Source organism: Caldimonas mangrovi, from assembly GCF_023721835.1.
GTDB classification, from domain to species: domain Bacteria; phylum Pseudomonadota; class Gammaproteobacteria; order Burkholderiales; family Burkholderiaceae_C; genus Caldimonas; species Caldimonas mangrovi.
The window spans coordinates 1-97,446 of the sequence record NZ_JAMKFE010000019.1 but is presented as its reverse complement, the minus strand read 5'-3'; the positions used below and the strand labels follow the sequence as shown (position 1 = coordinate 97,446).

The window sequence follows — 97,446 nt, the reverse complement described above, 5'->3', positions numbered from 1 at the left end:
GACGCCTAACGAATAGCGTTTATCCGCCGCTGAGACGAAGCAGAAGAAGCAGGCGAAGGCTGCATGGCGGGGGATAAACCTTGTTGAACTGAAGCGCCGCTACGGCGCGGGCATGGGCAGTGTAAGTTTCGGAGCCGGGTTTGCGCAACGCAGGCGGGCAGGCCGCCCAAGCGAGCGGGCAGGAGGCGAGGCGCCATTCGAGTGGCGGGCGATGTACCCAAGCGTGCAGAGCCGAGCCGGGCGGGTGCGTTGTTCATCGCCACACCCCAAGCACAAGGCAACCTCCGCTGCCAGGGACACACGGCAGCGTTTTTCAGACGCAATGGTTATGTATGAACTCACGGTGGCCCCCTGCCCAGGACCACCGGCCACGCAGGGAGAGCGCGAACCATGCAGGGCAAGGACTCGACCACACGCCAGCGCGTGCTGCGGCAGCGTGGGCAGCGCGCCAGGTCCAAGCGCGCCACACGCAGCATGAACTCGCGCACCTGCTCCTGGACGAGCGGGTGAGCCGGTGGCATCTGCAGCGCCGCGCGTGCCGACGCCAGTTGCCGTGTCTTGGCCGCCGGCGCCAGCAAGCCATAGTGGCGGATGCGCTTGAAGCCCAGGGGCAGCACGTGCTGCATCAGCCGGTGCACGAACTGCTCGCCCGGTACGGCAATGACGCGCTTGCCGCCTGCATTCCCGGTGGCTCGCACGCGCAGGCGAACCGCACCGCCCTCGATGCCCAGCAGCCGCTCATGGCCGATGGCCGTGCGGTGCGTGTAGCGGCTGAGGTAGTCCAGCACCGCCGCCGGCCCATCCAACGGTGCTTTTGCGTACACCACCCAGTCATGGCGGCGCAACGCCTGCAGGCGCTGCTGTTGCTGTTGCGGCGTGAGCGCATCACGCGGCAGCGCAGCCGCTTGTGTGGCAGCCTGCAGCGCCTGCACGAACTTGCCGCGGAACACGCGCGACAAGGCCTGCACCGGGAACAGGAAGCGCTCGCTACGGCGCGGCGAGACCCACTGCCCGTCATCGCCCAGCGCCCCACAGGCCATCACAGCGTGCGCGTGCAGGTGCCGGCGCAGGTCCTGCGTCCACGTGTGCAGCACCAGCGTGAAGGAGGGCACGCCGCCGAGCCAGCGCGGGTTGGCGGCGAACTCCCGCAGCGTGGCGGCAACGCTGTGCATCAGCGTCTCGTAGGCCCAGCGCGGATGCGCGGCGGCCAGGGTGTTCAGCTCGTGCGGCAAGGTGAACACCAGGTGGCAGTACGGCACATCCAGCAGTTCCTGCAACCGGGCGCGGCGCCAGGCGTCGCGCTCTCGGCTCTGGCACTGCGGGCAGTGCCGGTTGCGACACGAGTGCCAGCGCCATTGCTGGGCGCCACAGCCCTCGCAACCCCAGCGCTGCCCGCCCAGCGCCGGTGTGCGGCAGGCCAAGATCGCGCGCCATGCCTTGGCCTGCACGGTGCTCAAGGTGTGCGAGCGCAGGTACTCGGGGCCGAAGCGCCGCAGCACCTCGGCCAGCGTCACGGCCACGGCGGGCTTCAGTGCGTCACGGGGGCCGGCAACGAGCCCAGCAGCGACAGCGGATCGCGCCGCACGCCTTCGGGCTGGTCCGGTCGTGCCAGGTGCAGGTAGCGCATGGTGGTGCTGACGTGGCGGTGTCCCAGCCATTGCTGCAGCGTGTGCAGGTCGACGCCGGCTTCCAGCAGGTGCGTGGCGTAGCAGTGGCGCAGCGTGTGGATGCCGCCCCGCTTGGTGATGCCGGCGCCGTCGCGCGCCTGGTAGTACCAGCGCTGCGCCATGCGGCCGTCCAGCGGGCAGCGCTCATCGCGTGCCGTGGCGAACAGCCAGGCGCTGGAGCGGGTGCGTTGCCACCACGTGCGCAGCACTTGCAGCACGTCGTCGCTCAGCGGCACGTAGCGGTCGTGCGCCCCCTTGCCCTGTTCGACGCGGATGCAGCGGCGGTCGGCCGCGCTGTCGATGTGCTGCATGCGCAGCCGGCACAGCTCGCTCAGGCGCAAGCCCGTGCCGTAGCTCACCATCAGGAAGCTGCGCGCCTTGAGATGGCAGGCCGCGGCAAACAGCCGCGCCAGCTCCTCGCGTGACAGCAACTCGGGCAGGCGTTGTGTGGCCGGCGCCAACGGGATCTGGAACGCTCGCGCGTCCAGGCCCAGCACGGTACCGTAGAAAAACCGGCAGGCACAGGCGCATTGGTTGACGCTGGAGCGCGCCAGGTGCCGCTCGCGCACCAGGTGCAGCAGGTATTGCTGTACCTGCTCAGATGTGAGCCCGTCGGGCTTGCGGCCATAGTGCCGCGCCAGGCGCGCCACCGCATCGAGGTAGCTCTGCTGTGTGCGCACCGCCAGGCCGCGCAGCACCATCGCATCGAGCATGCGTTGACGAAGTGCAGTCATCGCCTTCTCCTTGATCCACGCTCGGGCACATGCCCGCACCGGTCAAGCTACGGCGATCACCATCCCTTCTCGCTCGAATACCTCCACCGCGTCAGCGGTTTAGTTCAACGTTTATTAGGTAACCCGCAGCGTATCCGAGCACGCGGCCCAAATCCATCCCCTCTTTCGAGGGCCCAACATATCCCGCCTGGGTTCGCACCCCCTTCTGCGGGGTGCCCCTTATGCGTTAGGCCGCCTAATATTTCACGGATGGAGCCGCTCACCGACACCGTAAGCGCGGTCGCCCGCGAAAGCCGGCCGCCGCGGTTGCTGGATCAGATCCGGCACCGGGCGCGGCTGCTTCACTACTCTCTGCGCACGGAAGACACCTATGTGGACTGGGTGCGCCGGTTCATCTTGTTCCATGGCAAGCGGCACCCGCGCGAAATGGGGGCGGCCGAGGTGGCGGCCTTTCTGACGCACCTCGCGGTCGACAGGCAAGTGGCGGCGTCCACGCAGAACCAGGCCAAGGCAGCCTTGCTGTTCTTGTATGGGCAAGTGCTCGGCCTCGATCTGCCGTGGCTGGCCGATGTCGTCGCGGCCAAGGTGCCGCGGCGCCTGCCGGTTGTGTTGACGCAGCGGGAAGCGCGTGACCTGCTGCTGCAGATGAACGGGACGATGTGGCTGGCAGCGGCCTTGCTGTACGGCACCGGCATGCGCTTGCTCGAATGCCTGCGCCTGCGCGTCAAAGACGTGGAGTTCGAGAGGCGCGAGTTGATCGTCCGGCAAGGCAAGGGCAACAAGGACCGGGTGACGGTGCTGCCGGAAAATCTTCTGCTGCCGCTGCAGCAGCAGGTCGACCAGGCCCAGGCCTGGCATCGCAAGGACCTCGACGCCGGCCTGGGCGAAGTGCACCTGCCCGACGCGCTGGCGGTCAAGTACCGCAGCGCGGGCAGATCGTGGGGGTGGCAGTACGTGTTTCCCAGCCCTGTGCGCTCGGTCGACCCGCGCACCGGCAAGGAACGTCGCCATCACCTGCACGAACATTCGGTGCAGCGGGCGGTGGCTGCGGCGGCCCGCCGCGCCGGCATCGTCAAGCCCTGCTCACCGCACGTGCTGCGCCACAGCTTCGCCACCCACCTGCTGCAGGCCGGCTACGACATCCGCACGGTGCAGGAACTGCTGGGCCACGCCGACGTCGCCACCACGATGATCTACACGCACGTGCTCAACAAAGGCGGCCGCGGGGTGCGCAGCCCGCTCGACGCGCTATGACGAGGGGCGGCCTCAGCGGCCGTCTTGCACGATCCACTCTGCCGCCCGCTCGGCGATCATCAGCGTCGGTGAGTTGGTGTTGCCGCTGGTGATCGTCGGCATCACGCTGGCGTCCACCACGCGCAGCCCGCGCACACCGCGCACGCGCAGTCGGGCGTCGACCACGGCGCTGTCGTCGTCGTCGCGGCCCATCTTGCACGTGCCCACCGGGTGAAAGATGGTGGTCGCGATGTCGCCGGCCAGCGTCGCCAGCTCTTCGTCGCTTTGGTACTGCACACCGGGCTTCACCTCCTGCGGGCGGTACTTCTGCAGTGCCGGCTGCTCGACGATGCGGCGCGTCACGCGCAGCGAGTCGGCGGCCACCTGGCGGTCTTCGGCGGTGGACAGGTAATTGGCCATGATGCGCGGCGCATCCTCCAGCCGCGGCGAGCGGATGCGCACGAAGCCGCGGCTGGTCGGGTTCAGGTTGCAAACGCTGGCCGTGAACGCGTTGAACGGGTGCAGCGGCTCACCGAAGGCTTCCAGCGACAACGGCTGCACGTGGTATTCGATGTTGGGCCACGCATGTTCGGGCGACGAGCGGGTGAAGGCCCCCAGTTGCGACGGCGCCATGCTCATCGGGCCGCTGCGGCGCCAGGCGTATTCCAGGCCAATCAGCGCCCTGCCCCACCAGCGGCCGGCCAGCGTGTTGAGCGTCTTCACGCCTTCGACCGAATACACCGCGCGGATCTGCAGGTGGTCCTGCAGGTTGCCGCCGACGCCCGGCAGTTCGTGCGCCACCGGCACACCATGCTCGTGCAGCCACGCGGCAGGGCCGATGCCCGACAGCTGCAGAATCTGCGGCGAACCGATGGCGCCGGCGGCCAGGATCACTTCGCCGGCCGCGTGCACCGTTTGCCGGCCGCTCGGCGTGACGACTTCGCAACCCGTCACGCGCAGCGCACCGGTGCCGTCGCGCTCGGTCAGCAGCTTCGCCACTTGCGAGCCGGTCCACATCGTGAAGTTGGGGCGCTGCATGCAGGCCGGGCGCAGGAAGGCCTTGGCGGTGTTCCAGCGCCAGCCGGCGCGCTGGTTCACCTCGAAGTAGCCCACGCCTTCGTTGGTGCCGCGGTTGAAGTCGTCGGTGGCCGGAACGCCGGCCTGCTGCGCGGCTTGCGCAAACGCGTCCAGCACCTCCCAGCGCAGGCGTTGCTTTTCCACGCGCCATTCGCCGCCGTGGCCGTGCAGCGCGGCGAACGCCTCGCCTGCCTGCGCCCGGTGTTCGGGGTCCAGGCGCCAGTGGTTCTCGTGCTGCTTGAAGTACGGCAGGCAGTGGTCCCAGCGCCAACGGTCGTCGCCGGCCAGCTCGGCCCAGCGGTCGTAGTCGCGCTGCTGGCCGCGCATGTAGATCATGCCGTTGATGCTGGAGCTGCCGCCCAGCACCTTGCCGCGGGGGTAGCGCAGCGTGCGGCCGTTGAGGCCCGGGTCGGCCTCGGTGCGGTAAAGCCAGTCGGTGCGCGGGTTGCCGATGCAGTACAGGTAGCCCACCGGGATGTGGATCCAGTGGTAGTCGTCCTTGCGGCCGGCTTCGAGCAGCAGCACGCGTTTGGCCGGGTCGCGGCTCAGGCGGTTGGCCAGCAGGCAGCCGGCGGTACCGGCGCCGACGATCACGTAGTCGAAGCGGGCCGGCTCGGGCTGGGGCGTCGGGGCCACGGTGGTCTCCTGGGGCCGCACGCCGGCTTCGCGCCCCAGGGGCGCTGGGCGTCTCGCCGGGCAGGCCTCGTTGTCGGGTTGCCTCCCGGCCGGGAGTCTCTCACATGTGCATCAGTCGGCGGTCGGTGCCGGGGGGGCCGGCGGCTGCGGCGCCACCACGGTGAGGCTGCGCACACGCACGGTGGGCGGCGCGTCGGCCGGGCCGTCCAGTTCGCCGACCACCTCGACCGGCGAGCGTCCGTCCACCTCGCGGTCCACCTTCAGCGCCGTATGGTTCAGGTCGACGGGGATGCTGCCCGAGTCGTCGGTGAACAGGCGCACGCCGTCGCCCATTTCGCGCACCAGCTGGCCGCGCAGCCGTATCTCCCGGCCCGGGGTGGGCTCGGAGCGGATCTCGGCGACGCTGGTCTGCGGCGGCGGGGGCGGTGTGTCTTCGAGTGCCGGGCCCTGCGCGAACGACAACGGCGCGGCGACCGTCAGCACCGCGACTGGGAATAGAAACGTTACCGTTTTCATGTCTGTTCCTTGCCCTCATAACCTTGGCACAACGCGCCGGCACGACCGATTCACTGAGTGATGCCGCGGATCCGGCTCCGCCGGTCCGCCAGCATCGCCCCTCGAGGGGCGGCCGCAGGCCGTAGGGGCGATCTAGACTAGCGTGTCCACGATACCCCCTTCGACACGCAGGGCAGCGCCGTTGGTCGCCGACGCCTGCGGCGAGCAGGCGTACACCACCATGTGGGCCACCTCTTCGGGCGCAGCGAGCCGCTGAATGATGGAGCTGGGCCGGTGCTCGCGCACGAAGCCGGCGGCGATCTCGTCGGGGCTGCGGTGCTGCTCGGCCGCCATCGCCGCGATCATGCGCTCGACGCCTTCGGTGCGGGTCGGCCCCGGCAGCACGGCGTTCACGGTCACGGCAGTGCCGCGCGTCAGCTTCGCCAGCCCGCGCGACACCGCCAGCTGCGCGGCCTTCGTGAAGCCGTAGTGCAGCATGTCGGCCGGAATGTTGATGCCCGACTCGGACGAGACGAACACCACCCGGCCCCAGTCGCGCTGCAACATGCCGCGCAGGTAGTGCCGCGCCAAGCGCACGCCCGACATCACGTTGACGTCGAACAGCCGCTGCCAGTCGTCGTCGCTGGTGTCGAAGAAATCGCGCTGCTCGTAGATGCCGACGTTGTTGACCAGGATGTCGGCGTCGGGAATGGCCTTGACGAGCGCCGCGCAGCCGTCCGGCGTGCCAAGGTCGGCGGCCACGCCGCGCACCTCGACGTTGAGCGCCGTGCGGCGCAGCGTGTCCACCGCAGCGTGCACGTCGTCGCGCGAGCGGGCGTTGATGGTCACCGACGCACCGGCTTCGAGCAAACCCGTGGCGATCGCGCGGCCGATGCCGTGGGTGGCACCCGTCACCACGGCGGCCTTGCCCTTGAGGTCGATCTTCATGCGGTATTCCCCTGTGTTCGCAACTGGAGGAGGTAGCGCATTCCATGCCCAGCAGGCCCGGGGCGGACGCCTGCAGCAGCGCGAAGGCTGCACGCAGGAGCCTGCAACTCTTGCGTAGCCGCAGCAAAAACTACGTGTCGTGCAGCCCGTGGCGCTCGTGCCACGCAGCCAAGGATTCGTCGGGGTATTCGTCGAAGCAGGCATCGCCCGCGCGCTTCTCGGCTTGGGCCCAGCCGACCTTGGAACCGAGCATCATGTGCGTGGTGTGCGGCGGCGCGGGCAGCGGCGTGTCGATCGCGCTGGCGTGCGGGTGCACCAGATCGGGCCAGGTGGGATCGAACAGCCACAGCGCGCTGCCGCAGCGTTTGCAGAAGTGGCGCTGGCCGGTGCTGGTCTCGGCGTCGTCCGCGTCACCCATGCGGGCGCGGTACACGCCCAGGGAGCGCCGCCCGGTGACCTTCAGCGTGTGGAAGTCGGCGCCGAGGTTGATCGCATAGCCGCCGCCGCCGGCGGTCTTGCGACAGATCGAGCAGTAGCAGCGCATGAAGGGGTAGGGCTCGTGCGATTCGACGCTGAATCGCACGGCGCGGCAGTGGCAGGAGCCTTCCAGCAGCATGGGTGTGGCCTTCACGAGTGATCGGGAAGGCCACATTGCACGCCGGCCAGGCGCGGCGCGCAAGCGGGCGCGGCGAAGTCAGCGCGGGCCGTAGGCCGGCAATGCGGCGCCGGCTTCGTAGGCGCCCAGGTCCGGCGCGCTGCCGCCATAGCCATCGCTGACGTTGGGCAGCGCGACGCCGGCGTCCACCGCGGCCGAGCCGGTCTCCAGGCGCAGGTCGGGGGGGCTGAAGGCGGTCATCGGCGACGCCGGGTAGGCGATGCTCGCGTTGAAGACGTCCAGCCCCAGCTGCACCGCGTTCTTCTCCGAGGTGTTGCTGCGCAGCTGCGCCAAGCTGCTGAAGTTGGTGCCGCCGATGCGGCCGCTGAAGATGCCGGTGGTGTAGCCGTAGCCGTCGTGGTCGAGCGACGACGTGGCGGTGTCCAGCGTGTCGAGCGACACCACCCGGCCGCTGCCGCTGCTGTAGCCGTTGTAGCTGCCGCCAGGCCCGCCGATGAACAGGTTGTTGCGGGCGTACAGGTGCCGCACCGGCACGCCGGCATAGACGCCGAAGCCGTCGCCGTTCTTGACCACCGTGTTGTGCAGCAGCACGTCGCCGATGCTGGTGTTGTTGAGCTTGAAGGCGCTCAGCACCGCGTTGTAGATCGCGTTGCGCACGTGGTAAGTGGGCCCGCCCAGGCTGGGCTGCGACGAGATGCCCTGGAACGCGTTGGTGATGCGGTTGCGCAGGATGCGGCAGTTGTGGAAGCAGTAGTCAGCCTCGATGGCGTCGTCGGCCGCGTTGCGGATGTCGTTGTTCAGCACGTCGATGCTGTACTGGTCGTCCGCCTCGCCTTGCTCCAGGAAGGACACGCCGTCACGGAACCCGCGGATGCGGTTGTTCATGATCACGTGGCCCGGGCCGGTGACGATGACCCCCTCGCCGACGTTGTTGCCGTCGACGCCGAGCGAGCTCTCGGCCCAGGTGGTCGCGCCGGTGATCACGTTGTCGGCGATGTAGGCGTTTTCCGAACGCAGGAAGGTCACGATGCCGTCGCCCGTCGTGTTGATGGTGCAGCGGGTGATCGCGATGTGGTTCGAGCGGTTGAAGCGGATGCGCCCATTGACCGTCAGGCCGTCGAGCTGCACGTGGGCGCGGTCCAGCAGCTCGATGTTGCCGTTGACCACCGCGCCGGCCGACGAGCGGATCACGAGGGGCTGCGACGCGGTGCCGCTGGCGGCGACGGTGAAGCCGCCGTAGCTGCCAGCGCCCAGTTCCAGGATGTCGCCCGGCTGCGCGGACGCCGCCACGCCCGAGAAAGTGGCCGGCGTCACGGCCTTCACGGTGCCGCCGGCGGCCGGTGCCGGCACGCGGCGCGTGGCAGCGGTGACGGTCCGTGTCGCCGAGCCGCCGTCCGGGTCGTCCAGGCTCAGCTCGATCTCGTAGGTGCTGCCGGGGTCCAGGTCGAAGACGCTGCCCGAATGCCGGTTGGCCCAGGAGAAGCCGGCATTGCTGCCCGCCGGCACGCGGCGCAGCGGCAAGCCCCGGCGCCACGTGCTGGCGCCCTGCTTGCGGTAGCGCACCGTGACGACCCCGTTGAGGTTGTCGTCGCCGGTGATCGCCCATTCCACGCTCAGGTTCTGCAGCGTCGGAAAGGGCGTGGTGACGACGCCGGCGGTGGTGGCGTCGGGCCCGCCGCTGCTCGACGCCGGTGTGATGGCGCTGGCGGCGGCCGACGCCGCACTGGCGTTGCCGGCGGTGTCGCGCGCGTACACCCGGTATGAATACGAGGTGCTGGCGGCCAGGCCGTTGTCGGTGTACGAGGTGCCGCTGGGGGTGGCCACCTGCGCATAGCTGCTGCAGCCGGCGCCCTGGCAGCGCTCGACCCGGTAGCCGGTGACGCCGACGTTGTCGGTGCTGGCGGTCCAGTTCAGGGTGATCCGGCTTGACGAGCCGGCGCTGGCGCCGAGGTTGGCAGGCGCAGAAGGCGCGGTCGTATCGGGCCCGGAAGCGGGGGGCTGGTCCGGGCCGGGTTCACCGCCACCGCCACCGCCACCGCCACCGCACGCGGCCAAGCTCAACACCAGGGCCGCGGCGGCCCCCTGCCATTCCCAACGCCACATGTTCGTGTTCCTGTTCCTGTCGGCGCGACCCCGTCGCCGCAACTCTGCCCGCCTGACGGCGCGTTCGATGTGTGCGCAGCATCGGGCAAGACCGTGGTTTGTAACGGTAACACGACGCAAGAAGAGCAAGTGAAGGCTGATGGCCCGCGGGCCTGGCGGCGCTCACTGCTGGCCTTCCGAGGCGGGAGGGGCCGCGCCGGGCCGGCCGTTCAAGGTGCCCGACAAGCCATACCAGTCGAGCCGGCGCGTCAGCACCATGATCAGCGCCAGCACCGCAAACAGCAGCAGCGAGCCGATCACCAGCGCGGTCTGCTCCATCTGCAGCAGCAGGTACAAGGCGCCATAGAGCGTGCCAACGGCCGCGCCGAAGCCCAGGCCCGCCCGCCAGCCGCCCAGCATGTGGCTGGCGTAATAGGCCAGCAGCGCGGCGCATGCGGTGCTCGCGCCGGCGTAGGCGAGGCCGAACGCGAAGTGCTCCGACAGGCTGAGCAGCAGCAGGAAGAACAGCACCAGCGCGCAGCCGACCAGCAAGTACTGCACCGGGTGCACACGCCGCTTCTTCAGCAGTTCGACCATCGCGACCGTCACGAAGGTGAGCGCGATGAACAGCACGCCGTACTTGGTGGCCCGGTCGCCCAGCACATAGGGATTCACCGGGTCGATGAAGGACACGCCGAAGGCCTCGATGCAGCCGCCTTCGGGTTCGTTGCCGCCGGTGGACGAAGGGCATAGCGGCGCGCCGCGCAGCACGTCGGCCGGGGCGGTGGTCGCAAGCGACGAGACCCGCCACTCGGCCCGGAAGCCGTCCTGATCCACTTCGCGCTGCGCCGGCAGAAAGCGGCCGCCGAACGAAGGGTGCGGCCAATCCGAACGCAGCTCGACCTGCGTGTGGTGCGCCACCGGTGCGAGCGAGAACTCCCCGGTGCCGACCAGTTCCAGCGTCACGTCGGCCTGTACCGCGCCGGATTCTGGTGCTGCCGGCAGCACGGCATGGAAGCCGCGTGGATAGGCGGGGTGGCCGGTGCCGGCCTTGACGTCCAGCCGCTGCCCGTCGGCTTGCACCTGCGCCACGCGGATGCCGCGCGCGTCGCTGAGCGCCACCATCAGCACCGGCGCCTGGCACTGCAGCCGCGAGCCGGCGTGTTCGGCCTTCGGCTGCAGCGTGGCCACGTCGGCCCAGCGCGCCTGCAGGCGCGTTTTTGCGGCATAGCTGTTGACCTTGAACAACCCGCGGTACCGCGCCTCCAGCGCCGCATCGGCGTGGAGCGTCAACTGGTCCGGCACGGCGGCCAGCAGCACCTCCCGCTTGCTCGTCACCAGCTTGCGGCCGGCGCCTTCGCCGACGGGCGTGTCCCATTCCTCGGTGCAACTGCGATGCAGCACCGGCCCGAGCAGCGTCTGGCGGCCGGCCTGGCCTTGTTCTACGCTCCATTGCGCTTCCTGCTGGCGCTGTCGGCGCTCGTCGACCAGGTCGGCGATGTGGCCCAGCCCCAGCAGCAGCAGCAGCGTGATGGCCGCGATGGCCATCGCTTTGCCCAGCAACACGTTCTTCATCTTCAATCCTCCATGGCGTTTGAAGCCGCGGAGTGTCGAAGCCGGCGGTGCGCGGCGCGTGAAGTGTGTGAAGAGCCGGTGAAGTGTCAGGCGGCCGGCAGGCGCGTCAGCACCGCCGGCACGATGCGCTTGTGCATCGGCCCGACGAAGAACATGTAGAAGCGCCCGAGCCCGTTGTGCACCTTGACCACGGTGGACACGACCACCCGTTGAGGGTGCTGCGGCGCGGGACGGCGCACTGAGATCCAGACGTCGAGATGCCGATCGGCGTCGGTCAGCACGACCTCGTCGTCGTGGGCCGATACCAGCGTGAAGATGCCGACCCGGTCGCCCGGGCGCGGTGTGCTCGACTGCCCGGGCTGCAACCCGAAGCCGCCCAGGTCCTTCAGCCCCACCAGGCGCACCAGCCGGTTGCGCAGGCGCATCAGCGCGCTCACCCAGCGCGGCGTGCGGGCCATGTGGTCGAGGTAGAGCTGCAAGGCCGTGCGACCGTCTTCGGGGCAGGGGGCCGAATAGGCGTCGGCGAAGTAGGCGCCGCGGGCGTAGCGCTCGATGTCGCTGCCGCTGGGTATGCAGGTTTCTTGGATCATCTCGGGCCCCTTCGCCGCGCGATTATCCGTGGGGCAGGGGTCAGGACGCGGTACGGAAATGGCCGCAGCCGGGCGGCTGCCGGCCGGCTGTGCTGCCGGACCGGGCCGCACCGGCTGCCGGCGCGACTCCCCGAGACAGGCGACCGCTGTCTTGGTGTCCCGCGGCGTGGCGGCGGCAGGTGCCCTGCAGCGCAGGGAGAGGAGCCTGCGCCGAAGAGCACTCGCCGCCGCCACGCCGGGTCACTCCTTGTGGCGGCCTCTTCCCTGATTTGTGCCTTCGAAGACGATTCTGTTCGGGCGCACCGGGTGCTGAAACTGTCTGTTCTGACAAGTTGCGGGAGTGCGATTTGCGTGCCTGCGGGTCCGAAACGTCAAGGCCAGCAGTTCACTCCGGGCCCATCCGGAAAGTCGCCGCGCTGCGGGTGCACGACGCAGAAGCGGTGGCCGGTTGGTGCCTCCATCACGGTCCAGCGCTCCTTGACCTCCACCACAGTCGCCCCCAGCCGCGACAGCCGTTGCACTTCGGCGGTGATGTCGTCGGTCTCGATGTCCAGGTGCACGCGGCTCGGGTGATCCACCTTCTGCAGCAGCACGCGCACCTCCTCGGGCGACGTTGCAAGATTGGCGTAGCGCTTCGCCCACTCCTCGCTCGTCGGCAAGCGCGGGCATCCAAGCGCCTGGCCCCAGAACTCGGCGTGTCGATCGAGGTTGCCGCCCTGGCAGTCGATCACCAGTGCGGCCAGTCGGCTTCGGTGCAAGAGGGGCCTCCGGCAAAAAGAGTGCGGCGGCCCGGAACAGCAAACCGCATGCCCGCCGGGGCGCGGGGACCGCGTTACATCTGGTGCAAAGCGCCGGCAACTCCACGGTTTGTCGGTGTTCGCGCTGGCCAGAATCGGCGCATCGACAGTTTCTTCAACGAGTCCCGCGTGCACTACCTCTACGGCTTTCCGCAAGTTCCCGCCCGCCTGACGGTCGTGTTCATGCTTGCCCGCCGCCTCGAAAGGCTGGAGCACGGCGTCGACGGGGCCGACGCCGAGCAGTTCAGCTTCGTCGTGCAGTGCCTGACCGAGGCGCTGGCCTCGGTGCGCTCCGATGCGGCGCTGCTGTCGCTGCTCGACGACTTCCCCGCCGCGCGCCAGCTCTACGAGAACCTGCACTACGCGCGTTCCGGGCTGTGCCGCTCGCCGCAGCCGCTGGCCCGGGAAGCCGCGCGCGTGGCCGCCGAGGCCATACGGCACGCCCGGCGCCGCGATGGCGCCAAGCCGCGCCGCGGCAAATCGATCGGGCCGCGCAAAGCCGCTTGAACCCGTGAAGACGGAGGATCAGCCGCCGCTGGTGAGCACCGGGAACAGCTTGCCCAGCCCGTCGGCCATGATCTCGACCGCCAATGCGGCCAGGATCAGGCCCATCAGCCGCGTCATGATGTTGATGCCGGTCTGCCCCAGCAGCTTCGCGATGCGCCCCGACGCCGACAACGCGAGGAAGGCCGCGGCGCCGATCACGACGCCGTAGCCCACCAGCACACCGAGTTCCCACCAGCTGCGCGTCTTCTGCGCGTAGATGACCATGGTCGAGATGGTGGCCGGGCCGGTCAGCAGCGGGATGGTCAGCGGCACGACCGCGATGCTGGCGCCTGCGTCGGCCTTGGACGCGCCTTCGTCGACGTCGTCCTTGCTGGTTTCGGCCGGGTGTGCCTGCAGCATCTGGATCGCGCTGATCAGCAGCAGCATGCCGCCGCCGACCTGGAACGACGCGATCGAGATGCCGAAGAACTCGATGATCCGCAAGCCGGCGACCGCACTGATGGCCACGACGAGAAACGCCGTGAACGACGCGACGCGTATCGTGCGGCGCCGCTGCTCGGACGTGAAGCCCTGCGTGAAGTGGATGAAGAACGGCACGACGCCGATCGGGTTGACAATCGCCAGCAGCGCGATCAGGGGCTTGAGCAGGTCCATGGGCGCCGATTCTGGCCTGCCCGCCGCCGCTTGGCTATGTCGCCGTGACGGCCGGACGCCATGCGTTGCGGCCCGATTGCTTGGCCCGGTACATCGCCGCATCGGCGGCAGCCAGCAGCGAGTCAAGGTCGGCGCCGTGCACCGACCACAGCGCGATGCCGATGCTCCCTGTGACCTGCAGGCGCTGCCTGCACGCCGCGACACCGCCGTCCAGGCGCGCCACGATCTTGTCGGCGACAGCCTCGGCCTCGTCCGCGGTGATGGGCCCGTGCAGCAGCACGACGAACTCGTCCCCGCCCAGGCGGGCGATGGTATCGATGGCGCGCACGCAGTCGCTCAAGGCGTGCGCCACGGCCTTGAGCACCTCGTCGCCGGTCGCATGCCCGAAGGTGTCGTTGACCTGCTTGAAACCGTCCAGGTCGAGCAACAGCAGTGCGAAGGGCTTGCCGGTGCGGCGCGCATGGCCGATGCATTGCACGGCACGGTCCGCCATCAGGCGGCGATTGGGCAGCCCGGTGAGCGCGTCGTGCGTCGCCATCGACTCGACGTGCTGGCGCACACGGGCGTGTTCCGTGATGTCGTGTGCGATGAAATGAAACCCGAACACAGCGCCCTGCGTGTCTTGCAGCGCGCCGGTGACGAGTTCTACCGGCACCCGGGCGCCGTCGCGCCGGATGTAGGTCCACTGGCGTTCCTCGGCACGGCCGCATCGCGCCAGCGCGACCAGTACGTCGAAGCCGGGCGCGACGGCGCTTGCCGACTCGGCGCTGAGCTGATCGGCCCGCGCCGTGATCTCCTCGGGGTCGTGGAACAGCAGCGGGGTGCGCAGGCCGACCAGCTCCTCGGCGCCGTAGCCGAGCAGGCGCACGCCGGCAGGGTTGATCGAGGTGATGACGCCGTTGGCGTCCACCGTGAATGTGCACAGCGGCGTGTGCTCGAGGATCGCCTGCCTCAGCTGGTGGGCCTCCTGGGCCACCCGCTCGGCCTGGCGTTGCTCGCTGATGTCGCTGACCAGCCAGATGAACTGGGTCCTGCCCTGGATCTCGGTCCGCTCCATCGACAGCCGCACAGTGATCTCTCGGCCGTCGCTGCGCAGGCCGGTCCATTCCACGCGCATCCGTCGAGGCGGGTCGGCCTGGGCGTACAGCGCATCGGACTGTGCGCGCAGCCGCTCAGGGACCAGCACCCTCGCAGACTGGCCGATCAGGCGGTCGCGAGGGTGGCCGAAGATGAGCTCGGCCGCGCGATTGACGTCGCAGATGCGACCCATGCGGTCCACCGTCACGATGGCATCGGCGGTGTTTTCGATCACTGCCCGGATGCGTGCTTCGTCGTCCCGGTGCGCCAGACCCATCTCCTCGGCCAGCTTCACGGCGTGTCTGCGCCTGTCGACCAGCGCGGCCATCAGTGCCGCGGCCAGCACGCTGGCCAGCGCGCCGGCGCCGACGACCAGCGCGGTACGGCTGGCGCCGGCGGCCACGAAGAAGGCGGGCTTGGCGGTGATGCGCAGGGTCCAGAAGCGCTGGCCCGAGACGATCTGCCGTGTCCGTGCGAACGGCGAGGCCCAGTGCTCCAGCAGCCCGTCGGCAAACAGCGGCGCATCGGATGTCCCGGCGTCGCCGTCGTACAGCTCAATCGCAAGGCCGCCGGCCGTGCCGCCGATGATCGCCCGCATTGTGTCGTCCATCCGGTAGGGGCTGTAGACAAAACCGACGATCTCGCGCCGGCGCTGCTCGACGGAGTGGACCGGCGCGTCCTTGCGGTAGACGGGCAGGTACAGCAGGGCACCGGGCTGAGGCGCCTGCTCGGTCTCCTGCACCAGGTGCACGCGACCCGACAGCGCAGGCAGGCCGGTATCGCGCGCCAGCTGCATCGCGGCACGCCGGACCGGCTCGGAGTACATGTCGTAGCCAAAGGCGCGCAGGTTCCGTCCATAGAACGGCTCGAGGTAGACGATGGGGTAGTACTCGTCGCGCTGCCCCGGCGGCAGCACGTCGTACTCCGGGAAGCCTTCGGCGCGTACCTGGAGCTTATGGCCGATCAACTCCGCTGCGGGCGTGCGCCGCGCGTAGCCGAGCCCCTGCACGCCGGGATAGCGCGCCTCGAGATTCAGGGCTTCCGCGAACTCGCGCCACTGCTTGCGCGTGACGTCGGGCTGCGCTGCAATCAGGCCGGCTGCTGCGAGCACCAGCTTCTCGTGATCGCGCATGCCCTCCTGCACCGCCTGGACCACGTCGTCGGCGCGACGCTCGAAGCGCGCCCGTTCGGACACCCGTTCGGCATCGGAGGTGACCCAACCGGCACCCGCGGTCAGCGCCAGGCCGCACAACAGGGCGAGCAGCGGGAGCAGTGCGAAGGTGCGGTCTGCGGTGGGCTGGAACATCGGGAACGACACATGGCCGCCCGCCACAGCGCGCGCCACTGCAACCCGAGGGCGCGCCCGGTCAAATCTGCACGGACGTCCCTGTCAATTTCGACAGGTGGCCGAAAGACTTGAGGCTCGGCGCGTGCATTTCGCACGGTTTTTCGTGCGGCCGCCGGATGGTCGCGTGCGTGCGTTCAACGCCCGCCGCCGACGTCGAGCAGTGCGCCGGTGGTGTAGCTCGCCGCACCGGACAGCAGCCACACGACGGCCTGCGCGATCTCGTCAGGGTGGCCGGGCCGCTGCATCGGGATCTGCGACGCCAGCGCCCAGGCGCGCTCGGGCTGCCCGCCGGAAGCATGGATCTCGGTGTCGGTGATGCCCGGGCGCACCGCGTTGACGCGGATGCCCTCGGCGGCGACTTCCTTCGACAGCCCGATCGTGAAGGTGTCGATCGCCCCCTTGCTCGCGGCGTAGTCGACGTACTGGTTCGAGCCGCCGGCGCGCGCTGCGACCGACGACACGTTGACGATGGCGCCGCCGACACCGCCATGCTGCGTGCTCATGCGTCGCACCGCCTCGCGTGCGCAGAGGAAGGAGCCGTGGACGTTGATCGCGAACATGCGCTGCAGCCGCTCGAACGACATCTCGTCGACACGCGCCTTCACGTCGACGATGCCGGCGTTGTTGACGAGGCCCGTGAGACGGCCCCAGCGGGCGTCGACGGCCTCGAACATGCGCAGCACGTCGGCTTCCTGCGAGACATCGGCCTGGATCGTCATCGCTTCAGCGCCGAGGGCCTGCACTTGTCGTGCAACTTCGTCGGCAGCGCCGGCGTCGCGGGTGTAGTTGATCGCAACGCGGTGGCCTTGGACGGCGCAGAGCCGGGCGGTGGCTGCGCCAATGCCGCGGCTGGCGCCGGTGATGAGGGTGATCGGGGTCATGGGGCCATTTTGAGCGGAATCCCGTTTCGCGGGGAAGGGGGCGTGCACCCGGTGGAGCCGGCGCGTCGCCGGCTCCAAGGGCAACCCCGCTACTGGATCAGCGGGCTTCTCGCCGGCCGCTTGAACTTGAACTCACACACCAGGGTGTCCGGCAGATTCCCGTCCTTCGTCGACCCCTCCTTGCACAGCCCCGAGTTGCCGAGATCGAAGCAGTCCTGGCGGCCTTCGCACTTGCAGGCCCCGGTTTTCGAGTTGCACGTGAAGTTGCTCACGTCCGATCCGCCGGAGACCGGCGTCAACGCCGAGCCTGACGTCTGTGCCGCCGCGAATTGCAGACCCGCAGCGGCAACGACGGCCACCACGAGGGAAGTCCACTTGATCATGACGTATCTCCTTGCTTGAAAAACATCGGTTGATGGCAGTGAGAGCCTCGACGTTGGCCACCGTGCTCGACCCTCGTGTTCCTGTACGCAGATCGCGCAGCATCGGAGGCGTCCGGATACACGTGGTTGCGATGAGTGCGACGGCTCCGAGCTGAAAACCAGCTTGCGCGCAGCGCTAGGGCAACCCCGCTACGCCGGGGCAGCACGGGCCGCTAGAGTGCGTCGGTCAGATCTTCCCGATCAGGAGCCTTCCCCATGCAACGTCGACACTTCCTCGTCTCTTCCGCGGCCGCCGCCAGCGTCGTCGCGGCCCCGTCCCTCGTGCGTGCGCAAGCCCTCGAGAAACCGAAGGTGTCGATCGCTGTCGGCGGCAAGAATCTGCTGTACTACCTGCCGCTCACCGTCGCAGAGACACTCGGCTACTTCAAGGCCGAGGGGCTGGACGCGCAGATCATCGATTTCGCCGGCGGCTCGCAGGCGCTGCGCGCGGTGGTCGGGGGCAGCGCGGACGTGGTCTCGGGGGCCTTCGAGCACACCGTCAACATGCAGAGCAAGGGCCAGCGCATGCGTGCCTTCGTGCTGCAGGGACGTGCGCCGCAGATCGTGCTGGCGGTCAACAGGAAGACCATGCCGGACTTCAAGTCGGTGGCCGACCTGAAAGGCAAGAAGATCGGTGTCACGGCGCCCGGCTCGTCGACCAACGTGATGGCGAACTTCGTGCTCGCGAAGGCGGGGCTGAAGCCGAGCGACGTGAGCTTCATCGGCGTCGGCGCCACCAGTGCGGCGATCGCGGCGATCCGGCAGGGGCAGATCGATGCGCTGTCCCACCTCGACCCGGTGATCACCATCCTCGAGCGGGCCGGCGACATCCGCGTCGTCACTGACACCCGCATCGTCGCCGAGGCCGACAAGGTGTTCGGCGGCCCGATGCCTGCGGCCTGTCTCTACGCACCGCAGGCCTTCGTCGACAAGCATCCGCAAACGGTGCAGGCCCTGACGAACGCCATCGTGCGTGCCGACAAGTGGATCCAGGCGGCCGGGCCGCGCGAGATCATCGAAGTCGTGCCGGAAGGCTTCTTGCTGGGAGACCGGGCGGTCTACATCGATGCCTTCCTGAAGAGCAAGGGCGCGCTGTCGCCGGACGGCATGGTGCCCGAGCAGGGACCGGCCACGGCGCTGCGCGCGCTGGCCAGCGTGGACGAGTCGTTGAAGACCGCGAAGCTGGACCTCAACGCCGTTTACACGAACGAGTTTGCAAAAAAGGCGAATGCCAAGTACCCGAAGGCCTGAATCCACCGATGACAGCCCCCGCCCTGTCCCTGCAAGACGTCACCTGCACCTTCATCAGCCGAGACGACAAGACCCAGCGCTACACCGCCGTGCGTGACGTGACGCTCGATGTCGCGCCGGGCGAGTTCGTCTCGGTGGTCGGCCCCACCGGCTGCGGCAAGAGCACGCTGCTCAACGTCGCCGCGGGGCTGCTGGCGCCGAGCAGCGGGCAGGTGCAGGTGTTCGGTGCGCCGCTGCAAGGGCTGAACGCCCGGGCCGGCTACATGTTCCAGGCCGAGTCGCTGATGCCGTGGCGCACGGCGCTGCAGAACGTGACGGCCGGGCTGGAATTCCGCGGCACGCCGCCGGCCGGCGCCCGGGCCCAGGCCGAGGAATGGTTGCGCCGCGTCGGCCTCGGCGGCTTCGGCGACCGCTATCCGCACCAGCTGTCGGGCGGCATGCGCAAGCGCACCAGCCTTGCGCAGACGCTGGTGCTCGACCCGGACGTCATCCTGATGGACGAGCCCTTCTCAGCACTCGACGTGCAGACCCGCCAGCTGATGGAAAACGAGGTGCTGGCGCTCTGGGCTGAAAAGAAAAAGGCGGTGCTGTTCATCACCCACGACCTCGACGAAGCCATCGCGATGAGCGACCGCGTCGTGGTGATGAGTGCGGGCCCGGGCTCGCACCCGATCGGCGAGTTCACGATCGACCTGCCGCGCCCGCGCGACGTGGCCGAGGTGCGTGTGACGCCGCGCTTCGTCGAGCTGCACCAGGCGATCTGGGACGTGCTGCGCGAAGAAGTGCTGAAGGGCTACCGGCAGCAGCTGGCCGCATAGGACAAGGCAACGACATGTGGCGCTACCTTCAACCCACCCCCCGCAACCTGCGGGTCTGGCAGGTCGGCCTGCTGGTCGCGGTGTTCGTGTTCTGGCACGTGATGACCGCGCCGGGACTGATCCCGCCGCTGGTGTTCGACAACGACCAGCAGGCGGCGTTCTTCTTCGGCGAGCCGTTGAAGATCTTCGGCCGCGTGTGGAACTGGTTCTTCGTTGCGGCCGACATCTACGGCCACTTGTGGATCACGTTGATCGAAACGTTGCTGGCCTTCGGCATTGGCACCGTGTTCGGCCTCGCCATGGGCCTGTGGCTTGCGCTCAGCCCGATGGCCGCGGCCATCCTCGACCCCTACATCAAGGCGGCCAACTCGATGCCGCGCGTGATCTTGGCACCGATCTTCGCGGTGTGGTTCGGGCTGGGTGTGGCGAGCAAGGTCGCGCTCGGCGTCACGCTGGTGTTTTTCATCGTTTTCTTCAACGTCTATCAGGGCGTCAAGGAAGTGAGCCCTATCGTGCTCGCCAATGCGCGCATGCTCGGCGCCAACCGCCAGCAACTGCTGCGGCACGTGTACCTGCCCAGCGCGACGAGCTGGGTCTTCAGCTCGCTGCACACCTCGGTGGGTCTGGCCTTCGTCGGCGCGGTGGTGGGCGAATACCTCGGCTCGTCCAGCGGCGTCGGCTACCTGATCCTGCAGGCCGAGGGCAGTTTCGACATCAATACCGTGATGGCGGGCATCCTGGTGTTGACCGCGTTCGCGCTGGTGCTCGACGAGGTGGTCGGCTGGGTCGAGCGGCGGCTGATGAAGTGGCAGCCGCGCGCGGGGGAAACGGAAAAGCTTTGAGCGCTGCCGCTGCCGCGATTCGCAAGGAGCAGCCGATCGATCGGCTGGCGCGCCGCCGCAAGATGCGGCTGCGCATGCTGAAGATGGTGGCGGGCAGCTATGCGGTCGACACGCTGCTGCTGGCCGCACTCGTATACGCCGGCACGGTCGGCTGGAATGTGCCGCTCGCTTACGCGCTGGCCACCGGCGGCGCCTTGGCCGGCTTCTACATGGCGTTCAGTTCGGGGTGGAGCGAGCGCTTCGCCGACCACTACCTGACGCTGATGCAGATGTTCGCGCACTCGGCCATCTGCGTCGGCTTCACGCTCGCGGTGCCGGAAGTGGGCGTGCTGGTGATGACGGTGGTGTTCTGCATCGGCGCCTTCTGTGCCTTGCGGCCGAGCACGCGCGAAGTGCTGCTCGGCGCGTTGGCGACCTCGGTCGCGCTGGGCATCGTCATCGTGACCGTGGGCCACCGGCTGAGCTTGCCGTCGACAACGCTCGCCGAGCGCATCGTCTCGGCGCTGTGGATCACGCTGATGTTCGGCCGCTGCACCATCGTCGGTCTGTACGGCGCGCGCATGCGCCTCGCGATGCTCGAAAGCCGGCGGGAGCTGACACGTGCCTATGAAGCGATGGAGCGGCTCGCGAGCCGGGACGAGCTCACCGGCGCGTTGAACCGGCGCGCTGTGATGGAGCTGATCGAGGCCGAGCAGCGGCGACTGGAGCGCCAGGGGCCACCGTATTGCGTTGCGCTGCTCGACCTCGACTACTTCAAGCGCGTCAACGACGTCTATGGCCACCTGGCCGGCGACGATGTGCTGCGCGCGTTCACCTTCAAGGTGGCTCACGACATGCGCGCGGTCGACCGGCTCGGCCGCTGGGGCGGGGAAGAGTTCCTGCTGTTCCTGCACGGCGTCGGCGAGGAACGCGAAGCGCACGCCGCGCTCGAGCGCATTCGCGTGGTGGTGGCGTCCCACCGCTGGGACTCGGTCGTGCCTGGGCTGACCGTGACGGTGTCGATCGGCGCAGCGCTCGCGCGGCCCGGCGAAACGGTGGAGCAACTGCTCGCGCGGGCCGACCGGGCGCTGTACCGGGCCAAGGGCGAGGGACGCAACCGCACCGTGATGGCGGTGAGCTGAGCCCGGCGACGACGGCCGGGCCAGCAGGAATATCGCTTGCTGCGGCTGGCGGGAGCAGAACCGCCCAGGAGACTTCATGAGCAGCAAGATCGCCCCCAGCGCAGACCGCGTCGCCCGGCATACCGGGGAAAGCGCCAATGAGCGCATCCGGCGCCGCACCGAAGCCCACATCGCCTATGCCGCACAGCAGGGGCCGCAGTACATCGAGCAGCGGCTGCAGGAACTCGACCGCGAATGGGACGTCGAGCGCTGTCTGGAGACCGGCGCGGCATCGCTGAGCCTGACCGGCATGGCACTGGGCGCGACCGTCAATCGCAAGTGGTTCCTGCTGCCTGCGGCCGTCGCGGGTTTCCTGATGCAGCACGCCCTGCAGGGATGGTGCCCGCCGCTGCCGATGCTGCGCCGCCTGGGGGTCAGGACGGCCGACGAGATCAACCGTGAGCGCTATGCATTGAAGGTGCTGCGCGGCGACTTTGCCGAGGTGGCATCCACGGACATGAACCGCAGCGTGACCGAGGTGATCAGCGCGACAAGACACTGACCCGCGACCGCCTTCGGCCGCCCCCCGACGGGCGCCGGCAGACCGGCAGAGCCGGATCCAAGGCGCCGCTCGAGAAAGGCGGTGTACGTCAGAGGCGCGAGAGACGCTGGCCGCGGCTTTCGCGGCCGTGCGCGGGGCGGCGTGTGCCGTCGGGGGCAAGGCCCCGCGGCATCGCGCTGGGCAGCGTGTAGAGCAGGTGGTCGAAGCGGTCGACGATGCAGGCGGTGCCGAGTTCGAGCGGCGGCCGCGCGGCCGACCAGTATTCGAGGCGGGTCGGCGCCCCGGCCTGTGCGGCCGCGCCGATGGTGTGCAGCCTCCCGGTCGACACCGACAGCAGCGTTGCACCATACAGACGCAGGCCGCGTGTACTGCGCACCATGCCGTGCTTCACGGTGTGCTCGAAATGGCGCATGAATGCCCCGGCCGCCGCCGGCCCCTGGGCGCAGGCCGCCTTGCCGAGTTGATGCAGGTATTCGGCGAAGACCGGCTGCGCCAGCATCGGCACATGACCGAACAGGTCGTGGAACAGGTCGGCATCGACCACACCGTTCAGTTCGCTGCGGTGACGCATCCAGTCGCTGACCGGGAAGGTGCGCTGCGCGAGATACTCGAAGAAGGCCATCGGTGGGCTCGGCGCCTCCACCGGCATCACCTGCCACGCGGTCGCGGCGCGCAGGCGCTGGTTCAGCAAACGCAGATCGGGGAAGGGGTCGCTGCGGATGTCGAGCACCCACAGGCCTTTCATGAAGTCGTTGCAGGCGATGTGCTCGAGCGCCTTGATCTGCCGCTCATAGAGGCCGGTCCACAGCGCGTAGTGCTCGATCGAGCGGGGCAGACGCTGCGTGTCCCGGGGCCCGGTGGCAGGGCGTTTCGGCGCGCGGGTCGTGACGGGTGCAAGGGCCATGGGGTCTCCGCTGACGGTACGAAGCGTAGGGCGGATGTCGCAGCCCGGTTTGCAAGAACCGGGCCCTCAGTGGTGGCGGGCACCGGCTTGCGCGGCATGGCGGTCGATGCATCTGGCGAGTTCGATGTCCAGCATCGACAGCCCGCCCGCGTCGTGTGTCGTCAACACGACCTCCACGCGGTTCCAGACATTGGCCCATTCGGGGTGGTGGTTCATCCGCTCGGCGGCCAGCGCGACGCGGCTCATGAAGCTCCACGCAGCGCCGAAGTCTTCGAACTCGAAAACCTTGCGGACCGCGTCGCGCGGCGGGCAGGGAGCCCAGCCGGCCAGCGTGGGCAGCAACTCGGCGCGCTGCGCGGCGGACAGTGGCAACACGGGGTGGGTCATGCCGCCCTCAGACGATGCGGCAGGCGCGTTCGAACGGCAGCCGCGGGTGCCGCGGGTGCAACCGGCCGCGGTCGCCATGGCCCAGATTGCACAGGAAGTTGCTGCGCACCGACGTGCCCTTGAAGTACAGCGCGTCGACGGCGGCCGCGTCGAAGCCCGACATCGGCCCGCAGTCCAGCCCCACGGCGCGCGCGGCCAGGATGAAGTAGCCCCCCTGCAGGCTGCCGTTGCGAAACGCCGTGGTGCGCGCGTGCTCGGCGTCGTCGAACCAGCCGGCCGCGCCCGGCTCGTGCGGGAACAGCGTCGGCAGCTCGCGTGCGAACTCGAGGTCGTAGCCGATCACGGCAGTCACCGGTGCGGCCAGCGTCTTGGCGCGGTTGCCTTCGTCGAGCGCCGGCAGCAGGCGGGTTTTCTCGGCGGCGGAGGCGATGAAGACGATGCGCGCCGGGCTGCTGTTGGCCGACGTCGGCCCCAGGCTCATCAAGCGGTACAGCCGCTGCAGCAGTTCGTCGGCCACCGGACGGTCCTGCCAGTGGCTGAACGTCCGCCCTTCGAGAAACAGGCGTGAAATCGGGTCGTCGTCGTGTGCGGGCGTCGGCATGAGAGTCCTTGACGTGGCGAGATGCCGCCGCGATGGCGGCCTCGCGATCGGTCAAGACTGTAGGCCCCGGGACGCGCAGTTTTCTTGTGAACTGGTGCGAGAAAGTGCCTGCGGGCGCATCACACGTGCGTTGCAGACCGTTGTGAAGCAAGGAAACGCATTGAATGCGGGTTGTCCCGCATCAAACCAGCGTGACCGGCGATCCCGATTGCAGCGACCGGGTCAGCGCCTGGGCGATGCGCGTCGCCTCGGTGGCGTCGTGCAACGTCAGGGGGGCCTGCCGCTCGCCGCGGCACGCGTCGACGAAGGCCTGCATCTCGCGCTCGAAGGCTTGCGAGAAGCGCTCGAAGAAGTCGCCCACCGACTGCTGCCGCACGCCGTGGGCGTCGCTGACCACCACGTGGTCGCGCGCTGCGCCGACGCCCACGGTCAGCTTGCCGGCGGTGCCGATCACTTCGGTGCTCGGCTCGTGGCCGTGGGCAAAGGTGCGCGAGGCGTAGAACACCGCCCGCGCGCCGCCCTCGAACTCGACGATGCCCAGACCGTTGTCGATGTCGCCGATGGGTGCCAGGTCTTCGTGCACCGCGATCGTGCCGCTCGCGAACGCCCGGGTCGCACGCGGGTTGCCGAGCATCCAGCGCGCGAGGTCGATGTCGTGCACGCTGCAGTCCATGAACAGGCCGCCCGAGGTCGGCGCGAAGCGCACGAAGAAGCCGCTCGGGTCGAGCTGGTCGCAGGTCTGCGACCGCACCAGAAACGGCCGGCCCAGTGCTCCCGAGGCGAGGTGGGCGTGTGCCTGCACGTAACTCGGGTCGAAGCGGCGCACGAAGCCCACCATCGCGACGAGTTGCGGGTGCCGCGCGGCGACCGCCTCGATCTGCTCGCAAGCGGCGGCGTCGAGCGCGAGTGGCTTCTCGACGAACACGTGCTTGCCGGCTTCGAGCGCCGTGATGGCCTGCGCGGCATGCAGCGAGGTCGGCGTGACCAGCACCACCGCATCGAGCTTGGCGTCGCGAACGAAGCGGTCGAGGTCTTCATGCAGTGCGGTGATGCCGAGCTTGTCACGGGCCCAGGCGAGTTCGCTGGCGACGGGGCTGCAGGCCGCCACCAGCCGGCAGTGCCGGGTGCGGAAGGCCAGGGTCTCGGCATGCCGGCGTCCGAGCCGGCCCAACCCCGCGATGCCGATACGCAGGGGCGCGGCCGCGCTCATTGCAACGTGACGGGCTGGCCGGTGCGCAAGGACTCGGCGGCAGCGTCGGCCAGCACTTGTGCGGCGACACCGTCCTGAACCGTGGTGCGGAAGGGCCTGCCGTTTTGCAACTGCTCGAAGAAGTGCACCACCTCCAGCCGATACGCCTCGCGGTAGCGCTGCAGGAAGAAGTGCTCCGGGTTGTCGACGCGGGTGCCGGCCGCCGTGGCCTGCGTCACCTCGCTCGGCCGGTGGTTGCCGCATGCCAGCAAGCCTTTGCTGCCCAGCACCTCGAAGCGCTGGTCATAGCCATAGGCGGCCCGGCGCGACGTGTTGATCTGGCACAGCCGGCCGCTGCGCGTGCGGATCGTCACCGCGGTGCTGTCGATGTCGCCGGCCTCGCCGATGGCCGGGTCGGTCAGGCACGATCCGGTGGCCGACAGCCACGCGGCTTCGTCATTCCCGTCGCCGGTGAGGATCCAGCGGAACACGTCGAAGTCGTGGATCAGCATGTCGCGGAAGATGCCGCCGGACTGCCGGATGTAGTCCACCGGCGGCGCGCCCGGGTCGCGGCTGGTGATCACGAGCATCTCGGGCTCGCCGATGTCGCCGCGGTCGAGCCGCTGCCGGGCTTCGTTGAAGGTGGGGTCGAAGCGGCGCTGGAAACCGATCATGCAGGCCACGCCGGCTCCGGCCACGGCGCGCGCGCAGGCCTGCGCGCGTTCGACCGACAGGTCGACCGGCTTCTCGCAAAAGATGGCCTTGCGTGCCGCGGCGGCACGGCCGATGAGGTCGCTGTGCGTGGTGGTGGGCGATGCGATGACGACGGCATCGATGCTCGCGTCGGCGAACACGGCGTCGAGGCTCGGCGCGACCTGCGCGCCCAGCGGGGCGGCAAGCTGGCGTGCGGCGTCGACCATCGGGTCGCTGATCAGCGCGAGCTGCACGCCCGGCAGGGCGGCCAGGTTGGTGGCATGGATGCGGCCGATGCGGCCGGCTCCGAACAGGGCGACACGTTTCATGCAAGCTCCGAAGAGGGGCGTGAAGAGGTGGGCTGGTAGTCCAGCTCCAGGTGATAGGCCAGCGCGATGAACAGGCTCTGCGCCAGGCACATGGTGTTGGTCAGCGAGCGGAAACCGAAGGTGCTGCTTTCGTGGACCAGCAGCGCGGCAGCGGCATCGCGCGCCAGCGGGCTCATGCGGCTGTCGGTGATGGCGATGAGCTTGCAGCCGCGCTGCACGGCCATCTGCGCGGTCAGCTGGGTTTCTTCGGCATAGGGCGCGAACGACACCGCGATCATCACGTCGCCGCGCTGCAGACCGCGCAACTGGCCCTCGTGCATGCTGCCCAGCCCGGCGAGGTGCTGGATCTGCTTGTCGGTGTGCTGCAAGGCATAGGCCAGGTAGGCCGCCACCGCGAACGAGCGGCGCGTGCCCAGGATCCACACGGTCTTGGCCCCGGCCAGCAGGTCGACCGCCTCGGCGAAGGTGCTGCCGTGCAGGTCGCGCTGCAGCTCCTGCATGCCGGCGATGCTGCCGCCGATGAACTCGTGGGCGATGTCGGCGCTCGACAGGCGGCCCTGCGCGCTTTCGATCACTTCGCGGATGCGCGCCTGGTAGTTGCGGCTCGGCGCGATCTGCTGGGTGATGCCCTCGCGGAAGATCCGCTGCATCTCGGAGTAGCCGGAAAAGCCGAAGTGCTTGCAAAAGCGGATCACCGCCGACGGCTGCACGCCGCAACGCTCGGCGACGTCCTGGATGCGGTCGAGCGCGACATGGTCGCGGTGCTGTTCGATGTAGCGGGCGATCAGCTTCAGTTGCCTGCTCAGCGAGTCGAACTCGCGCGTGATCTGCTTCAGCAGCCGGTCGACGCTCATGCGGGGTGCGGGGGAGGGGCTCACGTTCTTCGGTCTCGCGGGCAGTGTCGCCATGGCACGCACTATAGCGGGGCCGTGTGAAAAATAGAAAAAAAATTCACCGGGTAATCACCAAGCGAAAAACAATTCTGCGCTTCCTAGAATCGTTGCCTGGTACAGCGGCGCTCCGGTCCCTTGCGGCAATGAAAGCGAAAACACGCTTTCAGGCAAAGGATTTGAGGGGCGCTGTACGGGCGGCGCACCGGGCATCGACGCATCGCCATCCTTGGAGACAAACCGCACCAACAGGAGGTGTAGCGATGGACCTGAAGACTTCCGGCCGGCTGCTCAAGGCACTGGCGATGAGCGCGCTGCTGGCGGCCGGCGCCGCGCAGGCGCAGGGCAAGTACGTGCTGATCAGCCACGCGCCGGACTCGGACTCGTGGTGGAACACCATCAAGAACTCGATCAAGCAGGCCGGCGACGACTTCGGCGTGCAGGTCGACTACCGCAACCCGCCTTCGGGCGACCTGGCCGACATGGCGCGCCTGATCGAGCAGGCCGCGGCCGCGGGCTATGACGGCGTCATCACCACCATTGCCGACTACGACGTGCTGCAAGGCGCGATGGCCCGGGTGACGGCGAAGAAGATCCCGCTGATCACCATCAACTCCGGCACCACCGAGCAATCGGAAAAGCTGGGCGCGGTGATGCACGTCGGCCAGCCCGAATACGACGCCGGCAAGGGCGCCGGCGAGCGTGCCAGGGCGGCCGGTGTCAAGAGCTTCCTGTGCGTCAACCACTACGCGACCAACCCGGCCTCGTTCGAGCGCTGCCGGGGGTTTGCCGAAGCACTGGGTGTCGACTACAAGAAGGCGACGCTCGACACCGGAGACGACCCGACCACGGTCGAATCGAAGGTGGCGGCCTATCTGCGCCAGAACCCGGACACCGACGCCGTGCTGGCCCTCGGGCCCAACTCGGCCCACCCGACGCTGAAGGCGCTGGAGAAAGCCGGCAAGGCGGGCAAGATCTACATGGCCACCTTCGACCTGTCGGACGAGATCTCGCGCGGCATCAGGAACGGCAGCGTGAAGTTCGCGATCGACCAGCAGCCTTATCTGCAGGGCTACGTGCCGGTCGCGGTGCTGTCGCTGATGAAGAGCAAGGGCAGCACCGACATCGTCTCGGTATCGAGCGAACTGAAGGCCCACCCGAAGATGGCGGCGCGACTGCGCGAGTACGGACTGGAGCCGGTGTATGGCGCGCGGCACATCAGCTCGGGGCCGGGGTTCGTCACCAAGGACAACCTGGGCAAGGTCGAGAAGTATGCGGGGCAATTCAGGTGACCACCCCCTACCGGCTTCGCCGGCCCCCTCAAGGGGACGCCACCGGCGGACCGGCGGAGCCGGATCCGCGGTGGCCGCGCGCTCGGCCGGGGCGGGCGCCGGCCGCGGGGTGCGCAGATGGCCCTGCATGAGGAGACAACCATGAGCAGCGCCCCTGTGGGCACGGCGGGTGCATTGCCCGTGCAGGCCGCCGCTTCAGGCGACGAGCGCTTGCGTGAGATCGGCGCCGTGCGCCGCTTCCTGGCGCGGCCGGAGTTCGGGTCCATTTCCGGGGCCGTGCTGGTGTTCCTGCTGTTCGGCGCCGTGGCCGGCGACTCGGGCATGTTCAGCGCCGAAGGCATCGTCAACTGGGCCACGGTGGCGGCCTTTCTCGGCATCATCGCGGTGGGGGCGGCGCTGCTGATGATCGGCGGCGAGTTCGATCTGTCGATCGGCTCGATGATCGGCTTCGCCGGCATGATGGTGGCGATACCCGCGCTCTACTGGGGCTGGCCGCTGTGGCTGGCGGTGCCGTTCGCTTTCGTGCTGGCGGGGCTGCTCGGTGCGTTCAACGGCTACATCGTGGTGCGCACCGGGCTGCCGTCGTTCATCGTGACGCTGGCCTTCTATTTCATCCTGCGCGGCATGGCGCTCGCGTTGTCGACGCTGCTGACCGGCAAGACCATCATCAGTGCCAACGAAGGCGCGTCGCTGCGCGAGCTGGCCGCGGCCGACCCGGTGTTCAGCACCCTTTTCACCGGCCATGTGCTGACGGGCCTGTTCAACCAGTTGGCGCAGTGGGGGTGGATCCACGCCGGCAGCGACGGCGCCGCGCTGGCGGTCGGCGTGCCCAAGGTGGTCGCCTGGTGGCTGGGCCTCACGGCGGTGGGGGCCTTCCTGCTGGCACGCACACGCTTCGGCAACTGGATCATGGCGACCGGCGGTGACGCGAATGCGGCCAAGAACACCGGCATCCCGGTGGCGCGCGTGAAGATCGGGCTGTTCATGCTCTCGGCCCTGTGCGCCACGCTGTTCGCGGTGCTGCAGGTGGCCGATGCCGGCTCCGCTGCGGCCGATCGCGGGCTGCAGAAGGAGTTCGAAGCCATCATCGCCGCGGTGATCGGCGGCTGCCTGCTGACCGGGGGCTACGGCTCGGTGCTGGGGGCGGCGCTCGGCGCGCTGATCTTCGGCGTGGTGCAGATCGGCATCGGCTACACCAGCATCGACAACAACTGGTACCGCGTGTTCCTGGGCGGCATGCTGCTGGCGGCGGTGCTGTTCAACAACTACGTCCGCCGGCGCGTGGCGCTGGGCAGGCGATGAGGACAGGGACCACCCCCTGCGGCCTTGGGCACGGGCGAGCCTGAATCGACATGAGCGACTACATCCTGCAACTCGAGCACATCAGCAAGTTCTTCGGCTCGGTCATTGCGCTGAACGGCGTGACGCTGCGGCTGAAGCAGGGCGAGGTCCACTGCCTGCTCGGCGACAACGGCGCCGGCAAGTCCACGCTGATCAAGACGCTCGCCGGCGTGCACCGCCCGGACCAGGGCGAATACCGGGTCGATGGCCAGCCGGTGGTCTTCGCTTCGCCGCGCGACGCGCTGGACCGCGGCATCGCCACCGTCTACCAGGACCTGGCCTTGGTGCCGCTGATGAGCGTCGCGCGCAACTTCTACATGGGCCGCGAACCGCAGAAGAAGCTGTTCGGCGTCCTTCCCGTGATGGACCATGCACTGGCCGGCCGCACGGCGTGCGACAAGCTGGCCGAGATGGGCATCCGGGTGCGCGACCCGGAGCAGATGGTCGGCACGCTGTCGGGCGGCGAAAAGCAATGCCTGGCGATCGCGCGCGCGATCCACTTCGGCGCGCGCGTGCTGATCCTCGACGAGCCGACCGCGGCGCTCGGCGTCAAGCAGAGCTTCAACGTGCTCCGGTTGATCCACAAGGCACGCGAGCGCGGCATCTCGGTGATCTTCATCACCCACAACGTCAACCACGCCTACCCGGTCGGCGACCGTTTCACGCTGCTGAACCGCGGCAAGTCGATGGGCACCTACGCCAAGGCCGAGGTCTCGAAGGACGAGGTGCTCGACATGATGGCCGGCGGCGCCGAGATGCAGAAACTGATGGCTGAACTCGAAGGCGTGACGATCTGAGCATGAGCACACTCGACTTCCCCGCCGGCCGCCGCTACGACCTGGCCTGCCTGGGCCGCCTGGCGGTCGACCTCTACGCGCAACAGATCGGCTGCAGCCTGGAAGACGCCACCAGCTTCGCCAAGTACCTGGGCGGGTCGTCGGCCAACGTCGCCTTCGGCACGGCCCGGCTCGGCCTCAGGAGCGCGATGATCTCGCGTGTCGGCAACGAGCAGATGGGCCGCTTTCTGGTGGAGACGCTGCAGCGCGAAGGCTGCGACACCTCGCAGGTGCAGGTCGATGCCGAACGGCTCACCGCGCTGGTGCTGCTGGGCCTGAAGGACCGCGACACCTTTCCGCTGCTGTTCTACCGCGAGAACTGCGCCGACATGGCGATCGACGCGGCGCTGATCGACGAGAGCTTCATTGCGCAGTGCCGTGCGCTGGCCATGACCGGCACGCACCTGAGCACGCCCGGCACGCGGCGCGCCGCCACCACCGCCCTGCATCACGCGCGCCAGCACGGCGTGGTGCGCGTGCTCGACATCGACTACCGCCCGGTGCTGTGGGGGCTGACGCCGCGCGGCGAAGGCGAGAACCGCTACGTGCCCGATGCCGACGTGACGCTGCAGTTGCAGCGGGTGCTCGGGCAGTTCGACCTGGTGGTGGGCACCGAAGAGGAGTTCCTGATTGCCGGCGGGGTGCCCGGCGATCTCGTCGCTTCGTTGAAGTCGGTGCGCGACGTCAGCCCGGCGGTGCTGGTCGTCAAGCGCGGCGCGCTGGGCTGCTGCGTCATCGACGGCGAAATTCCGGCCCGCATCGACGACGCACCCCAGTATGCGGGCGAGCGTGTCGAGGTGCTCAATGTGCTCGGCGCGGGCGATGCGTTCCTGTCCGGCCTGCTGTGCGGGCTGCTGGAGGGTCGTGACTGGGAGGCGTCGGCCCGCATAGCCAATGCTTGCGGTGCGCTGGTCGTCTCGCGCCACGGCTGTGCGCCGGCCATGCCGACGCGTGCCGAACTGGCGCACTGGTTCTCGGGCCGCCACACGACGACCCGGGTGGCGGCCGACGCGCAGCTCGCGCATCTGCACCGCGTGACGGTACCGCGCAAGGCCTGGGCCGACTTGTGCGTGATGGCCTTCGACCACCGCATGCAGTTCTTCGACCTGGCGCGCGAGGCGGGTGCCGAGGAGTCGCGCATTCCCCCGCTCAAGCGCCTGCTGGTCCGCGCCGTCGAGACGGTGGCCGCCAGCCGCGACCTGCGCGGCCGTATCGGCCTGCTGGTCGACGCGCACTACGGCGAGGATGCGCTGCACGCTGCCACCGGCCGCGGCTGGTGGGTGGGCCGCCCGGTCGAGCTGCCGGGCTCGCGACCGCTGCGCTTCGACGGCACCGATTCCATTGCCAGCCAGTTGCTGCACTGGCCGCAAGAGCAGGTGGTGAAGTGCCTGGTGCATTACCACCCCGATGACCCGCCGCTGCTGCGGCTGGAGCAGGAGGCCCAGTTGCGCACGCTGTGGGAGGCCACGCGCGAGAGCGGCCACGAGTTGCTGGTCGAAGTGATTCCGCCGCGCGGCCTCGGCCTGGCGCCCGACGAAGCGGTGCTGCGGTCCATCACCCGCTTGTACAACCTGGGCTTCAAGCCGGAATGGTGGAAGCTGGCTCCGATGACGCGCGTTGGATGGGACGCACTGCATGCGCTGGTGCAGCAACGCGACCCGCACTGCCGCGGCGCCGTGATCCTGGGCCTCAACCAGCCGCTGAGCGACCTGGTGCAGGGCTTTGCGCAGGCGCACAGCCCGCTGGTGCGCGGGTTCATGGTCGGCCGCACGCTGTGGGCGGAACCCAGCCTGCGCTGGCTGCGCGGCGCCAGCAGCGACGACGAACTCGTCGCGGCGGTGGCCGGCAACTTCGGCCAGCTGGTGAGCGCCTGGAACGCCCGTCACGAGACCTCGCCCGAAGCCGCCCGAGGAGCATGCCGCGCATGAAGACCGTGAGACTCACCTTGGCCCAGGCGCTGGTGCGCCACCTCGCCGCGCTTCGCATCGAGGCGGCGGACGGGTCGCTCGTGCCGTACTTCGGCGGCGTGTTCGGCATCTTCGGCCACGGCAACGTGGCCGCCCTGGGCGAGGCGCTGTGGGCCGAGCGCGACCGGCTGCCGACCTACCGTGCGCACAACGAGCAAGGCATGGCCCATGCCGCCATCGCGTACGCCAAGGCCCACCTGCGGCAGCGTGCGATGGCCGTCACCTCGTCGATCGGGCCCGGCGCGACCAATCTCGTCACCGCCGCGGCGCTGGCGCACGTGAACCGCCTGCCGGTGCTGCTGCTGCCGGGCGACGTGTTCGCGTCGCGTGCGCCCGACCCGGTGCTGCAGCAGCTCGAAGACTTTCATCACGGCGACGTGTCGGTCAATGACTGCTTCCGCCCCGTGACGCGCTACTTCGACCGCCTGTTGCGTCCCGAGCAGCTGCTGACCGCACTGCCGCGCGCCGTGCAGATGATGACCGACCCCGCATGGTGCGGCCCGGTGTGCCTGGCGCTGCCGCAGGACGTGCAGGCGCAGGCTTTCGATTGCCCCGAGGACTTCCTGCAGCCCGAGCCGATCCGCCGGCGCCGCCCCGAACCGGACGCGCCGGAACTGAGGCGTGCTGCCGCGCTGCTGCAGTCGGCGCGCCGCCCGCTGCTGGTGGCCGGCGGCGGCGTGCTCTACAGCCAGGCCGGCGACGCGCTGCGCGTCTTCTGCGAACGCCACGGCGTGCCCGTCGGCGAGACACAGGCGGGCAAGAGCAGCCTGGCGTGGGACCACCCACTCAACCTCGGGGCCATCGGCGTCACTGGCTCGCCCGCCGCGAACACGATGGCGCGCGAGGCCGATCTCGTGGTCGCCGTCGGCTCGCGCCTGCAGGACTTCACCACCGGGTCGCACACGCTGTTCCCTCACGCGAAGCTGCTGAGCCTGAACGTGCAGGCCTTCGATGCGGCCAAGTGGCGCGGGCAGTCATTGGTGGCCGACGCCCGGGTGGGGCTGGAGCGTCTGTCGTCATCGTGCGCGGACTGGCGTGCCGACGCCGCCTGGACGAGCCAAGCCCAGGCGCTGGCGACGCGCTGGCGCGACCGCGTCACCGAGTTGACCACCGCCGTTCCGCGCGAGGCGCTGCCGTACGACGCCGAGGTGATCGGCGCGGTGCGCGACTCGAGCGCGGATTCGCCACGGCACGACGTCGTGGTCTGCGCCGCCGGTACGCTGCCGGCCGAATTGCACAAGCTGTGGCGGGCGGCGGCCCCGGGCAACTACCACGTGGAATACGGCTACTCGTGCATGGGCTACGAGATCGCCGGCGGCCTGGGCGTGAAGATGGCGCGGCCCGAGCAGGAGGTGATCGTGATGGTGGGCGACGGCTCTTACCTGATGATGAACTCCGAGATCGCCACGTCCGTCCTGCTGGGGCGCAAGCTCATCATCGTCGTGCTCGACAACCGCGGCTACGGCTGCATCCACCGGCTGCAGCGTGCCAGCGGCAGCCCGCGCTTCAACAACCTGCTGGCCGACTGTGCGCCTGAAGGCGGCATGGACATACCGGTGGATTTCGCGCTGCATGCGCGCAGCCTGGGCGCGCTGGCCGAGCACGTGGACGGCATCGAGGCGCTGAAGAGTGCGATGCGGCGCGCCCGCGCCGCCGCACGCACCACCGTGCTGGTCATCGACACCACGCCCGAGCGCACCACCGACGACGGCGGCTGCTGGTGGGAGGTCGGCATCCCGGAAGTGTCCGGGCGCGAAGAGGTGAACGCCGCACACGCGCAGTACATCGAGAACAAGCGATCGCAACGCCCCTGAGCCATGACGACACCCTGGAACGTCCGTATCGGCATCAACCCCATCTCGTGGAGCAACGACGACCTGCCTGCGCTCGGCGGCGACACGCCGCTGGACACCGCATTGAGCGAAGGTGCCGAGATCGGCTATGAAGGTTTCGAGCTCGGCAACAAGTTTCCGCAGGACCCGCAGGCGCTGAGGGCCAAGCTGGCGGAGTTCGGTGTCGCGTGCGTGTCGGGCTGGTATTCCGGTCGCCTGGCCGAAGGCGCGCTCGACGACGAGGTCGCCGCGTGTGTGAAGCACATGAGCAAGCTGCAGGCGCAAGGCTGCCGGGTGGTGGTGTACGGCGAGGTGGCCGGCTCGATCCAGGGCAGCGCAGTGCCGCTGTTCAAGCGGCCGCGCTTCATGGGCGATGCGCCATGGCAGGGCTATGCACAACGCCTCAATGCCTTCGGGGCGCACTTGCGGCAGACCTACGGCCTCACGCTCGCGTACCACCACCACATGGGCGCGTACGTCGAGTCGCCACAAGACGTCGACCGCCTGATGGCCGAGACAGACGACAACGTCGGCCTGCTGTTCGACACCGGCCACGCTTACTTCGGCGGCGCCGCCGACCCGGTGGCGCTGCTGCGCAAGCACGTGAAGCGTGTCGTGCACGTGCACTGCAAGGACGTGCGCGCCGATGTGGTCGCCATGGCGCGCAACCGGGGATGGAGTTTTCTCGACGCCGTGCTCAACGGCGCTTTCACCGTGCCCGGCGACGGTGCCATCGACTTCGCGGCGGTGCTCGATACGCTGCATGCCGCCGGCTATGAAGGCTGGCTGGTGGTCGAGGCCGAACAGGACCCGGCGGTCGCGCCGGCGAAGGTCTATGCCAGGAAGGGCCACGACACCTTGCGCGCCCTCGTGGCGGCCATGACTTCGTAAACCGGACTCGAGCCCGCCCTTCGTCCCTCCACCCAGGACCACCATGCCCCTCCTCGTCAAAGCCCAGGCCACCGGCCGCGACATCGTCGCAGTCACTCCCGAGTCCGCCGGCTGGCAGCATGTCGGCTTCCGCGCCGTGCGCCTGGGCGGTGGCGAAACCGAGACCCTGCACACCGGCGAGCGCGAACTGTGCGTGGTGGTGCTTCGCGGTACCGTCGACGTGGATACCGGCGCCCAGCGCTTCGAGGCGCTGGGCACGCGCAACAGTGTTTTCGAGCCGGTCGCGCCGGCTGCCGTCTACGTGCGCCCCGGCGAGCCCGTGCGCATCACGGCCACAGGCGATGCGGAAGTGGCGCTGTGCACGGCGCCCGCTTCCGGCCGGCATCCCACCCGCAAGCTCGACCCCGGCCGCATGAAGCGCAGCACGCGCGGTCAGGGCAGCAACACCCGCTACATCTGCGACATCCTTCCCGAGACCGACCCGGGTGCCGAACACCTGTTGGTGGTGGAGGTGGTCACCCCCGCCGGCCATTCGTCGAGCTACCCGCCGCACAAGCACGACACCGAGGCCGCTCCGGGCGAAACCCGGCTGGAGGAGACCTACTACCACCGGCTGAACCCGCCCCAGGGCTTTGCTTTCCAGCGCGTGTACACCGATGACCGCAGCCTCGATGAATCGATGGCGGTCGAGAACCACGACGTGGTGATGGTGCCGCGTGGCTACCACCCCTGCGTGGCACCGCATGGGTACGACCTGTACTACCTCAATGTGATGGCGGGGCCGGGGCGGCGGTGGTGCTTCCGGAACGACCCGGTGCATGAGTGGATGTTGAAGTGAGCAGGTGGGTTGACGCACACTCCTGACTGGCGCAAGCACGGCCGTGAATGGGCGACTGTCGGCGCTTCCCGTCATTCCGAGACAAAGCATTTTCCGTGCGGAGCGGGCGCTATGCTCTCCCTTCTTCTTGGCGACCCATCGACGCTCGCCGACTTCATGTGCCAGGCAGGCGGAGGACCCCATGCCAACCCCCGAAACACCGCGGCGCTTCATCGCGCGCGTGGAGCAGAACGCCCATGCGGAAGCGGTGGAAGAGTTCTACGCCGAGGACTCGACCCTGCGCGAGAACCAGTCCGAGCCGCGCGTCGGCCGGGAGCTGCACATCGCCAATGAGCGCAAGGCAACGACGCACGATGACGCCCACTGAAGTCGAGCACTATCTGCACGAGCACATCCCTCTGTCTGGGTCGATGCGGGTGTCGGTCCTTGCCGTCGCGCCCGAGCGAGTCGTGTTGAGCGCCCCGCTGGCCCCCAACATCAACCACCGCGAGACGGTCTTCGGCGGCAGCGCGTCGGCGCTGGCGATCCTTGCGGCCTGGTCGCTGCTGCATGCACGCCTGTCGGCCGAAGGCGTCAAGACCCGCCTGGTGATCCAGCGCAACAGCATGGAATACCTGGGCCCCATCCCGGGGGCCTTCACCGCGCGGGCGTCGCTCGAAGCGCCCACGCAATGGCCGTTGTTCAAGCGCATGCTGGACCGCAAGGGCAAGGCGCGAGTGGCCGTCACGGCGGTGCTGGAACATGAAGGCGATCTCGTCGGGCGGTTTGCGGGCGAGTTCGTCGCCCTCGGCACCTGAGCCGACCGCGGCGGCATCGAAGGCCGACGGCGAACATCTGATGGATCCGGCGCATGACGCGGATGCCGGATGGCGAGCGCGACGTGCCGGCGTGCTGGCGCTGTGGCTGGCCATGGCGCCCGTGGCCGGCTGGTGCGGCGAGAGGCAAGGAGAACAGGTGAACGCACAAGCAACGGCGGGGCTGACCCACGCCCGGCTCGACCGCGTCAAGCGGCTCATCCTGCAAGCGGGCGCTCGCTGCACCTACTCCAGCAAGTACAACCACAACCCCTGCCTGCAAATCGCCGGGTTCCATCTCTATCTCAACCCCGACCCGGGTCCGGACGGCCATCCCCAGTGGAACCTCGACAGCGACCCTGCCATCGGCGACTTCCACACGCTGGTGGTGCGTCGTCGATCGGGCGAGGACGGCTGGGGCAGCGTGCAGTTCATGCCCGGCCGGGACCTCGTCGTCTCGTCGTTCGGCGAGCCGTCCGCCGAGGCTGCGGCTCGGGCCCGCGGCCTGCTGGAAGCGGCGGTGGCGGCCGTGCTGAACGCGGCCACAGAGCCCGGCGAAGCGCCCGCGCCAAACGTCGAACCATGAACTGGTTCATGAAGCTGCCAAAGATGTAACTGAAGCGGCGCGACCGTGCAGTTGTGCCGTTGTCGCTGCGCACGCCGCTTCGTACCATGGCCGCTCATCTCAAGGAAGCCGGTCGATGGCGCGATCGGCTGCGTAGCGCACTCATGCCGAGAAGGAGCGATAGCACCATGGACCCTCTAGCCGCCACCCGGGTAGCCGACCTGGTTTCGGCCGTCGAACAAGGTGACGCGGAGTACATCGACAGGATGCTGGCGTTGCAGGTGCAGGTCGATGAGCCCGACGTGTTGACAGGCAACAGCGCGCTGCATGCCGCAGTGCTCTACCACCTTGAGCTGTTGCCGGCCTTGCTGAAGCACGCCGCGAACCCCGACGCGCTGGACGTGGGAGGCGCCACTCCGCTGTCCTGCGTTCTCCATGAACTGGGTGAAGGGCCGGTCGGCGCGCGCCGCCAACAACTGGTGGAGGCGGCCGCTCACTTGCTGCATGCCGGCGCCGACCCACGCGCCGGTGCGAGCGATCAGTCGGCGCTGGAGCTGGCCCGCCTCTACGAGCTGCCCGACGTCGAGGCGCTGCTGGTCAACGCGGGTGCGGCGGTGACGCAGTAGCCGGCCGGGGCGCGTGCCGGAGGCGCCCGTCGATAATGGCGGCCTGTTCAAAACAACGCCACGAGGGACACATGGCTTTGATCGTCAGGAAACTCTTGTCATGCGTGCTCCTGCTCGGCTGCACGCTCGCCATCGCCGCCAGCAATGAGCAGGACGTCGCGCGCTACATCGACATCTTCAAGGGCAACGATGCAGCGCGACACAACGACGCGGTGGAGTCGCTTGCCTGGATGGGATTGTCCGACGCCAGGTTGTTCGACGTGATCGAGCAGAGGCTGCTCGCGGAGCACGAGGCAGTCGTTCGGGATCGCGACGAGAAGAACCGTGTCGCCCGCTACATCCGGGCGCTGGGCTTTTCCGGCGACCCCAAATACCTGCCGACGATCAGTCGTTTTGTCGGTGACCGCACCTACGACCGCTATGCCCGCACGGCGTTGCAGGACCATCCCAACTACTCGCGCTGGAATTCGATCATTTCCAATCGCGGTACCTACGACCCCGCGCTGAGCGATGAAGCCAATCGCGTGATCAACATGCTGCGCGCCGATGATTTCCTGCTCAAGCGCATCGGCGCCAAGCGGGTCTACTTCAAGAACCGGGAGCCGCAGGTGCTTGCGGTGCTCGAGGCGCAGCTGCTTGCCAGCTACACGATCCAGGACAAGGACGCCAGCGATGCCATCGCCTGGATGGCGAAAGCGCTCGGAGAAACCGGAGACCAACGCTACATCCCGCTGCTGCAGCAGGCGAGCCATGCCCCGGATGGGCGCGTGGCCCGCTATGCCAACGAGGCGCTGCGCAAGCTCAAGCCATAGCCCTTCGGGGATCACCCGGCGGGTTGCGCCGCCTTCCCGGTGACGCCGAGCAGCTCGCTGATCTGCTCGTCCTTCTGGCGCCACATCTCGTTGACCCAGCGGCGGAAGGCGACGCGCTCGCGCGGGTCCGTCACGTAGTCGGTCTGCAGCAGCCGCTCCGGCACCGGCACGCTGCGCACGCGCACCACCACGCGCGGGACCCGGCCGCACAGGAACTGCCAGAACGTCGGGGCGCCCTCGGGGTAGACGATGGTCACGTCGAGGATGGCGGTGAAGCGTTCGCCCAGCGTGTTGAGCGCGAGCGCGATGCCGCCCACCTTGGGCTTGAGCAGATGTTTGTACGGCGAGTGCTGCTGGCGTTGCTTGGCCGGCGAAAAGCGCGTGCCTTCCAGGAAGTTCATCACGCTGGTCGGCTGGTTCGCGAACTTGCGGCAGGCCTTGCGCGCGGTCTCCAGGTCCTTGCCACGCATCTCGGGGTGCTTCTGCAGGTAATCCTCGCTGTGGCGGCGCATGAACGGGAAGTCGAGCGCCCACCATGCCAGCCCCATGAAGGGCACCCACATCAGCTCGCGCTTGAGGAAGAACTTCAGCAGCGGGATGCGGCGGTTGAACACGCGCTGCAGCACCAGCACGTCGACCCAGCTCTGGTGGTTGGCGTTGACGAGATACCAGTGCTTGCGCTCCAGCGCCTCCAGCCCCTGCACGTCCCAGCTCGTTCGCTGGGTCAGCGCCATCCAGGCATTGTTGCCCGCGATCCACGACTCGGCGATGGACAGCAGGGCGGACGTCAGGACGCGCCGGATGCCGGCAATGGGCAGCAGCAGCTTCAGCACGGCCAATACGAGCAGCGGGGGGACCCACAGCAGGGTGTTGAGCACCAGCAGCACGGAGGCGCAGGCGCCGACGATCGGGGCGAACAAGGATTTGAGCATGCTGCGATTGTCGCCGCCCGCGGCCGCAGCCTGGCGCGCCGACGTCGATGCGGCGCAAGCGCCCGCGGGTCAGGGCGCGCCGACAGCCGCCGGCTGCACCGCCTGCAGCAGTGCCGGCAGCACGAATCGGTTGCCGTATTCGCTCAGGTGGTCGTCGTCGAAGTAAAGCGGGCGCCCTTGCAGTTCCGCATGGCACAGCCCGTCCTCGCACAGGTAGCGGCTCGGATCCACGGTGCGGGCGCCGCAGCGCCGTCCGGCGTCTTGGAGCGCCTGCGCCACCACCCGGTTCTTGCGCTGGTGCTCGTCCAGCGCCACGCCGTAGTCGGTGCGCCGCACCTCGCGCAGCCGGTCGCGTGCCAGCGTGCGTGGCACGTTGAAGCCCATTTCGGGGATCGGGCCGACCAGATAGAGCGGTCCCTTCTTGGCGTACTCGCACACCGAAGCCACCAGCCGCTCGGCATACTGGCGTTCGCGCTGCTCGGGCGGCAGGGCGCCGAAGCCGTCGCGCCCGTCCAGCCGCACCTGGGCCGCACGGTCGTAGAGATAGTTGGACCAGCGGCCGACCAGTACCACGGTGACCGGCGTCTTGCGTTCGTCCAGCCACCGGTGCACGTTGCGGTAGAAGCCCGCACAGTCCGACTCGACGCCGTGGTCGAACTGCACGCCGCGGATCGGCGGGCACGACGTGGCGCCGAAGAAATGGCCGCTGCGCCCGGATTGTTGCAACGCCGCCTCCATCGCGCCGAACAGCGCGCCGGCATGGCTGTCGCCGATCAGCACGACCTCGGGTTCACCGGACGACGGCGCCTGGCCCATTGCGCAGCCGCGCACCTGTTCGAGTGGCCAGCCGGTGCGCAGGCATTCGCGCCAGCGCGGGTGCATGTTGCGGCTTTCGGCGGCGGCGGTGGTCACATCGGGCGGCACACGGCTCGGCACGCCGTCCTGCCACATCAGCAGCAGCGCCATGACCGCTACGGCACCGCCGCCGGCCGCATGCACACCCACGGCGCGCCACCGCGGCAGGCGCAACATGCCCTGGCGCACCGGCTGCTCGACCCAGCGGTACGAGGCCCAGCCGAGCAGCCAAGAGGCGAGCAGGCCGGCCGCCACCCAGGCGGGCTGGTGCTCCGCGTCCAGGTAGGCGAGCAGCACCACCACGGGCCAGTGCCACAGGTAGATGGAGTACGACGCATTGCCCAGGTGCTGGGCCACGCGCGTGCCGGTCAGCCACGAGCCCTGACGCTGCGCGAGCATGATCATCACGGCGCCGGCCACGGGCAGCACGGCGAGCGAGCCGGGCCAGGGCACGCCGGGGTCGAGTGCGAGCACGCTGCCGACGATCAGCACGGCGCCCAGCCCTTCGAGCAGGCGCGCCGGCAGCGGCGAACGCCATGGCAGGTGGGGCTGCAGCAGGTAGACGCAGCCGCCGGCCAGCATCTCCCAGGCGCGCGACGGCAGCCAGAAGAAGGCGCGGATCGGCTGCGACCCGACCCACGCCATCGACAGCGCGAGCGACAGCAGCAGCATGGCGACCAGGGCGACGGCTACCACGGCCGGCCGCAGCGACAAGCGTCGCAGCAGCATCAGGCCCACGGGATAGAGGCAGTAGAACTGCCATTCGACCGACAGCGACCAGGTGTGCAACAGCCACTTGTCATGCGCGCCGGCGTCAAAGTACCCCGACTCGCGCGCGTAGACCATGTTGGAGAAGAAACCCACCGACGAGCCGGCATGTCGCGCCAGCGCGGTGTAGTCGCCCGGCGTCAGCCAGAACCAGCCGAATGCGAGCAGTGCAATGCAGACGACGACCAGCGCCGGCACGATGCGACGGGCGCGCGCCAGGTAGAACGACAGCAGCGAGAAGCGGCCGGCGTGCATCTGGCCGAGGATCAGCGCCGTCATCAGGTAGCCGGAGATGACGAAAAACACGTCGACGCCGACGAAGCCACCCTGCGCGAACGGCAGGCCGAAGTGGTAGAGCACGACGGCCACGACGGCGTAGGCGCGCAGCCCGTTGAGGTCCTGGCGGAATTCCATACTGCTGATCCCTGGGCGTTGGCACCGCCTGATCGCCGGCGGCGGCCTTTGTTGTGTGCTGCGGCCCGGCCATCGGGCGTCGACAGAGGCCGGCGTGCAGCCTTCCGCGATTGTTCTCGACCCAGAGGACGGGACCGTGGTGTGCGGCTGCAACACATATCGCCAAAGGCAACGAGGCGCACCGTCGTGGCGCGCCTCGCACCGACCCGGTGGCCGGGGTCAGGCCGGCGCGCTGGCCGCGGCGACACCCGCCAGCGGCGGCGGGCCAGGCATCTGGACGCGTGCCTGCAAGCCGGCGGCGAAAGCGAGCGGCGTGCGGTCTTCGAGCCGCGGGCCGATCACCTGCAGGCCGATCGGCAGGCCGTCACGGTCGAGTCCGACCGGCACCGTGGTCACCGGCAGACCGGCCGGCTGCGAGATGCCCGCCCAGCACGACAGCGAGCCGTACGGCAGCGTCTGGCCATCCACGTCGATCGACCGCTGCTCCATCGGCCGGTCGTCGTGCACGAAGGCCGTCACCGGCGCCGCGGGGCACAGCACCACATCCCATTCGACGAAGGTGCGATGCCACGCGGCGGCCAGCTGCGCCCGGTGCCGGTCGAGCCAGACCCAGTCGCGGTGGCTCATCGCCAGCCCGCGCGTCGTCGCGTCGCCGCTGTCGGCGCGACGGACTGCCTCGCGGTATCGGTCCTCCGGCATGTCGGCGCCGATGAAGGACATCAGCAAGCCCTGGAAGGTGCGCGACAGGTCGGCCAGGTCCGGCACGGCCCGCAGATCGCGGCTCACACGGCAGCCCTCGGCCTGCAGGGCCTGGGCCACGCGGTCGACGGCCTGCGTGATGTCGCGCGCGGTGGGATACAGCGGGTGCGTGTCCAGCACCAGCACGCGGTGCTCGCGCCACACACGATGGCGCGGGGGCGGCAGGGCCAGCCGCCAGGCGACGGCATCGGCGGCGTCCGGGCCGGCGACCACGCCGAGGGCCAGCGACAGGTCTTCGGCACTGCGGGCGATCGGGCCGGCCGTCGCCAGATCGATCACGGGCACCAGCGGAGACCGGGGCGCCGTGGGCGGTGCGGAGCCTCGCAGGGGCACCAGCCCGTGGCTCGGGCGGTGCGAGCAGACGCCGCAGAAGGCGGCCGGCAGCCGCAGCGAGCCGGCGAGGTCGCTGCCGATATCGAGGGCGCTCAAGCGGGCTGCGATCGCGGCAGCGCCGCCGCCCGACGACCCGCCGGGCGTGCGCTGCGGGTTCCATGGGTTGCTCGTGGTGCCGTACACGGGGTTGCTGCTCTGCCAGTCGGCCAGCATCGTCGCGATGTTGGTCTTGCCGAGCAGCACGGCCCCGGCGGCCCGCAGCCGCTGCACCACCACCGCATCGGCAGCGGCCGCTGCATGCGCGCCGGGCAGACCCCAGGTGGTGGGCAGGCCGGCCACGTCGAAGCACTCCTTCACGGTGACCGGCAAACCCAGCAGCGGGGCGTCTTCGCCTGCCGCGCGCCGGGCATCGGCGGCGCGGGCATCGCGGCGCGCGCGCTCGAAGTCGCGCACGACCACCGCGTTCAGCGAGGCGCCGGCCTCGATGCGCGCGATCGCGTCGTCGACCAGTGCGGCCGAGGTGGTGCGGTGCTGCCGCAGCGCGGCGAGCTGTTGTCCGGCGGTGGGACCGTTGCTCATGGAGTTCGCTCCTTGTATCGTGTGGACGCCCGGACTCTAGAGAGGCGCCGACCGCCTCGCTTGATCGTATTTGCGGTCCACCGCTGCTGCACCGAACCGATGTCCCTGACCCGCCGCGCGATCTGGAAGATCGAGCGCCACCTCCATGGCGAACTGACGCTCGGCGGCCTGGCCGCCGAGTTCAACGTGTCGCCGTACCACCTGTCGCATGCCTTCGCCGAGACGGCCGGCCGGCCCCTGACCACGTATTTGCGGGCACGCCGGCTGACCCAGGCCGCCGAGGCGCTGGCCACAGGGGCCCCCGACATCCTGGCACTCGCGCTCGCCAGCGGCTACGGCTCGCACGAGGCGTTCACGCGTGCGTTCAAGGCGCGTTTCGGCCTGACGCCGGAGGCCTTGCGCAGGCGGGGCTCCATCGAGGGCCTTGCGATCGAGCCGCCGCTGGACCTGGGCCCGGTGCGGAGCGAATCGCTGGCGCCCCCGGGGCTGCACGAGGCACCGCCGCAATGGTTCGTCGGGATGGTGGGACGCTTTTCGCTCGGCGAGCTGCAGGCCATCCCGGCCCTGTGGCAACGGTTCTCGCAGCAGTGGCAGTGCATCGAGGGGGGTGTCGACCGGGTGCCGCTGGGCTACGGCGGGCCGATCGACGAGGAGGGCCGATTCGAATACGGCTGTGTCGTTCAGGTGCTGCCGCAGGCGACCACGCCGCGGGGCTTCGAGCGGCGCCGCCAGCCGGCTGCACGCTATGCGGTGTTCCACCACACCGGGCACGTGACCACGCTGCGCGGCAGCTACCGCGCGATACTCGACGAGGCGCTGCCGTCGCTGGGCCTCACGCGCGCGCCGCTGGCCTGCCTGGAGCGGCACCGGGCGAGCTTTGATCCGGCCACCGGCGAGGGCGGCGTCGACTTGTGGATACCCGTCGATGCCGAGCCGCGCGGCAGCGCTGCCGGCGGCGCGCCGCTTCAGCGTGGATCGGTGATGCGGTAGTGTCCGGTGATCCGGTAGGCGAACAGCCCGCCTTCCTCGCGGGTGCCGGCGCCGATGTTGTGGATGATCATCGGCTCGCCCTGTGCGGTCTTGCGATCGGACACGATGCCGATGTGCGGCGTGTTGCGCCCCAGGTCCCAGGTGACGATGTCGCCCGGACGGTAGGCGGCGGCGCTGCGCGAGACCGGCAGCGCCTGGCCGCGGCGCTTGAAGAAGGTCATCAGGTTGGGCACGCGGCGGTGGTCGATGTTGCGGTCCGGGCGGCTCAGGCCCCATTGTCTGGGGTAGGCGCCGAAGTGCGCGCGCATGTCTTCGTGCACTTCCTTTTGCAGGTCGATGCGCTGCGCGCGAAGTGCCCGGATCACGACGTCGGTGCAGACGCCGGTCTCGCGCGGGACATCGCCGCCGGGGTAGGCCAGGCGCTGGTAGCGCGGATCGTAGCCCAGCGTGACGCCGACCTGCTCGCGGGCCGAGCGCACCAGCTGGGTCGCGTCGACCGACCGCGGTGCGGCGCTGGCCGCGTCCGCGACGGACGCCAGCAGCAGGGCGGCCAGCAGCTGCCGGCGGGTGAGGGGGGTGTGCATGCGCGACCTCTCCTGGTGTGGGTGTGCGCGCAGCATACGGCCGCCGGCAGCCGCAGGGAACGGCGTGAATGGGCGTTCAGGGCCGCCAAGGACCCGGTTCAGGCCTTGGCCGTCGCCGGCGCCAGCCGGAACCGAGCCAGCATTTCGATCAGGCGTTGCGCCTGCTGGCGCGAGGATGCGGAGGCCGCGGCCGTCTGTTCAACCAGTGCCGCGTTGCGCTGGGTCATGTCGTCGAGCTGGCGCATTGCGGCTGCGGTTTCCGACAGCGCGGTAATCGTGTCGCCGGTCGTGCGCGCGATGGTGGCGACTTCCTGGGTCAGGTGGTCGATGCCATCGGCCAGCCCGCCGACACGTTGCGCCGCGGCGTCGGCGCGGCCCATCGCTTCGGCCAGCGAGCCTTCGGTGCGCAGCGCCAGCTCACGGATCGTGCCGGCCGCCTGGTTGGTGCCCTGGGACAGCTGCCGCACCTCCTGCGCGACGACAGCAAAACCGCGGCCCGCTTCGCCCGCCCGCGCGGCCTCGATCGCTGCATTGATCGCGAGCAGGTTGGTCTGCCACGCCAGCGCTTCGACGGTGTCGACCACCTTGCGGATGTCGCCGGCGCAACTGGCGGCCTGCGCCACCGACGCCACCGCGCCCTGCACGGTGGCGCGGGCCTGCTCGGCGTGCTGGCGCACCTGTTGTGCGTCGTCGGCGCACCGCCCGGCGCGCAGCGCCGAGTCCTGCGAGCCTTGCACCATCGCGTCGGTGGTGGCCTTGGTCTGCTCGACGGCGGCGGCCTGCTGCTCGGTGCGCGCAGACAGGTCGTGGGCGCCGGCGGCGATCTGCACCGACGCCTGCGTGACGTGTTCGCTGCTGCCGCGGATCTCGTCGACCATGGCGCCGAGCGAGCGGCGCATGGTCTCCAGCGAGACGACGACGCTGTGCCGATGCGCGCGCGCGGTGGGCACGCTGACGTCGAGCTGGCCGGACGCGATGGCGTCGGCCACCTGACGCACGACCGAGGGCTCGGCGCCGAGCTGCCGCCACATCGTGCGCGACGCAAGTGCGAACACTGCGGCCAGCGCGGCGGCACACACCAGCGCGACCAGCAGGCCCAGGCGCTGCGAGTGCTCGGCGGTCGAGCGCATGCCGGCCGCCGTCTGTGCCGCGAAGGCGTTGCCCAGCGCGACGGTCTGGTCGACCCCGGCACGGTGTGCCAGATACAGCGCATGCAGTTCGGGCAGGGCCGTCTTCACGCCTTCGGCCTGGCCGGCCTTCAGCTCGGTGAGGTGGCGGCTCTCGAGGCGTTGCCAGAACGCTTGGGCCGCCTGGTGCTGGGCACCGAGCAGCGACTTCTCGAGCCCGCGGGCGTCGGTCGCCTGCCAGTACGCGACCCGCGCGTCGTACTCGGTACGCAGGCGCGCCAGCTCGGCGGCGGCGCGCGCCGGCTCCATCGTGCCCTCGGCGGTCTGGCTCAGCACCAGGCGCGCCTCGATGATGTACATCGGCGGCGGCAAGATGTCGGCGATCAGGTCCTTCGCCATGCCCATGTCGTCGGCCGCCGAAACGATGTCCTGCTTGGACAACGCGGCCGAGACGCTGAGGTAGCTCACCGACAGCAGGGAACCTGCAAACAGGATCGCCAGCCAGATGCGAACCGAACGTGTCCAACGCATGCCATGCTCCTGAGCCCTGCAAAGGCAGCGCCCGCTACTCGGCTATCGGCAGCGCAGGCCGGCGCTGGATCACCCTGAAGAGGGGGGTGGGTCAATACGGAGGCGGAAGGATCAGCCGGCGTAACGGTGCGCCGGCAGCCCCCGCGCGTCGGTCTCGACCGAGAACAGCGCGCCCGCCAGCGGCTGCGCCTTCAACTGCGCCTCGCCCAGCTTGAAGCGTGCGCTGGTGATGAACAGCGTCGACAGCTCGGGGCCGCCGAAGGCGACGTTGGTGATGTGGTCGGTCGGCAGCGGCACGCGCAGCAGTTCTGCACCGTCGTGCGGGTCGTGGCAGGTGACGCAGGCGGCGCCCCAGTGGGCGATCCACAGCCGCCCGGCGGCATCGGTGGTCATGCCGTCGGGGTAGCCGTCGCCGGGCGCGAAGCGCAGCCACAGGCGCGCGTTCGACAGCTCGCCGCTGGCCGGATCGACGTCGAAGGCGTGGATGCGGTTGCGTGCGGTGTCGTTGACGAAGATCGTGCGGCCGTCCAACGACCACGTGGGGCCGTTGGTGACCGGGAAGCCGGCATCGAGCACGCGCGTGCAGCGACCATTGGGCTCGTAGCGATACAACGCGCCGGTCGGCGCCTCGCCGCCGTAGTCCATCGTGCCGCCCCAGAAGCGGCCTTGCGCGTCGCATTTGCCGTCGTTGAAGCGGTTGCCGGTGCGCTCGGGCTCGGGTTCGTGCAGCCGCTGCAGGCGGCCGTGGCCTTCGACCGCGTCCGGGTCGAAGAAGGCGAAGCCGCGCCGCAGCGTGACGATCAGCCCGGGCTCGTCGGCCCGCTCGGCGACCGCCGAGATCGTGTCGTCGAAGCGCCAGGTCTCGCGCTGCCCGGTGGCGGGGGTGTAGCGGTACAGCAGCTGCCCGAGGATGTCGACCCAGTACAGCGCCTGCTTGCGTTCGGACCAGCAGGTGCCTTCTCCGAGCACCGCGCCCGCGGGCCAGACGGCGAGGATGTCGCTGAGCAGTTCGGGGGCCGGTGTGTGCGCCATGAGGTTCCTCTGCGAAAGCAGGGTTCAGTATTTCACTTCCGGGCGGCTACGGCCGTGCAATGCCGGACGAAGGGCCGAACGGTCCCCGGTGCGGTGCGGCCTGCGAGACCGCCGAAGGTGCTTCGCGGGCGGGCCCTCAATGCGAATCACGGGGAATGCCGGCCCCACTGCCACCGACCAGGAAGTCCAGGTCCGCGCCCAGGTGGGCCTGCTGCACATGGTCGACATACAGTTTGTACCAGCCGCGCTTCGGCGGCTCGGGCGGCAGCCAGTCGACACGGCGACGTGCCAGCTCCTCGTCTGTCACGTCGAGATGCAGCCGGCGTGCCGCGACGTCCAGTTCGATCATGTCGCCATTGCGCACCAGCGCCAGCGGTCCGCCGGCGGCCGCTTCGGGCGAGGTGTGCAGCACCACGGTGCCGTAGGCCGTGCCGCTCATGCGCGCGTCCGAGATGCGCACCATGTCGGTGATGCCCTTGCGCAAGACCTTGGGCGGCAGCGGCATGTTGCCGACCTCGGCCATGCCCGGGTAGCCGCGCGGGCCGCAGTTCTTCAGCACCAGCATGCAGGTCTCGTCGACGTCGAGCGACTCGTCGTCGATGCGGGCGTGGAAGTCCTCGATGCTCTCGAACACCACGGCGCGGCCGCGGTGCTTCAGCAGATGCGCCGAAGCGGCCGACGGCTTGATGACGGCGCCGTCGGGCGCCAGGTTGCCGCGCAGCACCGCGATGCCGGCCGCCGGCTTGAACGGCTCGGCGTAGGGTCGGATCACCTCGCGGTTCCAGCATGGCGCCGCGGCGATGTTCTCGCCCTGCATCTTGCCGTTGACGGTGAGGGCGCCCGGGTGCAGCAGGTGCTGGATTTCGCGCATCACCGCGGGCAGCCCCCCGGCGTAGAAAAAGTCTTCCATCAGGAAGCGGCCCGAGGGTTGCAGGTCGACCAGGCAAGGCACTTCAGCGCCCAGGCGGTCCCAGTCGTCGAGCGACAGCGGCACGCCGATGCGCCCGGCCAGTGCGAGCAGGTGGATCACCGCGTTGGTCGAGCCGCCGATCGCGGCGTTGGTACGGATGGCATTCTCGAAGGCCTCGCGCGTGAGGATCTGCGACATGCGCAGGTCTTCCTTCACCATCTCGACGATGCGCCGGCCGGTCAACTGCGCCAGCCGGTTGCGACGCGTGTCGGCGGCAGGAATGGCGGCGTTCTCCGGCAGCGACATGCCCAGCGCCTCGACCATCGATGCCATCGTCGACGCGGTGCCCATGGTCATGCAGCTGCCCTTGGAGCGGTGCATGCAGCTCTCGGCCTGCGTGAACTCGTCCATCGTCATCTCGCCGGCACGTACCATCTCGCTCATCTGCCACACGCCGGTGCCCGAGCCGATGTCCTTGCCGCGGAACTTGCCGTTCAGCATCGGCCCGCCCGACAGGCCGATGGTCGGCAGGTCGCAGCTGGCCGCCCCCATCATCAGCGCCGGCGTGGTCTTGTCGCAGCCCATCAGCAGCACCACGCCGTCGATCGGGTTGCCGCGGATGGACTCTTCGACGTCCATGCTGGCGAGATTGCGAAACAGCATCGCGGTCGGCCGCAGCTGCGTTTCGCCGAGCGACATGACCGGGAACTCCAACGGAAAGCCGCCGGCCTCGTAGACGCCGCGCTTGACGAACTCGGCCAGCTCGCGGAAATGGCCGTTGCAAGGCGTCAGCTCGCTCCAGGTATTGCAGATGCCGATCACCGGCCGGCCGTCGAGCAGGTCGTGCGGGTAGCCCTGGTTCTTGATCCAGCTGCGGTGCACGAAGCCGTCGCGGTCCTGCCGCCCGAACCAGGCGTGGCTGCGGCGAAACGGCTTCTTCTTCGATTCGTTGCTGTTGTCGTCCATGCGGCGCGTCTTTCTTCATCGAGGCTCTTGACGCGAGGCATCGTATCGCTGCACATTGATATTGGAAAAATAAAAAGAACGCCTTCATTGATATCTAAATTCATATGTCACATGCCTTTCAGGAGACTTCCTTGGACAGCACTTCCCCCGAGGCCGTCGCGGCCCGCTACCCCAGCCTGAACGGCCGGCCGGTGTTCGTCACCGGCGGCGGCAGCGGTATCGGCGCCGCCATCGTGGCGGCCTTCGCACGCCAGGGCGCACCGGTGGCCTTCGTCGACGTGGCCGAGGCCGCCAGCGCCGCATTGGCGCGGCAGCTCGAAGGCGAGGGCCACCGCGTGTGGTGGCGCGTGTGCGACGTGCGCGACGTGGCCGCATTGCAGGCCGCGGTGCGTGATGCCGCCGCAGAGTTCGGCGACTTCCATGCGCTGGTCAACAACGTCGCCAGCGACGACCGGCACACGCTGGAGTCGGTGACGCCCGAGTACTGGGACGAGCGCATGGCGATCAACCAGCGCCCGGCGTTCTTCGCGATCCAGGCGGTGGTGCCCGGGATGCGGCGGCGCGGCGGCGGCGCCATCGTCAACCTCGGCTCCACCGGCTGGCAGACCAAGGCAGGGGCCTATCCCTGCTACGCCATCGCGAAGTCGTCGGTGGACGGGTTGACGCGCGGGCTGGCGGTGCCGTTGGGGCGCGATCGCATCCGCGTCAACACGGTATCGCCGGGGTGGGTGATGACCGAGCGGCAGGTGACGTTGTGGCTCACGCCCGAAGGCGAGCGGGAGCTGGAACGGAATCAGTGCCTGCCGGATCGCCTGGCGGGGGAGGACGTGGCGAACATGGTGTTGTTCCTCGCGGCGGACGAGGGAAGGATGTGTACGGCGCAGGAGTTCAAGGTGGATGCCGGCTGGAGTTGAGGGCCAGCCGCAAGGCGCGGCAGCGGGCGCCTAACCTTCCGCCAGCCGGACGCCGTAGACGGAAACCGCCGCATTGCGCACGGCCCGCAGCATCACTTTCGCCGCCGGTGACAACAACCGGTCCGTGCGGGTGATCAACCCGAACGCATCCATCTTGCACGGCAGCGCGATCGGCAGCACCGTCACCAGCCCGTGCTCGGCGTAATAGCGCCCGACATCGGCTGCCACGACCGCCACCATGTCGCTCTGCTGCAGCATCTTGGTCACGAACAGCAGTGCCTGGCTCTCGACCAGGTTGATCGGTGCCTCCAGCCCTTCCTCCTGGAACATCAGCTCGAAGCGATGCCGCAGCACGCTGCCGGTGGGCGGCACGATCCAGCCGGTGTGGACCAGGTCGCGCAGGCCCAGCCGGGCGACGCCGAGCAGCGGGTGACCGGGGCGCACCATCGCGCACACCGGCTCCTCGGCGAGCGCGTCGTAGCGCAGGCCGCTCTTGTCGTGACGCTCGAACAGGCGGCCCACCACCAGGTCGAGCTTGCCCTGGGCCAGCCGTTCCATCAGCACGTCGCTGCTCTCGATCGCCACCGACACGTTCAGGTTGGGATGCTCCTGCTTGACCTGCGCCACGGCGGCCGGCAGCAGCGCCATGCCGGGCGCGGTGATGGCGCCGACGCTGACCTGGCCGAAGCGGCCGGCCTTCAAGGCCTCGATCTCGTCGTGCGCCTGGGACAGGTTCGCCAGTGCCATGCGGGCGTGGCGGATCATCGTCTCGCCGTACCAGGTGGGCCGCATGCCGCGCGGCAGCCGCTGGAACAGCTCGACGCCCAGCATCTCCTCCAGGTCCTTCAGCAGCTTGGATGCGGCTGGCTGCGTCATGTTGAGCACCTGCGCGGCGCGATGGATGTTGCCCTCTTCCTCCAGCGCGATCAGCAGCAGCAGCTGCCGGGTCTTCAGGCGGGCGCGGATGAACCAGTGGGTGTAGTTGGTCATGAGGCAGGTGGTTCAGGAGATATCCAAAATCGTATATCGGTCCACGCTGAAAAACTATTAGAAAGTTATCGGTCCCCTCCTTACGATGCGTCAACCACAAAAGAGCGCGGCCTGCACGGCCGCGCCAAGACGGAGACGAGATGCGACTGATCCAGTACCGCGATGTCCAGGGCCGCCTGCAGGTCGGCGTGGTCAGCGCCGATGGCCAGCAGGTGCACCGGGTGGCGGGCGCCGAATCGACCTACGCGCTGGCGCGGGCCGCGATCGAAGCGCGCACCACGCTCGAAACGCTGGTCCTGCCGCGGCTGGAAGAGGCCTTGCCGTACCCGGTGCTGCTGGATGAGCAGCGCTTGCTGTCGCCGCTCACCCATCCCGACCCGGCCCACTGCCTGGTGACCGGCACCGGCCTGACCCACCTCGGCAGCGCGGCCACGCGCGACGCCATGCACCAGAAGGTGGCCGGCGACGAAGCCGCGCTGTCCGACTCGATGCGCATGTTCAAGTGGGGCCTCGAAGGCGGGCGTCCGGCCGCCGGCACACCGGGCGTGCAGCCGGAATGGTTCTACAAGGGCGATGGCAGCATCGTCACGCCGCCCGGCGCGCCGCTGGTGTCGCCCGCATTCGCGCTCGATGCCGGCGAAGAACCGGAGCTGGTGGGGCTGTACCTGATCGGCCCGGACGGCACGCCGCACCGCCTCGGCTTCGCGCTCGGCAACGAGTTCTCCGACCATGTGACCGAGCGGCAGAACTACCTCTATCTCGCGCATTCGAAGCTGCGCGCCTGCGCCGTGGGGCCCGAGCTGCGCACCGGCGCGCTGCCGGCCGACCTGCAGGGCGAAAGCCGCATCCGGCGCGGCGGCGAGATCGTCTGGCGCAAGCCTTTCGCCACCGGCGAGGCCAACATGTGCCACACGATCGAGAACCTGGAATACCACCACTTCAAGTACGCGCAGCACCGCCGCCCGGGCGACGTGCACCTGCACTTCTTCGGCACCGCCACGCTGAGCTTCGCCGACGGCGTGCGGCTGCAGCCGGGCGACCGGTTCGAGATCGAGCAGCCGGCGCTCGGCGCGCCGCTCGTGAACCCGCTGGTGGTCGACGAGCGCCGCTTCGCGGCGGGTGGCGTGCGCGCGCTGTAAGGACGGCAACGATGGCGCAGCTCTTCAAGCACTACATCAACGGCCGCTGGGAAACCGGCGTGACCATCGGCGTCAGCGAGAACCCGTCGGACCTGGCCGACGTGGTGGGCGAGTTCGCGCGGGCCGACGCCAACCAGACCGAGCAGGCCCTGCGCGCCGCCGCCGATGCCCGCGGCGCCTGGGCCGACAGCACGCCTCAGCGGCGCTTCGAGGTGCTGGATGCGATTGGCAGCGAGCTGATCGCGCGCAAGGAGGAACTCGGCAAGCTGCTGGCCCGCGAAGAGGGCAAGACGCTGCCTGAAGCGATCGCCGAGGCGACGCGTGCCGGCATGATCTTCAAGTTCTTCGCCGGTGAAGCCCTGCGGCTGCGCGGCGACCGGCTGCCTTCGGTACGGCCCGGCGTGGACGTCGAAGTCACGCGCGAGCCGGTCGGTGTCGTCGCGCTGATCGCGCCGTGGAACTTCCCGCTCGCAATTCCGGCGTGGAAGATCGCCCCCGCACTTGCCTGGGGCAACAGCGTCGTGTTCAAGCCGGCCGAGCTGGTGCCTGCCTGCGCCTTTGCGCTGGCCGAGATCATCGCCCGCTCGGGGCTGCCGGCCGGTGTGTTCAACCTCGTGATGGGCAGCGGCCGCATGGTGGGCCAGACGCTGGTCGACAGCCCGCTGGTGGACGCCATCAGCTTCACCGGCTCGGTGCCGGTGGGCGAGGGTATCCTGGCCGCGGCAAGCGCGCGCCGCGCCAAGGTGCAGCTCGAGATGGGCGGCAAGAACCCGCTGATCGTGCTGGCCGACGCGGACATGGACCAGGCCGTCGAGTGCGCGGTGCAAGGCGCGTACTTCTCCACCGGCCAGCGTTGCACCGCGTCCAGCCGCCTGATCGTCGAGGCGCCCGTGCACCAGGCCTTCGTCGACCGGCTGCGCGAGCGGGTGCGCAAGCTGAAGGTCGATCACGCACTGAAGCGCGGCACCGAGATCGGGCCGGTGGTCGATGCGCGCCAGCTCGAGACGGTGCGCGGTTATATCGACATCGGGCGCAGCGAAGGGGCCGAGTTGCTGTGCGGCGGCGAACTGATCGAGCGCGAGACACGCGGCCACTACCTGGCACCGGCGCTGTTCCTGGCCCAGCCTCAGCACCGCATCGCCCGCGAGGAGATCTTCGGCCCGGTGGCCTGCGTGCTGCGCGCCGACGACGCCGAGCATGCGCTGGCCCTGGCCAACGACACGCCGTTCGGCCTGTGCGCAGGCGTGTGCACGCGCTCGCTGAAGCAGGCCTCGCATTTCAAGCGGCAACTGCAGGCCGGCATGGTGATGGTGAACCTGCCCACCGCCGGCGTCGACCCGCATGTGCCGTTCGGCGGACGCAAGGGCTCGAGCTACGGCCCGCGCGAGCAGGGTGCCTACGCGGCGGAGTTCTACACCACCGTCAAGACCGCCTACACGCTGGCATGACCCACACCCTGCGCACTCCCCGCCCCCGCTTCAGGGGGCGCTTCCAGCGGGCCGGCGAAACCGGATCCGCGGTCGCCACTCGCCTCTGCCAGGTTCGTGCCAACGCAGGAGCGTCCGGCGTGCAGATCTGAATTTTCAACCCGGCCGAGCTGACCTGGGCAAGGCTGATCCATCAGAGCACAAGAGGAGACAGGCAATGAATGCACAAAGACGTCACGTGATCGCCGGGATGGCCGCGGCTGCAATGGCCGGGGGCTTGCCGCTGGGGGCCTTCGCACAGAAGAAGGTCGTGCTCGGCTTCAGCCAGATCGGCGCCGAGTCGGAATGGCGGACCGCCAATACCGAGTCGATCAAGTCGGCCGCCAAGGAGCACGGCATCGAGCTGAAGTTCTCCGACGCACAGCAGAAGCAGGAGAACCAGATCAAGGCGATCCGCTCCTTCATCGCACAGCGCGTCGACGTGATCGCGTTCTCGCCGGTGGTCGAGAGCGGCTGGGAGACCGTGCTGCGCGAGGCCAAGGCGGCGAAGATACCGGTGATCCTGACCGACCGTGCCGTCAACGTGAAGGACGACTCGCTCTGGGTCAGTTTCATGGGCTCCGACTTCCTCGAAGAAGGCCGCAAGGCCGGCCGCTGGCTGACCGAGAAAATGAAGGACGTGAAGGGCGAGGTCCACATCGTCGAGCTGCAGGGCACCGTAGGCTCGGCCCCGGCGATCGACCGCAAGCGCGGTTTCGAGGAGATCATCAAGGCCGACCCGAAGTTCAAGATCATCCGCTCGCAGACGGGCGACTTCACGCGTGCCAAAGGCAAGGAGGTGATGGAAGCCTTCTTGAAGGCTGAAGGCAAGAAAATCAACGTGCTCTATGCGCACAACGACGACATGGCGATCGGTGCCATCCAGGCCATCGAGGAGGCCGGGCTGAAGCCGGCGAAAGACATCGTCATCATCTCGATCGACGCGGTGAAGGGCGCATTCGAGGCCATGATGGCCGGCAAGCTGAACGTGACGGTCGAGTGCAGCCCGCTGCTCGGGCCGCAGCTGATGCAGGCGGTGAAAGACCTGAAGGCCGGCAAGACCCTGCCCAAGCGCATCGTGACCGAGGAAGGGATCTTCCCGATGGAGGTCGCGGCCAAGGAATTTCCCAAACGGAAGTACTAGACCCCCCTACGCGCTGCGCGCGCCCCCCGAGGGGGCGCCACCGGTGGACCGGCGGAGCCGGATCCACGGTGGCACTCGAGAAAGACGGGAGGCGCAGTGGTGCTGAAACGGGGACGGTGTGACGCAAGCTTTGCAGGCACTTTGGGGCCATTCAGAGGATCACGGAGACAAACGATGAAAACACTGTTCAAGACACTCGTCGCGGGGCTTGCGTTCGGTGTGGCGGCGCTGATGCAGCCGGCCGCGGCGCAGGGCAAGGGCACGGTCGGTATCGCGATGCCGACCAAGTCGTCGTCGCGCTGGATCGCCGATGGCGAATACATGGTGCGCTACTTCAAGGAACGGGGCTACGCCACCGACCTGCAGTACGCCGAAGACGACATCCCCAACCAGCTGGCGCAGATCGAGAACATGATCACCAAGGGCGTGAAGGTGCTGGTGATCGCGGCCATCGACGGCACCACGCTGTCGAACGCGCTGCAGAAGGCAGCCGACAAGGGTGTCAAGGTGGTGGCCTATGACCGGCTCATCCGCGGCTCGAAGCATGTCGACTACTACACCACCTTCGACAACTTCCAGGTCGGCGTGCTGCAGGCCGGCTCCATCGTCGACAAGCTGGGCCTCAAGCAGGGCAAGGGGCCGTTCAACATCGAGCTGTTCGGCGGCTCGCCGGACGACAACAACGCCTACTTCTTCTACGACGGTGCGATGTCGGTGCTCAAACCCTACATCGACAGCGGCAAGCTGGTGGTGCGCAGCAAGCAGATGGGCATGGACAAGGTCGGCACGCTGCGCTGGGACGGCTCGGTGGCGCAGGCGCGCATGGACAACCTGCTGTCGGCCTACTACGGCAAGGCCCGCGTCGACGCGGTGCTGTCGCCGTACGACGGCTTGTCGATCGGCATCCTGTCGTCGCTGCGCGGTGTGGGCTACGGCTCGCCCGAACAGCCGATGCCGGTGATCACCGGGCAGGACGCCGAGATCCCGTCGGTCAAGGCCATCGTGCGCGGCGACCAGACCTCCACGGTGTTCAAGGACACCCGCAACCTGGCCAAGGTGACGGTCGACCTTGTGGACGCCGTGCTGGCCGGCAAGCAGCCGACCATCAACGACACCAAGACCTACAACAACGGGATCAAGGTGGTGCCGTCCTTCCTGCTCAAGCCGGTCGCGGTCGATGCCTCCAACTGGAAGGAAGTGCTCGTCACCAGCGGCTACTACAAGGAAAACCAGATCAAATGAAAACGGCGGTTGCCCCCGACGCTTCGACAGCACCGGCACGCGACGCGCCGGTGCTGCTGGAGATGCGTGGCATCCGCAAGACCTTCCCCGGCGTGGTCGCGCTCGACCATGTCAACCTGAAGGTGCGCGCCGGCGAGATCCATGCGCTGGTCGGCGAGAACGGCGCCGGCAAGTCCACGCTGATGAAGGTGCTCAGCGGCGTGTACCCGCACGGCAGCTACGAGGGCAGCATCGTCTTCGACGGGCAGGAACGGCGTTTCGGCGGCATTGCCGACAGCGAGGCGGCGGGCGTCATCATCATCCACCAGGAACTCGCGCTGGTGCCACTGCTGTCGATCACCGAGAATGTGTTTCTCGGCAACGAGCAGGCGCGCCACGGTGTCATCGACGCGGTGACGGCATACCGCAAGACGCAGGACCTGCTCGCCAAGGTCGGCCTGAAGGAATCGCCGCGCACCCTGGTCACGCACCTGGGCGTGGGTCAGCAGCAACTGGTGGAGATCGCCAAGGCGCTGGCCAAGCGCGTCAAGCTGCTGATCCTCGACGAGCCGACCGCCAGTCTGAACGAAGGCGACAGCCACGCGCTGTTGTCGCTGCTGCTGGAATTCAAGCAACAAGGCATCACATCGATCCTGATCTCGCACAAGCTCAACGAGATCTCGCGTGTGGCCGACGCGATCACCGTGCTGCGCGACGGCAGCACCGTGCAGACGCTCGACTGCATGCACGGCGGCGAGCGGGTGCCGGTGAGTGAAGACGTGGTGATCCGCCACATGGTGGGCCGCGCGCTGACCGACCGCTACCCGCCGCGCACGCCGAGCATCGGCGAGACGGTGTTCGAGCTGCGCGACTGGCGCGTGCACCACCCGGTGCATGCCGGGCGCGAGGTGGTCAAGGGCGTGAACCTGCAGGTGCGGCGCGGCGAGATCCTCGGCATCGCGGGCCTGATGGGTGCCGGACGCACGGAGCTGGCGATGAGCGTGTTCGGCCGCTCGTGGGGCCGGCGCATCAGCGGGCAGGCGCTGATGCACGGCCGGCCGGTCGACCTGAGCAACGTGCAGCGGGCGATCGACGCCGGCATCGCCTACGTGACCGAGGACCGCAAGGGCCTCGGCCTGGTGCTGGAAGACGACATCCGCCACAACGTCAGCCTGGCGCACCTGCCCGGCGTGTCGCGCCGCGGCGTGATCGACCCGGCGCGCGAGCATGCGGTGGCGAGCGACTTCCGGCGCCAGCTGAACATCCGCTGCGCCGGCACCACGCAGAAGGTCGTCAACCTGTCGGGGGGCAACCAGCAGAAGGTGGTGCTGGCGAAATGGCTGTTCGGCCGGCCGGAAGTGCTGATCCTCGACGAGCCGACGCGCGGCATCGACGTCGGCGCCAAGTATGAGATCTACTCCATCATGGCGGCGTTGGCCGCCGAGGGCAAATGCATCGTGATGATCTCGTCCGAGATGCCTGAACTGCTGGGCATGTGCGACCGGCTCTACGTGATGAACGAGGGTCGCTTCGTCGCCGAGCTCGACCGCTCGGAAGCCTCGCAGGAGGCCATCATGCGCGCCATCATGAAAGCCGGTCATGAGTGAACAAGCGATCGCCGAAGCCACCTCCGGGCCACCGGCCAAGTCGTATGCCGGCTTCCTGAAGCACAACATGCGCGAGTACGGCATGCTGCTGTCGCTCGTCGTGATCATGATCTTCTTCCAGGTCATGACCGACGGCACGCTGATGCAGCCGCTCAACCTGACCAACCTGGTGCTGCAGAACAGCTACATCGTCATCATGGCGCTGGGCATGCTGCTGGTGATCGTCTCCGGGCACATCGACCTGTCGGTCGGCTCGGTGTGCGGCTTCGTCGGCGCGCTGGCTGCGGTGCTGATGGTGCGCTACGAGATGCATTTCGTGCCGGCCTCACTGCTGTGCCTGGCGGCCGGGGCCGTCATCGGTGGCATCCAGGGCAGCTTTGTCGCTTTCCTGAAGATCCCGTCCTTCATCGTCACGCTGGCCGGCATGCTGGTGTTCAAGGGGCTGGCGCTCGCCGTGCTGCAGGGCCAGTCGCTCGGGCCCTTCCCCGACACCTTCCAGCGCTTGAGCTCGGGCTTCGTTCCCGACCCGCTCGGCGGCGAAAGCCTGCGGCTCGGTTCGCTGCTGCTGGGTGTGGCGGTGGCGGCCGCGATGGTGTGGAGCCGCCTGCGCGAGCGGCGCGTGCACCTGCAACACGGCATGGAGGAGGAGCCGTCGGCCTTCTTCCTGCTGAAGACCGCGGTGTTCGCCGCGACCATCGTGTTCCTGTGCTACCTGCTGGCGTCGTACCGCGGTCTGCCCAATGTGCTGATCGTGATGTTCGCGCTGATGCTGGCCTATGACTTCGTCACGCAGCGCACCACGTTGGGCCGGCGGGTCTATGCGCTCGGCGGCAACGAAAAGGCGGCGCGGCTGTCGGGCATCAAGACCGAGCGGCTCACCTTTCTCGCCTTCGTCAACATGGGCGCACTCGCCGCGCTGGCCGGCCTGGTGTTCGCCGCGCGGCTGAACACCGCCACGCCCAAGGCCGGCCTGGGCTTCGAGCTCGACGTGATCGCGGCCTGCTTCATCGGCGGCGCGTCGGCCTCGGGCGGCGTCGGCAAGGTGATGGGAGCGGTGATCGGCGCCTTCGTGATGGGCGTGATGAACAACGGCATGTCCATCCTCGGCATCGGCATCGACTACCAGCAGGTCATCAAGGGCCTGGTGCTGCTGGCCGCCGTGTGCGTGGACGTCTACAACAAGAACAAGCAGTGAACACCGATTTCCCGATCGTGCTCGAACTCACCGGCATCTGCAAACGCTTCACCGGCGTGCAGGCGCTGCAGGACGTGAGCCTGCGCCTGCGTGCCGGCGAGGTGCATGCGCTGATGGGACAGAACGGCGCCGGCAAGTCGACCTTGATCAAGGTGCTCACGGGCGTGCATGCGCCCGATGCCGGCACGGTGACGCTGGCGGGCCGCGAGATCCGCGCGGCCTCGCCGCAGGACGCACAGCGCCTGGGCATCAGCACGGTCTACCAGGAGGTGAACCTGTGCCCCAATCTTTCGGTGGCGGAGAACATTTTCGCCGGCCGCTACCCACGTACAGGGTGGCAGGGCGGCTGGCGCATCGACTGGGCGCGCATGCAGCGCGAGGCCGCGGCGCTGCTGGCACGACTGGACCTGCACATCGACGTGACGCGGTTGCTGGCAGGCTACTCGGTGGCGGTGCAGCAGATGGTGGCGATCGCCCGCGCGCTGAGCATCCAGGCCCGGGTGCTGGTGCTCGACGAACCCACCTCCAGCCTGGACGAGAGCGAAGTGCAGCGCCTGTTTGCCGTGTTGCGGCGGCTGCGTGGCGAGGGCCTCGCCATCCTGTTCGTCACGCACTTCCTCGACGAGGTGTATGCCATCTCGGACCGCATCACCGTGCTGCGCAACGGCCGTTTCGTCGGCGAGTACCGCGCCGGCGAGCTGGACCGCGGCGCCCTGATCACCGCGATGGTGGGGCGCGAACTCGCGCCTGCCGCGCAGGCCGTGCGGCAGCCGCAGGCGGCCGTGTCGGACCGCACCGTGCTGCTCGAAGCGCGCGGGCTGGCGCGCAAGGGCCAGCTGCACCCGATCGACCTGCAGATCCGCTGCGGCGAGGTCGTCGGGCTGGCCGGGCTGCTCGGCTCGGGCCGCACCGAGCTGGCGCGCCTGCTGTTCGGGCTCGACGCGGCCGATGCCGGCGAGCTGCGCTTGAACGATCGCGTCGTCCACCTCGATCACCCGGCCCAGGCGATCCGGCATGGCATGGGCCTGTGCCCGGAAGACCGCAAGAGCGACGGCATCGTCGGCGAGCTGTCGGTGCGCGAGAACATCGCGCTGGCGCTGCAGGCGCGCCTGGGCGTGCGCCGCACCTTGAGCCGCCGGCGCCAGCAGGAACTGGCCGAGCGCTTCATCGGCGCGCTGGGCATCCGCACGGCCGACGCCGAGACGCCGATCGCGCAGCTGTCCGGCGGTAACCAGCAGAAGGCCTTGCTGGCGCGCTGGCTGGCGACGCAACCGGCGCTGCTGATCCTCGACGAACCCACCCGCGGCATCGACGTGGCCGCCAAGCAGGAAATCATGGACCAGATCCTGCGGCTTGCGCAGGACGGCATGGCGGTGTTGTTCATCTCGTCCGAGCTGGACGAAGTGGTGCGCGTGTCCGATCGCATCGTCGTGCTGCGCGACCGCCGCAAGGTCGGCGACCTGCCGGCCGGCACCAGCGAGGCGGCGATCTGCGACCTCATCGCAGCAGGGGCATGACGATGCATGACGTGCTGAAGCGGGCGATGACCCATCGACTGTTCTGGCCGCTGGTCACGCTGGCCCTGCTGCTGGCCGCCAACGCGGTGCTCAACCCTGGCTTCCTGAGGCTGCAGTGGCGCGACGGCCACCTCTACGGCAGCCTGATCGACATCCTCAACCGTGCGGCGCCGCTGATGCTGGTGGCTGTCGGCATGACCTTGGTGGTCGCGACGCGGGGCATCGACATCTCGGTGGGCGCCACCGTCGCGATCAGCGCCGCGGTGGCGGCCTTGATGATCGGCGGGCAGCTGGTCATCGTCGACGGCGTGCCCACCCACGTGAGCCGCTTCCCGATGTGGGCGGCGATCGGGGCGGCGCTGGCCGTGGGGGCCGCAGCCGGCCTGTGGAACGGCCTGCTCGTCGCCAAGGTGGGGATGCAGCCCATCATCGCGACGCTGATCCTGATGGTGGCCGGACGCGGTATTGCGCAGTTGCTGACCAACGGCCAGATCATCACGATCTACTACGCGCCGTATTTCTTCATCGGCAACGGCTACCTGCTCGGGCTGCCGTTTGCGCTGTTCATCGCCGCGGCGGTGTGGGCGGTGCTGCACGTCGCGCTGACACGCACGGCGCTCGGGCTCTTCATCCAGGCCATCGGCATCAACCCGCAGGCGGCGCGCGTGGCCGGAGTGCGATCGCGCCTGATCACCGTCGGGGCCTATGTGTTCTGCGGCGTGGCGGCGGCGATGGCGGGCCTGCTGATCAGCTCCAACGTCAAGAGCGCGGACGGCAACAACGCCGGGTTGTTGCTGGAGCTCGACGCGATCCTGGCGGTGACGCTCGGCGGGACCTTGCTGAACGGGGGACGTTTCAGCCTGGCGGGGAGCGTGATCGGCGCATTGATCATCCAGACGCTGACGTCGACGATCTACTCGATCGGCGTGCCGCCGGAGGTGAACCTCGTCGTGAAGGCCGCGGTGGTGTTCGTGGTGATGTTGTTGCAGTCGGCGGAGTTTCGGGCGGCCATCCGGCGCTGGGTGGTGCGGCCGGCGGCGGGTGCGGAACGGGGGTGGCCGTGTTGAATGACAGCGCTTTCGCCCGCCAGGGGCTACACGACACAGCGAGCAACCAGTGATGAGCGCACTCCCCGCACCAGCCGGCACCGAGGTGCAGATGCCCGCCACGGCGCGCCTGCGTCTGGCCCCCCAGCACGTCCCCGTGGCCGCGACGATCATGCTCTTCGTTGCGATGGCCACCTTCGGCTCCATCACCTACGACGGCTTCTTCTCGCCGCAGGTCTTCCTCAACCTGCTGATCGACAACGCCTTCCTGTGCATCGTCGCCGTCGGCATGACCTTCGTGATCCTCGCCGGCGGCATCGACCTCTCGGTCGGCTCGGTGATCGCGCTCACCACGATGATCTCGGCGTCGTTGGTCGAGCAGCACGGCTGGCCGCCCATCGTCGTGATCCCGCTGGTGCTCACGCTCGGTGCCGGCTTCGGCGCCACGATGGGCCTGCTGATCCAGCGTTTCCGGCTGCAGCCGTTCATCGTCACGCTGGCGGGCATGTTCCTGGCGCGTGGCCTGTGCTACCTGATCAGCATCGACTCGATCAGCATCACCCATGAGTTCTATGCGGCGGCCGGCCAGTGGCGCCTGCCGGTGTGGGGCGAGGAAGCCTCGCTGTCGCTCAGCGCACTGCTCGCATTGGCGGTCGTCGCCATCGCGGCCTTCGTTGCGCACGGCACGCAGTTCGGACGCACCGTCTATGCGATCGGCGGCAACGAACATTCGGCGATGCTGATGGGGCTGCCGGTCGCGCGCACCACCGTGCAGGTCTATCTGCTCAGCGGCTTGTGCTCGGCCCTCGCCGGCGTGGTGTTCACCTTCTACATGCAGTCCGGCTACGGCCTGCACGCGATGGGGCTGGAGCTGGATGCGATCGCAGCGGTCGTCATCGGCGGCACGCTGCTCAGCGGCGGTGTCGGCTATGTGCTGGGCACGCTGTTCGGCGTGCTGATCCTCGGCATGATCCAGACCCTCATCATGTTCGACGGCTCGTTGAGTTCGTGGTGGACGCGCATCGTCATCGGCGCCTTGCTGTTCGTCTTCTGCCTGCTGCAGCGCCTGTTCGAGACCGGCCGGAGGACCGCGGCATGAGCTCCCCTGCCTCGCACTGGGTCGGCATCGACTGGGGCACGACGCACCGGCGGGCCTGGTATTTCGGCGGCGACGAGCAGGTCGTGCGGCACGCGGACGACCAGGGCGTGCTGGCCTGCGCGACGCATTTCGCCGACTCGCTGTGCGGGCTGTTGCAGCGGCTTTCGGCACCGGCCGACAGCACCGTCGTGATGGCGGGCATGGTGGGCAGCGCCACCGGCTGGCAGGAGGTGCCCTACCTCGACGCGGCGAACCCGATCACGGCCTGGTCGCGCCAGCTCGTCGCCATCGACGGCGCCGAGCGGTGGTTCATCGTGCCGGGCTGCTGCTGGCAACGCGGCGACGAAGTCGACGTGATGCGAGGCGAGGAAACGCAGTTGCTCGGCGCCTGGATGCTGGCGCCGCACGATGGCTGGTACGTGCTGCCGGGCACGCACAGCAAATGGGTGGAGTTGCGCGGCGGACGGGTCGTGCAGTTGCGCACGTGCATGAGCGGCGAGCTGTTTGCCTTGCTGTCGAGCCATGGCACGCTGGCGCCGCTGATGCAGCCGACGACCGGCGGCGACCCGCTGTCGCATCCACGGGCCTTCGAGCAAGGCGTGCAGGCGGCGCAAAGGCGCGCGCTGAGCCGCGAGCTGTTCGGCTGCCGCGCTCGGGTGGTCACCGGCCGCCTGCCGCGCGACGAGGCCGGCGCCTATCTCAGCGGCCTGTTGCTGGGCGCCGAATGGCACGAAGCGCTCGCCAACGGGCTGCCGCGCGACGCCGTCGTGCGCTTGATCGGCAGCCCCGTGTTGGCTCGCCTGCATGCCCATTGCGCGCAGATGCTGGGGCCGACCACCGTCACGCTGGACATCGATGCCGTGCAGACGGCTGCCTGGCATGCCCTGGGTGCCTGTTCCACGGAGGCGCTCGCATGAACGACACCGCTGCACCGACCACGCCTTCGCCGCCGCTGGTGGCGATCCTGCGCGGGCTGGAACCTCGGCACGCCGCCGAGGCGGCCGGGGTGCTGCTCGACGCCGGCTTTCGCGCGCTGGAGGTGCCGCTGAACCGGCCGGGCGCGCTCGAATGCATCGAGGCCATCGTGCGGCACGTACCACCGCACACCCTGGTCGGTGCAGGCACCGTCATGGACGCCGCGCAGGTGGACGCCGTGCGCGCAGCCGGCGCTCGCTTGATCGTCATGCCGCACACCGACGTCGAGGTGATCCGGCACGCACGACAACAAGGCCTGTTCGTCGCGCCCGGCGTGTTCACTGCCAGCGAAGCCTTCGCGGCGCTGAAGGCAGGGGCTCATGCGCTCAAGCTGTTCCCGGCCGAGGTGCTGGGAACCGCCGGCCTGGCGGCCCTGCGCACGGTGCTGCCGGCCGGCACGGCGCTGTGGCCGGTGGGCGGCATCACGCCGCCGGCGATGGCCGCATGGCGGCGCGCCGGCGCCACCGGGTTCGGCCTCGGCGGCGCGCTGTTCCAGCCGGGCATGGACCTGCAGGCGCTGCGCTCGCACGCGCTGGCGTTCGTCGACGCGTGGCACGCGTCGTCGCCCTGAAAGACCGCGAGCCCTTCGAATTTCTACAAGACCGGCCCGGTCGCGCACGGTACGCTGACCGCGCGCCGTTACGGCGAAGGAGCACGGTCATGTCCACCATACGAGAAGTGTTTCCCTACCTGCGCGTGCGGGGCGCGGAGCAGGCCATTGCGTTCTATACGCAGGCCTTCGGCGCGCGAGAGCTGTTCCGGCTCACCGAACCCGGCGGGCGCATCGGTCACGCCGAGCTCGAGCTCGGCCCGATCACGCTGCTGCTGTGCGACGAGTACCCCGAATGCAATGCGGTGGGACCGCAGTCGCTCGGCGGCGTCGCCAGTTCGCTGCACCTGCACGTCGACGATGCGGACGCGTTCGCCGCCCACGCGGTCGGGGCGGGCGCGACGATGGTGCGCGAACCCAAGGACGAGTTCTACGGCGAGCGCTCCTGCCTGATCCGCGACCCGTTCGGCCACGAGTGGCTGATCGGCCACTCGATCGAGGACGTTACACCGCAGGAGATGCAGCGCCGCTATGACGCCTTGCTCGGATCGTGATGGGCGGTCGGTCAGGTGAGACGGTAGACGTCGAGCACCACGCGGCGGGCCTCGCGCGCGCCGCTGGCGATCGCGATGGTGCGGTTCAGGTGCGCCCACCGGGACGCCCCGGCCTGGAAGCGCATCACGGTGCGGAAGTAGTAGCGCTCGCGCGGGACCGCCTCGCCGCGCGCCAGCTGGTGCATCACGTCGGCCTCGGCGTGGCGCATGCCGGTGCTGGTCACTTCGACCAGTGCGCCGTCGTCGGTGCGAATCACATAGTGCGCCGCGATGTCCAGCACGCCGTCGGCGCGCTGCATCTGCCAGTCGACGCCACCGGTGACGATGTGCCCGTTCAGCTCCGGCCCCTCGACGATGCCGCCGCCCAGCGGCACGAAACGCCGCTCGCCATACGGCGCGGCGCCGAGCGAGACGACGTCTTCGACGTCGCAGCGGATGCGGGTCATCGGCAGCAGCAGGGGGGCGGGAGGCAGCGTGGGTGTCATGGCGTCGGTGCTGGTCTGCACGGATGGACAGCGAGGCGCGCGGCCGTAGCATGCGCGTTGGATGACGTGACCATAGAGGCGCCACGCGCCGCAGCGCGTCATCCGAGAAGATGACGGGCCGCCTGCACGACCCCACCACGATGAACCTCTGGCCGACGTCCCTGTCTACACCGCTGCGTGCCTCGCAGGCGGCGCTCGCCGCGCTGATCGAAGGCATCGGTGCGGACGGTTTCGCCGAGCGCGGGCTGTGCGGGCTCAACCAGGGGCTGCAGGCCGCGTCGTGGTCGGTGTACCAGGTGTGGCGCGACCGGCCCCCGGTGCTGCATCTGTCGTCCAGCTTGGGCGTGGCCGACACCACGCGCGACTGCTTCGGCGCCTATCGCGACGGCCTGTACCTGCGCGACTGCAGCTTCGACCCGTTGCAGCGGGTCGCCCCCGGCCATGCCGCTGTGCTGCACATGGATGCCGAAGACGCGCCGAACAGCGAGCACCGCGAACGCATCTACCGCCGCCATCAGGTCATCGAGCGCTTGTCGGTGGCACAGCGCGAGGCCGACGGTTCGCTGCTCGCGGTCAACCTGTACCGCCATGCGCACCAGCGCCGCTACTCGGGCGACGAGCTCGACACCTTCGGTGCGATGGCCGCCCCGCTGCTGGCGTCGGTGCGCCGCCACATCGCACTGCGGGGCGAGGCGGCGGCTCCTGCGTGCGATGCGCGCGAGGCGATGGCCCGCGCCTGCCCGGCACTGACGCCGCGCGAACTCGACGTCTGCCAGCGCCTGCTGAAAGGCTGGAGCTACGATGGCGTTGCCGCCGACATGGGCCTGAGCGTCGCGACGGTCAAGACCTACCGGGCACGCGCGTTCGAGCGGCTGGGCCTGCACTTCCGCAGCGAGCTGTTCGCTCGTTTCGGCGGCACGAGCCGGCCGTCCTGAGCCACCGCGGCTTCATCGGGGGCGGCTGTCAGCCTTTCGGTTGACACGTGCCGCGCCCGGCGCGCGCCACACTGCGCCGCATCGACCCCGGCCCACGGGGTGCTTCGAGGAGACCCGCCATGTTGGCTCATGTTCGCCGCGCATTGCTCGCAGCTGCCTGGCTGTCGGCGCTGCCCGCGCTGTTGCCGTCCGCCGTTCAGGCGCAGTCCTATCCGGAGCGTGCCATACGCCTGACGGTGGGCTTTCCCCCGGGCAGCGGTCCCGACGTGGTGGCGCGCCTGGTCGGGCAGCAGCTGGCCGAGAACCTGAAGCAGACCGTGGTGGTGGACAACCGGGCCGGTGCCGGCGGCCAGATCGCGGCGAACGCGGTGGCGAAAAGCCTGCCAGACGGCTACAGCCTGCTGCTGGCCGAAGTCGGCTCGATCAGCATCGCGCCGCCGGCCTTCAGCAAGCTGCCGTACGACCCGGCCAAGGAACTGCAGGTGCTGACCGAGGTCGTGCGTTCGGACTTCCTGCTGGTGGTGCCGGCCGCCTCGCCGCATCGCACCGTGGCCGACTTTCTGAACGCGCACCGTGGCAGCCGCGAACGCGTGAACTTCGCCACCTTCGGTGCCGGCACGCCGGGCCACTTCGGCGCGGAACTGCTGGGCACTGCGGGCGGCTTCCCGGTCGAGCCGATCCACTACCGCAGCACCGGAGACGCGGTCTCCGCCATCGCGAAGGGCGAGGTGGCGGGTGCCTTCGTGTCGACCGCACTCGGTGCGGCACAGGTCAAGGGCGGCACGATGCGCGCATTGGCCAGCACCGCCGCTGCCCGGGTGCCGCAACTGCCCGAAGTGCCGACCTTCATCGAGTCCCACGTGCGCGGCATCGACGTGTCGGCCTGGTTCGCGTTTTTCGTGCCGGCCGGCACACCGGCGTCGGTGGCCGAGCTGCTGGCTCGGCAGCTGGTGGCCGCCGTGCAGGCCGACGACGTCAAGCGCAAGCTCACGGAGGCCGGCTTCAGCGTCACCGGTACCTCGCCTGTGCAGGCGCAGCAGATGGTGCGGGCCGAGGCCGAGCGATGGGCCGGCATCGTGCGCAAGACAGGGTTCAAGGGCGACTGAACGTCGAGGGCCGGCTCAGCGGCCGGTCCACTTGCGGCGCGCGGCGGGCTGCAGCTGCTCGTGGTGCGCTTCGACCCAGCGGTCGACCGCCAGCAACGTCTCGCTCAGCGAGCGGCCCAGCACCGTGAGCTGGTATTCGACATGCGGCGCCGCGGTGCCGTGGTCGTGCCGCTGCACCAGGCGGTTGTCTTCCAGCTCGCGCAGCGTCTGCGTCAGCATCTTCTGCGACACCCCGCCGACGCGCCGCTTCAGTTCGTGGTTGCGCAGCGGGCCGTCGCGCAGCGCTGGCAGGATCAGCAGCGCCCATTTGTTGGCAATCAGTTCGAGCACGCGCCGCGACGGGCACGCCGCGTTGAACACATCGGCGGCGGCCGTGCTGGCGGGGGCGGGATTTTCCATGGTTACCGGCAGGTGCCTACTGTTCGCGCAGGGCGGCGCTTTCCATCATCGCGGTTCGTGCAACACGACGGAAGGGATGTCGATGTCGAGCTGGATGTGGTTGGGCGCCGCCGGAGCGGTGGAAGTGTTGATGGCCGTCGCGCTGAAGCGGTCGGAATCGTGGACGCGGCTGCTGCCGTCGGTGGTCGGGCTGGCCGCGGCGCTGCTCAGCATCTTCCTGCTGACGCTGGCCTTGAAGCGGCTGCCGCTCGGCACCGCGTATGCGGTGTGGACCGCCATCGGAGCGGTCGGCGTGGCGCTGGTGGGGGTGGCGGCCTTCGGCGAGAGCCTGTCGCCGTGGCGGCTGGCCTGCATCGGCCTGGTGGTGGCGGGCACCGTCGGGCTGCGCGTGCTGGAAGGCTGAGACGATCATGACGACGATTCTGCACATGGCCGCGTCGCCCGTGGCCGCGGCTTCGCGGACCCGCAGCGTGGCGCAGCATTTGATCGAGAGCTACCTGGCCCGCCACCCCGGTGCGCAGCTGGACACGGTGGACGTGTGGCAGCTGGAGCTGCCGCATTTCGACGCGCAGATGGTGGCGGCCAAGTTCGCGGTGCTGCGCAGCACCGAAGCCAGCGCGCAGCAGCGTGCCCTGTGGGTCCGCGCGGTGGCGCTGGCGCGGCGGTTCAATGCTGCAGACCGCTACGTGTTCAGCGTGCCGATGTGGAACTTCGGGCTGCCCTACCGGCTGAAGCATTTCATCGACATCGTCACGCTGCCGGGCGAGAACTGGCGCTGGTCGCGCGAGCGCGGGTACGAAGGTCTGCTGCAGGGCAAGCGGGCGGTGGTGGTGTATTCGAGTGCCGGGGCGCACCCGTTGCAGGTCGACCCGGCAGGGCCCGACCACCAGAAAGGGCAGATGCGGGCGTGGCTGGCGTTCCTGGGCATCACCGACGTGCACGAGGTCAACGTGGCGCCGACGTTGGCGGAGCCCGAGGCGGTGGAGCGCACGGTGGCGCAGGCACGCGCTGAGGCGCAGGTGCTGGCGGCTTCGCTGTAGTAGCGCGCTGGTCGAACCCGTGGCTCAACAGGAAGAGCGGGCCACGGAAGTCAAGCTTCCATGGCCCGCCCAGCCCCTCCAGGAGGAGAGGCGCATCGACGCAGATCCGGCTCAGCCCTCGGAACGCAGTACCGTCACTCGCCCTCGGGTCGATAACTCCTCCGTGATGACCCAACGGGTGTCACGGAAGTAGCGGGTTCCGAGCAGGGCCTCTGACAGGATCACCTCCAGCACGGATTCCGGAGTGATCAGGACCATCGCACGGACTCGCTTGTCCCGCGCGTTGGTCACCGTCTGGCACGCCAGGAAGGCCTCGGAGAGGCCTGCCATGATGCGCCTGACGAACCGCTGCTGCGTCTCGCCGCCTGCGGGCACCTGCTCGTCGGTGGACGAGCCGAAGCCCGGCCACCGAGCTTTGAAGGTGCGCAGGCTGACCGGCTTGATCCGGTCGATCGACTCCCGGGAGGCGAGCAGACCGAGCCCATGCATGGCCCAGCTGACAGCGGACTCTCCGTCCGGCCCGTAGGCCGTGACCCAGGGCACGCCCTCTTCATCGCCGAGCAGGCCCACACCGTTGAAGAACGGCTGCAGTGCCTGACCCAACGCGAAGGACTCAAAGAGCGCGGGTTGTGCCTCGGGGGGCGGAAGAAACACCGGCTGCCGAGCCAGCGCCAGATAGGTCGGACATGCTTCTTCGCCGGAATACCTTCCGACGAACGACTGCATTGACACGCTTGCTTGCTCCCTTCGAGCCGAGCACGAACTTTCATCGACTGCCGTTCGAGGCGAAGCACACCTCGGGCGACAGCACCGGGTATAGGGCGCCCACACCGGCTGGCAAGGCATCGCGGGCAGCGACGGCTGCGTTCGTGTGCGAAACGCGCCCACGCAGGAACTGCGGTGCCGAGATGATTGCAATGCCGTGACATGCTGCGCCGCACAGCAGTGCACGAGTGTTCGCGCCTCGCCAGACATACGAGATCTCGTCGTTGACGCCCCCTGGTGCGGCACCTAGGATGATTTGGGCGCCGGTGATTCGAAGGAGGCTGGCATTGCACCAGTGCCGGCGCCGCAGAACTACTGGAGGTCTCGCTTGACAGAGGTCGATGTCGAAATCGATGGCGACGAAGCCATCGACTCGGGTTTCGGAAAACTCAACGAACGCAATGCACCCGGTCGGCAGGCCGTGTTTCTCTACGAAGAGCAGGATCTCAGCATCTCGCCGATGCACGACGCGCCGTTCCGGCTGCCGAGCCTGCTGACGAAGCTGCAGGCGATGGCCCATGCCGACGACCGCGTGCGGGTTGTGCGGCACGTGCTGGGCGGCTTGGGGTTCGACTGGATGGTCTACGGCACCGTGGCGCGCGAGCGGCAGTCGCTGTACCCGCGCGCGTTCCTGGCCACCTATGCCAACCGCTCGCTGCTGCACCGCTATTTCAGCCGGCGCCATCACGACGTCGACCCGTTCTTCCAGGGCGATGCGTCGACCACGCTGCCCAATGCATGGACCGTCGATGAACTCGCCGAACACCGCTCGCTGCGCAATCGCCGCGGCATGGCCTACCTGTCCGACCTGGCCAAGAGCGGCATCGTCTCGGGCCTGTCATTCGACGTGCCGGGCTCGCACCAGCACAACGAGCGCGCCATCATCAGCCTGCTGTCGTGCCGGCGCGGCAACGACGTCATCGACGACAGCGTGATGCAGGGGGCGTTGAGCCTGGCCTGCTGCATGCACCACCTGCTGGCCTACCGCGCGCTGGTGCGCCGGCGCACCACACCGTCGTCGAGGCAGATCCTCTCGCCGCGCCAGCTCGAGATCCTCGACCTGCTCGCCCTGGGCAACAGCGACCGCCGCATCGCCGAGCAGCTGGGGCTGACCGGCTACGCGATCGACTACCACATGCGGCAGCTGCGGCGGCACTTCGGCGTGCAGAACCGGCTGCAATTGATCAACGCAGCCAGCGCAGCGTCGATCTGCCCGCCGCAGCGGTTCACCTGACCCTGCGCTCGCGACGAAAGGGCTTGCAGCGGCGGTTCGCCGGCCTATACCCCTTGTCCCATGCAACGGCGCGTTGCGCCCGCGTGTGGGTGTCAGTCAGTTCGACACGGAACAAGGAGGAGCCTTGTCAGAGGCGCAAGTCCAACGGCACGCGAAAGTGCTGCTGATCCCGGTGCCCGCATCGATCGAAGATCGGGGCGGCGTACCGGGCCTGCTGCAGGTCCACATGCCGGCCGAGGCACGGCACGAATTCACCCGGGGCATCGCCCCCGGTGTGGTCGCGCAGATGCACGAGGCCGGCGCGAGCCCGCAGCAGGTACGCTGGGTCATCGGACAGGACCCGTCCGCGCAATGGGCCGTCGACACGCTCGCACAAGCGGGTGTGGAGATGCCGCGCCGCCGCGACGGCGAGCCCCTGTCGCGCATGTGCCAGCTGCCGCAGTGGCGCTCGCGCGGGTGGGGTCTGCTGACCGGCCAGCACAGGCACCACGGTCTCACGACCGAGCAGCTCGACCTGCTCGGAAGGGAATCCGACGGAGCCTTTGCCGCGCGCATCGAAGCCGGCGTCCACGTCTGGCGGTACGCCATGCATCAGTGGCCTGTGCCGCTGAGCGTGATCCTCGCCGACGAACCGGTGCTGGAGCGCGTCGTGGAGTTGCTCACCGGGCGACCGAGCGACGTGGTCCGCTGGGGCGACCTCCTCAACGCGAGAAGGGCCGAAACGTTCGCCGGGTCACCGGTGCGCGTCGAGGCGCTGCCCGCGTTGCGCGAGGTGCAGGTGTAGCCGACGGCGACGATCGTGTCGCGGTAGGCTGCATCGTCCTTGATTGACAGAGGAAGTGCAGGGGCGAGTCCTCTGCGCTTCGGAGGCCGGCGTCCCCACGGACGCCGGCCTCGCTCTTTTGGCGCTTCGCCGAATCTCGGGGCAGCGATGAGAGGTGCGACGCAAAGAGCGGCTTGTCCGCGGCAATGCCGGGTTGGCGTCTCTGCGCCGCGTGTTCGCTGCCGCCTTGCACTCTGCCCGTAGCGGCCTATACCTGCGGGTCCAGGCCCCGGCGCCATGCGCCGGGGCCTGGATGTCAATCGACCGACACGAAACAAGGAGGAGTCTTGCCTGACGCCGAAGAAAGGCGGGCGTGGGTGCTGTTGATCCCGCTACCCCCCTCGCTCGAAGAGCAGCGGGGGGTGCGGGGGCCGCTGCACCCGACCCTGCCGCCTGAGGCACGGCACGAGTTCGTCGATGTCGTTGCACCGGGCATGATGGCGCTGATGTCGACCGTCGAGGTGCGTCCCGAGCAGGCGCGCTGGTTCACCTCGCACCTGCCGTACGCAGACGGGGCCATCAGCGCTCTCGCCCAGGCGGGGGTGCACCCGCCGACCGGGCCCGCCGGCGAGGGCCTGCCGCCCTTGTGCCGGCTGCCGCAATGGCAGCCGCGCGGGTGGGGTGTCCTCACCGGGCACTCGGGTCTGTCCGGCCTGGCCGAGGCAGACTTGCCGGCGCTCGGCCGGGAGTCCGGCGACGCGTTCGCGGACCGGGTCAGCGCCGGTGTCGACGCCTTCACGTTCGCCCTGCACACCTGGCGGGTTCCGCTGGGTGTGATCCTGGTCGACGAGGAGGTGATGGACCACATCGTGGCCCATCTCGACGCCGAGGTGTCCGGAATGCCCCGCTGGAGCGACCTGCTGGCCGAAAGGAAGCAGGAAGCATCCACGGGCGCGCGGCGTGGCCGCACCCCGTGGCCGGCGTTGCGGGAGGTGGTGTTGTAGCGTGCCCGGACCGGAAGGTCCAGGTGCGCGCGTGCACCACTGATTGACAGAGGGAGTGCGGGGCAGGTCCCTTGCGCTCCGGAGGCCGGTGTCCGCACGGACACCGGCCTCGCTCTATTTGCCGGCGTCGGTACAGGCTGCGTCAAGTCACGACAGCTGCAGCGGGGTTGCCAGGCGCGGGCAACGCCCTAGATCCGTATCGCCTCGTCGAAGCGCTGAGTGCCGACGCGAGGATGTCGATCGAACCTCATCGAATACCGATACGGAGCCCCGGGAGGACCCGTGCAAGAGCCGTACTCGCGCACGCTGCCGACAGTGATGATTCCCTTGCCCCCCTCGATCGAGGAGGCCGAGGGAGTGATCGATCCCTTGTCGCCGACGCTGCTGCCGGCAGCCTTCAACGAACTGGCAGCCTGCCTCAGGCCCGGCCTGGAGCAAATGCGCATCGACGCAGGGGTGGAACCGCAGGACCTGCACTGGTTTCTGCCGAACACCTGGCTGGCGCGCAAGACCCTGGAATGCACTGCCGGCATGACGCCCGAGCAGCCGCAATGGCTGCTGCCGCTGTGGCAGCCGCGCGGCTTCGGGCTGCTGACCGGCAAGCCCAAACCGCAAGGCGACGTCGAGTGCATCGGTCGCGAGCCGAACGCCCAGTACCTGGAACGGCTGGCGACCGGCGTCGAGGCCTTCAGGGAAGCGGCGCACCGATGGCGCATCGGCATGGCCGTGATCCTCGCCGATCACGACTCGCTGGCGTTCATCCACGAGACCGTCACCAGAGGCGAGCCGTACTCCAATGTGACCTGGTCCCGCCTGCTCGTCGAGCGGCGCGCGGAAGCCAGGTTCGCGCCGGAGCCCGGCTCCAATCCCTGGCTGGTGTCGGTGCCGGTGGCGGTGTAGGCGTGTCTCGGCACGCCGCAGATTGACAGCGGGAGTGCGGGGCTCGTCTCGCGCGCTCCGGAAGCCGGTGTCCATGGACACCGGCTTCGCTTTTCCTGCCCGGCGGCCGCGTGCCGACGCGCCGATGCGTGACGTGTCATCGCCACATCCTGCAGACGCATTCGCCTTGGCGCCCTTGTGCATCCCCGGCTTCGCCCTACAACGTACCCGTCCTCCTGGCCCGCTCCGCCGATGCGGAAACGGCCTCGAGGATGCAGTGCACGAAACGCGGGAATCCGTTCCCGTGCCATCCAGGAAAACCGACCCCATTCCTGTCATGACCGTCGTGTCATGCTGGAAGAGGTGATCTCCATGGCAGAAAAAGATCCGTACAAGGACCCGAAGTACCGGAAAGCCCAGGACAAGGCGTACGAAACCGGCAACCCGGACGACCACCGTGAAGCCATGAAGCGGCTGTACGACGCCGGCGGCCCGAAGCTGTACGCCGATCCGGTGGCGGACGGCGGCGGCAGCGGCGCCGGCGGCATCGACCTGCTCATGACGATGTGCCTCGTCGGCGTGGCGTCTGCCATCGCCGGCGCGGTGGTGTCTGTCGCTCGCGGCCGGCTCCGCTCGCGCCGATGAGCGACATGCAGAGCCGGCAGGGTCGGGACGACCTGCCGGATGTGCTCGCCGTGGCCGCCATCCTGGCATACCGGAGGGCGATGTACCCCGTCTACCGGGCGCTCCGGCTGACCGGACAGCGCAGCGCGTGCAAGCTCCATCCGTCCTGTTCGCACTACGGCGAGCAGGCCGTGCGGGTGCACGGGCTGCGCAAGGCATTCGTCATGACGTCCGCCCGGCTCAGGCGTTGCGGTCTCACCGACCGCATCGACGACCCGGTGCCGGCCCCGCCCTACTTCCCCACCCGGGTGGAGCAGGTCGAGGCCGGCAAGGCGCTCGCCATCATCACTGCCGTCGTGGCGGCAGGCGTCTGGGTGGGTGACCGGATCGGGTGGCGGATCCACTGATCGCCAATGGTTAGGAGGCAATGAGCACTGGGGAAGGGTGTCCTCTCGCAAGAGAGGGCACCCTTCGCTTTTTGGGGGCCGAGCGGTTTGCGGGAACGCTGCGGCGGCAGCGCGGCGGCATGGCGGTGTGGCGGCCTCAGGCAGGCGAACTGCCGGCCTGTTCGGGTTCGACCCGCTCCGGGCGGTGAGGCGGTTTCAAGGCGGCGGGCGTCTTGTCGCCTGGCTCGTGCACGGGTGGCACGTCGGGCCTGCGCAGGTGCGCAGGACGGGGCGGGCCCGTCAGCTCCGGGCGGGCAGGGGCTCCCGCCGGCTTGGCTTTCGGAGGGTCGGCCGCGGCCCCGTTGGATGCCCGGGGTCCTCCAGGCTGCGGCGCGTTCGGCTTGGCCTTGGCCTGCTGCGGCTCGGGCTGCTTTGCCACGGCCGGCTTGGGGTTGTGCGGCGTTGGCCCGGGAGCCTGTTTCTGGGCCTGTTCAGAAGTCTTCGGCGCGGAAGCCTGCTTCTGCGCCTGCTGCTTCTGTGGTGCCTGGGCCTGCTTCTGTTGCGGCGCCTTGGGTGGCTGCTGCTGCGGCTTCTGCTGTGCGGGCGCTTGCGCCTGTTTCTGCGGTGGCGGTTTCTGTTGCGGCTGGGCGGCTGCCTTCGGTGGCGACGGCGGCGGGGCGGGCGGCACGGCAGCGGCTGCAGCAGGCGACGGAGCGTCCGCCCCACGGGGGGCTGCGGAGGCAGCAGGCGCCGGCGCCTCCGACGACACCGGTGGGTCCTGGGCCACCTCGGGTGTCGCGGCTTTGGCGGGCGCCGGAACGGTCACGGGCACGACCGCGGGTGCAGCGTTCTTCTGTGCCGGCAAGCTCGGCGCTTGCACAGGTGCGGCAGCGGCCACCGCCGGCGCCGGCAAGGCAGCAGGCGGGCCGGCCACCGGAGCGGGCGCTTTTGCAGGGGCGGGCGCAGGCGCCGGACTCCGTGCCGCGGGGGCCTGCGCGCCAGCCTCCATGGCGGCCGGCGCCGCCTTCGTCGCAGCCGGCGCTGCCTCAGGCACCTTGTCCTTGGGCCGCTGGTACAGCACCCGCTTGGTATCGGCCGGCACATAGCAGGTGTACAGCACCGACGCCAGCCGCTCCGGTGCGAACAGCACGCCCACGCGCGGCGACAGGCTCAGCATCTCGTTCTGCGTCACGATCGGCACCTCGAGGTCGTACAGCATGCGCTTGTTCTCGTACGCCTCGCCGCCGAAGCGGTTGTACTCGACGGTGGCCGACTTGGTCGCGCGCACGATCTTCGTGCCCGACAGCAGACTGGCCCACTCGGCGGTGTCCGGGTCCGATGCGCGGTACAGCAGCTTGATCTGGCAGTTGACGATCACGCCTGATTCCAGCGCCTGCACGTTCAGCGAGCGGTCCTCGGGGCCGCGCAGATCCTGGATCGACTGGTGCAGCAGGATCATGTTGACGTTGAAGCCCGCAATGGTCGCCAGCGCGTCGCTGACCTCCTGCGAGATCATGAACTTCAGCTCGTCGATCGCCAGCGTCAGGTGGTGCTTGCGCTCCGGGCCCAGGCGGCGGGCCTCCTGGATCACCTCGGAGATGAACACCTGCGTGGCGCGCTTGATGGTGCTGTCGTCGAGCGAGCCGCGCACGTAGATGCTGGCGCCCGACTTCAAAGCGTCGCCGATCTTGTTGCCGCCGCCCTTCTTCGGGTTCAGCGACGGCAGCATGCTGAATTCCACCAGTCCGTCGTACAGCCGGTTGGCCGAGTCCTTCAGCGGCTTGCCGTCCTCGCCCGGTTGGTCCAGCGTTGCCCGCAGGCCGGCAATGCTGGTGCCCGAGCGCGGCATGATGGTGTCGAGGATGGCGCGCTCCTTCGACTTGTAGAAGTCGGAGCCGTCGCCGGTGTTGTTGAGGCCGAAGCAGTTGACGATGCGGGCGCGCCGGTCGCGCACGCTGCCGCCCTCGAACGGGGCCCAGCGCGTGTCCTCGCCGTTCAAGTCGATGTAGATGAAGCGGCGGCCGGCACGCTCGCAGGCCTCGGCCATGATGTAGGGCATGAAGGCGTCGGCCTTGGGGTCGATGTAGACCACGCTGTTGCCTTGCGCGATGGCCTGCTCCAGCATCACGCCGAGCAGCACGCCCTTGCCGAAGCGGGTCGGGCCGACCACCTGCGTGTGCGTCGCCTTGAACAAGGCCGCCGGCAAATAGCTCGGCTTGCCGTCCACGTCCAGCCCCAGAAAGATCTGCTCGGGCTTGTAGTACTGGCGGGGCTTGAAGTCGCGCGTCTTGAGCTTGCCCATCTCGACACGCATGTCGCTTTGCTTGTGGTCTTCCTGGCGCACGATGATGCGCTGCACCAGCTGCGACAGCCGCGGTGTCAGGTAGCGCGCCGCGATCACCCGCCACGCCAGTCCGCCGACCACGCCGGCGGCCAGCAGCCAGCCCCAGGTTGCGGCCTGGTGCGACAGGTAGCGGAAGAACCAGTCGTGCCCCTGTCCGGCATCGGAGCCGAGCGCGGCCACCGAAGCGAAGTACATCGCCGGCCAGTACAGCAGCACCAGCACCACCAGCGAATACACGGCCAGGTTGCGCAGGCCGATCTTCAACAGGTCGTACAGGCCGTACTCGGTCTCCTTCGCCGGCGGCACCCGCAGCGGCAGGATGTTCAGCAGCGACAGCGTCGTCAGTGCCGCAGCGGTCCACAGCCACCACCACGGGTCGGACCAGCGCATCGCGGCGACGACCCCGCGCGTCACCATGGCGTTCATCGAGTCGAGAGCTTCCATCGTTGTCGTCCGTGCCGGGCCCGCGCGGGCCGGCTCAATGGGTGCGGGTGTAGTGCATGCGGTGCGTCGACGGGTCGGCCACCTGCTCGTGGCGGCCCTCGGCATAGTTCCATCGCCACAGCAGGCGGAACTCGCCGTTGGCCAGCTCGGCGATCTCGACGATGCGGCGGCCGTGGTGCGGCGTCTTCTGCGCGTGCAGGATCACGTCGAGGTTGTTGCGCACCTGGCGCTGCACGTGTTCGTAGGGAATCGCGCTGAAGCCGGACGCTGCCAGGTTGGTCAGGCGGTCGATGGTGTCGAGCGCGTTGTTGGCGTGAATGGTCGACAGAATGCCGGAGTGGCCGGTGTTGGCGGCCGTCAACAAGGCTTCGGCCGCGGGTCCGTCGCGCACCTCGCCGATGATCAGGCGCTGAGGTTCCATGCGCAGCGCGTTCTTGACCAGCCGGCTCATGGTCAGCGGCTCCACGTCCTTCGCGAATCGGTGCGGGGCTTCCAGCGCCACCCAGTGCGAGCCGTTGATCTGCAGCTCGGCGGTGTCCTCGATGCTGACGATGCGGTCGTCGTCCGGAATGAAGTTGCTCACCGCGTTGAGCAGCGTGGTCTTGCCGCTGCCGGTGCCGCCCGAGACCACCATGTTGAAGCGGTTCAGCATCGCCAGGCGCAGGTAGTCGTGCATGGCCTGGTCGAAGGCGCCGGCCTTCAGCAGCGCGTCGGCCGTGAAACGCGTCTTCGGGAACAGGCGCACCGTCATGTTGCTGCCGGCCACGCCGGTGGGCGCCAGCACCGCGTTGATGCGCGAGCCGTCGTCGAGCCGCGCGTCGAGCAGCGGGCGGTCCACCGCGTGCACTTCCTGGCCCAGCGCGTTGGCGATCTGCTCGATCGCCGTGACGAAGTGGAACTCGCTGTTCCAGCGTGCATCGACACGCTCGAACTCGCCGAAACGCATGATGTAGACGCTGTCGTAGCGGTTGACGAAGATGCCCGTGACGCCCTCTTGCCGGAAGTAGGGGGCGATCGGCGTCAGGTAGTGACGCACCAGCTCCCACTGCAGCTTGATGGCGGTCTGGGCTTCCTGGGTCTGTGAATCGGCGCTGGCACTCATGGGGTTACCGGATGCGGGCGATTTCCTGTTTCAGGGCGTCGACGTTGGCGACGTGGCGCGCCAGCGCCGCACGGGTCTGCTGCCGGCTGGCGTCGTCGGCGCCGGCACGTTCCAGCTGCGTCTTGACCCGGGTGGCCGTGTCGAGCTCCTTGCGCAGCTCGGCCTCCAGGATCTCGCGCCGCTGGTCATCGCGATGGCGCTGCACCTGCGGCGCCACGCGGTGTTCGCCGACCGGCTCGCCGGCGGCGGGCGCAGCAGCAGCGGTGGGGCGCGCGGCAGGAGCGCGCGCAGCATGCTCCGTTGGAGTGGCGCTGCGCGCGGGCTGGCGCATCGGTTGATCGAGCGCGGAACGCCGGGGTTTCATCGGCTGGCAACCGCGCTGCCGGGCATCCTCGGCATCGAGCAGGTTGGTCACCACGGCAGCGTCGCCGCCGGGCACCGGCGGGCAGCGGTACATCTCGGCGTGCACGCCCGCCGGCACCAGCGCCGCCATGGCAAGCAGGCACACGCGCTTCAACGCCACACCATGTCTCCTTGGGCGTTGAGGTCGGTCATGAAGGCCGCCACGCCATGCAGGGCCACGACCAGCACACCGGCGACGCCGAAACTCCATTGCAGCGGCACGCGCCGGTGCGTGCGATCGCGCTGGCGGCGGCAGGCCGGTGCGACGGCCAGGCACAGCAGGGCCGTCATCGGCAGCGCACCCATCGGGATCAACGGCCCGTGGCCGGCCAGCGCCAGCAGCAGGCACCACAGCAGCAACACCCCGTTCAGCGGTATGGCGTAGGCCAGTGCGCCGCGGTGCGGCGGCACCTGGAAGGCGGTCTCGTCCAGCACCTGCGTGACGCGGTACAGCGCCAGCACCGATGGGCCGCTCATCAGCCACGACAGCCAGGGAGGCGCCAGCACCGAGGTGGCCAGCACCGGCGAGCAGGTGATCAGGTAGGGCAGCAGCGAGCAGCGCAGCTGGGCGTGCGCATAGTCGCCTTCGGAGAAGCGCCGCACGGTCTCGCGCAGGCGCCCCAGCCAGGTGGTGGGCTGCGGCGCGGCCGGCGCCCCGAGGTCGACGTCGACCTGACCCGGCGGCAGGGTGTCCGGGAAGTCGTCGGCGAGGCTCGGTGCGGGCGCGTTCATCGCGGGCTCATCGCCGTCGAGAACTCGTCGATCGGGGCCCATGGCTTCAGGTACATCTCGTCGTCGAGGAACACGTTCATCGGCGTGCCGGGCTTCAGGGTGATGGTCGGCACCAGATTGAGATAGCGCGCTGCGATGCGCTTGCCGATGTCGGACAGGCCCGACGCGATCTCGGCGCCGGCGGAGCGCCCGCCGCTGATGATGCCCGCCGCGGCCACCGCCGGGTCGCGGTCGGCGCGGCGGGCCGCTTCGGCCGCCCCCAGGCCGCCGATCACGCCGTAGGCCACCACGCCGCCCAGCATCGCCAGGAAATGCCGGTTCACGTCGCCTTCGATCGCGGCCACGCCACCGGCATCCAGCATGGAGCTGCGCGACAGATCGATGCGTGCGCCGTTCGGCAGCACCAGCCACTGGGCTGTCAGTGCCATGCGCTCGTTGATCGCCTCGTTGACCGGTTTCGGTTTCACCGAGGTGCCCAGCACGCGCGTGCCCTTGGGAATCAGGATCACGTCCTGGTCGATGTCGTAGATGTCGCGCGTGATCATTGCGCGCCAGCGGCCTTCCCAGTCGGAGTTGACCTCCATGTCGAGCACGGCCGACATCACCGAGCCCACCGGCACCAGGTACTCGCCGGGGCGGGGGCCTTCACCCTGCTCGCGGCGCATGCTGGCCGACTGACCGACCACTGCCGAGGCGGCACTGGAACCGCGCAAATCGCGCGCGAACTGCACCGCGTTGCCGCCGGCGCCCCGGCCGAGGTCGTTGGCCGCATCGGCGACCGTCGAGACGTAGCCCCCCGCGCCGCCGCCGCCTTTCGCGCGGTCCAGCGCCTGCCGCAGCCGCGCCAGCGTCGATTCGGCGCTCGGCGCACCATCGGCCCCGGCCTGTGCGGCAGCCGGCTTGCCGTTGGCTGCGCGTGCCGGTGCCACGGCCATCGACTTGCCGGTGCCGGCGTCGTCCTTGGGCTCGCGGCCTTCGATCACCATGTCCTTGGAGCTCACTGCAGCCAACGCGCGCTTGAGGTCCTCCAGACGGGCCTCGTCGCGTGCTTCCTCCTCGGGTGTGCGCTCGCGCGGCGGCGGCGGGGCATCGAACGAGGCCCGCACCTCCGGCTCGCCCCGGTTCTTCTGCTCGGCCAGCCGGCGCTGACGCTCGGCTTCCAGTCGCGCGGCCTCGAGCCGCTGCCTTTCCTCGAAGTCGACGAACGGATCCTGTGGCACCGGCGCGTTGGCCGTCTCCTTGGCCGGTGCGGGGGCCGGGGCCGAGGCGCTGATCAGCGAGTCGACCAGCAGGCCGCCGAGCACCAGCCCGCCGAGCGCCGCTGCCACCAGCACCGCGCGTTTGCCGTGCGGCGAGGCCTGCTCGTCCGGCTGTCCCGGACCGTCGGCCTCGTTGGCGTACTTCGAGATTGTGGAGTCGGGCCCGGGGTTGGTGCCGGGCGCGTCGTCGTCGCGGTTCATGAGCCGCTCCCTTCCTGCGCGCGCATGATCGTCATCGTCTGCTCACCCGCACGCAGTGTGAACTTCGGGAAGATGCCGCTGATCTGGTAGGTGCGCGTCGGTCCGTCGTAGCCGTACTCGAGCAGCATGGCACGGCCGTCGATCTCGGCCATGATGGTCAGCAACCCCTGAGAGCCGGACTTCATGCGCACGAAGGTGAAGCGTCCGTCGTCGTATACCGATTCGACCTCGCCGCCGTTCCAACGCGAGAAAGCCCCGGTCTCCCAGGTGTACTGGCTGTACAGCTTCTTGCGGTACGCCTTCAGGTTCTCGCGCAACTGGCGGTCGAGGTTGGCATTGCGCTCGCGCAGGCTGGCCAGCTCGCGCGACATCGCGGCCGTGCCCTCGGGCGAATACTGCGCGGCCTTGGCCCAGGCATTGCGCGAGATGAGGCCACCGCCTTCGCCGTTGATGTACACGCAGTGCGAGATCTCCAGGTTCTCAGGCACCCGGGTGACCAGGAATTCGTACGCGTTGCCGCTCTGGCCGATCGCGGAGATGGTCGTCGAGCGCGCTTCGGTGGAGCGGCTGGTGGGCTTGATGAAGATGCGGTTGTTGATCCAGTCCAGCGCCCACAGCTCCTTGTCGCCCATGATCACGTCGATGCCGTTCTCGGGCAGGGCGACGTGGATCTGCTTGTACGGCTGGGCCTGCAGCCGGATGATGTCGCCCGGCTTCCATTCGATGTTGCGGCAGCTGAGCGCCGGCTCACGCTCGCGCGCCTGGTTGACGGCGCGCGCCTGCACGGTCTGCGCGCGCGCCACCCTCACCGGTTGGGCTTTTGCGCTGTTGCGCGGGGCGGGCACCATCTGCAGGTCGACGCCCCCCGCCGGCGGCGGGTTCTCGTCGAACGGCACCTGCTGGGCATGGGCGGCCGGCAGCGCCAGCAGCGTGGCGAGCAGGGCGGTGGCTGCGCGGTCCCTCCGGGTGCGTGCAGCGGTCGTCAGCGTAGAGGTTTTCATCGAGATCTATGACTCCATCGATGGCCCGCAGGCCGGGTCGCATTGCCTTGTGTGTCGCTCAGTCTTCCATCGACACCGGGGTCGGGTCTTCCTTGAGGTCGAGAGAGAGGATTTCCAACCCGAGCGGGTTGGCCACGAGCGCTGCCTTGTTGGCCGCGATCTCGTCCTTGCCCTTGATGCGCCAGCTGATCTGCACGATGGCGTTGCGCCGGTCGGCGATCGAGCCGTCGGGCTTGCGCTCGGTGAAGGTGGTGAACACCATGCTGTCGTACAGCACCGAGTCGCTGCGCTCGGGAATGCGCAGCGGCGTGCGCGTGCGGTGCTGCACCACGCGCACCTTCACCTCGCGCTCCAGGCAGCGCCTCTTGCATTCGATCAGCTCGGCGGCCACGCGCGCGGCGTTGTAGTCTTCCTTGCCGAGGAACTGTGCTGCCAGCTGCGGCGACAGGAAGTAGCCGACGAACATGTAGTCGTTGGTGATCGTGGCGGCGCTCTTGCGGTAGCGCTTCTGCACGAACTCGCTGAGCTTGGATTCCAGCGTGGCCTGGAAGAACTCGGCCGGCCGCACCTGGTCGGCGAATTCGACCGTGTAGGCGCCCGACGGGTCGAGCTTGACCCACGCCACGCGCACGTTGTTGGCGAAGCGAGCGTCGGCGGCATACCAGCCGAACGCGGCCAGCATCGTGATGCAGCCCAGCATCATGAAGGCCATGAACCAGCGCGCACGGTCCGCCGTCACCGCCGCCATCACGTCGTAGCGCGAATGGGCGCGCACTTTCTTGATGACGGCCTCGGGCACCATGCCTTCGTCGCCGTTCAGCGAGGTCCCGGTGGGCGCGGCCTTGCCTTTGTTGGCGGCGCGGCGCAAGGCGCTGATCGCTTGCGTGGCGGCATCGCTGGCGCTGGACTTGGTCAACAGGGACATCGGGGGCTTTCGCAGGTTGCTCGGCGGCGGCAGCCGCGCCCGGCACGCCCGAGGGCGCGACACGGCGGGGCCAGGTCGTGGCGATCTACGCAATGACGGTGCCACCGGCTGCGGAGCGGCGCGGCTGCGTCGCGGCACAACGAAAATCGCGAGACGAATCAAGAACTTGGGAGTGGTGAGTGGCCGCCGGGGGGCGGTCCTGCAGCAAAGCATCGGTGTGCGGCTTCTCGCACGCGGCGCAGCCGGTGCGGCGGGTCGCCGCACTGAGGACGGCAGGAAGGACGGAAGGGGAGTCGACGCATCGCACGTCGACTCCCCGTCCGGGCTCCGTCAGCTCTCAGCCGCACGCATTCGCGCGGCCCTGAGCATCATCGAGTAGGTGATGCGGTCGGTCTGGTATCGCTCCAGCATTCGTGCGGTCCAGTCCCTGTTCGACTCCTGGTGGGGGAACAGGGATCGGCTCGTTTCCAGCAGATACCGGTGCCGGTCATACAGGTTCACCTGGAAGGTGAGGTACTGCACGGTGGCGTCACGGTCCGGCTCGACGCCCGCACCGTCGGACGGTGAGGGCAGAAGAACCTTCCCGCCCAGCCCCTGCTGCTCGAGGTGTAGCAGCAGGGTCAGCAGCGGCCCCTTGTGCATGCCGAGCGACGACAGGTCGGCGTCCGCGAGGAGCGCCTGCCCGAGGTCGTCGGGATCGGCAGATTGCAGGATGCGATACGTCTCGGTGTCGACGCCCTGCACGCGAGTGGCGAGAATCATCGACCTCACCGCCTCGACGTGCCGTGACGGGACCCCACGGTCGCGCAGGTTGGCGACGGCCAGTAACGCACTCAAGCGCTCGTGGCCCTTGCCCTGCACCTGGTCGTGCATCCAGCCTGCGTACCGCGCCAGAGGGACGGTTTCCGGGCGGACCCGGCCCGCCTCCACCAGGCGTTCGGCGAGCGAGGCGGCTGCCTCGCCCACGTCGCGCCCATGGCTGGCGTTGTGGTACGCATAGCACTGGACAAACCGGTCGACCGTGCCGAACCGGTCCTCCAGGGACTGCTGAGCCTGCGGAAGAAGCTCTTCGATGGCGTTTTTCAACGCGGCTAACTGCAAGAGGATGCTTCTTTCTTTGCTGGGCACTTCGCCGAAGCGGTGCCAAACCGATTGCGTCCTTCGATGGACGGAAACTGCTCGCGGGACTTCCCGGGAGCAGCAGGGGGTCTAGCGCTGGAGGCGACGCTGTCAAGGGCACACGCAGCCGTTGACAACGAGGTGCCGGCGCCTACAACCACCGGCGGTGGCTTGCACGGGATTCCCCGCTGCGTGCTGCCTCGTGAATCGAAAGGTCCGATCCACGGCGCGGTCTCCGATCGCGCCGTCTACAGAAAGGTGGAACCCACGCAATGGAAAGACGAGTCCCTGGCGAAAGCCTGGGCCTGCAGCGCCAGATGGGCGCTGTTCGGCTCAAGGAGGTTCGGCACGAACTGGTGGTGCCGCCTGTGTCCGGCGAACGGACCCAGGAAGCGCTGCTGTTCGCGCAGGACGTCCTGACCGGATACCTGATCCTGGCGGCAGAGGACCTGTCGGGTGCGATCAGCCTGCGACTGCAGGAGCACCTGAGCCTCTACGCCGCGGTCAGCCCGGTCGGTTTCCTCCAGGCGCGCGACCCGCAGCACCCTGAAGACGGGGACGAACTCCTCGGCGACGGGTGGTACACGGTCGGTCTTGCCGTGCCGTTCGCCGTAGCCGGAGATGAAGAGCCCAAGCTCTACTACTACGGCACGCCGAACGTCCACTTGGACAAGGTGAAGGCGCTGCACGCCGAGTTCGCCGCCAGCTACCCGGGCATCGCCCGTACGCCGGTGATGAACCAGATCCTGCCGGGCGGGATGGACGCGAACGTCTGGTCGCAATTCCATCCGGTAACGCCTGCGTGACGTGAAGTCATCGCAGGGGCTGGCAGGACCGTCAGGGCCGCGCTGACCACCGATCCGTCGTTCGGCGGTTCGCGATGAAGCCTGGCCTCCGCTGAGGCCGGGCGATGCGGTGGAAGGCGGAGTCGTTGCGAAACGACTCCGCCTTTCTTCCTGCGCATGGCGCGCAGACGGGGTCCAGCCGGATATCTCGACGGAACAAACACGCGTCTCGGGGTCGGGCGAGGGGGAAAGCGGTCATGCCGCGGTGCGCGGCTGCTTGCACCTCGCAAAGGAGAGCGCGGCGGTCGCAAGACCGCCGCGCCCGACAGAGATGGCCCGTACGGGCCGGGATGTCAGCCCTGGGCCCGCGAACGCCGCAGCCGCTGCCATGCGATGAACATGGCGGCGAGCGCGGCGACCACGATCAGCGAAGTACCCCAGCCCCGCTCGGCGTTGAATCCCGGCAGCCCGCGCAGCGGGTCGAGCAGGTAGCCGACCGGTACCGCGAGGTACATGATGGGACCGTTGAGCGCCGGCGCGCCCAGCCCGTTGGCGGACTGGATGAGCGCCTGCGATGCCGGGTACGACGCGCCGAGGATGGCCGCGCCGATCAACAGCGACACGATGAACACCTTCGGCCAGCCGTACGCGACGACCGACGCGAGCAGCCCCGTAGCGCTGATCGCGAAGCCGCCGGCCGCGAACCGGAACGTGATCTTGACCGTCACCATCGCCGCAGGCAGGCGCGGCGACCGTCCTTCGGCGACGCCGACGACGGCCGTCTCGCGCTCCTGCAACGAACGCTGGATCAACGGCAGGATCCCCAGGAGGAACCAGCCGCCGGCCAGCGCCACCAGCGCCGTCAGCACAGTGCCGACCGGCTGGCCGTAGACCGCCGCGACGACCACGCCTGCGAGCCCGACGGGTGCCGGAATCGCGTTGACCAGGGCTTCGCGCAGCGTGAGCCGGCGCTGGGCCATCTTCGACGCGTCCGGCTCCCTTCGACGTTCCAGGTAGGCCTTGCCGGCCATCAGGATCGCCGTGACGAAGCCCGGGGTGTTGGCGGCCAGGGTGGCCATCCCCACCGGCTCCTTCTGCTGCGTGAGCAGCACGATGCCGCCGAAGATGAGCGCCGTGGCCGTGTAGCCGACCGCCAGCCGGGCGCGGTGCAGCGCCCGGCTGCCCGGCGCCGCCTTGAACCGGAGCCGCTCGACCCAGCCATGCCGGATGGCGTGGCGCAGGATGAGGCCGGACCCGGCCAGGGTGGTGCCGAACGCGATCGTCAGCGGCAGGACCAGGGCCTGGATGAAGGTCTGCAGTGTGCTCGCCCCTTCCAGGTCCATGGCCTCCCGGACCTCACCGACGCCGACGGTGTTGACCGCCTGCGCGACGGCGCCGCCCAGGATGATGAACAGGCCGATCAGGACCAGGCTGTCGGCCCGGCCCAAATTTCGTGGTACTGGAGTCTCTGCCACGGCAGAAACACCTCCTCCGTGTCGTAGTGACTTGCATCTCTGGCGCGTGATCCGTCTCCACCGTGGAGGCGGACCGCGTGCGACGCAGGTATAGGACGCGGGCCCGCCCTGTCAATCGACGCCGGCCTTGACGCCCCGGTGCCGCGCCCTACACCCGTGCGACTGCCATGCAGGGCCCTTCCCACCCGGGACATAGGAACCCTGCGTTGCAGGGTTCTGGGTCATTGCAGCAGGCGCTTCGCGACGCGAAGCGGCACAAGGCACGGGCAAGGCGCCCGTGCTGACCGACACAGGAGAGGAGGCGGTGGTGTCTCACATCGGACACGCACCCCTTTGGTATACCCGGCCGACGGTCGACCGACCGATCACGCTGGTGACGATCGGCGGCGACGGCGACAACGCCCGCCGCAACATCGGCCCCGGCGTGCGCCCGGTCCTCGCCGGGCTGAGGAGCGGCCGCGCGATGTCCCCGGGTTCGTGGGAGATCGCGGCGGACGTCAAGCCGATGAACAGCAAGCAGTACGTCGAATCGCTGGGCGACGAGCAGGGCGGCGCGGCGAGCCGCCTGAACGCGCAGTACGTCACGCTCGACCCCAACGCGCTGGACGGCTCCTACCAGGAGCTGGGCAGCCTGTGCACCCGACGCGACGAGAACCAGATCGTGGTCTGGCTCTCCACCGCGCCGGAGCACTACTGGGACGCCCTGTCGGGGATCCACGCGCACTTCCCCGACGACACGATCGTCATCATCGAGAAGCCGCCGGCGAAGGATCTGACCCGGGCTCGGCGGCTCGTGTCGCACGCGCGCCGGCTGTTCGGCAATCGCTTCTTGCTGCTCGACCACTACTGGGGCAAGCCCGGTGTGATCGAGCTGATGGTCAAGCTGTCCGGGCCGTTCTTCGGAGCGACCTTGCAGTCCGTCACCGAGATGCACGTCATCACGGACGAGAAGCGGCTGGTCACCGGCCGGCACCGCTACTTCGACGGCGTCGGCCTGTTCGGCGACGTGTTCCCGAGCCATCTGCTCAACGTCGCGTCGGCGATCGCGTGCGAGCGCAGCGACGACGCGACCGAGCTGCCGGCGGCGCGGGCGCTGTTCCTCAAGTCGCTGCCGGTGCCCACCCTCGAAGAGGTGGCGCGCAATTCCCGCAGAGGCCAGTACGAGGGCTTCCGGCAGGAGGAGGGCGCCGACCCCCGCTCCGAGGCGGACACTGTGTTCGCACTGCGGCTGACGCTGCCGTCCGATCACCCCCGGCTGCCCGACGTCCCGTGCATCTTCAGCGCGGGCAAGGGCATGCAGGAGAACCGCGGTGTCGTGCGTCTGCGGCTGGCCGATGGGCAGTGGGTCGAGCATGACCTGCAGAAGAGGGTGCGGGGCACGCTCCGCACCCACGGCCTGCTGCTGCTGGCGGCGGCGGCCCACCGCATGGAGTACTTCGTCTCACCGGACGAGGCGCTTCGGGCGATGGAGCTGAACGACGCGGTCCAGCACGCCTGGCGGTCGGGCTGCGTGCCGCTGGAGCCGTACGTCCCCGGACGCATGATCTCCAGCGACTTCGTGCCGCGCCGCGTCTGAGCAAGACCGGTTGCCGCGCCTGAGCCCCTGGCTCGGAAGCGGTGGCCCTCGCAGAACCGATGACCCCGGCAGCGTGTTTGCGCACGCTGCCGGGGTCTTCCTATTTCGACGTCGAGGTGGACAAGCACCGTTGCTGCCCTATAGCCGCAACGGGACCACGTTCCGGCAACTCGCTGAAACATGGACCCCACGCTGCATCAGACGCAGCACCCAAAGGGTGTGGCCGACAGGCCACCTGGCAGAAGGGAAAGTTCGACGATGAAACGATGGTGGCGCAAGGGGGCGGATCCGGGCCCCGCGCAGCAGGCGCTTCCGGCACCGCCGAGCAGCGATCCGCAGGACTACCAGAGGATGCTGCTCGGGCAGCACCTGGAGTACCGCTTCATTCCCGTTCCCGACGAGGGCGACGTGGAAGCTGCTGTGAGGTTCGTGGAAGGGCCGCTGCGAGGGCACTTCCTGCTCTCGTGCATCGACATCTACGGCGACATCTGCGACCGGTTGAGTTCGCTGCTCCAACGCGAGGGGCGGGCTCTGCCGCTGGCGTTCTTCCGCTTCGCCGATGGACAGGACGCACCCATCGTGGGGCTCGTCGTACCGTACGCGACGTTCCGCGAGCCGGGCAAGCCCGACTCGCCCTACCTGTACTGCTACGGAGTTTCGCAGCGGTGGTTCACACAGGAGTGGCGAGACCGGATGCAGGCGTTCGGCTCGGGCGAGCATCGTATCGAGGGTGTCAGGTTCAACGAGTCGCTCCCTGACGAGCGGCACGCCAACGCCTGGACCACGCTGTTCCCGGGTAACCGGGAGAAGTAGGAGCCTCAGAGCGAGCGAGTCCGACCAGGGCATGCCGCGTCCGGTGGTTCGGTCTGCCGCAGCGTGACATGCCCGTCCTCGGCTGAGGGCGGGACGGAGGGCGGGACCGTCGCATGACGGTCCCGCCTTTCCTCCGCCTGGACTCGAAGCAGCAGCTTGACCCCATGCGCGAACGTCCTACACCCTGCACCGGTGGGCGCGCCGGGGATCGTTTCGCGGCGCGCACACCCATGCGATGACGGCGCACGTTCATGACACCGAGAGAAGGGAGCCATTCGCTTGGCCGTGGTGCACAGAGTCGAGATCCTCGGCGCAACGGACCGCGAGGTCCCGCACGAGATCGAACTGGCGCTGGTTCGCCAGATGCTCGAATTCGAAGGCCTGCTGGACCAGGAGCAGGCAACGCGCATCGTCAGGAGCCTCAGGGCCTACCTGATGAGCTACGGACAGGAGGTACACGTCGGCAAGTTGATCCACCAGCTGGGGCCTATCAGGCGCCTGCTGGGACTCGGCGTGCCGTTCAGTGCGGGCAACCGCGACGGGACGGCAAACACGCTGTATTACATCGGCTCCGCCACGGCGCCGCTGGGTGAGGTCGAAAGCATGCGCAAGTCGATGACGGAGTTCTATCCGTCGCTGATCGACCTGCGCGTGAACCAGGCCTTGCCGCCGGATCCGCAGTACCCCAGGCTCTACTGACCCTGGGTCGCAAGAGCGTCGTCACCGCATGAACGTGTCCAAGACGATTTCGTCAACGGACGCAGGCGGGGCAGTCTCCGGACTGCCCCGCTCTTTGCATGGACGCCTCCTTCCGACGCCGTTCAGGCCATCTTGACAGCGCTGCCCAACGGCCTACATCCGACATGCACCTCGGGTTGTCTCGGGGCGCACAGCGTCATCGTGTCACCCCGATTCACCCGAACGATCACACCGGAAGGAAGTGAACGGTCCGTTGACCAGACAGACAGGGAAGATATTCATCGGCGTCATGCGCCATGGCGAGACCCCCGACAACGTGCCTCCCGGGGAGCGCTACACGCGCTACGCGGATGGCAAGGTTCTCACCTCGGAGGGTTTCGTCCTCTCGGGCCACAACGACGTGCTGCTGACCGCCAATGGCGTGCGGCAGTGCATCGAGGGTGGTGGCAACATGGGCCGCTACATGGAAGGCGAAGGGCTTCGTGCCGACGAGCTCTCCGTGCTGTGCAGCGACCTGCCGCGCACCCGGCTGACGCATGCGTACGCCACGCTCGGCATGGGCGGCTTCGGGTCGCTCCTGCCGCCGCCGCTGTACACCCCCAAGCTGTGCGAGCGCAGCGCAGGAGAGTTGCAGGGGTGGTACAGGGACGTCGCCATCAAGCAGTTCCCGGAGGTCAAGAAGGCCTTCAGCGACCACACGTTCCGCTACCCCGGAGGCGAGAGCCTGCGCGGCAGCGGAACGCGAGCGGGCAAGCGCCTGGTTCACCACGCGCTCACGTACGGTCGATCGATCCTGGCGTTCGGGCACCAGTTGTCCAACGCCGGCGCCATCGACTACCTCGAGCGAGGCGAGGTGACCCGCCACGCCTGGCAGTGGAAGGACAGGATGACGAACGCAGGCTTCATCGTCGTCCGGTTCGACCTCGAGACTCGGCGAGGGACGGTGATCTTCCACAGCTGATGTCCCAATGAGGCCAGGCCGCGATGACGGCCCGGCCCCTCGCTGAGGGGCCGGGCAGCGGCGGGAGGGGGCGCAAGCGCAGCTTGCGTCCCCTTCTTCCCACACACCCTCATCACGAGGGCCGACCTGTTGCGCCTTCGCGGCCGCAAGGGTCGATGCCCCGCAAAGCGCCTTGTGACGTTCTGAATCGGCTTCCTACGAAGCCTCGTAGCAGGAACGTCGGGTTTCGTCGCTTCACGCCTGCCTTGTCGAGCGACGGCCGGCAAGGCGTTTGCTTTCCATCCCATGACAGCCCTGTGAAACTGCGCCACGCGGACCGGATCTCAAGTGCCGCAAGGCTTCGCGGTGGTTACGGAGCGGTTCCATGCGCGCGGTGAGGGTCCGGGTATGCGTCTCTTGCATGCCCCTGGGACTTCTCGCAGGCCGACGGACGCACCGCGAAGTCCCATGTTCCTGTTCCCCCGAACAAGGGGGGTCGACACCCGGTATACCGCCCACGGGCGTAACAAGCAGCAAGAACAGAGGGTCCGTAGTGCCGCGCACGCGATTGCGCTACGAGGCCTCGTAGCGGAAGCGTCGAACGAAGTCCGCTACGCTCTGCTCACCATGAAAGTCTTGCTGCTTCACCTCTCAGAAAGCACACGTTCACTGCTCGCAGCACAACTGCGAGCCGAGGGCGCGGACGTCCACTGCCTGTCCAGCGGCGAAGAGCTGCTTGCCGGCGTCGCTGCCGGCGACGCCGGTGTCGCGGTGGTTCATTTATGTGCACCCACCGTGCGTGACGGCATGGCGCTGCTGTCGCAGTGCCGGGCCATCGACGCGCAGTTGCCGGTGATTGCGCTGAGCGAACGCGACGACACCGCCACGGCGGTCGAGGCGGTACGGCGAGGCGCACGCGACGTGTTCGCGCAAGACCGCGTGAACCGGCTGCCCGAGGTGTGCACGCAGGCGGCGCGCGCGCGTGAACTGGTGCTGCACCGGCGCGCATTGCACGCCGCCGAGGGCGACACCGCCGGCGAGCCCGCGGTACACCGGCCCGGTCCGCCCATCCATGAAGTGCTGCGCGGCAACCACCGCGCGATCCGCAAGCTGCGTCAGGCGTTGCTGCGGCTGGCCTCGGTCGACACCGATGTGCTGGTGCGCGCCGAGACCGGCTGTGGCAAGGAAGTGGTGGCGCGCTGTCTGCACGAATTCGGGCCACGTGCCCACAAGCGTTTCGTCGCCATCAACTGCGGCGCGATTCCCGAGAACATCTTCGAGAGCGAGCTGTTCGGGCACGAGCCGGGCGCTTTCACCGGCGCCAACAAGCGCCGCATCGGCAAGCTCGAGTACGCGGCCGGCGGCACGGTGTTCCTCGACGAGATCGAGAGCATGCCGATGGCGATGCAGGTCAAGCTGCTGCGCGCACTGCAGCAGCGCACCATCGAGCGCGTCGGCGGTAATGAGCCGATCCGCCTGACCTGTCGTGTCGTCGCGGCGACCAAGGACGACCTGCTGGAGCTGTCGAAGGCCGGCCGCTTCCGCATGGACCTGTACTACCGCATCAACGTGGTCGAGCTCGGCCTGCCGCCGTTGCGCGAACGTCGCGAAGACATCCCGCTGCTGGCCGAGGCGCTGGCACGCGAGGCCGCCGAGCACCACGGCATGGAGCTGCGAGAGCTGGACGTCGACTTCGTCTGCCGGCTGATGAGCCGTGAATGGCCCGGCAACGTGCGCGAGCTGCGCAACGAAGTCGAGCGCCATGTGCTCGGCATGCCGGAACTCGGCGAAGAGGACGAAGACGACGAGCAGCAACCTTCGTTGCCACAACTGGTCGCCGGGTTCGAGCGCACCGTGATCGAGCAGTGCCTGCGCCGCTGCGGCGGCTCGGTCACACGGGCGTCCGAGGTGCTGCGCGTGCCGCGCAAGACGCTGTACGACAAGCTCACGCGCTTCTGCGTCGACCCGTCGCTGTTCCGCGGGGACGGGCCCATCCCCTACGCACCGCCGGCCGAGACGCCGAGCTACGCGTTCATGCAATGAGACCGCGCGACGCCGCTCGGCGTCGCGTGCCTCCTGCCGGTGCCGCTTGACCGGCCGGCCGACCACCCTATACCTCACGCATCGAGCCGGGCGCGTCGTACGCAAACGGTCCGATCGATCAGTGGGTGGTGCACCGGGCACCACGCCATGAGACCGACGCATCGGAGGTCGCTCGCATGAGCGAAGACAGCCGCAAGCATTTGATCGTCATCACCTGCGGCGAGGCCATCGGAGATCCCGAAGGCCTCATCGGAGGCAGGCGGTCGCATGTGCTGACCGCCACCGGGCGCAGGCAGGCCCTGCTCGCCGGCGTTGAACTGGCGCACTACTGCGAACAGCAGGAAATCCGCCTGGCCGACGCCGTGTGGCTGGCGTCGCCGGTGGCCCGGGCCGTGCAGTCGTTGTGGCAGGTGGTGGCCGGCCTGCGTGAAACAGGGCTGGGGCCGAAGCGCATCGACCCGCGCAGCGAGGACGGCATGTCGGCACTCGATGCCGGCCGGCTGACCGGGCTGCGCCGTGCCGATGTGCTGAAGCTGCACCCTCAGGTGCAGGCCGACGTCGACTACGCGTGGCCGGGCGGCGAGTCGCTGCGGGCCGTGCGTGCGCGATCGACGAGCTGTCTGGAACGGCATCTGCTGGACAACACGGGCAAGGCCTACGTGGTCGTCACGCACCGTGCGGTGTGGACGGCACTGCTGACGCCGAGCGTGTACGACAACCCGGACGAACAGGCATCGGCCCTCGCGCTGGAGCCGAAGTACGCCAGGTTCGCGGCCTTCACCTTCCGCAATCCCAACGGCCTCACCACCGGGCTCGACCTGACACACCTGCCGAGCTGATCCCGGCGGTGCCTGCGCACTGATCGTGCCCGCCCGGCAGGGTTCGGGCGGGCATGGAAAACGCCGCAGGCCTTGCGGCCTGCGGCGTTTCCACCCTGCACGGGTTCGACGAAGCGGTGCGATCAACCGAGTGCCACTTCGCGCGTGACGCCGGCCTCTTCGAGCGCGGTGCGCAACGTCTTGAGCGCGGCTTCCTGCACCTGGCGGATGCGTTCGCGCGTGACGCCGCGCTCGACGCTCAGCTCCTGCAGCGTGCACTCGTCCTGGCCGTCGAGGCCGAAGCGCGCAATGACGATGTCGCGCTGACGTTGCGGCAGCTGCGCCACCAGGTCGCGCAGCAGCGACGCCAGCCGCACCCGGTCGTACTCCTCCGAGAACAGCTCGGACACATCGCGATGCTGCAGGCCGGCATCGTTCATCAACGCATCGGCGTCCTCGTCGTGCAAGGACACCGAGGTGACCAGCGGGGCCTGCGACTCGGGCGCCGTCTCTCCTGCCTCTGCGGCCTGCCCGGCCTCATGCGACTCGCACCACGCCTGCCAGGCCTGGCGCCCGGCGCGCTGCATGGCGCGCAGGGGCGGCCGCACGATGGGCACCTGCGTCGCCAGCGCGGTCTGCAGGTAGTAGCGGATCCACCACGCGGCATAGGTGGAAAACCGCAGCCCGCGCTGAAAATCGAACTTTTCCAGCGCGACCATCATCCCCAGGTTGCCTTCCTCGACCAGATCGAGCAGTTCCAGGCCGCGGTTGCTGAACTTGCGTGCCATCGCGATCACCAGTCCGAGGTGATGGCAGATCAGCGTCTCGCGGGCGCCGTCGACCCCCGCGGCGATGTCGGCCTGCAGTTGCTGCTCCTGTTCGGGCGGCAGCCTGCCGTAGCGCCGGACCTCGCGCAGGTACAGCGTCATCAGGTTGGCTTGTGCGCCGTCGACCGCGCGTGTCGGCGCCTGGTTGGCCGCGGGCTCGGCGCGAGCTTCGAACAGCGGCGCGTCGGCGACCATCCACGCGGGCGCACGCAGCGCCGGCAGCTCGCCGAGCGGCTGCTCGTCGGGCTCTACCTGCAGCGCGAGGGCAGGATCGACCACCGGCATGCCGTCGTCTTGCACCGCCATCCAGCCGGTCAGCGCGGGAGCACCCGCATGCTGCCGGGGGGCAGAGGGGCGGCTTCTGCCCGCAGATCGCGCTCGACCACGCGTGGCGTGCCGGCCGGCGGTGCTACGACCGGCTGTCGCGTGGCGCAGGCGCACAGCACGGCGGCCAGCGCCAGGGGGGCGGCACGCACGGCGCGGCGGCCCACGGCGGAGCAGAGGGATGGGTTCATGTCGGTTCCTGCGGAGTGACGTCGTTAAGAGGCTGTCGAGCGCCGGCAGCGGTCACGGGTGAGCAAAGGCGGCCTGTGTGTCGTCGGCCGGCATGCGCTCGATCGCGATCAGCCGGTCGGTGTGGTCGACGACCAGCCGGTTCTCCTCGCCGATCAACAACAACGCGGCGGCCTCGATGCTCATCACGCCCGCCTTGTGGACGATCTTGGGCAGCGGCCGGCGCAGCACTTCCGCGCTGTAGGCGGCATCCACCGTGTCGGTGGTGAGCCGGTAGTGGGTCGGCTCCAGCAGGTAGTGCAGCGCGTCGCGAACGGTGCCATGACGGGTGTCGAACTCGACCAGCGTGCCGATCTTCAGACGGTTGATCGCCAGCGGCCGGCTCGGTGCCTCGGGCGTGTCTTGCGCAGCACCGGCCTCGGGGGCCGGCTTTGCCGGCGCCGCCGGTGCAGGAGCCTCCGCCGGCGCTGCTGCAGGTGCAGCCGGCGCTTGCGCTTGCGCGTAGGCCTCCTGCCCCAGCAGCAGGGTGCCGGCCAGCCAGGCGCACAGCGCGCCAACGACCAGCCAGCGCAACAACGCCACCAGGGGGTGTGCGCGCGACACGCGGTGAGGATCGAACGCGCGACGCAGGATGGGGGTCAGCCTCATGGAAACTTCCTTCTTGTGTCGAGTGGGGCGATCAGCGCAACTGTCGTGCCATGCGGACGCGGGTTGCACCGGCATCGGAAAAAGCCAGGGTTCACGGGGACTTGGCGGGGTTGCGGCGCTGCAGGTCGCGGTCGGGGGGCGGGCCGACTTGTCCGGGGTGTCGCCCGCCGGTCGGTTGCCGTGTGCGTTGCGCCGCACAGCCAGCGCAGGCATGCGCCTGCTCGAAGGTGTAGGCGGCTCGGCCAGCGCGTCAAGGCATGACAGGCGCGGCGCAACGCGCCGCGCCCGCTTGACACGGCGGGCTTTTGCCCTAGCACCTGCTGTGCGCCAGAACGCTGCGCGCAACACATCGAGGGGTTGCTGCCGCAACCCGGAAGGTAGGTCAGACACATGCCAGTGCAAGGCAAGATGCCGACCCTGGAGGTCGATCGGCTGCCGGCGGTGCCCAACCCGCAAGGCGGGTTGACGCTGCTGCCGGTGGCGCGGGCCCGGATGGCCGAGATCGCGGCGAACAGCCGCGAACTGGGCCGGCAGGGCGACGCCGCCGAGTGGACGTCCCGGTTCGGGGCGTTGCCGCACGACAGCATCGTGCTCGCCGGCACGGTGGAAGGGGAGCTTGCCGTCTTCACGGTGCTGCGCATCGTGAACGACGAGGCAACCCTGAAGCAGGTGTTGCGGCCCGAGGGTGACCTCGGCGCGGCACTCGCCGGCCTGCACATGCCGTGGTCGTTCCCGGTGGCCGTGACCGTGTGGATGGAGGTCTCGCCGAGCTTCCACTTCCAGTGGAACCTCGCGTTCCGCCAGGTCATCACTCAGCACATGCTGAGGGTGGCGAGCGCGCACGGCTGCACCGCCCACGCGATGCGGACCGAGGACCAGGGGCACCCCCAGGAGCTCGTCTCCGCGATCGGCTACCACCTGTTCCCGGCCGAGCCCGACAGCTCGGCCGAACCGGAGCAGGTGCAGGTGGCGTGGCTGCACAACGGCCCAGGCGACGAGTTCCGCCGGCTCGCGTCGCAGCTCGTGCGGCGGGCCGACCGGGGCGAACTGCCGAGGTCGCAGTGGCGGGGTGACCCACGCTACGAGGCCGGCGGCACGCCCACCGAGTGAGCCTGCGGCGTCTGGGGGTGAGCGAGCCTTCGCACGCCCGCAGGCGCAGGGCACCGCTGCATGACTGATGCGGCGCCCTGGCGGCAACAGCGCCGGCTGCACGCGAGGGGCTTCCCTTGCTTGCAGCCGGCGTGCCGTTATCACCCCCTATGCACCGAAGAAGCCGCGCAGATGCAGCCATCAGCGCGGCTTTTTCGTCCGTCCCTGCGACGGGCGCCGGCAGCCGGAGGCCTTGACACGGCAGGCACCTGCCCTAGCACCTGCATTGCGCCAGAACGCTGCGCGCAACACATCGAGGGGTTGCGGTTGCAACCCGGAAAGCAGGTCAGACACATGTCAGTGGATGGCAAGATGCCGACCCTGGAGGTCGAGCCGCTTGCGGCGGATCGCACGTCGAACGGGCTGAGTCTTCAGCAGCCCGTGTTGTCGAACGTGGCGGCGATCGTCGCGAACGACCGCGAGCTCAGCCGGCAGGGCGACATTTCGGTCTGGGCCGACCGGCTCAAGCGGCTGCCCGAGGGAAGCGTCGTGCTCGGCGGCAAGGTCGACGGACGGCTCGCCGTCGTGACGGCCCTGCACATCGTGGCAGACAACGCCACCCTGGAGGCGCTGCTACAGCCCGGAACGGATCTGGACGCGGTGCTCGCCGAACGGCACATGCCGCTGGAGTTTCCGGTGGCTGTGACGCCCTGGATGGCGGTTTCGCAGACCTTTCCCAGCGAGTGGAGCCTGCCGTTGTGCCAGGCCATGGCCCGGCACCTGTTGAGGGTGGCGAGTGCTGCCCGCTGTACCGCCCACGCGATGCGGGTCGAGCGCCAGGGACTTTCCTGGGAGCTGGGGTCCCTGATCGGCTACCACCTGCTCGACGCGGAGCCGCCGGCCGGACAGGTGGCGTGGTTGTACAACGGTCCGAACGAGGGGTTCTACCTTCGTGCGGAGTTGCTCGCGCTGCGCGCCGAGGTGGGTCACCTGCCGAGGTCGCAGTGGCGGGGCGACCCGTCCTACCGCATCGACCACGGGGCACCTCGCGAGTGAGCATGCAGCGTCTGCGGTTGCGCGAGCCTTCGCGCAACCGCAGGCGCAGGATGCCGCTGCGTGACTGAAGCGGCGTCCTCGCGGCAGCAAGCGCCGGGTGCGCGCGAGGGGCTTCCCTC

At 69.0% G+C, this 97,446-nt stretch carries 95 protein-coding genes; 52 read left to right on the top strand and 43 right to left on the bottom strand.

Annotated features, from left to right (window positions below):
- Nucleotides 1-338: 338 nt before the first annotated feature.
- Nucleotides 339-1,520, bottom strand: coding sequence for an IS91 family transposase (locus M8A51_RS23445; protein ID WP_251780975.1), 1,182 nt, complete (start codon nt 1,518-1,520; stop codon nt 339-341).
- 8 nt (nt 1,521-1,528) lie between these two features.
- On the bottom strand, nt 1,529-2,401 hold the full coding sequence (locus M8A51_RS23440) for a tyrosine-type recombinase/integrase (RefSeq protein WP_251780974.1): 873 nt from the start codon (nt 2,399-2,401) through the stop codon (nt 1,529-1,531).
- Nucleotides 2,402-2,650: 249 nt separating this feature from the next.
- Here M8A51_RS23440 and M8A51_RS23435 point away from each other — a divergent pair, with 249 nt between their 5' ends.
- Nucleotides 2,651-3,655: an integron integrase gene (locus M8A51_RS23435; RefSeq protein WP_251780972.1), complete on the top strand. Its 1,005-nt coding sequence runs from the start codon at nt 2,651-2,653 to the stop codon at nt 3,653-3,655.
- A gap of 12 nt (nt 3,656-3,667) precedes the next feature.
- Here the strand turns inward: M8A51_RS23435 and M8A51_RS23430 are convergent, their stop codons facing one another.
- The 8 genes from M8A51_RS23430 to M8A51_RS23395 form a co-directional block, all read right to left on the bottom strand.
- Nucleotides 3,668-5,347 carry a GMC family oxidoreductase gene (locus tag M8A51_RS23430; RefSeq protein WP_251780971.1) on the bottom strand — a complete coding sequence of 560 codons (1,680 nt, stop codon included), beginning with the start codon at nt 5,345-5,347 and terminating at the stop codon, nt 3,668-3,670.
- Nucleotides 5,348-5,458: 111 nt separating this feature from the next.
- Nucleotides 5,459-5,863 (bottom strand): NirD/YgiW/YdeI family stress tolerance protein, encoded by a 405-nt coding sequence (locus M8A51_RS23425; RefSeq protein ID WP_251780970.1) that lies wholly within the window; start codon nt 5,861-5,863, stop codon nt 5,459-5,461.
- A 132-nt stretch (nt 5,864-5,995) separates the two neighbouring features.
- On the bottom strand, nt 5,996-6,790 hold the full coding sequence (locus M8A51_RS23420) for an SDR family NAD(P)-dependent oxidoreductase (protein WP_251780969.1): 795 nt from the start codon (nt 6,788-6,790) through the stop codon (nt 5,996-5,998).
- A 130-nt stretch (nt 6,791-6,920) separates the two neighbouring features.
- Nucleotides 6,921-7,406, bottom strand: coding sequence for a GFA family protein (locus M8A51_RS23415; protein WP_251780978.1), 486 nt, complete (start codon nt 7,404-7,406; stop codon nt 6,921-6,923).
- A gap of 78 nt (nt 7,407-7,484) precedes the next feature.
- Nucleotides 7,485-9,509, bottom strand: coding sequence for a fibronectin type III domain-containing protein (locus tag M8A51_RS23410; protein ID WP_251780968.1), 2,025 nt, complete (start codon nt 9,507-9,509; stop codon nt 7,485-7,487).
- Nucleotides 9,510-9,671: 162 nt separating this feature from the next.
- Nucleotides 9,672-11,063 (bottom strand): cell envelope integrity protein CreD, encoded by a 1,392-nt coding sequence (creD, locus tag M8A51_RS23405; RefSeq protein WP_251780967.1) that lies wholly within the window; start codon nt 11,061-11,063, stop codon nt 9,672-9,674.
- A gap of 86 nt (nt 11,064-11,149) precedes the next feature.
- Nucleotides 11,150-11,653, bottom strand: a complete 504-nt coding sequence (locus M8A51_RS23400) for a DUF2867 domain-containing protein (protein ID WP_251780966.1) — start codon at nt 11,651-11,653, stop codon at nt 11,150-11,152.
- 371 nt (nt 11,654-12,024) lie between these two features.
- Nucleotides 12,025-12,411, bottom strand: coding sequence for a VOC family protein (locus M8A51_RS23395; protein ID WP_251780965.1), 387 nt, complete (start codon nt 12,409-12,411; stop codon nt 12,025-12,027).
- A gap of 168 nt (nt 12,412-12,579) precedes the next feature.
- Between M8A51_RS23395 and M8A51_RS23390 the strand changes: the two genes are divergently transcribed.
- Nucleotides 12,580-12,957 carry a hypothetical protein gene (locus M8A51_RS23390; protein ID WP_251780964.1) on the top strand — a complete coding sequence of 126 codons (378 nt, stop codon included), beginning with the start codon at nt 12,580-12,582 and terminating at the stop codon, nt 12,955-12,957.
- Nucleotides 12,958-12,975: 18 nt separating this feature from the next.
- Here the strand turns inward: M8A51_RS23390 and M8A51_RS23385 are convergent, their stop codons facing one another.
- The 4 genes from M8A51_RS23385 to M8A51_RS23370 all read right to left on the bottom strand — a co-directional run bounded on the left by M8A51_RS23385 (nt 12,976) and on the right by M8A51_RS23370 (nt 17,300).
- Entirely contained in the window at nt 12,976-13,611 is a 636-nt protein-coding gene (locus M8A51_RS23385) for a MarC family protein (protein ID WP_251780963.1), read from the bottom strand.
- Nucleotides 13,612-13,645: 34 nt separating this feature from the next.
- The gene (locus M8A51_RS23380) at nt 13,646-15,994 is read right to left on the bottom strand and encodes a CHASE domain-containing protein (RefSeq protein ID WP_251780962.1); all 2,349 of its coding nucleotides are present in this window, start codon (nt 15,992-15,994) and stop codon (nt 13,646-13,648) included.
- Nucleotides 15,995-16,170: 176 nt separating this feature from the next.
- Nucleotides 16,171-16,917: an SDR family oxidoreductase gene (locus tag M8A51_RS23375; RefSeq protein ID WP_251780961.1), complete on the bottom strand. Its 747-nt coding sequence runs from the start codon at nt 16,915-16,917 to the stop codon at nt 16,171-16,173.
- A gap of 89 nt (nt 16,918-17,006) precedes the next feature.
- Nucleotides 17,007-17,300, bottom strand: coding sequence for a hypothetical protein (locus M8A51_RS23370; protein WP_251780960.1), 294 nt, complete (start codon nt 17,298-17,300; stop codon nt 17,007-17,009).
- A gap of 255 nt (nt 17,301-17,555) precedes the next feature.
- Between M8A51_RS23370 and M8A51_RS23365 the strand changes: the two genes are divergently transcribed.
- The 5 genes from M8A51_RS23365 to M8A51_RS23345 all read left to right on the top strand — a co-directional run bounded on the left by M8A51_RS23365 (nt 17,556) and on the right by M8A51_RS23345 (nt 21,912).
- Entirely contained in the window at nt 17,556-18,590 is a 1,035-nt protein-coding gene (locus M8A51_RS23365; RefSeq protein ID WP_251780958.1) for an ABC transporter substrate-binding protein, read from the top strand.
- Nucleotides 18,591-18,598: 8 nt separating this feature from the next.
- A complete protein-coding gene (locus M8A51_RS23360) occupies nt 18,599-19,408 on the top strand; it encodes an ABC transporter ATP-binding protein (RefSeq protein ID WP_251780957.1) in 810 nt (269 codons plus the stop codon).
- A gap of 14 nt (nt 19,409-19,422) precedes the next feature.
- The gene (locus M8A51_RS23355; RefSeq protein ID WP_251780956.1) at nt 19,423-20,250 is read left to right on the top strand and encodes an ABC transporter permease; all 828 of its coding nucleotides are present in this window, start codon (nt 19,423-19,425) and stop codon (nt 20,248-20,250) included.
- Complete coding sequence (locus M8A51_RS23350; RefSeq protein WP_251780955.1) at nt 20,247-21,371, top strand: GGDEF domain-containing protein; 1,125 nt, start codon at nt 20,247-20,249, stop codon at nt 21,369-21,371. Before M8A51_RS23355 ends, M8A51_RS23350 begins: the two co-directional genes overlap by 4 nt.
- A 76-nt stretch (nt 21,372-21,447) precedes the next feature.
- Complete coding sequence (locus M8A51_RS23345; protein WP_251780954.1) at nt 21,448-21,912, top strand: hypothetical protein; 465 nt, start codon at nt 21,448-21,450, stop codon at nt 21,910-21,912.
- 88 nt (nt 21,913-22,000) lie between these two features.
- Here the strand turns inward: M8A51_RS23345 and M8A51_RS23340 are convergent, their stop codons facing one another.
- From M8A51_RS23340 to M8A51_RS23315, 6 genes are all read right to left on the bottom strand, one after another.
- A complete protein-coding gene (locus M8A51_RS23340; RefSeq protein ID WP_251780953.1) occupies nt 22,001-22,816 on the bottom strand; it encodes a hypothetical protein in 816 nt (271 codons plus the stop codon).
- 66 nt (nt 22,817-22,882) lie between these two features.
- Nucleotides 22,883-23,203 carry a 4a-hydroxytetrahydrobiopterin dehydratase gene (locus M8A51_RS23335; RefSeq protein WP_259372131.1) on the bottom strand — a complete coding sequence of 107 codons (321 nt, stop codon included), beginning with the start codon at nt 23,201-23,203 and terminating at the stop codon, nt 22,883-22,885.
- Between the two features lie 7 nt (nt 23,204-23,210).
- Nucleotides 23,211-23,804, bottom strand: coding sequence for a malonic semialdehyde reductase (locus M8A51_RS23330; protein ID WP_251780952.1), 594 nt, complete (start codon nt 23,802-23,804; stop codon nt 23,211-23,213).
- A gap of 181 nt (nt 23,805-23,985) precedes the next feature.
- Nucleotides 23,986-25,014, bottom strand: a complete 1,029-nt coding sequence (locus tag M8A51_RS23325; RefSeq protein ID WP_251780950.1) for a Gfo/Idh/MocA family oxidoreductase — start codon at nt 25,012-25,014, stop codon at nt 23,986-23,988.
- Complete coding sequence (iolG, locus tag M8A51_RS23320) at nt 25,011-26,015, bottom strand: inositol 2-dehydrogenase (protein ID WP_251780949.1); 1,005 nt, start codon at nt 26,013-26,015, stop codon at nt 25,011-25,013. The genes M8A51_RS23325 and iolG overlap by 4 nt, the downstream gene beginning before the upstream one ends.
- The gene (locus M8A51_RS23315; protein WP_251780948.1) at nt 26,012-26,923 is read right to left on the bottom strand and encodes a MurR/RpiR family transcriptional regulator; all 912 of its coding nucleotides are present in this window, start codon (nt 26,921-26,923) and stop codon (nt 26,012-26,014) included. Before M8A51_RS23315 ends, iolG begins: the two co-directional genes overlap by 4 nt.
- Before the next feature lie 245 nt (nt 26,924-27,168).
- Between M8A51_RS23315 and M8A51_RS23310 the strand changes: the two genes are divergently transcribed.
- The 12 genes from M8A51_RS23310 (at nt 27,169) to M8A51_RS23255 (ending at nt 38,699) form a co-directional block, all read left to right on the top strand.
- Entirely contained in the window at nt 27,169-28,197 is a 1,029-nt protein-coding gene (locus M8A51_RS23310; protein WP_407062260.1) for a sugar ABC transporter substrate-binding protein, read from the top strand.
- 141 nt (nt 28,198-28,338) lie between these two features.
- Complete coding sequence (locus tag M8A51_RS23305) at nt 28,339-29,499, top strand: ABC transporter permease (protein ID WP_251780947.1); 1,161 nt, start codon at nt 28,339-28,341, stop codon at nt 29,497-29,499.
- Nucleotides 29,500-29,549: 50 nt separating this feature from the next.
- A complete protein-coding gene (locus M8A51_RS23300) occupies nt 29,550-30,335 on the top strand; it encodes an ATP-binding cassette domain-containing protein (RefSeq protein WP_251780946.1) in 786 nt (261 codons plus the stop codon).
- A 2-nt stretch (nt 30,336-30,337) separates the two neighbouring features.
- Nucleotides 30,338-32,302, top strand: coding sequence for a bifunctional 5-dehydro-2-deoxygluconokinase/5-dehydro-2-deoxyphosphogluconate aldolase (locus tag M8A51_RS23295; protein WP_251780945.1), 1,965 nt, complete (start codon nt 30,338-30,340; stop codon nt 32,300-32,302).
- Nucleotides 32,290-34,155: a 3D-(3,5/4)-trihydroxycyclohexane-1,2-dione acylhydrolase (decyclizing) gene (iolD, locus tag M8A51_RS23290; protein WP_251780943.1), complete on the top strand. Its 1,866-nt coding sequence runs from the start codon at nt 32,290-32,292 to the stop codon at nt 34,153-34,155. The genes M8A51_RS23295 and iolD overlap by 13 nt, the downstream gene beginning before the upstream one ends.
- A gap of 3 nt (nt 34,156-34,158) precedes the next feature.
- Nucleotides 34,159-35,064: a myo-inosose-2 dehydratase gene (iolE, locus tag M8A51_RS23285; RefSeq protein WP_251780942.1), complete on the top strand. Its 906-nt coding sequence runs from the start codon at nt 34,159-34,161 to the stop codon at nt 35,062-35,064.
- Between the two features lie 43 nt (nt 35,065-35,107).
- Complete coding sequence (gene iolB, locus M8A51_RS23280; protein WP_251780941.1) at nt 35,108-35,902, top strand: 5-deoxy-glucuronate isomerase; 795 nt, start codon at nt 35,108-35,110, stop codon at nt 35,900-35,902.
- 181 nt (nt 35,903-36,083) lie between these two features.
- Nucleotides 36,084-36,269, top strand: coding sequence for a hypothetical protein (locus tag M8A51_RS23275; RefSeq protein WP_251780940.1), 186 nt, complete (start codon nt 36,084-36,086; stop codon nt 36,267-36,269).
- Nucleotides 36,256-36,699, top strand: coding sequence for a YiiD C-terminal domain-containing protein (locus tag M8A51_RS23270; RefSeq protein ID WP_251780939.1), 444 nt, complete (start codon nt 36,256-36,258; stop codon nt 36,697-36,699). The genes M8A51_RS23275 and M8A51_RS23270 overlap by 14 nt, the downstream gene beginning before the upstream one ends.
- Nucleotides 36,644-37,282: a hypothetical protein gene (locus M8A51_RS23265; RefSeq protein ID WP_251780938.1), complete on the top strand. Its 639-nt coding sequence runs from the start codon at nt 36,644-36,646 to the stop codon at nt 37,280-37,282. Before M8A51_RS23270 ends, M8A51_RS23265 begins: the two co-directional genes overlap by 56 nt.
- Before the next feature lie 167 nt (nt 37,283-37,449).
- Entirely contained in the window at nt 37,450-37,887 is a 438-nt protein-coding gene (locus M8A51_RS23260) for an ankyrin repeat domain-containing protein (protein ID WP_251780936.1), read from the top strand.
- Between the two features lie 71 nt (nt 37,888-37,958).
- Nucleotides 37,959-38,699 carry a hypothetical protein gene (locus M8A51_RS23255; protein WP_251780935.1) on the top strand — a complete coding sequence of 247 codons (741 nt, stop codon included), beginning with the start codon at nt 37,959-37,961 and terminating at the stop codon, nt 38,697-38,699.
- A gap of 11 nt (nt 38,700-38,710) precedes the next feature.
- On the opposite strand, the gene M8A51_RS23250 is transcribed toward M8A51_RS23255, so the two are convergent.
- From M8A51_RS23250 to M8A51_RS23240, 3 genes are all read right to left on the bottom strand, one after another.
- Nucleotides 38,711-39,631, bottom strand: coding sequence for an acyltransferase (locus tag M8A51_RS23250; protein WP_251780934.1), 921 nt, complete (start codon nt 39,629-39,631; stop codon nt 38,711-38,713).
- 69 nt (nt 39,632-39,700) lie between these two features.
- Nucleotides 39,701-41,668 (bottom strand): acyltransferase family protein, encoded by a 1,968-nt coding sequence (locus tag M8A51_RS23245; protein ID WP_251780933.1) that lies wholly within the window; start codon nt 41,666-41,668, stop codon nt 39,701-39,703.
- A gap of 219 nt (nt 41,669-41,887) precedes the next feature.
- The gene (locus M8A51_RS23240) at nt 41,888-43,339 is read right to left on the bottom strand and encodes an amidase (protein ID WP_251780932.1); all 1,452 of its coding nucleotides are present in this window, start codon (nt 43,337-43,339) and stop codon (nt 41,888-41,890) included.
- 99 nt (nt 43,340-43,438) lie between these two features.
- Between M8A51_RS23240 and M8A51_RS23235 the strand changes: the two genes are divergently transcribed.
- Entirely contained in the window at nt 43,439-44,329 is an 891-nt protein-coding gene (locus M8A51_RS23235) for an AraC family transcriptional regulator (RefSeq protein ID WP_251780931.1), read from the top strand.
- Here M8A51_RS23235 and M8A51_RS23230 read toward each other — a convergent pair.
- From M8A51_RS23230 to M8A51_RS23215, 4 genes are all read right to left on the bottom strand, one after another.
- A complete protein-coding gene (locus M8A51_RS23230; protein WP_251780930.1) occupies nt 44,305-44,913 on the bottom strand; it encodes a DUF1287 domain-containing protein in 609 nt (202 codons plus the stop codon). The genes M8A51_RS23235 and M8A51_RS23230 overlap by 25 nt on opposite strands.
- Nucleotides 44,914-45,011: 98 nt before the next feature.
- Nucleotides 45,012-46,571: a methyl-accepting chemotaxis protein gene (locus M8A51_RS23225; RefSeq protein ID WP_251780929.1), complete on the bottom strand. Its 1,560-nt coding sequence runs from the start codon at nt 46,569-46,571 to the stop codon at nt 45,012-45,014.
- 111 nt (nt 46,572-46,682) lie between these two features.
- A complete protein-coding gene (locus M8A51_RS23220) occupies nt 46,683-47,603 on the bottom strand; it encodes an SMP-30/gluconolactonase/LRE family protein (RefSeq protein WP_251780928.1) in 921 nt (306 codons plus the stop codon).
- A 136-nt stretch (nt 47,604-47,739) separates the two neighbouring features.
- Entirely contained in the window at nt 47,740-49,479 is a 1,740-nt protein-coding gene (locus M8A51_RS23215) for an IlvD/Edd family dehydratase (RefSeq protein WP_251780927.1), read from the bottom strand.
- Between the two features lie 131 nt (nt 49,480-49,610).
- Between M8A51_RS23215 and M8A51_RS23210 the strand changes: the two genes are divergently transcribed.
- Nucleotides 49,611-50,393 (top strand): SDR family NAD(P)-dependent oxidoreductase, encoded by a 783-nt coding sequence (locus tag M8A51_RS23210; RefSeq protein ID WP_251780926.1) that lies wholly within the window; start codon nt 49,611-49,613, stop codon nt 50,391-50,393.
- Nucleotides 50,394-50,423: 30 nt separating this feature from the next.
- On the opposite strand, the gene M8A51_RS23205 is transcribed toward M8A51_RS23210, so the two are convergent.
- Nucleotides 50,424-51,383: a LysR family transcriptional regulator gene (locus M8A51_RS23205; RefSeq protein WP_251780925.1), complete on the bottom strand. Its 960-nt coding sequence runs from the start codon at nt 51,381-51,383 to the stop codon at nt 50,424-50,426.
- 140 nt (nt 51,384-51,523) lie between these two features.
- Here M8A51_RS23205 and araD1 point away from each other — a divergent pair, with 140 nt between their 5' ends.
- The 12 genes from araD1 to M8A51_RS23145 all read left to right on the top strand — a co-directional run bounded on the left by araD1 (nt 51,524) and on the right by M8A51_RS23145 (nt 64,896).
- The gene (araD1, locus tag M8A51_RS23200) at nt 51,524-52,522 is read left to right on the top strand and encodes an AraD1 family protein (RefSeq protein WP_251780924.1); all 999 of its coding nucleotides are present in this window, start codon (nt 51,524-51,526) and stop codon (nt 52,520-52,522) included.
- Nucleotides 52,523-52,533: 11 nt separating this feature from the next.
- Entirely contained in the window at nt 52,534-53,970 is a 1,437-nt protein-coding gene (locus M8A51_RS23195) for an aldehyde dehydrogenase family protein (protein ID WP_251780923.1), read from the top strand.
- 196 nt (nt 53,971-54,166) lie between these two features.
- Complete coding sequence (locus M8A51_RS23190; RefSeq protein ID WP_251780922.1) at nt 54,167-55,132, top strand: ABC transporter substrate-binding protein; 966 nt, start codon at nt 54,167-54,169, stop codon at nt 55,130-55,132.
- 174 nt (nt 55,133-55,306) lie between these two features.
- Nucleotides 55,307-56,374, top strand: a complete 1,068-nt coding sequence (chvE, locus tag M8A51_RS23185; RefSeq protein ID WP_251780921.1) for a multiple monosaccharide ABC transporter substrate-binding protein — start codon at nt 55,307-55,309, stop codon at nt 56,372-56,374.
- Nucleotides 56,371-57,960 carry a multiple monosaccharide ABC transporter ATP-binding protein gene (gene mmsA / locus M8A51_RS23180; protein WP_251780920.1) on the top strand — a complete coding sequence of 530 codons (1,590 nt, stop codon included), beginning with the start codon at nt 56,371-56,373 and terminating at the stop codon, nt 57,958-57,960. Before chvE ends, mmsA begins: the two co-directional genes overlap by 4 nt.
- Nucleotides 57,953-59,155 carry a multiple monosaccharide ABC transporter permease gene (gene mmsB, locus M8A51_RS23175; RefSeq protein ID WP_251780919.1) on the top strand — a complete coding sequence of 401 codons (1,203 nt, stop codon included), beginning with the start codon at nt 57,953-57,955 and terminating at the stop codon, nt 59,153-59,155. The genes mmsA and mmsB overlap by 8 nt, the downstream gene beginning before the upstream one ends.
- Complete coding sequence (locus M8A51_RS23170; RefSeq protein WP_251780918.1) at nt 59,152-60,672, top strand: sugar ABC transporter ATP-binding protein; 1,521 nt, start codon at nt 59,152-59,154, stop codon at nt 60,670-60,672. The genes mmsB and M8A51_RS23170 overlap by 4 nt, the downstream gene beginning before the upstream one ends.
- Nucleotides 60,669-61,739: an ABC transporter permease gene (locus M8A51_RS23165; protein ID WP_251780917.1), complete on the top strand. Its 1,071-nt coding sequence runs from the start codon at nt 60,669-60,671 to the stop codon at nt 61,737-61,739. Before M8A51_RS23170 ends, M8A51_RS23165 begins: the two co-directional genes overlap by 4 nt.
- Nucleotides 61,740-61,791: 52 nt before the next feature.
- The gene (yjfF, locus tag M8A51_RS23160; RefSeq protein ID WP_251780916.1) at nt 61,792-62,817 is read left to right on the top strand and encodes a galactofuranose ABC transporter, permease protein YjfF; all 1,026 of its coding nucleotides are present in this window, start codon (nt 61,792-61,794) and stop codon (nt 62,815-62,817) included.
- Complete coding sequence (locus M8A51_RS23155; RefSeq protein ID WP_251780915.1) at nt 62,814-63,734, top strand: 2-dehydro-3-deoxygalactonokinase; 921 nt, start codon at nt 62,814-62,816, stop codon at nt 63,732-63,734. Before yjfF ends, M8A51_RS23155 begins: the two co-directional genes overlap by 4 nt.
- On the top strand, nt 63,731-64,363 hold the full coding sequence (locus M8A51_RS23150) for a 2-dehydro-3-deoxy-6-phosphogalactonate aldolase (RefSeq protein ID WP_251780914.1): 633 nt from the start codon (nt 63,731-63,733) through the stop codon (nt 64,361-64,363). The genes M8A51_RS23155 and M8A51_RS23150 overlap by 4 nt, the downstream gene beginning before the upstream one ends.
- Nucleotides 64,364-64,452: 89 nt before the next feature.
- Nucleotides 64,453-64,896, top strand: a complete 444-nt coding sequence (locus M8A51_RS23145) for a VOC family protein (protein ID WP_251780913.1) — start codon at nt 64,453-64,455, stop codon at nt 64,894-64,896.
- A gap of 11 nt (nt 64,897-64,907) precedes the next feature.
- Here the strand turns inward: M8A51_RS23145 and M8A51_RS23140 are convergent, their stop codons facing one another.
- The gene (locus M8A51_RS23140) at nt 64,908-65,381 is read right to left on the bottom strand and encodes a DUF3237 family protein (protein ID WP_251780912.1); all 474 of its coding nucleotides are present in this window, start codon (nt 65,379-65,381) and stop codon (nt 64,908-64,910) included.
- 140 nt (nt 65,382-65,521) lie between these two features.
- Here M8A51_RS23140 and M8A51_RS23135 point away from each other — a divergent pair, with 140 nt between their 5' ends.
- Both M8A51_RS23135 and M8A51_RS23130 read left to right on the top strand, forming a co-directional pair.
- Nucleotides 65,522-66,316, top strand: coding sequence for a helix-turn-helix transcriptional regulator (locus M8A51_RS23135; RefSeq protein ID WP_251780911.1), 795 nt, complete (start codon nt 65,522-65,524; stop codon nt 66,314-66,316).
- 119 nt (nt 66,317-66,435) lie between these two features.
- Nucleotides 66,436-67,422, top strand: a complete 987-nt coding sequence (locus M8A51_RS23130) for a Bug family tripartite tricarboxylate transporter substrate binding protein (RefSeq protein WP_251780910.1) — start codon at nt 66,436-66,438, stop codon at nt 67,420-67,422.
- Nucleotides 67,423-67,437: 15 nt separating this feature from the next.
- On the opposite strand, the gene M8A51_RS23125 is transcribed toward M8A51_RS23130, so the two are convergent.
- On the bottom strand, nt 67,438-67,821 hold the full coding sequence (locus tag M8A51_RS23125; protein WP_251780909.1) for a winged helix-turn-helix transcriptional regulator: 384 nt from the start codon (nt 67,819-67,821) through the stop codon (nt 67,438-67,440).
- A gap of 76 nt (nt 67,822-67,897) precedes the next feature.
- On the opposite strand from M8A51_RS23125, the gene M8A51_RS23120 reads away from it, so the two are divergent.
- Nucleotides 67,898-68,224, top strand: coding sequence for a DMT family transporter (locus M8A51_RS23120; protein WP_251780908.1), 327 nt, complete (start codon nt 67,898-67,900; stop codon nt 68,222-68,224).
- 7 nt (nt 68,225-68,231) lie between these two features.
- Nucleotides 68,232-68,861 carry an FMN-dependent NADH-azoreductase gene (locus M8A51_RS23115; RefSeq protein WP_251780907.1) on the top strand — a complete coding sequence of 210 codons (630 nt, stop codon included), beginning with the start codon at nt 68,232-68,234 and terminating at the stop codon, nt 68,859-68,861.
- 111 nt (nt 68,862-68,972) lie between these two features.
- On the opposite strand, the gene M8A51_RS23110 is transcribed toward M8A51_RS23115, so the two are convergent.
- The gene (locus M8A51_RS23110; RefSeq protein WP_251780906.1) at nt 68,973-69,587 is read right to left on the bottom strand and encodes a hypothetical protein; all 615 of its coding nucleotides are present in this window, start codon (nt 69,585-69,587) and stop codon (nt 68,973-68,975) included.
- A gap of 367 nt (nt 69,588-69,954) precedes the next feature.
- Here M8A51_RS23110 and M8A51_RS23105 point away from each other — a divergent pair, with 367 nt between their 5' ends.
- The 6 genes from M8A51_RS23105 to yidD all read left to right on the top strand — a co-directional run bounded on the left by M8A51_RS23105 (nt 69,955) and on the right by yidD (nt 74,537).
- Entirely contained in the window at nt 69,955-70,860 is a 906-nt protein-coding gene (locus M8A51_RS23105; protein ID WP_251780905.1) for a helix-turn-helix transcriptional regulator, read from the top strand.
- Between the two features lie 124 nt (nt 70,861-70,984).
- Nucleotides 70,985-71,644, top strand: coding sequence for a hypothetical protein (locus M8A51_RS23100; RefSeq protein ID WP_251780904.1), 660 nt, complete (start codon nt 70,985-70,987; stop codon nt 71,642-71,644).
- 326 nt (nt 71,645-71,970) lie between these two features.
- Nucleotides 71,971-72,627 carry a hypothetical protein gene (locus tag M8A51_RS23095; RefSeq protein WP_251780903.1) on the top strand — a complete coding sequence of 219 codons (657 nt, stop codon included), beginning with the start codon at nt 71,971-71,973 and terminating at the stop codon, nt 72,625-72,627.
- 282 nt (nt 72,628-72,909) lie between these two features.
- On the top strand, nt 72,910-73,527 hold the full coding sequence (locus tag M8A51_RS23090; RefSeq protein ID WP_251780902.1) for a hypothetical protein: 618 nt from the start codon (nt 72,910-72,912) through the stop codon (nt 73,525-73,527).
- A 330-nt stretch (nt 73,528-73,857) separates the two neighbouring features.
- On the top strand, nt 73,858-74,151 hold the full coding sequence (locus M8A51_RS23085) for a hypothetical protein (RefSeq protein WP_251780901.1): 294 nt from the start codon (nt 73,858-73,860) through the stop codon (nt 74,149-74,151).
- On the top strand, nt 74,148-74,537 hold the full coding sequence (yidD, locus tag M8A51_RS23080) for a membrane protein insertion efficiency factor YidD (RefSeq protein ID WP_251780900.1): 390 nt from the start codon (nt 74,148-74,150) through the stop codon (nt 74,535-74,537). Before M8A51_RS23085 ends, yidD begins: the two co-directional genes overlap by 4 nt.
- Nucleotides 74,538-74,673: 136 nt before the next feature.
- On the opposite strand, the gene M8A51_RS23075 is transcribed toward yidD, so the two are convergent.
- The 8 genes from M8A51_RS23075 to M8A51_RS23040 form a co-directional block, all read right to left on the bottom strand.
- The gene (locus M8A51_RS23075) at nt 74,674-77,304 is read right to left on the bottom strand and encodes a type IV secretory system conjugative DNA transfer family protein (RefSeq protein ID WP_251780899.1); all 2,631 of its coding nucleotides are present in this window, start codon (nt 77,302-77,304) and stop codon (nt 74,674-74,676) included.
- Between the two features lie 34 nt (nt 77,305-77,338).
- Nucleotides 77,339-78,406 carry a CpaF family protein gene (locus M8A51_RS23070; RefSeq protein WP_251780898.1) on the bottom strand — a complete coding sequence of 356 codons (1,068 nt, stop codon included), beginning with the start codon at nt 78,404-78,406 and terminating at the stop codon, nt 77,339-77,341.
- Between the two features lie 4 nt (nt 78,407-78,410).
- Entirely contained in the window at nt 78,411-78,929 is a 519-nt protein-coding gene (locus M8A51_RS23065; RefSeq protein ID WP_251780897.1) for a hypothetical protein, read from the bottom strand.
- Nucleotides 78,920-79,540, bottom strand: coding sequence for a hypothetical protein (locus M8A51_RS23060; protein ID WP_251780896.1), 621 nt, complete (start codon nt 79,538-79,540; stop codon nt 78,920-78,922). The genes M8A51_RS23065 and M8A51_RS23060 overlap by 10 nt, the downstream gene beginning before the upstream one ends.
- Complete coding sequence (locus M8A51_RS23055) at nt 79,537-81,000, bottom strand: TrbI/VirB10 family protein (RefSeq protein ID WP_251780895.1); 1,464 nt, start codon at nt 80,998-81,000, stop codon at nt 79,537-79,539. Before M8A51_RS23055 ends, M8A51_RS23060 begins: the two co-directional genes overlap by 4 nt.
- The gene (locus M8A51_RS23050) at nt 80,997-82,001 is read right to left on the bottom strand and encodes a TrbG/VirB9 family P-type conjugative transfer protein (protein WP_251780894.1); all 1,005 of its coding nucleotides are present in this window, start codon (nt 81,999-82,001) and stop codon (nt 80,997-80,999) included. The genes M8A51_RS23055 and M8A51_RS23050 overlap by 4 nt, the downstream gene beginning before the upstream one ends.
- A gap of 58 nt (nt 82,002-82,059) precedes the next feature.
- The gene (locus tag M8A51_RS23045) at nt 82,060-82,926 is read right to left on the bottom strand and encodes a VirB8/TrbF family protein (RefSeq protein WP_251780893.1); all 867 of its coding nucleotides are present in this window, start codon (nt 82,924-82,926) and stop codon (nt 82,060-82,062) included.
- A 330-nt stretch (nt 82,927-83,256) separates the two neighbouring features.
- Nucleotides 83,257-84,027, bottom strand: a complete 771-nt coding sequence (locus M8A51_RS23040; protein WP_251780892.1) for a hypothetical protein — start codon at nt 84,025-84,027, stop codon at nt 83,257-83,259.
- Between the two features lie 290 nt (nt 84,028-84,317).
- Between M8A51_RS23040 and M8A51_RS23035 the strand changes: the two genes are divergently transcribed.
- Complete coding sequence (locus M8A51_RS23035; RefSeq protein ID WP_251780891.1) at nt 84,318-84,851, top strand: hypothetical protein; 534 nt, start codon at nt 84,318-84,320, stop codon at nt 84,849-84,851.
- 332 nt (nt 84,852-85,183) lie between these two features.
- On the opposite strand, the gene M8A51_RS23030 is transcribed toward M8A51_RS23035, so the two are convergent.
- A complete protein-coding gene (locus tag M8A51_RS23030) occupies nt 85,184-86,278 on the bottom strand; it encodes a hypothetical protein (protein ID WP_251780890.1) in 1,095 nt (364 codons plus the stop codon).
- 334 nt (nt 86,279-86,612) lie between these two features.
- Between M8A51_RS23030 and M8A51_RS23025 the strand changes: the two genes are divergently transcribed.
- The 6 genes from M8A51_RS23025 to M8A51_RS23000 all read left to right on the top strand — a co-directional run bounded on the left by M8A51_RS23025 (nt 86,613) and on the right by M8A51_RS23000 (nt 93,215).
- A complete protein-coding gene (locus M8A51_RS23025; RefSeq protein WP_251780889.1) occupies nt 86,613-87,881 on the top strand; it encodes a glucose-6-phosphate dehydrogenase (NADP(+)) in 1,269 nt (422 codons plus the stop codon).
- 258 nt (nt 87,882-88,139) lie between these two features.
- Entirely contained in the window at nt 88,140-88,694 is a 555-nt protein-coding gene (locus tag M8A51_RS23020; RefSeq protein WP_251780888.1) for a hypothetical protein, read from the top strand.
- 279 nt (nt 88,695-88,973) lie between these two features.
- Complete coding sequence (locus M8A51_RS23015) at nt 88,974-89,393, top strand: hypothetical protein (RefSeq protein WP_251780887.1); 420 nt, start codon at nt 88,974-88,976, stop codon at nt 89,391-89,393.
- 253 nt (nt 89,394-89,646) lie between these two features.
- A complete protein-coding gene (locus M8A51_RS23010) occupies nt 89,647-90,354 on the top strand; it encodes a histidine phosphatase family protein (protein ID WP_251780886.1) in 708 nt (235 codons plus the stop codon).
- Nucleotides 90,355-90,960: 606 nt separating this feature from the next.
- Nucleotides 90,961-92,376, top strand: coding sequence for a sigma-54-dependent transcriptional regulator (locus M8A51_RS23005; protein ID WP_251780885.1), 1,416 nt, complete (start codon nt 90,961-90,963; stop codon nt 92,374-92,376).
- Between the two features lie 176 nt (nt 92,377-92,552).
- Nucleotides 92,553-93,215: a histidine phosphatase family protein gene (locus tag M8A51_RS23000; protein ID WP_251780884.1), complete on the top strand. Its 663-nt coding sequence runs from the start codon at nt 92,553-92,555 to the stop codon at nt 93,213-93,215.
- Between the two features lie 122 nt (nt 93,216-93,337).
- On the opposite strand, the gene M8A51_RS22995 is transcribed toward M8A51_RS23000, so the two are convergent.
- Genes M8A51_RS22995 through M8A51_RS22985 form a run of 3 tightly spaced genes read right to left on the bottom strand, consistent with a single transcriptional unit; the run spans nt 93,338 to nt 95,182 of the window.
- Nucleotides 93,338-94,327 (bottom strand): sigma-70 family RNA polymerase sigma factor, encoded by a 990-nt coding sequence (locus tag M8A51_RS22995; protein ID WP_251780883.1) that lies wholly within the window; start codon nt 94,325-94,327, stop codon nt 93,338-93,340.
- Nucleotides 94,328-94,335: 8 nt separating this feature from the next.
- A complete protein-coding gene (locus tag M8A51_RS22990) occupies nt 94,336-94,536 on the bottom strand; it encodes a hypothetical protein (protein ID WP_251780882.1) in 201 nt (66 codons plus the stop codon).
- Nucleotides 94,537-94,588: 52 nt separating this feature from the next.
- Nucleotides 94,589-95,182 (bottom strand): hypothetical protein, encoded by a 594-nt coding sequence (locus M8A51_RS22985; protein ID WP_251780881.1) that lies wholly within the window; start codon nt 95,180-95,182, stop codon nt 94,589-94,591.
- A 390-nt stretch (nt 95,183-95,572) separates the two neighbouring features.
- Here M8A51_RS22985 and M8A51_RS22980 point away from each other — a divergent pair, with 390 nt between their 5' ends.
- Nucleotides 95,573-96,292: a hypothetical protein gene (locus M8A51_RS22980; protein WP_251780880.1), complete on the top strand. Its 720-nt coding sequence runs from the start codon at nt 95,573-95,575 to the stop codon at nt 96,290-96,292.
- 351 nt (nt 96,293-96,643) lie between these two features.
- Nucleotides 96,644-97,327, top strand: a complete 684-nt coding sequence (locus M8A51_RS22975) for a hypothetical protein (RefSeq protein WP_251780879.1) — start codon at nt 96,644-96,646, stop codon at nt 97,325-97,327.
- The last annotated feature ends 119 nt before the right edge of the window (nt 97,328-97,446 follow it).

Coding starts and splice junctions, on each gene's coding strand:
- M8A51_RS23440 (WP_251780974.1), bottom strand. CDS start 2,401: ATGACTGCACTTCGTCAACGCATGCTCGATGCGATGGTGCTGCGCGGC.
- M8A51_RS23435 (WP_251780972.1), top strand. CDS start 2,651: ATGGAGCCGCTCACCGACACCGTAAGCGCGGTCGCCCGCGAAAGCCGG.
- M8A51_RS23425 (WP_251780970.1), bottom strand. CDS start 5,863: ATGAAAACGGTAACGTTTCTATTCCCAGTCGCGGTGCTGACGGTCGCC.
- M8A51_RS23420 (WP_251780969.1), bottom strand. CDS start 6,790: ATGAAGATCGACCTCAAGGGCAAGGCCGCCGTGGTGACGGGTGCCACC.
- M8A51_RS23415 (WP_251780978.1), bottom strand. CDS start 7,406: ATGCTGCTGGAAGGCTCCTGCCACTGCCGCGCCGTGCGATTCAGCGTC.
- M8A51_RS23410 (WP_251780968.1), bottom strand. CDS start 9,509: ATGTGGCGTTGGGAATGGCAGGGGGCCGCCGCGGCCCTGGTGTTGAGC.
- creD (WP_251780967.1), bottom strand. CDS start 11,063: ATGAAGAACGTGTTGCTGGGCAAAGCGATGGCCATCGCGGCCATCACG.
- M8A51_RS23400 (WP_251780966.1), bottom strand. CDS start 11,653: ATGATCCAAGAAACCTGCATACCCAGCGGCAGCGACATCGAGCGCTAC.
- M8A51_RS23385 (WP_251780963.1), bottom strand. CDS start 13,611: ATGGACCTGCTCAAGCCCCTGATCGCGCTGCTGGCGATTGTCAACCCG.
- M8A51_RS23380 (WP_251780962.1), bottom strand. CDS start 15,994: ATGTTCCAGCCCACCGCAGACCGCACCTTCGCACTGCTCCCGCTGCTC.
- M8A51_RS23375 (WP_251780961.1), bottom strand. CDS start 16,917: ATGACCCCGATCACCCTCATCACCGGCGCCAGCCGCGGCATTGGCGCA.
- M8A51_RS23370 (WP_251780960.1), bottom strand. CDS start 17,300: ATGATCAAGTGGACTTCCCTCGTGGTGGCCGTCGTTGCCGCTGCGGGT.
- M8A51_RS23365 (WP_251780958.1), top strand. CDS start 17,556: ATGCAACGTCGACACTTCCTCGTCTCTTCCGCGGCCGCCGCCAGCGTC.
- M8A51_RS23360 (WP_251780957.1), top strand. CDS start 18,599: ATGACAGCCCCCGCCCTGTCCCTGCAAGACGTCACCTGCACCTTCATC.
- M8A51_RS23355 (WP_251780956.1), top strand. CDS start 19,423: ATGTGGCGCTACCTTCAACCCACCCCCCGCAACCTGCGGGTCTGGCAG.
- M8A51_RS23345 (WP_251780954.1), top strand. CDS start 21,448: ATGAGCAGCAAGATCGCCCCCAGCGCAGACCGCGTCGCCCGGCATACC.
- M8A51_RS23340 (WP_251780953.1), bottom strand. CDS start 22,816: ATGGCCCTTGCACCCGTCACGACCCGCGCGCCGAAACGCCCTGCCACC.
- M8A51_RS23335 (WP_259372131.1), bottom strand. CDS start 23,203: ATGACCCACCCCGTGTTGCCACTGTCCGCCGCGCAGCGCGCCGAGTTG.
- M8A51_RS23330 (WP_251780952.1), bottom strand. CDS start 23,804: ATGCCGACGCCCGCACACGACGACGACCCGATTTCACGCCTGTTTCTC.
- M8A51_RS23325 (WP_251780950.1), bottom strand. CDS start 25,014: ATGAGCGCGGCCGCGCCCCTGCGTATCGGCATCGCGGGGTTGGGCCGG.
- iolG (WP_251780949.1), bottom strand. CDS start 26,015: ATGAAACGTGTCGCCCTGTTCGGAGCCGGCCGCATCGGCCGCATCCAT.
- M8A51_RS23315 (WP_251780948.1), bottom strand. CDS start 26,923: ATGGCGACACTGCCCGCGAGACCGAAGAACGTGAGCCCCTCCCCCGCA.
- M8A51_RS23310 (WP_407062260.1), top strand. CDS start 27,169: ATGGACCTGAAGACTTCCGGCCGGCTGCTCAAGGCACTGGCGATGAGC.
- M8A51_RS23305 (WP_251780947.1), top strand. CDS start 28,339: ATGAGCAGCGCCCCTGTGGGCACGGCGGGTGCATTGCCCGTGCAGGCC.
- M8A51_RS23300 (WP_251780946.1), top strand. CDS start 29,550: ATGAGCGACTACATCCTGCAACTCGAGCACATCAGCAAGTTCTTCGGC.
- M8A51_RS23295 (WP_251780945.1), top strand. CDS start 30,338: ATGAGCACACTCGACTTCCCCGCCGGCCGCCGCTACGACCTGGCCTGC.
- iolD (WP_251780943.1), top strand. CDS start 32,290: ATGCCGCGCATGAAGACCGTGAGACTCACCTTGGCCCAGGCGCTGGTG.
- iolE (WP_251780942.1), top strand. CDS start 34,159: ATGACGACACCCTGGAACGTCCGTATCGGCATCAACCCCATCTCGTGG.
- iolB (WP_251780941.1), top strand. CDS start 35,108: ATGCCCCTCCTCGTCAAAGCCCAGGCCACCGGCCGCGACATCGTCGCA.
- M8A51_RS23275 (WP_251780940.1), top strand. CDS start 36,084: ATGCCAACCCCCGAAACACCGCGGCGCTTCATCGCGCGCGTGGAGCAG.
- M8A51_RS23270 (WP_251780939.1), top strand. CDS start 36,256: ATGACGCCCACTGAAGTCGAGCACTATCTGCACGAGCACATCCCTCTG.
- M8A51_RS23265 (WP_251780938.1), top strand. CDS start 36,644: ATGAAGGCGATCTCGTCGGGCGGTTTGCGGGCGAGTTCGTCGCCCTCG.
- M8A51_RS23260 (WP_251780936.1), top strand. CDS start 37,450: ATGGACCCTCTAGCCGCCACCCGGGTAGCCGACCTGGTTTCGGCCGTC.
- M8A51_RS23255 (WP_251780935.1), top strand. CDS start 37,959: ATGGCTTTGATCGTCAGGAAACTCTTGTCATGCGTGCTCCTGCTCGGC.
- M8A51_RS23250 (WP_251780934.1), bottom strand. CDS start 39,631: ATGCTCAAATCCTTGTTCGCCCCGATCGTCGGCGCCTGCGCCTCCGTG.
- M8A51_RS23245 (WP_251780933.1), bottom strand. CDS start 41,668: ATGGAATTCCGCCAGGACCTCAACGGGCTGCGCGCCTACGCCGTCGTG.
- M8A51_RS23240 (WP_251780932.1), bottom strand. CDS start 43,339: ATGAGCAACGGTCCCACCGCCGGACAACAGCTCGCCGCGCTGCGGCAG.
- M8A51_RS23235 (WP_251780931.1), top strand. CDS start 43,439: ATGTCCCTGACCCGCCGCGCGATCTGGAAGATCGAGCGCCACCTCCAT.
- M8A51_RS23230 (WP_251780930.1), bottom strand. CDS start 44,913: ATGCACACCCCCCTCACCCGCCGGCAGCTGCTGGCCGCCCTGCTGCTG.
- M8A51_RS23225 (WP_251780929.1), bottom strand. CDS start 46,571: ATGCGTTGGACACGTTCGGTTCGCATCTGGCTGGCGATCCTGTTTGCA.
- M8A51_RS23220 (WP_251780928.1), bottom strand. CDS start 47,603: ATGGCGCACACACCGGCCCCCGAACTGCTCAGCGACATCCTCGCCGTC.
- M8A51_RS23215 (WP_251780927.1), bottom strand. CDS start 49,479: ATGGACGACAACAGCAACGAATCGAAGAAGAAGCCGTTTCGCCGCAGC.
- M8A51_RS23205 (WP_251780925.1), bottom strand. CDS start 51,383: ATGACCAACTACACCCACTGGTTCATCCGCGCCCGCCTGAAGACCCGG.
- araD1 (WP_251780924.1), top strand. CDS start 51,524: ATGCGACTGATCCAGTACCGCGATGTCCAGGGCCGCCTGCAGGTCGGC.
- M8A51_RS23195 (WP_251780923.1), top strand. CDS start 52,534: ATGGCGCAGCTCTTCAAGCACTACATCAACGGCCGCTGGGAAACCGGC.
- M8A51_RS23190 (WP_251780922.1), top strand. CDS start 54,167: ATGAATGCACAAAGACGTCACGTGATCGCCGGGATGGCCGCGGCTGCA.
- chvE (WP_251780921.1), top strand. CDS start 55,307: ATGAAAACACTGTTCAAGACACTCGTCGCGGGGCTTGCGTTCGGTGTG.
- mmsA (WP_251780920.1), top strand. CDS start 56,371: ATGAAAACGGCGGTTGCCCCCGACGCTTCGACAGCACCGGCACGCGAC.
- mmsB (WP_251780919.1), top strand. CDS start 57,953: ATGAGTGAACAAGCGATCGCCGAAGCCACCTCCGGGCCACCGGCCAAG.
- M8A51_RS23165 (WP_251780917.1), top strand. CDS start 60,669: ATGACGATGCATGACGTGCTGAAGCGGGCGATGACCCATCGACTGTTC.
- yjfF (WP_251780916.1), top strand. CDS start 61,792: ATGAGCGCACTCCCCGCACCAGCCGGCACCGAGGTGCAGATGCCCGCC.
- M8A51_RS23155 (WP_251780915.1), top strand. CDS start 62,814: ATGAGCTCCCCTGCCTCGCACTGGGTCGGCATCGACTGGGGCACGACG.
- M8A51_RS23150 (WP_251780914.1), top strand. CDS start 63,731: ATGAACGACACCGCTGCACCGACCACGCCTTCGCCGCCGCTGGTGGCG.
- M8A51_RS23145 (WP_251780913.1), top strand. CDS start 64,453: ATGTCCACCATACGAGAAGTGTTTCCCTACCTGCGCGTGCGGGGCGCG.
- M8A51_RS23140 (WP_251780912.1), bottom strand. CDS start 65,381: ATGACACCCACGCTGCCTCCCGCCCCCCTGCTGCTGCCGATGACCCGC.
- M8A51_RS23135 (WP_251780911.1), top strand. CDS start 65,522: ATGAACCTCTGGCCGACGTCCCTGTCTACACCGCTGCGTGCCTCGCAG.
- M8A51_RS23130 (WP_251780910.1), top strand. CDS start 66,436: ATGTTGGCTCATGTTCGCCGCGCATTGCTCGCAGCTGCCTGGCTGTCG.
- M8A51_RS23125 (WP_251780909.1), bottom strand. CDS start 67,821: ATGGAAAATCCCGCCCCCGCCAGCACGGCCGCCGCCGATGTGTTCAAC.
- M8A51_RS23120 (WP_251780908.1), top strand. CDS start 67,898: ATGTCGATGTCGAGCTGGATGTGGTTGGGCGCCGCCGGAGCGGTGGAA.
- M8A51_RS23115 (WP_251780907.1), top strand. CDS start 68,232: ATGACGACGATTCTGCACATGGCCGCGTCGCCCGTGGCCGCGGCTTCG.
- M8A51_RS23110 (WP_251780906.1), bottom strand. CDS start 69,587: ATGCAGTCGTTCGTCGGAAGGTATTCCGGCGAAGAAGCATGTCCGACC.
- M8A51_RS23085 (WP_251780901.1), top strand. CDS start 73,858: ATGCTGGAAGAGGTGATCTCCATGGCAGAAAAAGATCCGTACAAGGAC.
- yidD (WP_251780900.1), top strand. CDS start 74,148: ATGAGCGACATGCAGAGCCGGCAGGGTCGGGACGACCTGCCGGATGTG.
- M8A51_RS23075 (WP_251780899.1), bottom strand. CDS start 77,304: ATGGAAGCTCTCGACTCGATGAACGCCATGGTGACGCGCGGGGTCGTC.
- M8A51_RS23070 (WP_251780898.1), bottom strand. CDS start 78,406: ATGAGTGCCAGCGCCGATTCACAGACCCAGGAAGCCCAGACCGCCATC.
- M8A51_RS23060 (WP_251780896.1), bottom strand. CDS start 79,540: ATGAACGCGCCCGCACCGAGCCTCGCCGACGACTTCCCGGACACCCTG.
- M8A51_RS23055 (WP_251780895.1), bottom strand. CDS start 81,000: ATGAACCGCGACGACGACGCGCCCGGCACCAACCCCGGGCCCGACTCC.
- M8A51_RS23050 (WP_251780894.1), bottom strand. CDS start 82,001: ATGAAAACCTCTACGCTGACGACCGCTGCACGCACCCGGAGGGACCGC.
- M8A51_RS23045 (WP_251780893.1), bottom strand. CDS start 82,926: ATGTCCCTGTTGACCAAGTCCAGCGCCAGCGATGCCGCCACGCAAGCG.
- M8A51_RS23035 (WP_251780891.1), top strand. CDS start 84,318: ATGGAAAGACGAGTCCCTGGCGAAAGCCTGGGCCTGCAGCGCCAGATG.
- M8A51_RS23020 (WP_251780888.1), top strand. CDS start 88,140: ATGAAACGATGGTGGCGCAAGGGGGCGGATCCGGGCCCCGCGCAGCAG.
- M8A51_RS23005 (WP_251780885.1), top strand. CDS start 90,961: ATGAAAGTCTTGCTGCTTCACCTCTCAGAAAGCACACGTTCACTGCTC.
- M8A51_RS23000 (WP_251780884.1), top strand. CDS start 92,553: ATGAGCGAAGACAGCCGCAAGCATTTGATCGTCATCACCTGCGGCGAG.
- M8A51_RS22995 (WP_251780883.1), bottom strand. CDS start 94,327: ATGGCGGTGCAAGACGACGGCATGCCGGTGGTCGATCCTGCCCTCGCG.
- M8A51_RS22990 (WP_251780882.1), bottom strand. CDS start 94,536: ATGAACCCATCCCTCTGCTCCGCCGTGGGCCGCCGCGCCGTGCGTGCC.
- M8A51_RS22985 (WP_251780881.1), bottom strand. CDS start 95,182: ATGAGGCTGACCCCCATCCTGCGTCGCGCGTTCGATCCTCACCGCGTG.
- M8A51_RS22980 (WP_251780880.1), top strand. CDS start 95,573: ATGCCAGTGCAAGGCAAGATGCCGACCCTGGAGGTCGATCGGCTGCCG.
- M8A51_RS22975 (WP_251780879.1), top strand. CDS start 96,644: ATGCCGACCCTGGAGGTCGAGCCGCTTGCGGCGGATCGCACGTCGAAC.